The organism is Streptomyces smyrnaeus (assembly GCF_017676345.1).
GTDB classification, from domain to species: domain Bacteria; phylum Actinomycetota; class Actinomycetes; order Streptomycetales; family Streptomycetaceae; genus Streptomyces; species Streptomyces smyrnaeus.
Genome location: NZ_JAFFZM010000012.1, coordinates 114939 through 230281, shown reverse-complemented (window position 1 = coordinate 230281; position 115343 = coordinate 114939). Strand labels below are relative to the sequence as shown.

Annotated in this window: 104 protein-coding genes and 1 pseudogene (2 of these 105 cut by a window edge); 56 read left to right on the top strand and 49 right to left on the bottom strand. The window is 70.4% G+C overall.

Annotated elements, in window-relative coordinates:
- From JW613_RS20995 to JW613_RS20970, 6 genes are all read right to left on the bottom strand, one after another.
- Positions 1-32, bottom strand: partial view of a glycosyltransferase gene (locus JW613_RS20995; RefSeq protein ID WP_209212376.1) — the beginning only. It extends 1204 nt beyond the left edge of the window; the window shows 32 of its 1236 coding nt (coding positions 1-32); it begins with the start codon at positions 30-32; its stop codon lies beyond the left edge, outside the window.
- A 287-nt stretch (positions 33-319) separates the two neighbouring features.
- Positions 320-517 (bottom strand): hypothetical protein, encoded by a 198-nt coding sequence (locus tag JW613_RS20990; protein WP_245226017.1) that lies wholly within the window; start codon positions 515-517, stop codon positions 320-322.
- Positions 518-702: 185 nt separating this feature from the next.
- Positions 703-1164: a lasso peptide biosynthesis B2 protein gene (locus JW613_RS20985; protein WP_209212375.1), complete on the bottom strand. Its 462-nt coding sequence runs from the start codon at positions 1162-1164 to the stop codon at positions 703-705.
- A complete protein-coding gene (locus tag JW613_RS20980) occupies positions 1161-1457 on the bottom strand; it encodes a lasso peptide biosynthesis PqqD family chaperone (RefSeq protein WP_209212374.1) in 297 nt (98 codons plus the stop codon). Before JW613_RS20980 ends, JW613_RS20985 begins: the two co-directional genes overlap by 4 nt.
- Entirely contained in the window at positions 1435-3279 is a 1845-nt protein-coding gene (locus JW613_RS20975) for an asparagine synthase-related protein (protein ID WP_307865974.1), read from the bottom strand. Before JW613_RS20975 ends, JW613_RS20980 begins: the two co-directional genes overlap by 23 nt.
- On the bottom strand, positions 3276-3407 hold the full coding sequence (locus JW613_RS20970; RefSeq protein ID WP_209212373.1) for a lasso RiPP family leader peptide-containing protein: 132 nt from the start codon (positions 3405-3407) through the stop codon (positions 3276-3278). Before JW613_RS20970 ends, JW613_RS20975 begins: the two co-directional genes overlap by 4 nt.
- A 486-nt stretch (positions 3408-3893) precedes the next feature.
- Between JW613_RS20970 and JW613_RS20965 the strand changes: the two genes are divergently transcribed.
- Entirely contained in the window at positions 3894-4958 is a 1065-nt protein-coding gene (locus JW613_RS20965; RefSeq protein WP_245226016.1) for an ABC transporter ATP-binding protein, read from the top strand.
- Entirely contained in the window at positions 4955-5803 is an 849-nt protein-coding gene (locus tag JW613_RS20960) for an ABC transporter permease (RefSeq protein ID WP_209212372.1), read from the top strand. The genes JW613_RS20965 and JW613_RS20960 overlap by 4 nt, the downstream gene beginning before the upstream one ends.
- A gap of 22 nt (positions 5804-5825) precedes the next feature.
- Here JW613_RS20960 and JW613_RS20955 read toward each other — a convergent pair whose 3' ends face one another.
- Positions 5826-6623, bottom strand: coding sequence for an AraC family transcriptional regulator (locus tag JW613_RS20955; RefSeq protein WP_209212371.1), 798 nt, complete (start codon positions 6621-6623; stop codon positions 5826-5828).
- Between the two features lie 84 nt (positions 6624-6707).
- Between JW613_RS20955 and JW613_RS20950 the strand changes: the two genes are divergently transcribed.
- The 4 genes from JW613_RS20950 to JW613_RS20935 all read left to right on the top strand — a co-directional run bounded on the left by JW613_RS20950 (position 6708) and on the right by JW613_RS20935 (position 9368).
- Positions 6708-7505 (top strand): sulfite exporter TauE/SafE family protein, encoded by a 798-nt coding sequence (locus tag JW613_RS20950; protein WP_209212370.1) that lies wholly within the window; start codon positions 6708-6710, stop codon positions 7503-7505.
- Positions 7506-7699: 194 nt separating this feature from the next.
- Positions 7700-8230, top strand: coding sequence for a hypothetical protein (locus JW613_RS20945; RefSeq protein ID WP_209212369.1), 531 nt, complete (start codon positions 7700-7702; stop codon positions 8228-8230).
- Between the two features lie 4 nt (positions 8231-8234).
- Positions 8235-8522, top strand: coding sequence for a hypothetical protein (locus tag JW613_RS20940; protein ID WP_209212368.1), 288 nt, complete (start codon positions 8235-8237; stop codon positions 8520-8522).
- A 192-nt stretch (positions 8523-8714) separates the two neighbouring features.
- Complete coding sequence (locus JW613_RS20935; RefSeq protein ID WP_209212367.1) at positions 8715-9368, top strand: maleylpyruvate isomerase N-terminal domain-containing protein; 654 nt, start codon at positions 8715-8717, stop codon at positions 9366-9368.
- 164 nt (positions 9369-9532) lie between these two features.
- On the opposite strand, the gene JW613_RS20930 is transcribed toward JW613_RS20935, so the two are convergent.
- Positions 9533-10345, bottom strand: coding sequence for a pectate lyase (locus JW613_RS20930; protein ID WP_209212366.1), 813 nt, complete (start codon positions 10343-10345; stop codon positions 9533-9535).
- Between the two features lie 50 nt (positions 10346-10395).
- On the bottom strand, positions 10396-11139 hold the full coding sequence (locus JW613_RS20925; RefSeq protein ID WP_209212365.1) for a GH12 family glycosyl hydrolase domain-containing protein: 744 nt from the start codon (positions 11137-11139) through the stop codon (positions 10396-10398).
- A 449-nt stretch (positions 11140-11588) separates the two neighbouring features.
- Here JW613_RS20925 and JW613_RS20920 point away from each other — a divergent pair, with 449 nt between their 5' ends.
- From JW613_RS20920 to JW613_RS20905, 4 genes are all read left to right on the top strand, one after another.
- Positions 11589-12260, top strand: a complete 672-nt coding sequence (locus JW613_RS20920) for a chitinase (RefSeq protein ID WP_245226013.1) — start codon at positions 11589-11591, stop codon at positions 12258-12260.
- 239 nt (positions 12261-12499) lie between these two features.
- Positions 12500-12907: a peptidase inhibitor family I36 protein gene (locus JW613_RS20915; RefSeq protein WP_209212364.1), complete on the top strand. Its 408-nt coding sequence runs from the start codon at positions 12500-12502 to the stop codon at positions 12905-12907.
- Between the two features lie 288 nt (positions 12908-13195).
- The gene (locus JW613_RS20910) at positions 13196-14587 is read left to right on the top strand and encodes a sensor histidine kinase (protein ID WP_209212363.1); all 1392 of its coding nucleotides are present in this window, start codon (positions 13196-13198) and stop codon (positions 14585-14587) included.
- Positions 14588-14616: 29 nt separating this feature from the next.
- Positions 14617-15240 (top strand): response regulator, encoded by a 624-nt coding sequence (locus tag JW613_RS20905; protein WP_245226051.1) that lies wholly within the window; start codon positions 14617-14619, stop codon positions 15238-15240.
- Positions 15241-15289: 49 nt separating this feature from the next.
- On the opposite strand, the gene JW613_RS20900 is transcribed toward JW613_RS20905, so the two are convergent.
- From JW613_RS20900 to JW613_RS20845, 12 genes are all read right to left on the bottom strand, one after another.
- Positions 15290-15559, bottom strand: a complete 270-nt coding sequence (locus JW613_RS20900) for a hypothetical protein (RefSeq protein ID WP_209212361.1) — start codon at positions 15557-15559, stop codon at positions 15290-15292.
- A complete protein-coding gene (locus JW613_RS20895; RefSeq protein ID WP_245226012.1) occupies positions 15556-17466 on the bottom strand; it encodes a peroxidase family protein in 1911 nt (636 codons plus the stop codon). Before JW613_RS20895 ends, JW613_RS20900 begins: the two co-directional genes overlap by 4 nt.
- Before the next feature lie 116 nt (positions 17467-17582).
- Positions 17583-18962 (bottom strand): alpha/beta hydrolase family protein, encoded by a 1380-nt coding sequence (locus JW613_RS20890; RefSeq protein ID WP_209212360.1) that lies wholly within the window; start codon positions 18960-18962, stop codon positions 17583-17585.
- A 31-nt stretch (positions 18963-18993) separates the two neighbouring features.
- Positions 18994-20388, bottom strand: a complete 1395-nt coding sequence (locus JW613_RS20885; RefSeq protein WP_209212359.1) for a cytochrome P450 — start codon at positions 20386-20388, stop codon at positions 18994-18996.
- A complete protein-coding gene (locus JW613_RS20880; protein WP_209212358.1) occupies positions 20385-21788 on the bottom strand; it encodes an FAD-binding oxidoreductase in 1404 nt (467 codons plus the stop codon). Before JW613_RS20880 ends, JW613_RS20885 begins: the two co-directional genes overlap by 4 nt.
- Positions 21789-21874: 86 nt before the next feature.
- Positions 21875-23479: a benzoylformate decarboxylase gene (gene mdlC, locus JW613_RS20875; protein WP_209212357.1), complete on the bottom strand. Its 1605-nt coding sequence runs from the start codon at positions 23477-23479 to the stop codon at positions 21875-21877.
- 453 nt (positions 23480-23932) lie between these two features.
- Positions 23933-24121 carry a hypothetical protein gene (locus JW613_RS20870; RefSeq protein WP_209212356.1) on the bottom strand — a complete coding sequence of 63 codons (189 nt, stop codon included), beginning with the start codon at positions 24119-24121 and terminating at the stop codon, positions 23933-23935.
- An 85-nt stretch (positions 24122-24206) separates the two neighbouring features.
- Positions 24207-24689: a hypothetical protein gene (locus JW613_RS20865; RefSeq protein ID WP_209212355.1), complete on the bottom strand. Its 483-nt coding sequence runs from the start codon at positions 24687-24689 to the stop codon at positions 24207-24209.
- Between the two features lie 330 nt (positions 24690-25019).
- A complete protein-coding gene (locus JW613_RS20860) occupies positions 25020-25877 on the bottom strand; it encodes a class I SAM-dependent methyltransferase (protein WP_209212354.1) in 858 nt (285 codons plus the stop codon).
- Between the two features lie 27 nt (positions 25878-25904).
- Positions 25905-26249 carry a VOC family protein gene (locus JW613_RS20855; protein ID WP_209212353.1) on the bottom strand — a complete coding sequence of 115 codons (345 nt, stop codon included), beginning with the start codon at positions 26247-26249 and terminating at the stop codon, positions 25905-25907.
- A gap of 6 nt (positions 26250-26255) precedes the next feature.
- A complete protein-coding gene (locus JW613_RS20850; RefSeq protein WP_209212352.1) occupies positions 26256-26438 on the bottom strand; it encodes a ribbon-helix-helix domain-containing protein in 183 nt (60 codons plus the stop codon).
- Between the two features lie 157 nt (positions 26439-26595).
- The gene (locus tag JW613_RS20845; protein WP_209212351.1) at positions 26596-27219 is read right to left on the bottom strand and encodes a hemerythrin domain-containing protein; all 624 of its coding nucleotides are present in this window, start codon (positions 27217-27219) and stop codon (positions 26596-26598) included.
- Positions 27220-27530: 311 nt separating this feature from the next.
- Here JW613_RS20845 and JW613_RS20840 point away from each other — a divergent pair, with 311 nt between their 5' ends.
- The 4 genes from JW613_RS20840 (at position 27531) to JW613_RS20825 (ending at position 30631) form a co-directional block, all read left to right on the top strand.
- Entirely contained in the window at positions 27531-28235 is a 705-nt protein-coding gene (locus tag JW613_RS20840) for a YqjF family protein (RefSeq protein ID WP_307865973.1), read from the top strand.
- Between the two features lie 63 nt (positions 28236-28298).
- Positions 28299-28937 carry a hypothetical protein gene (locus JW613_RS20835; protein WP_209212349.1) on the top strand — a complete coding sequence of 213 codons (639 nt, stop codon included), beginning with the start codon at positions 28299-28301 and terminating at the stop codon, positions 28935-28937.
- Positions 28938-29138: 201 nt separating this feature from the next.
- Positions 29139-29570, top strand: a complete 432-nt coding sequence (locus JW613_RS20830) for a hypothetical protein (protein ID WP_209212348.1) — start codon at positions 29139-29141, stop codon at positions 29568-29570.
- Between the two features lie 134 nt (positions 29571-29704).
- On the top strand, positions 29705-30631 hold the full coding sequence (locus JW613_RS20825) for a glycoside hydrolase family 16 protein (protein ID WP_209212347.1): 927 nt from the start codon (positions 29705-29707) through the stop codon (positions 30629-30631).
- 99 nt (positions 30632-30730) lie between these two features.
- On the opposite strand, the gene JW613_RS20820 is transcribed toward JW613_RS20825, so the two are convergent.
- The 3 genes from JW613_RS20820 to JW613_RS20810 all read right to left on the bottom strand — a co-directional run bounded on the left by JW613_RS20820 (position 30731) and on the right by JW613_RS20810 (position 34276).
- On the bottom strand, positions 30731-33136 hold the full coding sequence (locus tag JW613_RS20820; RefSeq protein WP_209212346.1) for an ATP-binding cassette domain-containing protein: 2406 nt from the start codon (positions 33134-33136) through the stop codon (positions 30731-30733).
- A gap of 278 nt (positions 33137-33414) precedes the next feature.
- The gene (locus tag JW613_RS20815; RefSeq protein WP_209212345.1) at positions 33415-33825 is read right to left on the bottom strand and encodes a VOC family protein; all 411 of its coding nucleotides are present in this window, start codon (positions 33823-33825) and stop codon (positions 33415-33417) included.
- Positions 33826-33835: 10 nt separating this feature from the next.
- Positions 33836-34276 (bottom strand): helix-turn-helix transcriptional regulator, encoded by a 441-nt coding sequence (locus tag JW613_RS20810; RefSeq protein WP_209212344.1) that lies wholly within the window; start codon positions 34274-34276, stop codon positions 33836-33838.
- Positions 34277-34658: 382 nt separating this feature from the next.
- Here JW613_RS20810 and JW613_RS20805 point away from each other — a divergent pair, with 382 nt between their 5' ends.
- A complete protein-coding gene (locus tag JW613_RS20805) occupies positions 34659-35486 on the top strand; it encodes a glycerophosphodiester phosphodiesterase family protein (protein ID WP_245226010.1) in 828 nt (275 codons plus the stop codon).
- Between the two features lie 105 nt (positions 35487-35591).
- Here JW613_RS20805 and JW613_RS20800 read toward each other — a convergent pair whose 3' ends face one another.
- Positions 35592-36692: a winged helix DNA-binding domain-containing protein gene (locus tag JW613_RS20800; protein ID WP_209212343.1), complete on the bottom strand. Its 1101-nt coding sequence runs from the start codon at positions 36690-36692 to the stop codon at positions 35592-35594.
- A 271-nt stretch (positions 36693-36963) separates the two neighbouring features.
- Here JW613_RS20800 and JW613_RS20795 point away from each other — a divergent pair, with 271 nt between their 5' ends.
- The 7 genes from JW613_RS20795 to JW613_RS20765 all read left to right on the top strand — a co-directional run bounded on the left by JW613_RS20795 (position 36964) and on the right by JW613_RS20765 (position 45886).
- Positions 36964-37998, top strand: coding sequence for a WYL domain-containing protein (locus JW613_RS20795; protein WP_209212342.1), 1035 nt, complete (start codon positions 36964-36966; stop codon positions 37996-37998).
- 271 nt (positions 37999-38269) lie between these two features.
- Positions 38270-39751, top strand: a complete 1482-nt coding sequence (locus tag JW613_RS20790) for an NCS1 family nucleobase:cation symporter-1 (RefSeq protein ID WP_209212341.1) — start codon at positions 38270-38272, stop codon at positions 39749-39751.
- A 23-nt stretch (positions 39752-39774) separates the two neighbouring features.
- The gene (locus JW613_RS20785) at positions 39775-40500 is read left to right on the top strand and encodes an aspartate/glutamate racemase family protein (RefSeq protein WP_209212340.1); all 726 of its coding nucleotides are present in this window, start codon (positions 39775-39777) and stop codon (positions 40498-40500) included.
- A complete protein-coding gene (locus tag JW613_RS20780; RefSeq protein ID WP_209212339.1) occupies positions 40497-41036 on the top strand; it encodes a hypothetical protein in 540 nt (179 codons plus the stop codon). Before JW613_RS20785 ends, JW613_RS20780 begins: the two co-directional genes overlap by 4 nt.
- 206 nt (positions 41037-41242) lie before the next feature.
- Complete coding sequence (locus tag JW613_RS20775; RefSeq protein WP_209212338.1) at positions 41243-44425, top strand: glycoside hydrolase family 2 TIM barrel-domain containing protein; 3183 nt, start codon at positions 41243-41245, stop codon at positions 44423-44425.
- A 175-nt stretch (positions 44426-44600) separates the two neighbouring features.
- Complete coding sequence (locus JW613_RS20770) at positions 44601-45209, top strand: hypothetical protein (protein WP_209212337.1); 609 nt, start codon at positions 44601-44603, stop codon at positions 45207-45209.
- A gap of 128 nt (positions 45210-45337) precedes the next feature.
- Complete coding sequence (locus JW613_RS20765; protein WP_209212336.1) at positions 45338-45886, top strand: GNAT family N-acetyltransferase; 549 nt, start codon at positions 45338-45340, stop codon at positions 45884-45886.
- On the opposite strand, the gene JW613_RS20760 is transcribed toward JW613_RS20765, so the two are convergent.
- Positions 45850-47673, bottom strand: a complete 1824-nt coding sequence (locus JW613_RS20760; RefSeq protein ID WP_209212335.1) for a glycoside hydrolase family 15 protein — start codon at positions 47671-47673, stop codon at positions 45850-45852. The two genes, JW613_RS20765 and JW613_RS20760, sit on opposite strands and share 37 nt — an antisense overlap.
- Before the next feature lie 217 nt (positions 47674-47890).
- Positions 47891-48922 carry a questin oxidase family protein gene (locus JW613_RS20755; RefSeq protein WP_209212334.1) on the bottom strand — a complete coding sequence of 344 codons (1032 nt, stop codon included), beginning with the start codon at positions 48920-48922 and terminating at the stop codon, positions 47891-47893.
- 295 nt (positions 48923-49217) lie between these two features.
- On the opposite strand from JW613_RS20755, the gene JW613_RS20750 reads away from it, so the two are divergent.
- On the top strand, positions 49218-50150 hold the full coding sequence (locus JW613_RS20750) for an RNA polymerase sigma-70 factor (RefSeq protein WP_209212333.1): 933 nt from the start codon (positions 49218-49220) through the stop codon (positions 50148-50150).
- A 36-nt stretch (positions 50151-50186) separates the two neighbouring features.
- Here the strand turns inward: JW613_RS20750 and JW613_RS20745 are convergent, their stop codons facing one another.
- Positions 50187-50981: an ABC transporter permease gene (locus tag JW613_RS20745; RefSeq protein WP_209212332.1), complete on the bottom strand. Its 795-nt coding sequence runs from the start codon at positions 50979-50981 to the stop codon at positions 50187-50189.
- Positions 50982-51053: 72 nt separating this feature from the next.
- Between JW613_RS20745 and JW613_RS20740 the strand changes: the two genes are divergently transcribed.
- From JW613_RS20740 to JW613_RS20710, 7 genes are all read left to right on the top strand, one after another.
- Complete coding sequence (locus tag JW613_RS20740; RefSeq protein ID WP_307865970.1) at positions 51054-52694, top strand: MFS transporter; 1641 nt, start codon at positions 51054-51056, stop codon at positions 52692-52694.
- Positions 52695-52931: 237 nt separating this feature from the next.
- Complete coding sequence (locus JW613_RS20735; protein WP_209212330.1) at positions 52932-53633, top strand: cytochrome c oxidase subunit II; 702 nt, start codon at positions 52932-52934, stop codon at positions 53631-53633.
- Complete coding sequence (locus JW613_RS20730) at positions 53630-55273, top strand: cytochrome c oxidase subunit I (protein ID WP_209212329.1); 1644 nt, start codon at positions 53630-53632, stop codon at positions 55271-55273. The genes JW613_RS20735 and JW613_RS20730 overlap by 4 nt, the downstream gene beginning before the upstream one ends.
- Positions 55270-55659: a hypothetical protein gene (locus JW613_RS20725; protein ID WP_307865969.1), complete on the top strand. Its 390-nt coding sequence runs from the start codon at positions 55270-55272 to the stop codon at positions 55657-55659. The genes JW613_RS20730 and JW613_RS20725 overlap by 4 nt, the downstream gene beginning before the upstream one ends.
- Positions 55656-56219, top strand: a complete 564-nt coding sequence (locus JW613_RS20720) for a cytochrome c oxidase assembly protein (protein WP_209212328.1) — start codon at positions 55656-55658, stop codon at positions 56217-56219. The genes JW613_RS20725 and JW613_RS20720 overlap by 4 nt, the downstream gene beginning before the upstream one ends.
- 219 nt (positions 56220-56438) lie before the next feature.
- The gene (gene qcrB, locus JW613_RS20715; protein WP_209212327.1) at positions 56439-57989 is read left to right on the top strand and encodes a cytochrome bc1 complex cytochrome b subunit; all 1551 of its coding nucleotides are present in this window, start codon (positions 56439-56441) and stop codon (positions 57987-57989) included.
- 38 nt (positions 57990-58027) lie between these two features.
- Positions 58028-59845, top strand: a complete 1818-nt coding sequence (locus JW613_RS20710; RefSeq protein WP_209212326.1) for a glycoside hydrolase family 15 protein — start codon at positions 58028-58030, stop codon at positions 59843-59845.
- Here JW613_RS20710 and JW613_RS20705 read toward each other — a convergent pair.
- The 3 genes from JW613_RS20705 to JW613_RS36605 are packed head-to-tail and all read right to left on the bottom strand — an operon-like array spanning position 59764 to position 60838.
- Complete coding sequence (locus tag JW613_RS20705; RefSeq protein ID WP_209212325.1) at positions 59764-60381, bottom strand: YbaK/EbsC family protein; 618 nt, start codon at positions 60379-60381, stop codon at positions 59764-59766. The genes JW613_RS20710 and JW613_RS20705 overlap by 82 nt on opposite strands.
- Positions 60351-60506: a hypothetical protein gene (locus JW613_RS36610; RefSeq protein WP_307865968.1), complete on the bottom strand. Its 156-nt coding sequence runs from the start codon at positions 60504-60506 to the stop codon at positions 60351-60353. Before JW613_RS36610 ends, JW613_RS20705 begins: the two co-directional genes overlap by 31 nt.
- Positions 60507-60544: 38 nt before the next feature.
- On the bottom strand, positions 60545-60838 hold the full coding sequence (locus JW613_RS36605; protein ID WP_307865967.1) for a hypothetical protein: 294 nt from the start codon (positions 60836-60838) through the stop codon (positions 60545-60547).
- Between the two features lie 83 nt (positions 60839-60921).
- On the opposite strand from JW613_RS36605, the gene JW613_RS20695 reads away from it, so the two are divergent.
- From JW613_RS20695 to JW613_RS20685, 3 genes are all read left to right on the top strand, one after another.
- A complete protein-coding gene (locus tag JW613_RS20695; protein WP_209212324.1) occupies positions 60922-61863 on the top strand; it encodes a LysR family transcriptional regulator in 942 nt (313 codons plus the stop codon).
- Positions 61864-62345: 482 nt separating this feature from the next.
- Positions 62346-63110 carry an LmeA family phospholipid-binding protein gene (locus JW613_RS20690; protein ID WP_209212323.1) on the top strand — a complete coding sequence of 255 codons (765 nt, stop codon included), beginning with the start codon at positions 62346-62348 and terminating at the stop codon, positions 63108-63110.
- Between the two features lie 175 nt (positions 63111-63285).
- Positions 63286-63876: a TetR/AcrR family transcriptional regulator gene (locus JW613_RS20685; RefSeq protein WP_209212322.1), complete on the top strand. Its 591-nt coding sequence runs from the start codon at positions 63286-63288 to the stop codon at positions 63874-63876.
- A gap of 85 nt (positions 63877-63961) precedes the next feature.
- Here JW613_RS20685 and JW613_RS20680 read toward each other — a convergent pair whose 3' ends face one another.
- A complete protein-coding gene (locus JW613_RS20680; protein ID WP_209212321.1) occupies positions 63962-65008 on the bottom strand; it encodes an ABC transporter substrate-binding protein in 1047 nt (348 codons plus the stop codon).
- A gap of 439 nt (positions 65009-65447) precedes the next feature.
- Between JW613_RS20680 and JW613_RS20675 the strand changes: the two genes are divergently transcribed.
- The 3 genes from JW613_RS20675 to JW613_RS20665 all read left to right on the top strand — a co-directional run bounded on the left by JW613_RS20675 (position 65448) and on the right by JW613_RS20665 (position 68542).
- Entirely contained in the window at positions 65448-66257 is an 810-nt protein-coding gene (locus JW613_RS20675) for an alpha/beta fold hydrolase (protein ID WP_209212320.1), read from the top strand.
- Between the two features lie 337 nt (positions 66258-66594).
- Complete coding sequence (locus JW613_RS20670; RefSeq protein ID WP_209212319.1) at positions 66595-67584, top strand: AraC family transcriptional regulator; 990 nt, start codon at positions 66595-66597, stop codon at positions 67582-67584.
- Positions 67585-67879: 295 nt separating this feature from the next.
- Positions 67880-68542 carry a DUF4360 domain-containing protein gene (locus JW613_RS20665; RefSeq protein WP_209212318.1) on the top strand — a complete coding sequence of 221 codons (663 nt, stop codon included), beginning with the start codon at positions 67880-67882 and terminating at the stop codon, positions 68540-68542.
- Positions 68543-68702: 160 nt separating this feature from the next.
- Here the strand turns inward: JW613_RS20665 and JW613_RS20660 are convergent, their stop codons facing one another.
- On the bottom strand, positions 68703-69185 hold the full coding sequence (locus tag JW613_RS20660; protein WP_209212317.1) for a hypothetical protein: 483 nt from the start codon (positions 69183-69185) through the stop codon (positions 68703-68705).
- Positions 69182-69877: a hypothetical protein gene (locus JW613_RS20655; RefSeq protein ID WP_209212316.1), complete on the bottom strand. Its 696-nt coding sequence runs from the start codon at positions 69875-69877 to the stop codon at positions 69182-69184. The genes JW613_RS20660 and JW613_RS20655 overlap by 4 nt, the downstream gene beginning before the upstream one ends.
- Positions 69878-70195: 318 nt before the next feature.
- On the opposite strand from JW613_RS20655, the gene JW613_RS20650 reads away from it, so the two are divergent.
- Positions 70196-70627 carry a cupin domain-containing protein gene (locus JW613_RS20650; RefSeq protein WP_209212315.1) on the top strand — a complete coding sequence of 144 codons (432 nt, stop codon included), beginning with the start codon at positions 70196-70198 and terminating at the stop codon, positions 70625-70627.
- Between the two features lie 303 nt (positions 70628-70930).
- On the opposite strand, the gene JW613_RS20645 is transcribed toward JW613_RS20650, so the two are convergent.
- The 4 genes from JW613_RS20645 to JW613_RS20630 form a co-directional block, all read right to left on the bottom strand.
- The gene (locus JW613_RS20645) at positions 70931-72901 is read right to left on the bottom strand and encodes an aminotransferase class I/II-fold pyridoxal phosphate-dependent enzyme (protein ID WP_209212314.1); all 1971 of its coding nucleotides are present in this window, start codon (positions 72899-72901) and stop codon (positions 70931-70933) included.
- Positions 72902-73022: 121 nt separating this feature from the next.
- Positions 73023-73979, bottom strand: coding sequence for an NAD-dependent epimerase/dehydratase family protein (locus JW613_RS20640; RefSeq protein ID WP_209212313.1), 957 nt, complete (start codon positions 73977-73979; stop codon positions 73023-73025).
- Between the two features lie 51 nt (positions 73980-74030).
- Positions 74031-76772 (bottom strand): non-ribosomal peptide synthetase, encoded by a 2742-nt coding sequence (locus JW613_RS20635; RefSeq protein ID WP_209212312.1) that lies wholly within the window; start codon positions 76770-76772, stop codon positions 74031-74033.
- Positions 76773-77039: 267 nt separating this feature from the next.
- Positions 77040-78200 (bottom strand): ATP-grasp domain-containing protein, encoded by a 1161-nt coding sequence (locus tag JW613_RS20630; protein WP_209212311.1) that lies wholly within the window; start codon positions 78198-78200, stop codon positions 77040-77042.
- Positions 78201-78860: 660 nt separating this feature from the next.
- Between JW613_RS20630 and JW613_RS20625 the strand changes: the two genes are divergently transcribed.
- Entirely contained in the window at positions 78861-80642 is a 1782-nt protein-coding gene (locus tag JW613_RS20625) for a carbamoyltransferase family protein (protein WP_209212310.1), read from the top strand.
- A gap of 122 nt (positions 80643-80764) precedes the next feature.
- Here JW613_RS20625 and JW613_RS20620 read toward each other — a convergent pair whose 3' ends face one another.
- The 9 genes and pseudogenes from JW613_RS20620 to JW613_RS20580 form a co-directional block, all read right to left on the bottom strand.
- The gene (locus JW613_RS20620; protein ID WP_209212309.1) at positions 80765-81787 is read right to left on the bottom strand and encodes a DUF3048 domain-containing protein; all 1023 of its coding nucleotides are present in this window, start codon (positions 81785-81787) and stop codon (positions 80765-80767) included.
- A 219-nt stretch (positions 81788-82006) separates the two neighbouring features.
- Positions 82007-83680 (bottom strand): annotated as a pseudogene (locus JW613_RS20615) (glycosyl hydrolase family 28-related protein); the annotation flags it as partial.
- Positions 83681-84577: 897 nt separating this feature from the next.
- On the bottom strand, positions 84578-86146 hold the full coding sequence (locus JW613_RS20610) for a glycoside hydrolase family 13 protein (protein WP_209212307.1): 1569 nt from the start codon (positions 86144-86146) through the stop codon (positions 84578-84580).
- A gap of 88 nt (positions 86147-86234) precedes the next feature.
- Positions 86235-87116 carry a carbohydrate ABC transporter permease gene (locus JW613_RS20605; protein ID WP_209212306.1) on the bottom strand — a complete coding sequence of 294 codons (882 nt, stop codon included), beginning with the start codon at positions 87114-87116 and terminating at the stop codon, positions 86235-86237.
- Positions 87116-88084: a carbohydrate ABC transporter permease gene (locus JW613_RS20600; protein WP_372447969.1), complete on the bottom strand. Its 969-nt coding sequence runs from the start codon at positions 88082-88084 to the stop codon at positions 87116-87118. Before JW613_RS20600 ends, JW613_RS20605 begins: the two co-directional genes overlap by 1 nt.
- Positions 88084-89451 carry an ABC transporter substrate-binding protein gene (locus tag JW613_RS20595; RefSeq protein ID WP_209212305.1) on the bottom strand — a complete coding sequence of 456 codons (1368 nt, stop codon included), beginning with the start codon at positions 89449-89451 and terminating at the stop codon, positions 88084-88086. Before JW613_RS20595 ends, JW613_RS20600 begins: the two co-directional genes overlap by 1 nt.
- Positions 89452-89570: 119 nt before the next feature.
- Positions 89571-90584 (bottom strand): LacI family DNA-binding transcriptional regulator, encoded by a 1014-nt coding sequence (locus tag JW613_RS20590; protein ID WP_209212304.1) that lies wholly within the window; start codon positions 90582-90584, stop codon positions 89571-89573.
- Between the two features lie 45 nt (positions 90585-90629).
- A complete protein-coding gene (locus tag JW613_RS20585; RefSeq protein ID WP_209212303.1) occupies positions 90630-91649 on the bottom strand; it encodes a PHP domain-containing protein in 1020 nt (339 codons plus the stop codon).
- Between the two features lie 127 nt (positions 91650-91776).
- Positions 91777-92994 (bottom strand): PucR family transcriptional regulator, encoded by a 1218-nt coding sequence (locus tag JW613_RS20580; RefSeq protein WP_209212302.1) that lies wholly within the window; start codon positions 92992-92994, stop codon positions 91777-91779.
- A gap of 182 nt (positions 92995-93176) precedes the next feature.
- Between JW613_RS20580 and JW613_RS20575 the strand changes: the two genes are divergently transcribed.
- The 7 genes from JW613_RS20575 (at position 93177) to JW613_RS20545 (ending at position 100851) form a co-directional block, all read left to right on the top strand.
- Positions 93177-94013 (top strand): ABC transporter ATP-binding protein, encoded by an 837-nt coding sequence (locus JW613_RS20575; protein ID WP_209212301.1) that lies wholly within the window; start codon positions 93177-93179, stop codon positions 94011-94013.
- Positions 94010-94846, top strand: a complete 837-nt coding sequence (locus JW613_RS20570; protein WP_209212300.1) for an ABC transporter ATP-binding protein — start codon at positions 94010-94012, stop codon at positions 94844-94846. Before JW613_RS20575 ends, JW613_RS20570 begins: the two co-directional genes overlap by 4 nt.
- Positions 94843-95733 (top strand): branched-chain amino acid ABC transporter permease, encoded by an 891-nt coding sequence (locus JW613_RS20565; protein WP_099877577.1) that lies wholly within the window; start codon positions 94843-94845, stop codon positions 95731-95733. The genes JW613_RS20570 and JW613_RS20565 overlap by 4 nt, the downstream gene beginning before the upstream one ends.
- A gap of 112 nt (positions 95734-95845) precedes the next feature.
- Positions 95846-96865 (top strand): branched-chain amino acid ABC transporter permease, encoded by a 1020-nt coding sequence (locus tag JW613_RS20560; protein WP_185019285.1) that lies wholly within the window; start codon positions 95846-95848, stop codon positions 96863-96865.
- Positions 96862-98148 carry an ABC transporter substrate-binding protein gene (locus tag JW613_RS20555; RefSeq protein WP_209212298.1) on the top strand — a complete coding sequence of 429 codons (1287 nt, stop codon included), beginning with the start codon at positions 96862-96864 and terminating at the stop codon, positions 98146-98148. The genes JW613_RS20560 and JW613_RS20555 overlap by 4 nt, the downstream gene beginning before the upstream one ends.
- Positions 98149-98480: 332 nt before the next feature.
- Positions 98481-99449, top strand: coding sequence for a glycoside hydrolase family 16 protein (locus JW613_RS20550; protein ID WP_209212297.1), 969 nt, complete (start codon positions 98481-98483; stop codon positions 99447-99449).
- A 652-nt stretch (positions 99450-100101) separates the two neighbouring features.
- Positions 100102-100851 (top strand): sulfite exporter TauE/SafE family protein, encoded by a 750-nt coding sequence (locus tag JW613_RS20545; protein ID WP_209212296.1) that lies wholly within the window; start codon positions 100102-100104, stop codon positions 100849-100851.
- A 109-nt stretch (positions 100852-100960) separates the two neighbouring features.
- On the opposite strand, the gene JW613_RS20540 is transcribed toward JW613_RS20545, so the two are convergent.
- Positions 100961-101401, bottom strand: a complete 441-nt coding sequence (locus JW613_RS20540) for a hypothetical protein (protein ID WP_209212295.1) — start codon at positions 101399-101401, stop codon at positions 100961-100963.
- Between the two features lie 510 nt (positions 101402-101911).
- Here JW613_RS20540 and JW613_RS20535 point away from each other — a divergent pair.
- From JW613_RS20535 to JW613_RS20510, 6 genes are all read left to right on the top strand, one after another.
- Complete coding sequence (locus tag JW613_RS20535) at positions 101912-103315, top strand: glycoside hydrolase family 6 protein (protein ID WP_209212294.1); 1404 nt, start codon at positions 101912-101914, stop codon at positions 103313-103315.
- Between the two features lie 164 nt (positions 103316-103479).
- The gene (locus JW613_RS20530) at positions 103480-104010 is read left to right on the top strand and encodes a DUF2165 domain-containing protein (RefSeq protein ID WP_209212293.1); all 531 of its coding nucleotides are present in this window, start codon (positions 103480-103482) and stop codon (positions 104008-104010) included.
- Positions 104011-104186: 176 nt separating this feature from the next.
- On the top strand, positions 104187-105098 hold the full coding sequence (locus JW613_RS20525) for a glutaminase (RefSeq protein WP_209212292.1): 912 nt from the start codon (positions 104187-104189) through the stop codon (positions 105096-105098).
- A gap of 154 nt (positions 105099-105252) precedes the next feature.
- The gene (locus JW613_RS20520) at positions 105253-105825 is read left to right on the top strand and encodes a TetR/AcrR family transcriptional regulator (RefSeq protein WP_209212291.1); all 573 of its coding nucleotides are present in this window, start codon (positions 105253-105255) and stop codon (positions 105823-105825) included.
- A gap of 54 nt (positions 105826-105879) precedes the next feature.
- On the top strand, positions 105880-106587 hold the full coding sequence (locus JW613_RS20515; protein WP_209212290.1) for a nitroreductase: 708 nt from the start codon (positions 105880-105882) through the stop codon (positions 106585-106587).
- 465 nt (positions 106588-107052) lie between these two features.
- A complete protein-coding gene (locus tag JW613_RS20510; protein ID WP_245226007.1) occupies positions 107053-108174 on the top strand; it encodes an amidinotransferase in 1122 nt (373 codons plus the stop codon).
- Positions 108175-108199: 25 nt separating this feature from the next.
- Here the strand turns inward: JW613_RS20510 and JW613_RS20505 are convergent, their stop codons facing one another.
- On the bottom strand, positions 108200-109195 hold the full coding sequence (locus JW613_RS20505) for a LacI family DNA-binding transcriptional regulator (RefSeq protein ID WP_209212289.1): 996 nt from the start codon (positions 109193-109195) through the stop codon (positions 108200-108202).
- A 375-nt stretch (positions 109196-109570) separates the two neighbouring features.
- On the opposite strand from JW613_RS20505, the gene iolC reads away from it, so the two are divergent.
- From iolC to JW613_RS20480, 5 genes are all read left to right on the top strand, one after another.
- Positions 109571-110575: a 5-dehydro-2-deoxygluconokinase gene (gene iolC, locus JW613_RS20500; RefSeq protein WP_209212288.1), complete on the top strand. Its 1005-nt coding sequence runs from the start codon at positions 109571-109573 to the stop codon at positions 110573-110575.
- The gene (locus JW613_RS20495; protein ID WP_245226039.1) at positions 110568-111446 is read left to right on the top strand and encodes a Cgl0159 family (beta/alpha)8-fold protein; all 879 of its coding nucleotides are present in this window, start codon (positions 110568-110570) and stop codon (positions 111444-111446) included. Before iolC ends, JW613_RS20495 begins: the two co-directional genes overlap by 8 nt.
- 55 nt (positions 111447-111501) lie before the next feature.
- On the top strand, positions 111502-113388 hold the full coding sequence (gene iolD, locus JW613_RS20490; RefSeq protein WP_209212286.1) for a 3D-(3,5/4)-trihydroxycyclohexane-1,2-dione acylhydrolase (decyclizing): 1887 nt from the start codon (positions 111502-111504) through the stop codon (positions 113386-113388).
- Positions 113389-113516: 128 nt separating this feature from the next.
- Positions 113517-114467, top strand: a complete 951-nt coding sequence (locus JW613_RS20485; protein ID WP_209212285.1) for a TIM barrel protein — start codon at positions 113517-113519, stop codon at positions 114465-114467.
- Positions 114468-114476: 9 nt separating this feature from the next.
- Positions 114477-115343, top strand: partial view of a sugar porter family MFS transporter gene (locus JW613_RS20480; protein ID WP_209212284.1) — the 5' portion only. It continues 588 nt past the right edge of the window; the window shows 867 of its 1455 coding nt (coding positions 1-867); its start codon is at positions 114477-114479; its stop codon lies off the right edge, out of view.

Genomic DNA, 115343 nt, shown 5'->3' with positions numbered 1-115343 from the left:
CGCGAACCCCATGTCGTCAACACCACACGCATGCAGCAACCCCCCAATTACGGCCCGGTTCCAGCTCGGGCCGACAATGCTGCGGCAGGACCCGGGCCTTGCCGCAAGCCCCCCGCCGCGCTATATGTTGAGAGTGGCAAGGAGTGGGATCTCCTTGCTTTTTCCTTTGTCGTGGCTCCGGTTGAACGCCATGACGGCGTACCCGTCCACCTCGCTCCTGGCTCCTGGTCGGCGTCCGACTGCTCGCCCGCCGCCCGGCTACAGCCACCGGGTCCTGTTCGACGGAGACACCGAGGCGCGCTCGGTCGCGACCGGTGACTCAAAGGACGAGACGACCGATGTTCTGCCGCACGCCGCCCCATGTGCCCACCACGACGGCCGCCACGAAGAGGGAGGCGAGGAGACCTCCGTACGAGCTGCTGTTCTTGTCCTCGGTCGGGCCGGCCACGCCTTCAGGGTCGTACCGCACGCGCAGCTCGTCGCCCTTGGTCACCCAGTCGTCGCGGCCGTCGACCACCAGGCCCCTGTACCGACACGACCCGGCCGGACGGTGCCGCCAGGGGCGTGGTTCGTCACTGCTCCTCCTCATCCTTCGGACGCGTCCGGCGTCGAAGGCTGCCCGCGTTCTCGAACGCACACCCTAGCCAGGCCGCCACCCCGGTGGACGGTCGCGGTCTGCTCCCACGGATGGCGGCCCGCGTTTCAGCTGCCCTGCCTCTCCTCGGGAGGGGAGGCGTCCGGCCGGGCGGAGGGCAGGGGCGGGACGCTCAGCAGAAGACGGTAGTGGCCCTTGAGGTGGGGCTCACCGACCGGGTGGCCCGCGGCCTCGATCCAGGCGTGGGCGGCGAAAGGATGGGTGCGGACCCCCGTGCACCAGGTGGGCCAGGTGCCCCGGCAGCGGCAGAGCAGGGCCGCCGCAAGGGAGCGTTCCAGGCAGCCTTGCCCGGCGCACCGAAGGCTCACCGAGACGACGTCGCGGCGGGCGGCGAGTGCTTGCTCCACGGTGGCCGGCGCGGCGCCGCGCCGGGCATGTTCGAGGAACCACCGGATCCGTGCCGGGGGCAGCAGGGCCAGCAGCCGGGCCACGGCGACGGCTGCCAGCGGCAGTGGCCGACGGCGCAACGGCAGCCGGTCCCGGGGGGCGAGGGCGACCGGTTCGCTCAATGGTCCTGGACCAATTGAGCATCGCGCAGCCGTTCGACCACGGCCGCGACATCCCGTCCGACCTGCTCCGGGTCCGCCTGGTGGCGCTCGGCCAGTTGGGAGGCGATGTCGGAGGCCTCGTGACCGTCGAGCAGGCACCGCAGGACGAATGCGCCGGTCGCGTTGAGCTGCCAGTACCCACCGGTACGCTCGTTGAGCAGCACAATGCCGTCCCGGGCGTGGGTGCGGGTGTCGGCGTCGGTGTCGGTTTCGGCGTCGGTGATGGAGACGTCAGGGTGAAGCCGCAGCACCATCGGACCCCTTGGAGTCGGTACGTTCGGTGAATCGGCGGGTGGCCCGCAGCCAGGCCTCGCAGCCGATCAGGTTCTCCACGTGTGCTGTCGCGGTGATGTCGGCTCGCGGCGCGTGCAGTTGTCGGTGCAGAGCATCGACGTCGAGCAGGCCACGCTCGGCCAGTGCCGAGTCGGCGAACAGCGCCAGAACGGCGCCTCGATGCGTACGCAGTCCGTCGCGGGCCTCCGCGCTGAACTCGCCCTTGGTCGCACGGTTGCGCACCGTCTCCGGCAGGATGCCGCGCATCGCTTCGGACAGCAGCGCCTTGTACCGCCAGGGGGTTCCGCGCTCGTGCACGCGGACCGACAGAACGGCTTCGACCACCCGGTCGTCCAGGTAGGGCAGGTCCAGATGGACGCCCGAGTCGGCGAACATCCCGGCCAGTTGCCGATAGTCGGCCACCGACGAGCGCAGGACCAGCAGGGCCTGGTGCTGGCCCGGGTCGTCGGCCAGCGGTACAACTTCGTCAGCCGTGCGGAGCAGGGCCGTGCGCGCCGCTTCCACAGCGAGGGCCGTGGCGGATTCGGAGGCGCGGATCGGGTCCATCCCCCAGCCCAGTACCGGGCGGCGGTCGTCGGCGTCCGACGGCTCGGTCAGGCGCCGGGCCTGGGTCCGCCACCAACTGTGCACGGTGCCGGGGAAGGCGAGGCCGGCCAGTGTGGCGCCCAGCGGCCACCGGGCCAGCGAGCGGAACGCGCGGATGTACCGCAGCGCGGTGACAGGGTGCCGCAGCGCCAACCGGTGCAGGTACCCGTGGGAGGGCAGGAACAGTTCGTCACCGCCGTACCCGGACAGGTGCCAATGGTGGCCGCGCTGCGCCAGCATCCGGCTGATGTGCCGCATTCTGGCGTCGGTGCGGGAGAAGATCACGGGTTGCTCGGTGTCGCACGTCAGGCCCGGCTCGGCGAACAGCTCCGGCAGGTCCTCCTGAGCGACCACCAGGTGCTCGGCCCCGGGCAGACGACGTGCCGCGTGGGCTGCGAACACCGCGTCGTCGTTGCCGGCTTCCGCTTCGGCGACGCGAAAGGTCAGCAGCTCGGAGGCGTGCGGCGCGGCCAGGAAGCACAGCGACGTGGAATCCAGCCCTCCGGACAGGTCGGCGCTCATCCGCCGACCCTGTCGCCCCCGCAGGGCGTCGGTCAGCGCTTCGCGTACGACCGCGGCGCCCTCCGGCAGCGACAGCGCGGGTGCCGGCGGAGTCCACCAACGCACCACCCGCGCGCGGCCCCGGTCCAGCACGAGACAGTGGTCCGGCGGCACGGGACAGACATCGCGCCACATGCTCTGTTCACCCAATGGGGGCGGCAGCACACCGCCGCAGACCACCCGCACCGCGAGAGCCTGCTCGTCCACGCCGCGGCCGGTGATCTCCGCCAGCACATCTGCCCGGTCGGCGACCAGCACGTCTCCGGCCACCCGGGTGTGGAAGACCTTCCGCAGCCCGGACAGGCTGCCCTGCACGCGTACTTCGTTCCCGACCGAGGCCACCAGGTGGAAGCTGCCGGGCAGTCGCCGGGCCATCTCGTCGATGTCCTGCACCGAGCGGACCCGGCCGGCCAGTGCTTCCAGCCGGACGGTGGTGACCGGGCAGAACCCGATCACCACCACTGCCACCCGGCCCGCTGTCACCCGCAGCACCGGCTCCGGCGCCCCCAGCTGGATCACCCAGGGACGGCCCGAGCGGTACCGCACCACCTCGCCGGCACGCGGGACGACGGGCGCCGCCGCGCCCTCGGCGGTGTCGGTGTCGGGAAGGACAACGAACCCGGATGCCACTGTCACCAGCGCCAGGCCCGGGGACGGTAGTCGTGCCAGGGACCGGGGCGGCCAAGGGTGTCCTTGGTGAAGCGGCCGACCTTCTCCAGCATCGGCGGCTCGTACGGCTCCGGCGGCTTCTTCTCGTTCCTCATTTCTCCTCCTTGTGTCACTCGATGTGCCGTTCACGGCACTTATCAAAAACAGCGTGCACAAGAAAGAGGTGACCCAACAGCCCCTCGATAAAGTATTCACCCGACAGAATGACCTACGCCGGGAAATCCCGCTCACGCCGCGTTTACCCGCGGCACTGATGACACATTTTTCCCATCGAAGCAGACGGCCGAAGGACCAGGCCGCACCAGCACGCCACCTGCCACATCACGGGAGCGACCTCGTGTGCGCCCCGGCGTGCGCCCTGGCTTCCGCATCGCATTCTCCCTGCTCCCGGAATACCGGTCACGGTGGTTTCAGCCCGCTCGGCGGCGCCTCTCCCTTTGCTTTCCCGGAACCGAAAGGCATGGTGAGAGCGACAGGTACGAAAATGAGGTGAAGCCCGCGGGGAAGGAGGGTTTTCACCGAATGGCCGGCCGTCGGGCCGGCCCTGCTCCGGCTCACATACTCAGGCAGGCGCCACGGCGATGACCACCGACCACCCGAATCCCACGCCGGAAGCCCGCGGCCCCCGGCCCTCCATGACCGGGAACCGTGCGCACCCCTTCGAGCCCGAGGCGGAGCGCCCACCTCACCCCGCGCCCGCAGTCTTGGCGCGAGGGCTGACCAAGACCTACGGCGAGCGGCGGGCCGTCGACGGAATCGACCTCACCATCGGGCCGGGCGAGATCTTCGGCTTCCTCGGTCCGAACGGGGCCGGCAAGAGCACCACCATCGCCATGTTGTGCGCACTGACGCCGCCCACCGCGGGCCGCGCCCGGGTTGCCGGGGCCGACGTCGTCCGTCAACCGCAACAGGTACGCCGCCAGATCGGTCTGCTGCTCCAGGACACCGCCCTGGACGCGGACATGAGCCTGGCACGGAATCTGTATCTGCACGCCCGGCTGCATCAACTCCCCCGTCCGCTGGCCCGCGCCCGCACCACCGAAGTGCTCGAACTCGCCGACCTGGCCGACCGGCGCCACCACAAGGTCCGCACCCTCTCCGGCGGCATGCGGCGCCGCCTGGAGATCGCCCGTGCCCTCCTTCACCAGCCCCGCGTCCTCTTCCTGGACGAGCCCACCACCGGCCTGGACCCACATGCCCGTGCCCGCATCTGGCACCACCTGACCCAGCTGCGCGACCGTACCGGCACGACTCTCTACGTCACCACCCACTATCTGGAAGAAGCCGAACACTGCGACCGCGCCGCCGTCATCGACCACGGCCGCATCGTCGCCGTGGGCACACCGGCCGACCTCAAGGCCCAGATCGGCGAGGACCGCATCCGGCTGCACACCGACAACGACACGGCCGCCGTCGCGGCGCTGCGCGACCTCGGCCTGCGGCCCGCCCGGACCGGTGACGGCCTCACCCTCCGCGTGGCCGACAGCGCGCGCACGGTTCCCCTGGTCGTCGCCGCCCTGGCCGACCGTCAGCTCGCCCTGCGGGCGCTGGCGGTGACGCCCCCCACCCTGGACGAGGTCTTCTTCCATCACACCGGCCGCAGCACCGACACCGACCCCGGCACCGAGCCTCTGGAGTCGAAATGAGCACACCGCTCGCCGCCGTGGACGCTCGGCCCCGGCGCGCGGAGCTGTTGCGCCGTGAACTGCGCACGGTGCACGCGGTCGTCCTCCGCGACCTGCTGCGCACCGTCGGCCAACCGGTCTACAGCGGCATGATGCTCCTGGAGCCCCTGGTCTTCCTGCTCGCCCTGGGCGGCGGCCTGGCCGCCTTCATCCCGGACACCGCTGTCGGCGAGGACTACACCACCTACCTCTTCCCCGGCATTCTCGTCATGACCATCCAGATGCCCACCTTCGGTGTCGGCGCCCGTCTGATCGTCGACCGGGCCAGCGGGCATCTCCGCGAGACCCTCATGGCTCCCGCCCACCGCCCGACCCTGCTGATCGGCATGTGCCTGGGCGGCACCACCGTAGCCACCGCCCAGGGAACCCTGCTCCTGTCCTTGGCAGGCACCGCTCACCTCCCGTACCGGCCGGCCATGCTCGCGGGGCTGCTGGGCGTCCTGGTGCTGGCCGCCTTCACTCTCACCGCGGTGACCATCGCGCTGGCCGTGGCCATCCGGACGCCGGAGACCTTCGAAGTCGTCCTGAGCTTGGCCATGACTCCCCTGCTCTTCCTCTCAGGGGCGTTCTTTCCGCTCACCAAGCTCCCCGACTGGCTCGCCGCCCTCGCCGCGCTCAACCCCCTCAGCTACGCGGTCGACCTTCTCCACCGCACCATCGAGGCCACCACCTCGCACACCGCCACATACGCCGGTGTCCGCTGGGCGGACTGGACGCCCCCTGCCCTGCTGGAACTCGCGCTCGTCGCCCTGCTCGGCCTCGCCGCCCTCACCGCAGCCGCCCGTCGCTTCTCCCACACCCCATAGCGGAGCCTCCCGACGGGGGGAGTCAGAGGCGGTGGCCGGGTCCGGGTCCGCCGCCCGCGCTGCGCGCGGCGAAGCGGGACGGTGGCATGCCGAAGGCGCGTGTGAAGGCGGCGGTGAACGCGGCCGGGGACGCGTAGCCGAGGTGGCCGGCGACTTCGCTGACGGACGCGGTGCGCAGCAGCGGGACGGCCGCGAGCAGGCGGGCGCGAGCCCGCCAGACAGCAGGACTGTCGCCGATCTCCGAGCGGAAGCGCCGGGTGAAGGACCGTTCGCTCATGGCCGTCCGCGCGGCCCATGTGGCGTTGGTGACGCCGACGTCCGGGGCGGCGAGGTACTCGCGGCAGAGTGCCGCGAGCTCAGCGGTGGCGGGGATCGCCACATGGAACGGCAGGGGCGTGCGTGCGGCGATCTCGTGCAGGAGGAGCGCGGCGATGTGTCCCTCCCACCCGGAGAGGCTGTAGTGGGCCTCGAACCCGACGGCTGCCGACAGAAGTTCGCGCAGCAGTGGCGGTACGTCCACCACCGTGCAGGTGGCGGGCCACCAGGGGACGGCGTCCGGCTCGATGTACAGGCTCCGGGTGCTCACGCCCAGCATGCGCACCCGGTGCCGGGTGGCGGCCGGGATCAGGACGGCGCGCTCGGGCGGAACGGTCCAGGTGCCCTCGTCGGTGTCGACGACCATGACGCCGGTGGCGCCGTAGAGGAACTGCGCGCGCCGGTGCTCGTGCCAGTCCAGCAGGTGGCCGGGCGGGTAGTCGGTGCCGATCGGCAGTACGGCCCGGTCCACGTGGTCGACGCTGTCGAGAGGAACGTTCTTCACCCCGCCACCGTACTGGCCGAGTCACGAAGGAAATGTGCCGACCTTCGCATGCGAGAAGGCCCCTGCTGCTGGTGGGGTGGCTCCGTGGATGTTCTGGCTTTGACAGGGATCGGGCTCCTCACCGGGGTGACGACAGTGGTGTTCGGGTTCGGCGGCGGGTTCGTCGCCGTCCCGGTCGTGGTGTGGGCGGACGCCGCGCTGGGCGCGGACGCGGTACGGGTGGCCACGGCGACCTCGGCCCTGGTGATGGTGGTGAACGCGGGGTTCGCGACGGCCGTCACGCCCCGGCGGGTACTGGCCGCCCTGCGCGGCAGCGGCACACTGCTCCTCCTGCTGGCGGTGGGCGCCTCGGTCGGTGCGCTCGTCACCCGCGTCGCGCCGCCCGCGCTGGCCCGTTGGGCGTTCGTCGGCTATGTCGCCCTCACCGCCGCTGATCTGCTGCTTCGGCCCGGCTTCCTCCGCCCTCCCACCCGGCCCGGGGCCGTCACCGACGGGTCGCGGCCACTGCCGGTCGTCCTCGGCGCGCCGGTCGGCGCGATAGCGGCCTTCCTCGGCGTAGGGGGCAGCGTCATGACCGTCCCCGCGATGCGGCGGGCCGGGCACACGATGCACGTCGCGACAGCGCTGGCCAACCCCCTCACCCTCGCCATCGCCCTCCCGGCCACGGCGGTCTCCCTGAGCGCCGCCACCGTGCCGTCCGCAGTGCATACGCAGATGCACCTGGTGGGCCTCGTCGACGCCCGCGCCGCCGCGGCGCTGCTTGCCGGGGCTCTGCCGGTGATCGCCGTGCTGCGGCGGCGCCCGCTGCGGATACCGGACCGTCCGTACGCCTGGGCGTACATCGGGCTCCTGGTGACGGTGGCGGTCGCGATGCTGCCGTAGAGCCAGGGAGCTGAGCTCGCCGCCCACCAGGCTCGGGGCCCGACCGGTGCGGAATGGCCAACTCCATTGTCGCCAGGGTGTCTTGGTCGTGTCGCAGAGCTGTCAGAGCACCCCGTTCCCGGCACGCCGAGCGGACGAGTTGCAGTAATGTCACTCAGCGTCAGTCACAACAGATCGAACGGGGGAACGATTCGATGGTGACCAGCACATCGCGCCGTATGGCGGCCGTCGCGCTCGTCAGCGCGGCTCTCGTGACCGGAGGGGCCACCTCCAGCTACGCGGCGCAGAACACCGGCGCGGGAACATCCGGGGCGCAGGCGACGACCACCGAGCGGCAGGGCTCCGACAAGGGGATCGCCGCCCGCTGGGCCAGCTGCACCGCCCAGGTCAACAACCCGCACTGGTCGAAGAAGGGCAAGTCCGTCATCTTCAAGACCCGCGTCACCTGCGCGGGGAACATCGCCCGAGTGCATGTGAAGGTGACGGGCAAGCTGTACCGCAAGAGCGGCTCCAAGTGGAAGGCCGTCGCAGGATCCAGCGAGACCAAGGTCAAGGCCACGAACGGCTCGGTGTCGACCTACTACACCCCGAGGCCCAGCGGCAAGAAGGTAACGTTGGACGGCACCTACAAGGGGCAGATCACCGTACAGATCACCTCACCGTTCCCGGGCACCAAGGGGAAGGCGTCCTCCAAGGCCGTCAAGGTGAACACTCCGGGCAAGTGAGCGCATGAACTGGGAAGTCCGACTGGAGCTCGAAGCCTCGCGCGCGGGGCTCGACCCCGACGTCCTCGCCGCACACCTCGCACAGTGGTTCGCGGCCCAGGGCGTGGCGGCCCTCCCCCAGTTGACCGTCACCGATGAGGGCCACGCCGAGACGGTGGGGGCGAATTTCACCCTCTCCGCGGACACGCCCGGTCAGGCCGTGGACGAGGCGATGCGCCTGCTGAGGGAGGCCGCCGCGGACTCCGCAATCCCGGTGGGCCCACTGTACGAGGCCCAGCTCGAACGGGCCTAGGCAGTTCGCCCGGCTCGTCGGCTCGCCGGTCGGGCCGGCGGAGTCCGCCGGTCGCCGGCTCAACGGCCCGGGGCCCCTGTTGGGGGTCCCGGGCTTTGGGCTCCGGGCTCCGGGGTCCGGAGTTCAACGGCGCGGACGAGTCGGACCGTAATACGTTTGTCCGCCGATCCCGGTCGGCCTTACCGTGCCGCAGTGGACCTCTTCTCCCGCTCCTGGGCAGCGTTGCGCACAGCTGTCGCCGACCTCCCGGACGAGGACTTCGAGCGGCCGTCCGGCTGTACCGGCTGGCTCGTGCGGGACCTGGTGTGCCACCTGGTCATCGACGCCCAGGACGTACTGATCACCCTGGTCACACCCACCCGATCCGAACCGACCGCGGACGCGGTCACCTACTGGGACCTCGTCGAGCCGCCCACCGGCGAGGACCCGCTCGACGCTCTGATCCCCCGGCTGGCCGCCGCCTACGGGGAGCCCCGGTTGCTCAAGTTCCACTTCGAGGACGTCGGTTCCGCCGCGGGTCGCGCCGCCGAACTCGCCGATCCGACCGTCCGCGTCAGCACCCAGGACAAGGTCCTGACCATCGGCGACTTCCTCTCCGCTTACGTGCTCGAATGGGCTCTGCACCATCTCGATCTGATCGCGCAGCTCCCGTCGGCCGCCGAACCGCCCGCCGAAACCCTCGCAGCAGCACGGCTGTCACTGGAGGACATCGCCGGATTCGCGTTTCCCGTCTCGTTCACCGACAAGGACGCGCTGCTGGTCGGCACCGGACGTCGTACACCGACCGACGAGGAGACGGCCGCGCTGGGTGAGCGTGCCGTGAAGCTCCCGCTGGTCCTCGGCTGAACGCCCCGTCACCGTGCGTGCCGTGCGATGCCGCGCCGCGCCGTGCGGTGCCGCGCCGCGCCGCGCCGGAAACAGCCGGCTGGAGGTGACCGGAGGGCGGGGCTCCGCGTTGCCCATCCGCGCGAAGCCCCGCCGTTCAGCTGCCCGGTCGTGCCGGGCCCCGATCAGTCGTACGAGATGTCGGACTCGGAGTAGCGGCAGGTGGTGCCGTCCGGACCACTGCCGATCTCCTCCGGCTCGTCGCCGGTGTCGTTGCCCTTGTAGCGGACGCAGGGCTCGATCTTCTTGTCGGAGTCGCCGTGGATACGCACGTCACGGAGGGTCGCGGTGTCTCCGTAGTTGGCGTTGACGCCGACGATGGACTTGCCGGGCGCCGTGATGTCCACATTCTTGACGGTGATGGACCGCTTGTGCTGGGTGGAGCAGTTGCCGCAGGAGCGCACCAGCTTGCCGAAGTCGGAGACCTGGAAGCCGGATACCGTCAGCGAGCCCGCGCCGTTGAACTGGAAGACCTTGTCGTCGGCCTTGCGCGCGCCACCTCCGGTGACGGTGTAGCGGGCAGAGGAGGAGCCGCCCTTGAAGGAGGCCGCGTCCTCACCGACGTCCTCCCACCACACGTTCTCCAAGGTGCAGCTGCCCATGCAGTGCACACCGTCGGAGGCGGGCTTGCCCAGTACGACGTTCTTCAGGACCGCGCCGTCCTCCAGCTTGAAGATCGGGTCCTTGCCTTCGCCCTGGTCACCGCCGCCGAGGTCGCCCTCGCCGTAGAAGCGCTTCATCTCGCCGTCGTAGGTGCCGGAGACCGGGATCGTCTCGGACACCGGCTCACTGCCCTGCGGCTCGGGCCACTCGGTGGCGGCCCCCGCCGAGGTCACGGAGGTGCTGAGCAGAGCGGCGCCGGTCAGCGCGACGGTGGCGACCGTCCCGGCCAGGACGGCGCGGCGGCTGGTGCGGCGCTTGTGCAGTGCGGTTCTCATCGTCGGATGTCCTTCTGTGAGGGGGGTTGGTTGTGGGGGGCAAGTGCGGGTCAGCGGCTGGTGACGCCGAACTGACGGGTGAAGAAGTCGAGGCCGCCGGGCGAGGAGGTGATCTCGTACCCGAACTGGACGTCGCCGATGGTCTCGTCGCCCCACCAGCCCTTGACGTCCTTCAACCAGCGGAGGATCGGCAGGATGTCGACGGTGCCCTGCGCCGAGTCGGAGGTGCGCAGGAACGAGAAGACCTGGTTGGAGCCGTTGTCGCCCTTGTAGACCTGCCAGGTGTGCCCGCCGAGGGAGACCGTGCCCTGTGGCGCACCGATGGGTCCGACCGCGCCGTGCTGGTTGACCCACAGCATGACCTCGTAGTCGTGGTCGCTGTCCCAGATGTCGTACGAGGTGTTGTAGGCGCCGGCCTCCGGGACGTTCACCCGGTAGCTGCTGCTGAGCGAGGAGAGTTCACTGATGCGTTTGCCGACGACCTTCTTGGCGTTCGGGTAGGACTTGATGCCACCGGTGGCGGGGTGGTCCGCGTGCACCCGCCAGTCCGACGCCGAGTTGGCCTCGATGGTCTGCGAGCCGGCTCCCTGGCCCCAGATGTTGTTGTAGAGGGTGTAGCCGTCGGACGTCTGCCAGCTGCCCCAGCGGTCCGAGGAGGACCAGGCGGCGGCGTGCGCCGGTGCCGCGGCCGGACCGAGCACCGCGGCTAACGCCGCAGCGGGTGCCAGGAGGAGGGTCGAGCGTCTGCGGAGCCTGTGCCGTTTCTGCCGTTTCGGCTGAGTTCTCAGTGCCATGAGGAGTGCCTTTCGGTGTCGTTCGGTGCCGTTCGTGTCGTTCGGGGCCCGCTCGTCGTCGTTCGCCGGTCCGCCGTCCGGCGGCGGTCCGGTCCGGCACGCCCCGGAGCAGTCACCGGCCGGCAGCCGGTGCTGTCTGCTCTGTTGTTGCCGCCGATGCGCGAGAGGTTGCCGTCCTGGCGCACGTTTTCCAGGAGCGCCGTCACCAGTCGTGGAGCAGTCAGCGGACTGCCGGGAGGACCGGCGACGCACTGGCCGCCCTCTCTCCTCCTCTCGACAGCCGTACTCGGGCTGTTCGGAAGGTTTGCCGCACCTATGCCTTGACTTGGTACAGACCAATACGGTTGAGTTCCCCCGCCCCCTACGAATGAAGGAGTGCGCCAGTGTCGAAGAGACGCGTCATGGCGCTGCTGACCGCATTGGTGGTCGGATGCGCAGTATGGTTTGTCATGCCCACGACTTCCCAGGCGACGACAGCGAAGTCGTCGAAGGGCACGGCAGCGGAATTCGTCGTGAGCGAAGCGCAGTTCAATCAGATGTTCCCGAACCGGAACTCCTTCTACACCTACAGCGGCCTGACAGCGGCCCTGGACGCCTACCCGGCCTTCGCCAACACCGGCAGTGACACCGTCAAGAGGCAGGAGGCCGCCGCGTTCCTGGCCAACGTCAGCCACGAAACCGGCGGTCTGGTCCACATCGTGGAGCAGAACGAGAGCAACTACCCCCACTACTGCGACGCCAACCAGCCGTACGGCTGCCCCGCGGGCCAGGCCGCCTACTACGGCCGCGGCCCCATCCAGCTCAGCTGGAACTTCAACTACAAGGCAGCGGGCGACGCGTTGGGCATCGACCTGCTCAACGACCCGTACAAGGTGGAACGCGACGCCGCGGTCTCCTGGAAGACCGCCCTGTGGTACTGGAACACCCAGAGCGGCCCCGGCACGATGACCCCGCACAACGCCATGGTCAACGGTGCCGGATTCGGCGAGACCATCCGCGCGATCAACGGCGCGCTGGAGTGCAACGGCGGAAATCCGGGCCAGGTGCAGAGCCGGATCGACAAGTACCGGCAATTCACCGGGATACTGGGCGTACCCACGGGTGAGAACCTGAGCTGCTGAGCAGCTCACCCATCGGCGGCCCACCGGAAGCAGCCCAGGTCGCAATCGTCCGACCTGGGCTGTGCCGCTGCCGCTGCGGGCGCAGCGACCGTGCGGAGGCCGATGGTCGGCACTTTCGGGTCCTTCCGCCTGTTCAGCTCCTTCGAGGGAATATCCCGAGGCGACGTTTCCGGATCCCGCCTCAGGCGTAGATCAGTAACGCTCCGATCATCACTGATCACGCCTCGAAGGAGACACTTGTGCATGACGTGAAACGCCGGGTACCGCTGCTGGTCGGCGCCGCGCTGCTCGTGGGAGGAGCTTCGATCCCCGCCCAGGCGGTCGACACCGCCCCGCATACCGTGCGCGTGGTCAAGGGGCAGGGCAAGGAGGCGTGCTCCTGGGGTGTCGTATGCCTCTACGAGAACGCCGACCGGAACAAAGGCGCCAACGCCCCGATGCTGCTGACGAATCAGAACATCCCCCGACTGGGCAAATACGCGTTCGACAACAAGGCCGGCTCGGTCTGCAACCACACCACCCGACCGGTCCGCGTCTACGAGCGCGCCGGTTACAAAGGTCCGTCCGAGACCGTCAAACCCGCCGGTTGCAAGAATGTACGCGCCTCGTTCGACAACAAGGCGTCATCACTCAGGCTCACGTCCTGATCCGAAGCGCCCCACTGCCCGCGGACCGCGGACGGCAGGCCGCGGACCGCAGGCCGGGCGCCGGGGCACCCGCCTCCGCGCGGCAACGGGAGACGCAGGGCGGCTGCTCACCCCGGAACCGGAGGAGTCGCAGGTCCCGACCCGAAGGGGCACCGACGGCTCCGCAACCCGCCCGCGGCAATCGCCGTACCCGCGTGGACGCTGCCCCGAGTGGTACTTGAGGAGGACATTCCCGGATCAGCACCTGTGGGGACGGCAAACCACTGCCGGCTGCCTACTGTGGGCGGCATGAACGACCAGACCCGGACCGCGAAGGCGGCCGCACCCGCGGAGACCGAGACCGCCCTCGTCTTCAGCGTCCTGAAGACAGTGCACCAGGACCTGTTCCAGGACGCCTTCGCGTCACGCCCGCTGCCGCCGCGCCCCGAGCCGCGTCCGGGAGACCGGCTGCACCGGCTGCCGGCCGGGATCCGACGTCGGACCCGGTGGACGCCGCACGCGCTCGTCGGCGCTACGGCGATGTTCGCCTTCCTCATAGGGTTGGCCAAGGGCATGGAGTTCGGCTCCCTCGGAGGTGCCGTCACGTTCGCCACCTGCTGTCTGGCCGCCGTTCCCATCGCCTTGGTCCTCCTCAGGCCCGTCGGCGCCTACTGGATCTCCTACAGCGGTGTTCTGCTGTCCCTGTTGCACGGCCAGGAGTGGGCCATGCTGTCCCTGCTGTGCCATGTGGTGGTGATGGTGCTGGTGGTGCTGCGCACCCGGCCGCGACTGGCCGCGGAAATGTGGTCGGTGACCTTGGTGAGCGGTTCGCTGCTGTCGGCGCTCACGCCGGGCACGGCGAGCAGCGATCTCCCACAGTTCGCGGTGGCCTCGGCCGTGCTGCTGGTCGCCGCCGGAGCCGTGCGGGCCTGGCGGGAGGAACGGCGGCATGTCGTGGCCTCGGAGACGGTCAAGGAACAAGAACGCGCCCAGCGCACCGTGCTGGAGGAACGCGCCACCATCGCCCGCGAACTGCACGACGTGGTCGCGCACCACATGTCCGTCATCGCCATCCAGGCGGAGGCGGCACCGTACCGGGTCGATCAGACACCTCCCGAACTGGCCACCTCGTTCGCCACCATCCGCGAGAACGCCGTCGCCGCCCTCACCGAACTGCGTCGCATCCTCGGTGTCGTACGCTCCAGCGACCCCGATCCGTTCGCCGAGACGGATCCCGAAGCACCCCAGCCGACCCTGGCCGATCTCGACACGTTGCTCGGGAGCGTGCGCTCGACGGGGCTGGACGCCGAGGCAGTCGTCACCGGGGCGGTGCGGCCGCTGCCGCAGGGTGTCGAGCTGTCCGCGTACCGCCTCGTGCAGGAAGCCCTCAGCAATGTGCTGCGGCACTCGCCCGGCGCCTCCGCACGGGTGGAGGTCGCCCATGTCCTCGGCGGGCTCGGGCTGCGCGTCGTCAACGGCAGCCCCGACCGCCCCGCCACCCCCTCCCCGGGCGCCGGGCACGGGGTGCTCGGTATGCGCGAACGGGTCCAGGTGCTCGGCGGGGAGATGACGGCCGGACCGACCGACGACGGCGGCTACGAGGTCGCCGCCTTCCTGCCCGTCCACACGCCGGCTTCGGAGTCTTCGGCCGACGGTGGCGTCGCGGCGGAAGCGGGAGACGGCAAGGAGGTCGCCGCGTGATCCGGGTACTCATCGTCGACGACCAGGCCATGGTCCGGGAAGGCTTCTCGGTGCTACTCGGCGCCATGCCCGGGATAGAGGTGATCGGAGAGGCCGAGGACGGGCACCAGGCGGTGGAGAAGGTCGCAGCGCTGCGCCCCGATGTCGTCCTGATGGATGTGCGCATGCCCCGGATGAACGGGCTGGAGGCCACTCGGGAGATCGTGGCCGCCGACAGCGAGGCGAAGGTGCTGATCCTGACCACCTACGACCTGGACGAGTACGTCTACCGGGCGCTGCGGGCGGGTGCCAGCGGCTTTCTACTCAAGGACGCCCCGGCCGAGCGGCTGGCGGAGGGCGTGCGGGTCGTGGCCGGTGGCGAGGCCCTGCTCGCGCCGACCGTCACCAGACGGCTGCTGGCCGAGTTCTCCAAGCTCGGTGCCCCGCGTGCGCGGACACACGAACGCGTCGAGGACCTCACCGAACGGGAGACGGAGGTCCTCGTACTCGTCGCCCAGGGCCTGTCCAACAGTGAGATCGCCTCCCGTCTCGTCGTCGCCGAGTCGACCGTCAAGACACACGTCGGGCGGGTGCTGGTCAAGCTGGGGCTGCGGGACCGGACGCAGGCGGTGGTGTTCGCGTACGAGGAGCGGCTGGTGACGCCGGGCGGCTGAGCTCCTCCCCCTCGCCGTCGGCTTGTCACGGACCGAGGCCTGGTGCCGCTCAGAGGGGGTCGAGGAGGGCTGCGGAGCGGATGAGGGCATCGGCGGCGACGGTGCAGCGGTGGGCGAGGTGTTCGATCTGACGGTGGAAGGCGGTGGCCTCCGGACCGGTCCAGTCGACGGCCGCCGCGCCGGTGCGGAGGCGTTCGGCGTGCGCGTGCAGGGCGACGGCGTGGGCACGCAGCTGAGCCGCAGGGTCCGTCCGGCCGCCGGGGGCGGGCCGCGGGGCGGGGACGGTGGTGGTCACAGCGGTGGGAGGCGGCTGTGTCACAGGTTCCTCCAGGGGGCGAAGGCGTTGGTCACACCGTCCAGAGCGGGGGCGAGTTCGGGGTGGTGGCGCAGCAGAACGCGGATCATGCCGTTGCGGTCGATCCACTCCAGCCCTTCAGGTGTGTAGATCTCGGGCCGGTAGTCGGTGGTGAAGAAGCGGTCGCTCTTGAGGCGTCGGCTGGCCATCAGGATGAAGATGCGGAAGAGCGAGTCGCTGAAGCCGAAGCCGGCTGGGCGGGGCTCGACGAGATTGCCGACGAGCGTGTCGACGCGGTCGAGCCGGCCTTCGTAGAGCTCCTCCAGCAGCGGGGTGTCGGTGGGGTGGCCGCCGGTGAGTTCCTCGAAGGAGCTCACGGGGCGCTTGCGGAGCATCTCGCGGTAGCTGTTGTACCGGGGGATGCCGCGCTCGCGGTCGCGGAGGATGTCGACAGTGCCCAGGTCGACGTGTTCGCCGGTGAGCCGGGTCAGATTGCGCAGCGAGTCGGGGTGGTTGTGCAGGACCAGGGCGCCGGGATTGGCGGTGCCGAAGCTGTAGAACAGATCGCTCATACCGTATGCGTCGATGGCGGTGCGGGTGGTGGCGCCCTGCATGTCGTCGAAGCCGATCGTCTCCCCCCTGCGCCCCGAGCGGTGGTCGCGCAATGTCAGCTCATCCGGGATGAGGGGGTGCAGCCGGTAGGCGGAGACGAACTCCTCCGTCATGGAGAACGGAGCCGCGTGGTGGTCGGTCGGGGAGCCCAGGATGCCGCTGAGCATCTCGCCCTGGCCGATACGCCCGTACTTCTTGCGGACCCAGCGGGGCAGGACTCCGTACCAGTTGGCGTTCATGGCGCGGTGCAGGACGGGGGTGTCAAGGATGCCCGGTGTCCACTCCACAGTGTGGATCTTCGCCATCAGCGCGGTGTTGACGAGACGCGCGGTGTGGAAGAGCCGTTCGTCGTCCCAGGTGGGGTAGTGGGAGCGCAGATAGTCGCAGATCGCGTTGTGTTCCTTGGCGAACAGGGTGTGCAGCAGGGACAGGCCGGTCCAGTAGTCGCTGTTCATACCGGTGGCGTCCAGGCAGGACATGCCCGGCCTGGGGTCGGCCGGAAGTCGGCCGTCCCGGACGATGAGGTGTCCCCGCTCGCCGGTACGCAGTGACCGGCAGCGCTCCTCGGAGGAGCCGTAGATCTGAGATCCGTCCCACCAGTGCGTAAGGGTGTTCTCGTACGTGGGTGGGGCGTCGGGGGTGGTGTGTGCGACCGGGTCGGGGCGGGTGCGGTTGACGCGCATGGGGCACTCCCCCACCCAGTCGTCGTCCTCGGCCAGCGGCACGGTGAACGGTTCGGCCTCTTCGTTGTCGCCGTGGTTGGCCCAGCCGTGGTTCTCGAACTGGATCCAGGCGGCCGCCAGCAGGTTGAGGGTGGGGGCCGGCAGGAAGGTGCGCCGCGCCAGGAGGTGCCGGCTGACCTCGCGGGGGTTGGGCGACATCAGTTCGGCGTCGCTGTCCGGGAAGGCGAGGTGGAGCGGAGTGTTGCGGTCCAGACGGGTGCCGACTCGGCCCATGTCCTCGTCATGGGGGTCGTAGGCCGACCCGTCGTAGGAGCGGAAGGGCGGGAGGCTCGCCGGGGCGCGGCGGGGGCGCTCGCCGCCGGCACGGTAGGTGTCGTGGAGGTTCTCCCGGCGCAGGTCGTCGCGGAGGAAGCGCAGATTCAGCAGACCCAGTGCGGTGGGGAGTTCATGCCATTCGCGGCGCCGGTTGACGCGGGCGAACGCGGCCGACCCGAGACGTTCGAGGACGCCGGGCGGCCCGTAGGGCTCCGGTTGCGACGGATTGGGCTGCCGGCCGTCGGACTGCGCGGGGATGTCCGGGGCGGAGGCGGCGGGGCTGGTGGGGGTGCCGGCGTTGGTGGGCGTGGTGTCGGTCATCCGGGTCCTCCGGGCGGCATGCGGCGACGGGTTGGCGGGGCGGTGCGAGGTCGGCGGGCCTCACGGCACGAGCGGTGGCCCCTGGTGTCGTACGGGCGAGGGTGTGGCGGGTTCTCTCAGCGGTCGTAGAGCGCGAAGAGCCGGGTCGCGGTCACCCTGCCGCGGTACGGGGCGAGCGCGGCGTCGACGTCGGCGCTCGCCTCGGGCACGTCGAACTCCAGGTTGTGGGCGTAGCGTTCGGCCGCGTGGCACAGCGGGAAGGCATGGGTGTCGTCGGTCCAGGTGTACTCGGTGAACTGCGCCGGGGGCGCATACGGCGAGACCGCGGAGCGGCCCTCCAGGCTGGGCACGACATCGTGTTCGTTGATCAGCGAGAACGCACGGGTGTCCGGGTCGGCGGGGTGCTTGCCGTCGACGGGCGAACCGATCGCGACACTGTGCGTGACGCGGTAGAGCGCGCAGAAGTCGGGGTCGGCGGCGAGGTTCATCGCGGTGATACCGCCCAGGCTGTGCCCGACGAGAGCCACCTCGCTGCCGGAGGGCACCCAGGAGCGCAGGGCCCGGGTGACAGCGCGGGTGTACGGCGTGGCGGGCCGGGCGACCGCATGGATGGCGCCGAGCACATCCTGAGGGCTGGCCTTGGACACCGCGTCGGTGGCCATCCCGGCGAGCTGGACGATGTAGCGCGTCACCCCGTCGGGGCCGGTGACCTGCTGGACGAGCAGAGTGCCGCCGGTGCCCACCGTCCCGATGTTGCGGATGCAGCCGACGACGGTACCGGAGGAGTCGAGCCGCTCCAGCAGGGCCGGGTCGGGGGCGACGGGTTCGGCGCGGCCGGGGCCGCGGTCGAGGAGGGCCCAGATGCGGGCGCTGATCCCGAGGACCGGTTCGGCGCCCGCAAGGGTGCGGCCGGTGGCGATCTCCCATGCGGCGGCGTCGTTGAAAGGGTTCTCGTCGGTGAGCGCGTTCCAGGCGAGGATGTCGCCGAAGGAGGGGGCGAGCAGAGCGAAGGCGCGTTCGGCGCCTTGGCTGCCGACGATGGACCTGAAGGCGCGCAGGGCCTCGCGTTGCCTGTCGTCGTCGATGGCCCGCAGCACCCGGGCCGTGTCCGGGTCGGTGAGCAGTTCGGGATGTGTGACGGCCGCCGCCCGGATACGGGCCTTGAGCCCCGCGACGGCCAGGCTCACCGCGAGACTTTCCCGGCTGGTGAGCACCCCGAGGAGCCAGGCGGCGCGCACCGCGGGGCGCCGGCCGTCGGACGGCCAGCCGAGCCCGGCCGGGTCGGTGAGGGCACCCAGCAGGGCGCGCAGTGCCGCACGGGCCCGGCCACCGACCAGTGCCCGCGCCGGGAGGCGGGTGCCGAGAGCGAGCTCGCCGACGTACCTGCCGGCTTCGCGTACCGCGTCCGCGGCCTCGCCCAGCTCGCGGCAGAGTGCGTGCAGTCCGGCCACGTCCGGTTCGGTGCCGGTGCCGGTTTCGGTGCCGGTTTCGGCCATGGGTGGTGCCTCCAGGTCGGCGGTCCGGTGTTCAGGAGCGGGCCAGGGCGAGCTGGACGCCGGAGGCGTTCAGGGCGCCCGGCAGCGGCCGGTGCGGGTCGAGTCGGGGGCGGCCCCCGACGACGCGGTGCTCGCGGAGCACCTGGGCACAGACTTCGGTGGCGGCCATGAGGCCGAGCCGGTCGCCCGGACAGCGGCCCTCCCCGTGGCTGAACGGCGCCATCCGCCTGTCGCGCTCGGCGCCTTCGGCGCACCAGCGACCGGGGGCGAACAGCGAGCCGCCGGGGACCAGACCGCTGTCGCGCTGCAGGAACCCGATGGGGACCAGGACATGGGTCCCGGCCGGGTAGGGCCTCCCGCGCCAGGTGGTGTCGGCGCGCAGGATGCGCAGCAGATCGGGCACGATCGGATAGAGGCGGAGGCTCTCCATGACGCAGGCCTGCAGCCGGGTGCTGTCGAAGCCGCCGGACTGGTCGTGCAGTGCGGCCTGTTCGGCGGGGTGCGCGGCGAGCAGCAGCAGCGTGCGGGCGGCGATGGGGGCGATCGTGTCCAGAGCCAGCATCCAGTGGTGGGCCTGCCCCACTGCGTCGACGTCCGCACCGCAGGCGGTGTCCCTGGCACGGCCGAGGAGCGTGGTGTCGGGAGCGTGCGGAGCGTAGACGTGCAACCGGTCGGTGGCGGCTGTGTACAGCCGCTGATCGGCCGCAGTGGGGCCGCGCCGCAGCGCTCCCCAGTTGCCCTCCTTGCGCAGGGTGAGCAGCCAGCCGTGCAGTTCCTCGTCCCCGGCCGCCTGGTCCCCCAGCACGATGCGGCGTGCGATGCGCTGAACGGTGCGCCGCAGCCGGGCGAACGTCAGGGTGGGCCCGGCGGTGAGCCGGGTGCATTCCTCGGCGATGACGGTCCGGAACGTGCCGTGCGAGGGGTGGGTGTCCTCGTGGTGGGCCAGCACCTCGTCGTTGAGGGAGCGGCGTTCTTCGCGCAGGTCGCCGTGGGAGCAGATGACGCCGGTGGGTTCGAGGACCGCGAGCATCTTGGTCTTGTCCACGGCGTCCAGCGCCAGCTCACGCACCGGGCGGGCGAAGAACTCCTCGACGTCGGCGGGGTCGAGGAGGACGAGCGTGTCACCGGATGCCCCACCGAGCAGCACGGGCGCGCCGTGGTAGCGGTCGCGCAGGGCCCGCAGGGTCGCGGCGGACCAGCGGGGCTGGCCTACCGCGCCCAGCAGCGCTCCGATCGCCGGGCGGGGGGCCGGAACGCCGCGGACGAAGGCCGGCAGCGAGTGGGTGACGGCGAAGCGGACGGATTCGCCGCGGCGGGCGCGGGACGGTCGCGCGGCAGCACTTCCGGGCGGCGAATCGGTGGAGCCGGTTGAGTCGTAGGGGCCGGCGGGGTCCTCGGGGCCGGTCGGCGGCGCGGGACGGATCATGCTTCCACGACCTTTCCCGGGTTGAGCAGCTGCTTGGGGTCGAAGAGCCGCTTGATGCCCCGGTGCAGTTCGAGGCTGACGGCGTCGAGTTCGCGGCCGAGCCAGTCGCGCTTTAGCGTCCCGATGCCGTGTTCCCCGGTGGTTGTGCCGCCGAGCGCGAGTCCGGCCGCCATGATGTCGTCGTAGGCGGTGCGGGCCCGGTGGACCTCGTCGGGGTCGGACTCGTCGAAGAGGACCGTGGGGTGCAGATTGCCGTCCCCGGCGTGGCCGAGGGTGAAGATCCGCAGCCGGTGGTGCCGGGCGATGTCCTCGATCGTGCCGACGAACTTGGGCAGTTCGGACGGTGGTACGGCCACGTCCTCGATGAACGCCGTGGGCCGCCCGCCCAGCGCGGCGGCGTACTTGCCCAGCGCGGGAGACACCAGTCGCCGGGCCTCGATGATCTGCTGGGACTCTTCAGCGGTGGTGGCGGCGACCACCTGGTCGGCGCCGGCGTCCTCGCAGAGCGCCTTCATCGCGGCGAGGTCAGGTGCCGGGTCGGGTGCGTCGCTCTCGACGATGAGGGTGGCGGCGCTGTCGGGCCGCAGCAGCGCGTGCCCGTACTCGGCGACGGCCTGGGAGGTGGCCCTGTCCAGCAGTTCGACGGCCGAGGGCAGATGTCCCGCTCCGGTGAGGGCCGCGACGGCGTGCCCGGCCGCGGCCAGGCTCGGGAACTGCGCCAGCAGCGCGAGCGGGGCGGGCCGGGCGGGCCGCAGCGCGAGGGTGGCGCCGACGATGACACCGAGGGTGCCTTCCGAGCCGACGAAGAGCCGGGTCAGGTCGTATCCGGCGACGCCCTTGGCCGTGTCACGCCCGGTGCGCATCCGCCGCCCGTCGGGGAGCACCACGTCCAGGCCGAGCACGTAGTCGGCCGTCACGCCGTACTTCACACAGCAGATACCGCCTGCCCCGGTGGCGATGTTGCCGCCGATCGTGCAGGTCTCCCAGGACGCGGGGTCGGGCGGATAGCTCAGCCCGTGCTCGGCGACGGCGTCGTTGAGGCGTTTGGTGACGACACCGGGCTCGCACCGCACGAGCCGGTTGACCGGGTCGATGGCGGCGATCCGGTCCATGCGGACGGTCGATACCACGACGCAGCCGTCGACCGCGTTCGCGGCACCGGCGAGTCCCGTGCGGGCGCCCTGCGGGACGACGGGGACACCCAGGTGGTACGCGGTCCGCATCACCTCCTCGACCTGTGCGGCGGTGCGCGGCAGCGCGACGACCGCGGGATGGCCGGGAGCGGAGAACGGGGCCGCGTCCCGGGCATGCGCTGCCAGGGACTCGGGGTCGGTGAGCAGAGTGTCGGCGGGCAGCCGGTCGCGCAGTTCGTTCAGCAGACGCGAGGAATCAGCGGGCATGGGCCTTCCAGGGGTTGTGCGGCCGGTGCGGGCTCGGTGCCCCACGGCGGATCCGGGAGTGGTGGGCGGATGCCGCCGCAGGTGGTTCAAAGAGAGGGCAGCTCAGTGGTGACCGGTACGTCGATCAGTACGGGCCCTTCGCGCTGGGCCGTGGCGTCCCGCACCGACTTGGTGAGTTCCCCCGCGCTCTCGGCACGGCAGGAGCTCACCCCGTAGCCTGCGGCGACGGTGGGGATGTCCAGTCCGGGGATGTCCAGTCCCGGGGCGCCTTGCGCATGTTCGAGCTGCGCGAACCACTGCAGGATCGCATAGCGCGCATTGCTCAGCACCACGAAGGTGACGGGCAGGCGGTAGGCCGACGCGGTCCACAGCGCCTGGACGGCGTAGTGGACCGAGCCGTCGCCCAGCACGGCGACAACCGGCCGGTCGGGAGCGCCGAGTTGGGCGCCGACCGCCGCGGCGGCTCCGAAGCCGAGGCCGCCCCCGGCGGAGAAGAGGTAGGAGCCGGGGGTGCTGATCCGCGCCGCCTCGTGGAACTGCGGAACGTTGGACGGCGACTCGTTCACCCACAGCGTGTCCTCGGGCGCTCCTTCCACGACAGCCGCCAGCGCCGTGCCGGGCGGCAGCGCCCCGTCCGCCGCCTGCGGGACCCGCACCCGCCGGTCCGGCGCAGGGGCGGGTTCGCGGGCGGGAAAGTGCTCGGCGAGCGCCTGGGCCGTCGCCGCGGGGTCGGCGACGACCGCGTCACCGACGGGTGCTTTGGCGGCGTCTTCCAAGTCCCGTGTGACGAGGACCAGTTCGGTGCCTTCGGGCAGGTACGGGCCCGGTACGTAGGGGTAGTAGCGGAAGACCTGCGCGCCGATGACCACGACCAGGTCGTGGCCCTCCAGCGCCCGGGTGAGCGGGCCGATGGCGGGCGGCAGTTCGCCCCTGTACAGCGGGTGGGTGTGCGGGAAGGAGACGCGCGCCGAGGCGGGTGCGGACCACACCGGAAGTCCGCCACGCTCGGCGAGGCGGACCACGGCGTCCCAGGCACCGGAGGAGTCCACGTCGTCGCCGACGACCAGCACGGCGTTGCGGGCCTGCTTGAGGCGGTCGGCGAGGGAGCGTACGGTCTCCGGCCGCGGGGCTGTGGCGTGTTCGACCTCGCGGGCCGCTGTGGCCTGCGCGGCCTGGTCCTCGGCCCGTGTGACGGCGGCGTCGAAATCGTCCATGGGCAGGGAGAGGAACACGGGCCCGTGCGGCGGGGTTTCGGCCAGCTGGACGGCCCGTGCGAGCGCGGGCGGCACGTCGGTGGGACGCGGCGGCTCGTACGCCCACTTGACGGCCGGCTGCGGCAGCAGTGTGGGCTGGGGGTTGGAGAGCAGGGCCTCCATGGTCAGCATCGCCCGCACCTGCTGTCCCGCGGTGACCACCATCGGGGTGCGGTTGGCGCGGGCGTTGAGGATGGCGCCCATCGCGTTCCCGGTGCCGGGGCCGGTGTGCAGGTTGACGAGAGCGGTGGTGCCGGACGCGAGCGCGTAGCCGTCCGCCATGCCCACGACCACGGCTTCCTGCAGGCCGAGGATGTACCGGAAATCGTCGGGGAAGTGCTTGAGAAAGGGCAGCTCGGTCGAGCCGGGGTTGCCGAACACCGTGGTCATGCCGCGTGTTCTCAGAACATCCAGGGCGGATTCCCGGACTGTGCGCATGGAGGTCCTTCCCGCAGAGCTGGCGGTGACCGTGACGACGGTCCCCGGCGTGCGGAGGCCAATGCAGCACGACAGCGACGTCACAACAAAATGTCCCGCTCTTACGGGTTTTGCTCCCCCTCGGAGCCGTGATATCGGGCTTTACCCGCCGACCGCGCCTGTCTCGTGTCAACTGCCCGTTCGGCAAACCCCGCGCAGTGATGTTTTCTTCACAGCGCCCGGCCGCACACATAACCCGGTGTCGATCAGTTGAGCAGGAGCAGGGCGCCCCAGCAGTTCACGGGTGGCCGCGGTTCAGGAAGCCGGGCTCCCACGGGGCGAACGGCTGTCGTGGATCTCGGCGTGGGTGCCCCCGGCCACCCCCCTCAGTGATCTCGGCATGGGTCCGTCCGGGTACGGCCCGGTGCCGGCCGAGGCCGATCGGCGTGGCCGCAGCCGGCACCGGGTGAGCCCTCAGGCCGACCTTGGTCGGTGGATCCGGCGGGCGATCTCACGCCAGCCGGTGCGACGGCGCTCGGGCACGGCGGGTTCGGGTTCGGCAGGTTCGGCCGGTTCGCGGGGCTCGGGAGTGGTGGGTGTGGTCGTACGGGCGGCTTCGGCGCGTGCGAGCGCGGCGATGGCCCGGAAGGGGTCGGTAGGCATGGTTCTCCTGCGGCAGAGGTGAAGGACCGTGGCGGCAGCCATCCGGGACCCGGCATGGACACGGGTTCCGGACGGACGGGTCCGATCAGCAGCGCAGGATCTGCCGTTGGGTCGTCCGTTGGGGACAGTCGGCGGTGACACCGGGAGCCGGGTCCGTCGGCGCTGCCGCCGCGGGCAAGGGACCGCTGATGGCCGGGGAGTCGATCGCGGGGAGAGGCGTGTGGCACAGCTGCCGATGGGTGGAGGTCGCCACGAGGCTCACCGGGGCGGAGGACGGGTCGTGCCCAGGGTGCTGGTCGCTTCCCGGGGCGTCCACGGCCACCTGCGGACAGGGCGTGGTGCCTGCGGCCACGGCAGCGGCCCGGTCGTGCACGCAGCCCGCCTCCTCGGCCGCCAGATCGGAACTGCCGAGGGTGAAGAGAGTGAGCAGCAGAGTGAGTACGGCCGCCAAGGTCGCAGCTGTCGCATGTCCGCGGCCTGACGGCCGCAGGCGGGCCATGGGTGGTGCTCGAAGGGGCATCCGGCACGCCTCCTGCCATCCCATCCCGTCCGCGTCTTCCTCTGCCATGCTCAATGCGGTCGGTACGGAACATCAGGGGAGTCACCCGTACGAGAGCCGTGTTTCACTCATGTTGGCTAAACCATGCGCTACGCGGTCAGATCGGTGAGTGCGGAGTGAGGCGTCCGAGAACCCCGTACAGCCGGATCCGGCCCAAGCCGCCGGAGCCGGTGCTCCAACTGCGTGGAGGTACGGGCTCGTTCGGCGACTCTGCGCAGCACACTGAGGACGGAGAGGCCGTGCTCGCGGCCGACGGCGCCGGCGGGACCGTCGGCCGCGCGGGTGGCGGATCGCAGGGGTCCGGAGTCTTCTTGGGCGCGGGAGGCGTGGCGAGAGGGATCAGGTGGTGGCCAGTAGCAGGTCCTCTCCGCTCGACGGGCGGAGGCCGTCGGTGCGATCGGCGAAGTAGCGGTCGGCGAGCGCGGTGCCCGACACATGTCGGACCTGGCTGAAGCCGGCTTCGCGGGCCAGCGCCAGCATCTGCTGCGGCGGATAGAAGCTGATGAACGGCGTTCCGGACTGTTGTGCGCCTTCCGTGCTCCTGCGGAGGCCGGGGCGGTCCGCCACGTCGACAAGTTCGGTCGGCAGCAGAAAGGTCATGGCGAGCGTGGAGCCCGGCGCGAGCCCGGCGATCTGTCCCAGGGTGGCCGCGGTGGCGTCTTCGGTGAGGTACATGGTGACGCCGGTCGAGACGATGACCGCCGGCCGGCCGGGGTCGAAGCCCGCCTCCGTGAGCTGCTTCAGCCAGTCTTCGCTCGCCTCGAAGTCGACCGGCACCAGGTGCAGCCAGTCGGGGATGCCGTAGCCGAGCGCGTCCAGACAGTGGCGCTTCCAGGCCTGGGCCCGGGGCTGGTCGACCTCGAAGAGCTGCAGCCGGGAGGCGATCTCCGGTCTGCGCTGCGCGAAGGTGTCCAGACCGGCTCCCAGGACGACGTACTGGGTGACGCCACGGTCCGCCTGCTCGGTGACCAGGTCCTCGATGAAACGGGAGCGGGCCACGACGGCCGCTCGGAATCCGCTGGTGATGTGCGGGTCCATGTCGGGGCGGTCACGCCAGTCGTCGTCGGGGTCCGCCAGCCGCAGCCCGACCTCGTCCCGGAGCACATGGGGTGGCGGGTCGATCTGGACATGCATGGCCCGCCAGAGGGCCACGCGCACCGCGGTGTTGTCCGGCGCCCCGGCCTGCTCCTCCGTCATGGGTGTACTCCTCCCTTTCGGTTGCGGTCAGTCGTCGGCGGGAGCCTGGAGGCTCCACAGACGACCGTCGGGGTCGCGGACGGTCATCTCCTTGGTCCCGTAATGGGTGCTCTCGAACGGCGTGACCACCTCGACTGCCGGGTCGGGGCGGAACGTCTCCGCGTCCGGCACCTTCAGCGCGAGCCGCATACGGGGCTCCTGGTCCTCCGGGACCTCGGCGATGAAGACGTACGGCCCGTCGCCGTTGCGGAGTTGGCCGGAGTTGTGATCGGTCGCGAACTCCAGTTCGAAGCCCAATGACTGGAAGAACTTCGCCGCCCTGCCCCAGTTGTGCGTCTCCAGGAACACGGCCTCGATTCCTTCGGTCGCCATATCAGCTCAGCTCTCCTTCTCGGTGGACTGCTGTCCTTGCTGCTCATGGGCGTCGTCGAGATGGGCCCGCAGCGCCTCGGCGACCAGCGCCGACAACGACATGCCCGACTCGATGGCGCGGTACTTGACCTGCTTGATCAGCTCGATCGGCAGGTACACGTTGAACTGCTTGACTTCCTGATCACCCACGGGACGATGCTAGCATCCTAGCAAGCTAGGCGCTGGCGAATGCCGGACGGCGGTGCCGCCCGGCCAACGGCCCGGGTACGGCTCGGGAGATCGACACCTGTCCCGCCGACCCCGCCGGTCCCGTCGGTCCGGCCGGTCCCGTCGGCCCCGACCCGGGCTACGGGCCGTCGCTACCGGCCGTGGCGTCCGGCCGGTCGGGCGAGGAGGAAGTGACCGCGTCCCGGACACGGTCGAGCAGTGCGGCGAAAGGGCCGAAGGTCCATTGGGCAGCCGTCGAACCGGCGGTCGAGGGGTGCGGGTGAGTGGGCGCGGATCGCTCCACCGCCAGGAGTCGCCGGCCCATCCTGCACAGTTCCTCCTGGGTGCACAGGCGGCGCAGCGAAGGGAATTCCTCGCGTTCCTCCCGTGCAGCGTGCTCGTGCACCGCCTGCTCGAAGCCGGCGAACACGGTGACGAACTCTTCGCTGCCGGAATCGAGCTTCTCCAGCTCGGCCAGGGTCTTGCCGGCGTCCTTCTCCTCCCCGTTGCGAGCGGCGGCTTCTTCTCCGCCGCCGATCTTCTTGACCGTGGGGCGGACGATCATCTCCTCGGCGGTCTCATGGACCGCCAGCAGCGCCCGCAGCTCCCGAAAGTTCCGCTCACGCTCCTCGGCAGGCCCGCTGCGCACCGCTTCGAGCAGCTTCCGGATCCGGGCATGCTGCGTCAGCAGCACCCCTACGACATCGTCCGGCGGCAGTTGGGCAGCCGGAGGCTGATCATGGTTCTGCTGCGCCTGGCCCACAGGAGACTCCTCGTTCAGGAAACATGGGCGGTACGTCGGGCAGCGGCCTCGGAGGGCGGGCCCACGCCGGAACACGACTCCGGGTGAGCGGGCCGGCCCCTTCAGTCCGCCGACGACACAGCGCCCCGATTCGACCGCATATGGTGATCATGGCAGCAGGAGGTACGGTTCCGGGCCGACCCGCGCCGTTCAGTGCGACTACCGGCGGGCGGCGTCCGTGCCCTGCCCTGCAGGCGTACGGCACCCGATCGTTTGCGGCAGCCGTGCGTGGGGACTCGCGGCCTGTGGTGGCGTACGAGGCGGAGCAGCGAGTGCGTCTGCCCGCGCTGCGGGCCGGCTGGCTGACGCAGACGTTCGTCGACTGGCCCTACCGGCCGGAGACGGTGCAGGCCCTGCTTCCCGAGGGCCTGGTCGTGGACGAGTACGAGGGAGTCGCCTGGGTCGGGCTCACCCCGTTCCTCATGACCGACGTGCGTCCCGCCGGCGTCCCTGCCGCCCTCCCCGGGCTCCGGACCTTCGCGGAGACGAACCTGCGAACCTACGTCCGGCACCGGGACGGGCGGGACGGCCTGTGGTTCCTCTCGCTCGACGTCGCCTGCCCCGCGATGCTGGCGGCCCGCGCCATCGGCGCGCCGTATCACGTGGCCGCTCTCGACGTATCCACGGAAGGGGACACCGTCTCGTACGCGGGTTCGAGAAGGACCGACGGGGCTTCGTACCGTCTGACCGTACGCACCGGCAACTCCCTGGGGCCGGGGCCGACGGACCGGGCCGTGTGGCTGACCTCGCGCTGGCGGGCGTACACCCGACGGTTCGGGATGCTCTGGGAGACACCCGTGGAACACGAGCCCTGGCCGCTGGCCGAAGCGGCGGTCGATGTACTGGAGGAGACGCTGACCACCGCGGCGGGCCTCCCCACCCCTCTCGACAAGCCCGTGACGCACTTCTCGGAAGGAGTCGGGCATGTACGGCTTGGCCCCTCCCGGCCCTGCGTACCGGCGTCGGGCGCCTCTTGACCAGCCCGGTCCCGGGCCGGCACGAGCACCCTTCGGGCGAGCGGGTTCTCGCGGGGTGAGCGGATGAGCGGAAAACTCGGCGGAACCACTCGGCGCCCCCGGTGGCGTTTCGAGGGCTGGATCGCCGGCATGGGAACCGCCTCCGGGACGCGCATCGTGCTCGGACACTGGCAGCGGTCACTGTTCGGGCCGTTCAGCGACGTGATGCTCGAACGGTCCGACGGGGAACGACTGCTGCTGGCCCCCACCCGGGAGACGGCGGACTTCGTCCGCGACACCTACTCCTTCGACACGGTGCGCCTGGTCCCGGTCGAGGTGAGCGTCACCGGGCAGACCTGGACCGTGACCGCAGGGCCGCTCGCCCTGCGCTTCAGCACCGGCCCGCGACGGCTGCTGGGGCTCCTGCTGTCCGTCGTCCCCGGCCCGCTCGCCGGGCGTCCGGCATGGAGTGCGCTGACGGACCGGCCCGCTCGCCTGCTGCTCTCCGGAGTTCGGACCCGCGGCAGCGCGGGAGGGGGCCGCCGCGAGTGGTACGGCGCCCGGGATCTGCAGCCGATCAGCGCGGTGTCCGCGACCTTCGAGGGCGCCGACCTCGGTGGGATGACACCCGTCGAACCGCCCGTGCACTTCGGATTCGGTTCGGTGCCGAGGAAGCCCGCCGTGACGCGGGTGACGACGACGGTGGCGTCCGGCCCCGGATGACAGCTCCCGGCCGGGGACGTTCGGCCGCTCGGCCGGGGCAGCGCCCCCCGGCACCGCCACACCGCCCTGTCCCTCAGACACGGCGCGAACAGGGGCGTCGGGACGACGAGCACATGGAAAACTGGCGCAATGCCGGACAAAAAGGAACCGAGTGCGCACGATCGACCGCCGCCGAGTCAGCCGTACGTCTACGGGCAAGGTGTGCGAACGGCACTTCAGGACAACGCCACTGCCTACGGGTTCTCCGTCTCGATCACGGCTGCCTACGGACTGACCGGCGCGGCGAAAGGCCCCGGGGGCGCAACCGAGACGGTGTGCTTCGCCCTGGGTGCCGCCGGGGCCTTCATGCTGGTGAGCCTCGGCTTCCTCGGGCGGTTCCGGCACGGACGGCTGGGTGAGAGCCAGCAGGTCCTGGGACTCAGGGGAGGCATCGACTTCGTCTCCGTCGCACTGGCGGTGGCGGTGGCCTACGGACTCTCCCGCATCCCCGGCCTCATCGCCTGGCCCGTCACAGGACTGGGCACGGTTGTCGCCTACCTCCTGATGGGAGGGGTGGACGTGGTCCTCGCACAGCTCCTGTCGCGGCACACCTCCCTCGGCCGCTCCCAGGAAGAGGGCGACGAGGCGGACTGACCGCCGCTACTTCTTGAACACACATCGGTCTGGACCAAAGCCTTGACGGCTTGCTCGGACGCGTTTACAACAAGTCATCAAGAAAGCCCGGGACTTGCGGAAGGTGCCATGCACATCTCCGTTGATGTTTTGTCATGAGCAGACCCAGCAGGCCCTATGTCCACTCCCCCACGAAAGGACGGGCTGACGTGAGACTCACCTGGCGACGCCGCACGGCCGTGTGCGGAGCAACCCTGCTGTGCTGCCTGACCACCGCGCTGCTGCCCGCCACAGCCTCGGCCGACGCCACAGGCACCGGACGCCCCGGCAGCGGCACACAAGCGGTCGTCTTCTCCGACGACTTCGACGGCCCAGCCGGCGCCCTGGTCGACAGCAGCAAGTGGCAGACCGAGACGGGCGACAACGTCAACAACCACGAACGGCAGTACTACACCCCCGGTACCGACAACGCCGCGCTCGACGGCAACGGCAATCTCGTCATCACCGCACGCAAGGAGAACCCCGGCAACTACCAGTGCTGGTACGGCACATGCGAGTACACCTCGGCGCGGCTGAACACCGCGGGCAAGTTCACCCAGACCTACGGTCATGTGGAAGCGCGCATCAAAGTGCCGCGCGGCCAGGGCATGTGGCCGGCCTTCTGGATGCTCGGTGACGACATCGGCAGCGCCGGATGGCCGGCCTGCGGCGAGATCGATGTGATGGAGAACGTCGGTTTCGAGCCGAGCACCGTGCACGGCACCCTGCACGGCCCCGGCTACTCCGGCTCGGGCGGCGTCGGCGCCGCATACACCCTGCCAGGCGGCGCGGCCTTCGCCGACGACTTCCACACCTTCGCCATCGACTGGTCCCCCGGCGCCGTCACCTGGTCGGTGGACGGGAACGTCTACCAGACACGTACGCCCGCCGATGTCGGCGGCAACCCGTGGGTGTTCGACAAGCCGTTCTTCCTGATCCTCAACCTCGCCGTGGGCGGCTACTGGCCCGGCGACCCGGACGGCTCGACGAACTTCCCACAGCGGATGACCGTCGACTACGTACGGGTCACCACCGGCGACTGACCCTTTGTACACGCACGGGCGCCCGCACCCCGGCCGAGCTGCCGTCCGGCCGGGTGCGGGCGCCCCCGCGTACGCGGCGCGCGCCCGGTGGCTCCGGAGCTAACCGATCGGCTGTTTCGCACCGACGTACGCCGCGAGGTGCTCGCCCGTGAGGGTGGAGCGGGCGGCGACGAGGTCGGCGGGGGTGCCCTCGAAGACGATCCGGCCGCCGTCGTGGCCGGCGCCCGGCCCGAGATCGATGATCCAGTCCGCGTGCGCCATGACCGCCTGATGGTGCTCGATGACGATGACGGACTTGCCCGAGTCGACGAGCCGGTCGAGCAGGCCGAGCAGCTGCTCGACGTCGGCCAGATGCAGACCGGTGGTCGGCTCGTCGAGGACGTACACACCGCCCTTCTCACCCATATGGGTGGCCAGCTTGAGCCGCTGCCGCTCGCCGCCGGACAGGGTGGTGAGCGGCTGGCCGAGGGTGAGATAGCCGAGTCCGACGTCGGCGAGCCGGTCGAGAATCTTGTGCGCGGCCGGAGTGCGTGCCTCTCCGGCGCCGAAGAACTCCTCGGCCCGGGCCACCGACATCGACAGCACCTCGCTGATGTCCCGGCCGCCGAGGCGGTACTCCAGCACCGAGGGCTGGAACCGCTTGCCCTCGCAGTCCTCGCAGGGGGTGGCGACACCGGCCATCATGGCCAGGTCGGTGTAGATCACGCCGGCGCCGTTGCAGGTGGGGCAGGCCCCTTCGGAGTTGGCGCTGAACAGCGACGGCTTCACTCCGTTGGCCTTGGCGAAGGCCTTGCGGATCGGGTCGAGCAGTCCGGTGTAGGTCGCCGGATTGCTCCGCCGGGAGCCCTTGATGGCGCTCTGATCGACCGAGACGACGTCCGCCCCGGCGGGGACCGAGCCGTGGATCAGCGAGCTCTTGCCGGAGCCCGCCACGCCGGTGACCACGCAGAGGACGCCGAGTGGCACGTCCACGTCGACGCCCTGGAGGTTGTGCGTCGTCGCGCCCCGGATCTCCAGCGCTCCGGTGGACTCGCGCACGGTCTCCTTGAGCGAGGCCCGGTCGTCGAGATGGCGGCCGGTGACTGTGTCGCTGGAGCGCAGCCCCTCGACGCTGCCCTCGTAGCAGACGGTGCCGCCCGCGGTACCTGCGCCGGGCCCGAGGTCGACGACATGGTCGGCAATCGCGATCGTCTCCGGCTTGTGCTCGACGACGAGGACCGTGTTGCCCTTGTCCCGCAGCCGCAGCAGCAGGTCGTTCATCCGCTGGATGTCGTGCGGGTGCAGACCGATGGTGGGCTCGTCGAAGACGTACGTGGTGTCGGTGAGGGACGAGCCGAGGTGGCGGATCATCTTCACGCGCTGCGCCTCGCCGCCCGACAAGGTGCCCGCCGGACGGTCGAGCGAGAGATAGCCGAGACCGATCTCCACGAACGAGTCGAGGGTGTCCTGCAGCGCGGTGAGCAGCGGCGCCACCGACGGCTCGTCGAGGTCGCGGACCCATTCGGCCAGGTCGCGGATCTCCATGGCGCAGGCGTCGGCGATGCTGATCTTCCCGATCTTCGAGGAGCGGGCGCCCTCGCTCAGCCGGGTGCCGTCGCACTCGGGACAGGTGGTGAAGGTGACGGCCCGCTCCACGAACGCCCGGATGTGCGGCTGCATCGCCTCCTTGTCCTTGGACAGGAACGACTTCTGGATCTTCGGGATCAGCCCTTCGTAGGTGAGGTTGACGCCGTTGACCTTCACCTTGACCGGCTCGCCGTAGAGGAAGTCCCGCAGCTCCTTCTCGGTGTACTCGCGGATCGGCTTGTCCGGGTCGACGAAGCCCGACTGTGCGTAGACCTGCACGGTCCACTGGCTGTCCGACTTCCAGCCCGGGATGGTGAACGCGCCCTGGGCGAGCGACTTGGAGTCGTCGTACAGCTGGGAGAGGTCGATGTCGGAGACCGTGCCACGGCCCTCGCAGTGCGTGCACATACCGCCGGTGCGCTGGAAGGTCGCCTTCACCGCCTTCTTGTTGCCGCGCTCGACGGTGATCGCACCGGATGCCCGGACCGAGGCGGTGTTGAAGGAGTACGCGCTGGGCGGGCCGATGTGGGGCTCGCCCAGTCGGCTGAAGAGGATGCGCAGCATCGCGTTGGCGTCGGTGGCGGTGCCGACCGTGGAGCGGGGGTCGGCGCCCATCCGCTGCTGGTCCACGATGATCGCGGTCGTCAGGCCGTCGAGGACGTCGACCTCGGGCCGGGCCAGCGTCGGCATGAAACCCTGCACGAAGGCGCTGTAGGTCTCGTTGATCAACCGCTGCGACTCGGCGGCGATCGTGTTGAAGACCAGCGAGCTCTTACCCGAGCCGGAGACGCCGGTGAACACCGTCAGCCGGCGCTTCGGTATCTCGACGGCGACGTTCTTGAGGTTGTTCTCGCACGCCCCGTACACGCGGATCATGTCGTGGCTGTCGGCAGCATGCAGCGCAGACGACTGCGCCTGCGCCCCCGTGGTCCTGCTCATCGTGTCTCCATCTGTGAGGCGGGGACCGCCCACGCGGTCCCCGTCGGCGTCGCCCGGCTGTGCCCGACCAACTCCGCGTAGTACGTCCTGCTGCTTCTCTTCACGTCGTGTCCCCTCTTCGGCGCCGCACGGGCGCGACCCGACGAAGGAGACCCCTCCCCGGCCCCGCCCCGGCTCCCGCTGCGGTCCCGGGTCCCGGTGGGCTCCCCGGCCGTACGGCGCGGACGAGCAGCCGTCCGGCGCGCACGGCGGCGGGGCGGGGCCGGGGCGACCGGGCGCTACGCCTTGGATTCCTGCTGGATCCGCACCATGTTGCCCGAGGGATCGCGGAACGCGCAGTCGCGCGGGCCCCAGGGCTGGTCGATGGGCTCCTGCAGCACCTCGGCACCGGAGACCCGCGCCCGCTCGAAGGTGGCCTCGAGGTCATCGGTCCTGAAGACGATCATCGGCAGGACGCCCTTGGTGAGCAGTTCCTGCAGGGCGTCCCCGTCGGCCTGGGAACGCCCGGCGTGCGGCTCCGAGAGCACGATCTCGACGCCCGGCTGAGCCGCGCTACCCAGAGTGACCCAGCGGAACTCGCCGGAGGCGACGTCGTTGCGCACTTCGAGGCCGAGAGCCTCCCGGTAGAAGACGAGCGCCTCGTCCACGTCGTTGACGGTGATGTGGCTGTATTGCAGTGCGATAGTCATGTGAGTGACGTTAAGCGGCGGCGTCGGGGCGCGCTTCTCGAATCCTGCTCGACACGTCCCGCAGCGGGCGGGTGCGCACCTTCGCCAGGCACGCGGGCATCGCCACCACGGCGTCGTGGTCCCGAGCGCGGTACGCGCTCGGCGTCTCCCCCGCGAGCTCGGTGAACCGCGAGCTGAACGAGCCCAGTGAGGTACAGCCGACCGCCATGCACGCGTCCGTCACGCTCATCCCCCCGCGCAGCAGCGCCATCGCCCGCTCGATCCGGCGGGTCATGAGATAGCCGTAGGGGGTCTCGCCGTAGGCGGCCCGGAACCGTCGCGAGAAGTGCGCCGGCGACATGAGCGCGTGGCGGGCCATCGTCGGCACATCGAGGGGCTGCGCGTACTCCCGATCGATCAGATCCCGCGCTCGGCGCAGATGTGCGAGATCGGCAAGCTCTTCCGGCGTCATGTCGTGACGCTACCACCGCCCTCCGACAGCGCCGCTCACCTGCAAGAACGCGGTTCAAGGCGGGGGTGGACAGGGCCCGGGGCGAGGGGCGAGCCCCGCGGCGCGGGACCGCCCGCTCCCGAACCGTCCAGGCCGGGCCCGAACGGGACCGGCCTCCCTTCCAAGGCGCGGGCGGACGCGCGGGGTTACGGGTCTCCCCCACCGTTCCTATGCTGCGGCAGCGCCCCCTCAGCCACGCGGCGCTCCACCGGGGGCGGGGCGACGCTCCGCCGGGGGCGGAAGCAGCGTTCCGTCTTCATCCGGGACCCGGACGGGAGCCGGCGAGGGCGCGCGTGCGCTGTGCACCGGAAGACAGCCGAGAAGAGAAGGCCAAGGGGGCGCGATGAAGTGGAGAGCACGGAGTGCTGTCGCCATCGGCGCGACGCTGCTGCTCGGCACCGTCCAGGCAGCGAACACCGCCGAGGCGGCGGCCTTACCCGTCTGCCCGACGATCTTCGGACACGGCGGCTACCCGACCGGTGACAACCCCTGGAACCGTGACCAGATCCGCCAGCCCAACAATCCCCGGGCGCTCGCCCAGCAGAAGAGTTGGGGCGCCTCGGGCGTGGAGGCCGACCTCCAGCTCACCAGGAACGGCACCAAGGGCGTGATGTGGCACAACACCACGACCAACGGGCTGACCGGCACCCGAGCGCCCATCACCGAGCTGTGGTGGGCGACGGGGGCGGACCAGCTCAGAGGCCGGACGATCACCCGGGGCCCGTACACCGGGGAGACCGTCCACACCTTCCGCGAGTGGCTCGACAGTGCCGAGGCCAAGGGCATCATCCCCCTGGTGGAGCTCAAGCCGGAGGCCGAGCAGTCACTGCTCCACAGCGACTCGGCCATCCGCGAGAGGGCCTGGAGAGAGGTCATCGCACCCGTCTCGGAGCGGGCCGCCACCCAGGAAATCATGCTCTACACGCATGACGCCGCTCTGCGGCCGGAACTCGAGCGGCGTCTCAAGGCGGCAGGGCTCGGCTCCTCGCTCACCGGGCGTCCAGCCTGGGTCGACGGGATCGGCTGGGAGGAGCCGCCCCCGGCTGCTTCCGGCAACTACGCGTCGTGGCAGGACAGTCTGGCGCGGCTCGGATCCCCCACGCGTTCGGTGCGGATGGCCACCTCGTGGACCAAGGGCTTCAAGGACTGGTTGTCCGGCAAGTGCGTCTGACGCTCGGAGCGCACCGGTGGTGGGGGCGCGGCGCACCCGGCCCCCACAGCCACCGCACAGGCGGGGAGGCCGAGATCAGGACCGGGCCAGGCAGCGGGGCGGGGGTCAGTCGGTGGACGCGGCGATCCGTACCCGGTCGCTGTCCCCGTCGGAGAGGAACAGCGCCAGCGCCCGCGCCTGCTCCGCCAGGTCGGTGCGGTCGGCACGGGAGAAGCGACGCAGCGGAGTGACGAGGACGGTGCCCGCCTCAACGGTCCAGGTCGCGCCGACCCGGCCGTCGACCAGGACGACGCGCGCGCCGGCGACCGACAGCCCCCGGTGGTCGTCGTCGACGATCCGGCTGCGGTCGTGGTATCCGAGGATCGCGTTGTCGAAAGCCGGCAGGAACCGCACCGGGGCGGGCGTCCCGGGGTCGGGGCGCGGCGCGTCGGGGAGGTCCAGCAGTTCCCGGCCCCGTTCGTCGCGAAAGGTGACCAACTCCTCGCGTATCGCGGCAATCGCGGCAGGCAGCCCCGCCAGTCCGCACCAGGAGCGCAGGTCGGCCGAGGCGGCGGGTCCGAAAGCGGCCAGATAGCGGCGCACCAGAGCTTGGCCGACCGGGTCGGATCCGTCCATGGCCGGCGGGTCGATCTCGCGCCCCAGCCAGGCGGAGAGCAGGACGTTGCGCACACCCGCCCTGGCGCGCCACAGCCCGCGCGGCGGCAGCTGCGCCATCGGGAGGAGGGCGGCGACCAGCATCTCCCCCAGGGCGCGCGGCTGTCGCTGCGGCCAGCGGTCGGCGAGCGCACGCGTGAGCTCGGCCATCGAGCGGGGCCGGCCGTCGGCCATGACCGCCTTGCCCGCGGCGGCCAGTTCGTCGAGGTCCACCCCGTCGAGCTCCCGGCGATAGGTTCCGAGCACCCGCTGGCGCAGCATGGGGTCGTGGCGGGCCCGCCAGGCGAGAGCGTCTTCGGCGGTGACGAGGTGGACGGTGCGGCGCATGAGGTGGGTCCGTGCCACGCTGCGCCGGACGAGCAGGTCCGAGAGCGTGGACGGGGCGAAGGCACGCAGCCGCGACCAGAGACCGATGAACGGCTCCTGCGGTTCCTGTGCCTGCAGTCCACCGAGGTGGCCGACGGCGTCGAGCACCGGCATGTCGGCACGGTCGAGCAGCAACTGCCGGGCGAGCGTGGCGCGGTTGAGCGCCCGGGTGTCGAGCACGGTCATCGGCTCACCGCGACCCGTTCGTCGGTCGTCGGCCGACTGTCGGCACGGCAGCGGTCGGGCGACGGCCGGGCGGCGGGGTGCCGCCGCCCGGCTCGGGTCACAGTGTCGAGAGACATGATCGGCTCCTTGCCTGTCGAGGGATCTCGTGCGGGCGGTCCGTGTGGCGCCGGGCGTGCCGACACGACGAGGGCGGGCGGTCTGCTCGGGCCCGCCCGGTGGTGATCACAGTCGCAGGAGAAGCGGTCAGATCCTGGCCGCTTCCTGGAGCAGGATGGAGGTCGTGCAGAAGACCTCAGGACGACTGCTGTCGTTGCTCTCGCTGCTCCAGGCGCGCCGGGACTGGCCGGGAGCGCTGCTGGCCGAGCGGCTGGACGTCAGCCGGCGCACCGTGCGCCGGGACGTGGACCGTCTGCGCGAACTCGGCTACCCCATCGTGGCGAGCAAGGGCCCCGACGGCGGCTACCGACTCGACGCCGGAACACAGCTGCCCCCGTTGCTGTTCGACGACGAGCAGGCCGTCGCCCTCGCCGTGGCATTGCAGAGCGCCACCGCCACCGGTGCCGGCATCGAGGAGGCCGCGGCCCGCGCCCTCAACACCGTCCGGCAGGTCATGCCCGCACGGCTGCGCCACCGGATCGACGCCCTCCGGGTCACCGCTGTCGAGCGACCCGCGGCCCGGCCGCTTCCCCAGGTCGACAGCAGCGTGCTGATGGCACTCAGCGCGGCCGTCCAGGCCCGCGAAGTGCTGCGCTTCGACTACGCTCCCGTCTCCCCGCCGGGCGCCGGTCGGGACAGCGCCACGACGTCGCCGCGCCGGGTGCAGCCGCACCATCTGGTGACCTGGGGCGGACGTTGGTATCTCGTCGCCTGGGACCTCGACCGCGAGGACTGGCGCACCTTCCGCGCGGACCGGCTCTCTCCGCGTGTCCCCACGGGCCCTCGCTTCACCCCGCGTGAGGTACCCGGGGGTGATGTGGCCGCCTTCGTCGCCGGCAGGTTCCAGGGCTCCGACGGCTCGTACGACTGGCCCTGCCGCGGCGAGGTGGTCCTGGACCTGCCCGCCGCCGCCGTGTCCCACTACGTCCACGACGGGCTGGTGGAGGAACTCGCCGCGGACCGCTGCCGGCTTGTGCTGGGCTCGTGGTCGTGGCCCGGCCTGGCCGCGACCGTCGGCAGATTCGACGCCGGGATCGAGGTGGTCGGCCCGCCCGAACTCAAGCAGGCCTTCGCGCAGTTGGCCCGCCGCTTCGCCGACGCCGCGTCCGACGGACCCGCCGACTCCACCGTGCCGCCCGCGAGCCACTGAGCAACCGCGCGTCGCTGCCGCGTGCCCACGCGCGACTCCGCGCCATCCTGCCCGGTGGGTGAGGGTGTACACGGCCTGTTCCCAGGCTCCCCCTACCGCCGCGATGCAGCGCATTTATGCCGGTCGGTGCCTATTTGTGCACTTGATCAAGTCTTTTCTTCGCACCTCTTGACGCTGCTGTTTGGCGAAAACTACGTTCTGGCCAGCGGAATCCCACTTCCATTTTGTGGAAACCTCTGAACTTCCACTTCCCTCCCCCTCCGGAGCCCCTATGACTGCCGTGGATGAGCGGTCGTCCGTGGAGACCGGTGCCACCTCCAGCACCGGCTTGTACACGTACGACCTGGCCCCGACGAAGAAGGAAGGGCGCCGCTGGGGCGCCTACAACGTCTTCACGCTCTGGGCCAACGACGTACACAGCCTCGGGAACTACGCGTTCGCCATCGGCCTCTTCGCCCTCGGACTGAACATCTGGGGCATCATGGCGGCCTTCGCGCTCGCTTCCGTCCTGCTGTTTCTCCTGCTGACCCTGTCCGGCTTCATGGGGCACAAGACGGGCGTCCCTTTCCCGGTCATGAGCCGCATCGCGTTCGGCATCAAAGGAGCGAAGATCCCGGCCGGTATCCGGGGGGCCGTCGCCATCGCCTGGTTCGGCATCCAGACCTATCTGGCCTCTTCCGTCCTCAGCACCCTGCTCGTGGCGATGTTCCCCGGCCTGAGCCGGCTGGAGAGCAACTCCGTACTCGGCCAGTCGACTCTCGGCTGGATCACCTTCCTGGCCCTGTGGGCCGTGCAGGTGCTCATCGTGAGTTACGGGATGCAGATGATCCGGCGGTACATGGCCTTCGCGGCGCCCACCACCCTGATCACCATGTGCGCCCTGGCGGGGTGGATGTTCCTCCGCGCCGACGGCTCGATCTCCCTGTCCATCGACGAGCCGCTCATCGGCGGCGAGATGTGGCTGCAGATCCTGCAGGGCGCCGCGCTGTGGGTGGTGATCTACGGGACGTTCGTACTGAACTTCTGCGACTTCACCCGCTCCGCCAGGAGCCGTGGCTCCATCGTCCGGGGCAACGTGGTCGGTATCCCGGTGAACATGCTCTTCTTCGCCGTCATCGTGGCGGTGCTCAGCGGGGCCCAGTTCAAGCTCGACGGGCACGTCATCACCAGCCCCGCCGACATCGTCAGGACCGTACCGAACATGTTCCTGCTGGCGACGGCTTCGCTCGCCCTCATCGTGCTGACGGTGGCGGTGAATCTGCTGGCCAACTTCGTCGCGCCCATCTACGCGCTGGTCAACCTCTTCCCCCGCCGGTTGAACTTTCGCCGGGCCGGACTGGTCAGCGCCGTACTGGGCCTCGTCATCCTCCCCTGGAACCTCTACGACAGCCCAATCGTGGTCAACTACTTCCTCGGCGGGCTCGGCGCCCTGCTCGGGCCGCTGTTCGGTGTGATCATGGCGGACTACTGGCTGCTGCGCAGATCCCGCGTGAACGTGCCCGACCTCTACACCGAAGACGCACAGGGCGAGTACCACTACCGCGGGGGCTACAACCCGCGGGCCGTCGCCGCCTTCGCCCCCAGCGCCGCGGTCGCGGTCGTCCTCGCCCTGGTGCCCGCCTTCCACGCCGTGGCCGGATTCTCCTGGTTCATCGGCGCCGCCCTCGCCGCCGTGCTGTACGCGGTGATCGCCGACCGCAGCGCGGCGATCCGTGATGTGGACGGCGAGGCCATCGCCGTCGCCGCCGAATGACCCGACCACCAGAAGGCCGTCCCATGCGTATCCTCGTCGTCAACGTCAACACCACGCGCTCCATCACCGACTCGATCGGCCGACAGGCGACCGGCGCCGCCTCGCCCGGCACCGAGATCGTCCCCCTGACGCCCTCCTTCGGCGCGGAGTCGGTCGAGGGCAACTACGAGAGCTACCTCGCCGCCGTCGCCGTGATGGAAGCGGTACGCGCCCATCCGGAACCGTTCGACGCGGTGATCCAGGCCGGATACGGCGAACACGGCCGCGAGGGGCTGCAGGAACTGCTCGACGTCCCGGTCGTCGACATCACCGAGGCCGCCGCGAGCACGGCACAGTTCCTCGGCCGCTGCTACTCCGTCGTCACCAGCCTCGACCGTACGGTCCCCTTGATCGAGGAGCGTCTCCATGTGGCCGGTCTGAGCGCCCGGTGTGCCTCGGTGCGCGCCAGCGGGCTGGCCGTGCTCGACCTGGAACGCGACGAGAAAGCCGCGGTGGACGCCATCGCCGAGCAGGCGGCCCGGGCGGTGGAGGACGACCGCGCGGAAGTGATCTGCCTGGGCTGCGGAGGCATGTCCGGTCTGACCGAACGCGTCGTCGAACGGACCGGTGTCCCCGTCGTCGACGGGGTCACCGCCGCCGTGAAGGTCGCCGAGTCCCTGGTCGGCCTCGGCCTGTCCACGTCGAAGGTGCGCACCTACGCCCCACCACGCCCCAAGAAGATCCTCAACTGGCCGCCACCGACGCCGTGACATCCACCCGCGCACGACCGACCACGTTGGAACCGGAAGAGACCGAGGCCATGACCTATCTGCACACCCGTGCGGCCGTCGAGGAGTATCTGCGCGTCCGGGAGGATCTGTTCTCGGCCATGCGCGCAGACCGCAGGAGGGGCGTCGCCGCCAGTGAGATCGCACGGACCGCGGCAGGCACCTACAGCACGCCGGTCATCCTGGAGTACCTGTCGTGCGTCGAGTTGCGGGACGACACCCGGGCCGCTCTGCGCACAGCGGGACTGGACCGCTGGGTCGGGGTGCGGTCGACCGGTGCGGGCCGTGGACCACGCAAGGTCCTGCTGGCCCTCACCCGTGATCCGGCCGAACTGGCAGAGCCCGACCGGCGAGCCCTGCCCGAGCGTCTCATTCGCGCCCTGAAGGACGCGGGCATCGCGTTGCAGCTCACCGACCGGACCACGCTCGCGGACGCGCTCTACGGCGGAGAGGAAGTGCGCCTCTGCCGGGCGCGCGGCGGATGTGTGCGGCGGACGGCGCTCTCCTCCCGCCCTTGACCGGCCGGTCGTCTCCCGCTCTCGACCGGCCGGTCGTCGATCATGTGCGCGCCGGCGACCGTTGCCCCGGGAAGGATCGCGTTACTTCTTGAGCAGAACTGATGGCTCTATTGACGCAATCCAACAACTCCCCTCAAAATCCCGTCGTTCTGCGGGCCGCGTCGATCGCGCGGCGTTTCGACAACAGCGAGGGCGGGAGCCACAAAATGGCGATCTCACGACGAGCGGCCCTGGGCGGAGCGACCGTGTTCGGCGGAGTGCTGGCGGTCCCGATCGTGGGGCACACCCCGGCTGCTGCCGCCGGCGCACCGACCGCCCCGGCAACGGTGCCCACTTCGAAGCGAACGGTCGACTTCCGCCAAGGGTGGCAGTTCGCGCTGGTCAACACCACGGGAGCCGACGCCCGGCAGCCGGCCGCAGACGCCTCGCTGTGGCGCGCTGTGGACCTGCCGCACGACTGGAGCATCGAACTGTCACCCCGCGAGGGGGACCACACCACCGCCGGCAGCGGTTATCTGCCCGGAGGCCTCGGCTGGTACGCCAAGACCTTCACCCTGCCGCCGGAGGCCGCCGGGAAGCGGCTGTCCGTCGAATTCGACGGCGTCTACATGGACGCACACGTCTACTGCAACGGCCGACTCGCCGGCACCCACCCCTACGGCTACACCGGTTTCGCCCTCGATCTGACCGACCTGGTCCACACCGACGGGAAGACCCCGAACAGACTGTCGGTGAAGGTACGCAACCAGGTGCCCAGCAGCCGCTGGTACTCAGGCAGCGGCATCTACCGCGACGTACGCCTCGTCCTCACCGATCCTGTGCACCTCACCCGGCACGGTGTCACGGTCACCACGCCGAAGCTCGAAAAGGCCGTCGAGGACGGCCATGCCGATGTACGCCTGGAAGCCCGCGCGGTCAGCCACGGCCAGGGGTCGGTGCGGGCCAAGCTGTCCGCGACCGTCAAGGACGCGGACGGAAAGACCGTGGCGAAGGCCGACGCACCGGCGACGCTGGGCGAACGCCCCGCCGCCACACGGCTCGACCTGCGCATCGACGCCCCCCGTCTGTGGACGTTCGACAGACCGTATCTCTACACCGCCGTCACCCGGATCACCGTGGGCGGCAAGGTCGTCGACGAGACGACCACACGGTTCGGTCTGCGGTGGTTCGCCTTCGACCCCGAGCACGGCTTCTCGCTGAACGGCGAGTCGGCGAAGCTGCGCGGCGTCAATCTCCACCACGACCTGGGCTCGCTGGGTGCCGCCTTCCACCCCGACGCGGCCCGACGGCAGTTGACGAAGATGCGCACGATGGGCGTCAACGCACTGCGCACCTCGCACAACCCACCGGCGCCGCAGGTGGTCGAGATGTGTGACGAACTCGGCATCGTGCTGATGGTCGAGGCCTTCGACTGCTGGCGCACCCCCAAGAACCCGTACGACTACGGCCGGTTCTTCGACGAGCACAGCGACACCGACGTCAAGGAGATGGTCCACGCCGCCAAGAACTCCCCCGCCGTGGTGATGTGGTCGATCGGCAACGAGATCCCCGACAGCACCAGCAGCGCCGGGGTCGCCATGGCACAGCGGCTCATCGAGGCCGTCAGGTCAGTCGATACCACCCGGCCGATCGTGATGGGCTCGGACAAATACCGCACGGTGCCCGAGGACGGCTCGCCACAGGACCGGATCCTGCGCATGCTCGACGGCGTCGGCCTGAACTACAACACGGCCGCCTCGGTCGACGCTCTGCACAAGAAGTACCCCACCACCTTCCTGCTGGAGGCCGAATCGTCCTCCGCCACCTCCACCCGCGGGGTGTACGACAATCCCTCACAGCTCAACACGGGGGAGAACTACACACCCGGCGCGCGGGGCGCCTCCTCCTACGACAACAACCTCGAAACCTGGACGATGAGCGGGGAGTACGCCCTGAAGAAGGATCGCGACCGGGAGTTCTTCGCCGGCCAGTTCCTGTGGACGGGCATCGACTACCTGGGCGAGCCCACCCCGTACTACAACGTCTTCCCCGTCAAGTCGTCCTTCTTCGGCGCCGTCGACACCGCCGGCTTCGCCAAGGACCAGTTCTTCCTCTTCCGCAGCCAGTGGAGCCAGGAGCCGATGGTGCACCTGGTGCCGATGGACTGGACGACCCATCGGCGCAAGGATGAGGTCACGGTATGGGCCTACAGCAACGTCGAGACCGTGGAACTCTTCCTCAACGGGCGGTCGCTGGGAGCCAAGTCCTTCGATCGGAAGACCACGAAGGACGGCCGGACGTACTGGGAGACGACGGAAGCGACCGGTGACGACAAGACGGTCACCTCCGGCCCCTACCCGGGCAGTTACACCAGCCCGAACGGCAGCGCCGGCAAGCTGCACCTGACCTGGCAGGTCCCCTTCCGGCCGGGGAAGCTCGTCGCGGTGGCCCGGCGCGACGGCGTCGAGGTGGCCCGCGACACGCTGCGGACAGCCGGCGACCCGGCCGCCGTACGGCTCACCGCGGACCGGGAGCGCATCGCCGCCGACGGCCGCTCCTTGTGCTTCGTCACCGCCGAGGTCACCGACGCGCGGGGCGTAGTGGTGCCGGACGCGGACCACCGCATCACCTTTCGGGTCTCCGGAGGCGGCAGCCGCCTGCTGGGCGTGGACAACGGACAGCAGGAGAGCGCGGAGAACTACCGCTCCCCCGCACGCGCCGCCTTCCACGGCAAAGCACTCGCCATCGTGCAGGCAGGACAGGACTCCGGGTCTGTCGTCGTCACCGCGCACGCAGACGGGCTCCGCCCGGGGTCGACAAGGATCCGGGCCACCGGAAGGGGCCGGGGACACGAGCGTGCGCCTGCTGCCCTGCCCGTACCGGACGCTGCCGGCAAGAAGCCGGAACGCGGCGACGGGCCGAGCGCGGACGCCAGTTTCTCCGGCGCGCCCGAGACCGTTCCCGCGGCCATGCTCGACGGCGACCCTGCCACCGGCTGGTCGAACTTCTACCGGATGCCGGCGACAGGGCTGCTGCACGCCATCAGCAAGGCCCACGCCCACGACTGGGTCTCGCTCAGCTGGCCGGACCGCCGACGTCTCACCGGCCTTCAGGCCTCGTTCACGACGGACGACGCCCACGCCCTGCCGAAGAAGCTCACCGTCAGCTACTGGAACGGCAAGGACTACGTCCCGGTCGACCACCTCCGCGTCGACTGGGCGTCCACCTCCGGGGAGCCGACCCGCATCACGTTCGACGACGTTGTGACCACCCGGCTGAAGCTCGGGATGACAAGCGCTCACCCGCACGAGGACAACGGCTTCCTGCGCATCGTCTCGCTGCGGGCCCTCATGGGTGCGCACAGCGACCGGAAGGCCGAGGAGACGCAGCGCGCGGACGACCGGGACTGACCCTCCCCTCCCGGCACCCGGTCGGCTCCATACGTCGGCGGCTCCGTCATCCGGTGGGGCCGCCGGTGGCCGCTCGCCGTACCGGACCTACGCCTTCCCGGACAGGAGACTGCCCGGTGCCGCCGATGGTTGAGTGGAACCTGTCCTGGTCGACCGAGCGGGAGGGCGAAGGCCCATGGTTTTCGGCAGAACCAAGCGACGCGAAACCGATGCGCTTCGGGCGAAGTTCGTCGCCAACCGCGAGACGGTCCGCTCATGGACGGCGCGTTGGGAATGCCCCGAGGTGGAATGGCCGCCCTTCGACGAGGTCCCGGGCCCCTGGGTGGTGGCGCCACGGGAGAGGAAGAGATGGCTGGAGCAGCACGCGCCCTTCCTGGACACGTACCGGTGGCTGCTGGAAGCACGGCCCGTCGCGGCGGGCGTCAACCAGCTCGTGGCCGAGTGGGAGTTCGGCGCCGGACACGAGTTCCAGCAGCTGACCATCCGCTTCCGCAGTGTTCTCGACCCCGACTACCTGGCCGAGAAACTGGCTCTGGGCATCCACGCCGCCGCCCTCAAGGGATGGCAGGACGATGACGTGCACGACCTGTACGACTGGCTCCTAGAAGGTGTGAACCAGTGCGTGGGCGCCGGCGGCGTACGTGCCCAGTACCGCACGGGATTCCTCCTGACCGAGATGTCCTGCGGCGCGGTCGGCCCCAAGGAGGTCATCACCACGACCCGCACCAGCCTCACGGACACCGCCCTGGGCGGCGCTCCGCTCAACAGCCACGGCAGCGCCTAGGTCGCCGGTCCCGGCCCGGACCGCCCTCCGACGACCTGCCCGCCTCCAGGTGGAAACACGGTGGAAACACCGCTGCCCGGACGCGGTCGGCCGTGCGACGATCCGGGGACGCGGACGAGGGAGGCGGAGTGATCACATGGCGGCGGGTGACGGAGCAGGATTTCGGGCTGTTGCGGGCCTGGCTCGCCCAGCCGCACGTGGCCCGCTGGTGGCACCACGACACGTCCGCCGAAGCGGTCGCGCGGGACTTCGGGCCCGCGGCGCGCGGCGAGGAGCCATCCGAGGACCTTCTGGTCATGCTGGACGGCACGCCTGTCGCGTTGGTCCAGCGGTGCCGGTTCGCGGACTACCCGGACTACCGCCAGGAGTTGGCCGACCAGGTCGAACTTCCCGAAGGCGCCGTCACCATCGACTATCTGCTCGCCGACCCCACGCGGGTGGGGCAGGGACTGGGGCCACGCATCCTGCGGGCGATCGTGGCGGCCACCTGGACCGACGTCCCTGACGCCTCGGCCGTCGTCGTCCCGGTGAACGCGGCCAACCGCGCGTCGTGGCGGGCGCTGGAGAAGACCGGACTGCGCAGGGTCGGCACCGTCGACCTGGCCCCGGACAACCCGGCCGACGAGCGCGCCCACCACGTCTATCGCATCGACCGTCCCGCCGACGCGCCGTCTTGACGGCTGCCTTGGCCGCTGCGGTGCCCGTCGAGGCCGGTGGCGGTGTTGATCAGGGCGATGTGGGAGAGGGCCTGCGGAAAGTTGCCGACGAGTCGTTCGGCACGGATGTCGTACTCCTCGGAGAGCAGACCGACATCGTTGCGCAGCCCCAGCAGCCGCTCGAACAGGGCCCTGCCCCTTGCCGTGTCCCCCTGCTGGATGTAGCAGTCGGCGAGCCAGAACGTGCAGGGCAGGAAGGCGCCCTCGCCCTGGGGAAGACCGTCGACGTGCGGGGTCCGGTCGGTCATGGCGTAGCGCTGCACGAAGCCTCCGCTGAGAAGCTCCTCCTCCACCGCGCGGACGGTGCCGCGCATCCGCTCGTCCTGGGCGGGCAGGAAGCCGATGCCCGGCAGCGTCAGCAGCGCGGCGTCCACCGTGGTGGAGCCGTAATGCTGGGTGAAGGTGTTGCGCCCCGGGTCGTAGCCCTTGTCGCAGATGTCGTCGAAGATCTGCGCGCGCAGCCGCTTCCACCGGTCGACAGGTCCGTGGAGGCCGAAGTCCTCCACGGCTTTGACCGCGCGGTCGGCGGCTGCCCAGGCCATCGCCTTCGAGTGGGTGAAGTGCCGTCGCGGGCCGCGCATCTCCCAGATACCGCTGTCGGGCTCACGCCAGTGCCCCTCAAGGAAGTCCATCAGTTTCCGCTGCACCCGCCAGGCGTCCTCGGCGGGCGGAATGCCCGCGTGGCGCGCCTGGTGCAGGGCGTCCATCAGCTCTCCGTAGACGTCCCACTGGTGTTGGCGTGCGGCATCGTTGCCGATGCGTACCGGCCGGGAGTTCTCGTAGCCGGGCAGCCAGTCCAGTTCCAGTTCGGGGAGTCGGCGGGTGCCGTCGATGCCGTAGAGGATCTGCATCTGCTCGGGCTCACCGGCGACCGCGCGCAGCAGCCACTCCCGCCAGGCGCGGGCCTCGCTCTCGTAGCCGGAGTCGAGCAGCGCCAGCAGGGTGAAGGTGGCGTCCCTGATCCAGCAGTGGCGGTAGTCCCAGTTCCGTACGCCGCCCAGCTGCTCCGGCAGCGAGGTGGTGGGGGCGGCGATGATGCCGCCGGTGGGGGCGTAGGTGAGTGCCTTGAGGGTGATCAGCGACCGCACCACCGCTTCCCGGTACCGGCCCTGGTACCGGCAGTGCGAAGCCCACTCCTGCCACCACCGCCGGGTCGCGGAGACGATGTCGCCACCGGGGCGTGGCGGGCTGCCGTACTCGCGGGAGTTCCAGCCCAGGTGGAACTCCACGGCATCCCCCGGACCGACCTGGAAGTGGGTGACGGCCCGGCCGTCGTCCGTCGGTTCGAGGGGGAATTCGCTGTCCAGGGTGAGATGGTCGGGCCCCGCCACCGCGTGCAGCCGCCGGTTGTCCGGGCGGAACCAGGGGACGATGCTTCCGTAGTCGAACCGCGGCACGAAACAGCTGCGCATCGGCACCCGACCGCGCACGCCCTCGACACGACGCGTCACATCCGGCCTGTCGTTGCGGACGGGCATGCAGTCGAGCACCCGCACCTCGTCCCCTGCCTGGCGGAACGTCGTCTCCAGCACGAGGCTGTCAGTCAGGTAGCGCCGGGTGACCGACCATCCGTCTCCGTACGGTGCCAAGGACCAGTGGCCGTGCCGCTCACCGCCCAGCAGCCGCGCGAAGCAGGCCCCCGAATCGAACCGCGGCAGGCACAGCCAGTCCATGGAGCCGCTGCGGCTGACGAGCCCCGCCGTGTAGGTGTCGCCGATCAGCGCGTAGTCCTCCAGGGGAGCCGACAAGGCCGACCTCCTTACCGCGTGGCACCAGTCCGTACACGCCGAGTCGCCGGAAAGATCAGAACCCGGGTACCGCCGCGAGGTCCGCGGGAAACTCCCGGATCATCGGCTGCGCACGTCAGACGCCCACCGCCCCGCACCAGGGGCACCTCCGCGCCCGGCATCCCGCACCCGGCGAGGTGCACGGCTCCGTGCGACGCCAGGACGCCTGACCGACTCGCTAGGCCAGCGGTTCGCTCAGTTCGATGGAGCGCAGAGCCGCCGCGAGCGCCTGTTCGTCCCCGACGTCGAGGGCCGTGTCGGTGAGCTTGATGACGTGTTCATCACCGTGCGCAACGGCCCGCTCGAAGACCTCTTCGGCGGTGAGCGTGCCCGGCGGGGTGCGGACGATCGGGGCGACCGGGGCGTACATCGCGGTCACCGCCGCGGACGCCGTCCAGGCGGCCCGCAGACTCGGTACCCACAGGGCCTCCGGGAGCGCGGGCAGCACACGCAGCACGGCGTTGGGGGCCGTGGCCGCGTGCACCAGCATCGTCTCCTGCCCGTGGCCATGGGTGGCGTACCGATGGGTGGCCGCCCGCACCAGTTCGGTGAGGCGGTGTCGCGCCTCGTGCGGATCCGTGACCGTGGCCGCCCACACCGGCAGGCCTGTGACGCGGCCGAGCCGGTCGGGGAAGCCGCCGTCCTGCTCGGCGAGCGGCGTCACCGCGTCGAGGGCGGCGGCCGCGCTCTCGGCACCCGGCAGCGGGTCCAGATCCGCGACAGGGTGGTGGCGGGCGGCCCAGTAGCCGAGGCCGTGGGCGAGCTCGCTCAGATACGGCTCGGCGGCGGAGGCATCCGCGTCGTCGGCGGCGGCGGCCAGCAGCGTACGCACGGCGTGGCCCACCCGGATCACCGGATGCGTCGCGCCGCCGTACATGCCGGACAGCAGCCGGGGCCACCACTGGGCGACCACCTCCCGCCAGGGGCGCTCGGTGAGCTCGCGGCCGAAGTACCCGATCCAGTCGGCGGCGCGGCGGGGATCGCCGAGGGCGGAGCGCCAGTTGGCTGCCGTGACCGGTTCGACGCCCGGCGGGAACTCCTCCAGCCTGCTGGTGTACAGGTCGAGCCAGCGGTGCACCGAGCCTGCCGCCCCGTGTGCGGAGAGGGCCTCGACGACCATCGGCGCGTGATTGGAGAGCCGCCCGAGCCGCTCCGGACCTGAGCTGTGCAAGCGCTGCAGCGCCTCTGGGAGGGTGCCTGTCGAATCCATGGCGAGGACGCTAGGCCAGGCGCGACGGCGGCGTAACGGGCTGCCGACCTAGGACCGGGACCAGGTCGTCGGCGTCCGGACCTCCGCCGGTCGGCCCAGCGCGTCCACCACCGAGACGCGTGTCACATCCGCTCATGTCACAGCGTGCCGGGCCGATCCGTCTCAAGGGTGTGGCCACCGACGACCGCCGAGGTGCAGAAGCGCTGCCCCGACCCGCCAGTGGCACGACCGACCGTACGAAGGCGCCCGCGCCGGTGGATCCGGCCGGGCCCAGGGGATGTGAGGAGGAGTCGGTGTGGCCGAGGCAGCCGAGCCCGAGGAGTTCGAGGAGCTGCGACCGCTGCTGTTCTCCATCGCCTACCGGATTCTGGGCAGCGTGACCGAGGCCGAGGACGCGGTCCAGGAGACTTGGCTGCGCTTCGCGGGCTCTGCCACCCGGCCCGCGTCGCTCAAGGCCTTTCTCTCGGCCACGGTGACCCGGATCTCGATCGACGTGCTGCGCTCGGCGCGCGTCCGGCGGGAGGAGTACGTCGGCCAGTGGTTCCCCGAGCCGCTGCTCGCCGACCCCTACGAGGATCCGGCGCGGTCGGCCGAGTTGGCCGACTCGTTGTCGACGGCCGCCTTGTTGCTGCTCGAACGGCTCAGCCCACTGGAGCGGGCGGTCTTCGTGCTGCGCGAGGTGTTCGCCTTCGACTTCCCCGACATCGCCTCGGCGGTGGGACGCTCGGAGGCGGCCTGCCGCCAGCTCGCGGTGCGGGCGCGGCGCCACATGGACGCGGGGCGCCCTCGGTTCGAGGCCGACCACCGGGCGCAGCAGGAACTGGCGGCCCGGTTCTTCGACGCGCTCCGCGCAGGCGACGTGGACGACTTGCGGGAGCTGCTCGCTGCCGACGTCCAGCTGGTCGGGGACAGTGGCGGCAAGGCCCCGCAGTGGTCCAGGCCCGTCGTCGGAGCCGACAGCGTCGCCCGGGTGCTCGCCGGCGCCTTCTCCTGGCTGGCGCGGATCGATGTGACGTGCGAGCCGCACCAGGTGAACGGCCAGCCGGGCGCGATCGTCCGCGACCGGGACGGCAAGGTCCTCACCACCATGACGCTCGACGTGCTCGACGGGCGGGTGCGGACGGTCCGCTCGGTGTCCAACCCCGACAAGCTCCGGCACGTGGGCCCGGTGGGGGATGTCTGGGCGGTCGCCCGCGAGGTGAAGCTGGCTCGCCGCCGCACACGTTGACCGGCGGGCCGGCCGCCGGTGCGGCCGTGTCGCGCCTCACGGCCGGTCGGATGTGTGCGTCGACGCGTGCAGGCGTCCGCGGGCGACGAGTTCGATGGTGAGGGCGACCGCCACGGCCTGCACCGCCATCAGCGCCACCAGTACGAACAGTTGGACCGCGCCCGCCGCGAGCGGGTCGGCGCCGCCCAGGAGCATGCCGACAAAGGCTCCCGGGAGTGTCACCAGTCCTACCGTGCGGGTCTGGTCCAGGCCGGGGATCAACGCCTCGGAGGCGGCGGGGCGGGCTATCTCCAGGCGGGCGTCCCGCTCGGTGAGGCCCAGCGCGAGGCCGGATTCCACCTCCCCGTGCCGCAGCCTCAGTTCGTCCAGGGCGCGTCGACCGGCCAGTACGGTCGCGCTGAGCGCTCCTCCGGTGAGGATGCCGGTGATCGGGATCAGCACGATGCCGTCGAGCGGAATCAGGCCGGTGGCCAGCAGCGCGACCATGACCGGCAGCACGCCGGCGGCGAGCGGCAGGGCCGTCGTCCACCATGTTCCGTCCCGCGTGATGCGGCGCCCGGCGGTCCGTACGGCCACCAGCAGCATGAGCGTCAGAAAGGCCGCGGTCGCCGCCAGGGAGCGGACCACCCAGACGATGACCACGGAAACGACCGCGAGTTGGAGGGCGCCTCGCGCTCCGGCGAGCAGGATCTGCCGGGCGCGGTGGGTGCGCACGGCATCCGGGGAGAGATGGAAGAAGGCGGCTGCCGCGGCAGCCGCGAGGAGGAGCGCGACGAGCAGCCCGGCGAACGTCGCGTTGACCGGCAGGAGGGAGGCCGCACTCAACTGCATGCTGCAGGTTACCGTCCTGAGTGCCCCGGCCCACGGGCCCCGGAAGCACAGGACGGAACAGACGGAGACCAGGTGAGCGGAGTCAGACCCGCGCGGGAGGAACGGCCCGGGGACGACGGTACGGAGGATGCGGGGCATCCGCAGCGGTGGGCGATTCTGGTCGCCGTTTGTGCCGCGCTGCTGGTGATCGTGGTGGACAACACGGTCCTCAACGTGGCCCTGCCCTCGGTGGCCAGGTCGTTCGACGCCTCCACGGCGTGGCAGCAGGCGGTGCTGGACGCGTACACCGTTGTCTTCTCCGGGTTGCTGATCACCGCTGGTGCGGTGTCGGACCGGTGGGGGCGGCGACGGGCCATGGTCGCGGGGTTGGTGGTACTGGGTGTGTCCTCCGCCGCGGCGGCGCTGGCGTGGTCGGTGTGGTGGCTGGTGCTGATGCGTGCGCTGATGGGGGTGGGCGCCGCCTTGGTGATGCCGGCGACCCTGGCCCTGCTGGTACAGGTCTTCCCCGCGCACGAGCGCCCCCGCGCGTTCGCGGTGTGGGGTGTCGTCGCGTCGGTGGCGATGGCGCTCGGGCCGGTCGCGGGTGGGGCCGTGGTGGAGCTGTGGGGCTGGCCGGGCGCGTTCTTGATCAACGTCCCGGTGGTCTGCGGCGCCGTGGTCGCCATCGTGCGGCTGGTGCCCGAGTCGCGCGACAGCCGGGTGCGCGCGGTCGATCCGTACAGCGCTGTGCTGATAACCGTGGGCATGGTCGCACTGACCTCAGCGGTGATCCTGGCCGGAGAGGGCCCGACGACCCGCCCGCTGCTGTGGGCGTGCGGAGCGGTCGCACTGGTGGCGCTGGCCGCTTTCCTGCGGCGCCAGCGGCGAACCGCGTCGCCCATGGTCGACCTGGCCCTGTACCGGGACCGCCAGTTCGCGGGCGGCAGCATGGCGGTGACGATCATCTCGCTGGGCACCGGAAGCACCCTGTTCATCCTCGCCCAGTATCTGCAGTTGGTGGACGGGATGGGTCCGCTGGAGGCCGGACTGGCTTCCTCCCCGATGGCGGCGGGCATCGTGCTCGGCTCGTACGCCGGGGGCCGGGCGCCGGCCCGTATCGGTCATCGCCGCTCGATAGTTGTGGGCTTCACCGGGACTGCGGTGGGCTTTCTGGTTCTGGCCGCGCTGGCCGTGCACCCCAGTTACATACTGGTCGCTGTCGGCCTGTTCCTGGTGGGCGGTGGAAACGGGTTCGCCGGGCCGGCAGTCACCAGCACTGTCCTGGGGGCCGTCCCCAAGGACCGGGCAGGGATGGGCTCGGCGCTCAACGACACCCACCAGCAGTTCGGCGTCGCGTTCGGAGTGGCCGTCCTCGGAGGTCTCCTGGCCGCCGTCTACCGGGCCGAGCTGCCGACCACGGTCCCTCCGCACGCGAGCGGTGCGCTCGCCACGACCCTTGATCACAGCGATGCGCTCGGCGGTTCGGGTGGGCACGCGCTGGCCGTGGCCGCGCGCGCCGCATTCACCCAGGCCCAGACGGCCACCATGCTCGCCGCCGGGGGCTGCGTCGTGGCCGGGGTGGTGATCGCCGCTGTGGTGCTGCGCAACGACTCGCCCGTCGCGGCCGGAGCCAAGGTGCGCCCGGCCCGGCGGAATCGGCTCACGCGGACCCGGCTCGGGCGGGCGCACCTCACCCGACAGCGGCAGCAGGAACGGCTCGACAGCGAGCGATGATGGCCCTGGTCCCGGCGCTGGGGCCGGAGCCGGGGCCGGGAACGCGGTCCGCTGTCCACCGACGGCTGTCGCCCGACGGTGTGACGCGCTCAGCGGGCAAGCGCTCCGCGCCCGGTCGAACAGGCTGTGCCGGGCCTTCGGAGCGGCGAGCGGTGTGTCTGACACTGATGGCCCATACCGGGACATACGGTGCCACAGCGTGTTGGCCGGACGTGCCGAGCGGAGAGTGGAGCCGGGATGGAGCAACGGAGGATCTTCGAGCAGGTCTTCACCACGGAGTCGGCCATCGCCGCGTTCGTCTTCCTGGTGGTGCTGTGCGCGTTGGCGTACTCGCTGATCCGCCGGCGGGCCCGTGCGGGAGCCACCCCGTCGCCGCACGCGGAACGGCAGCGGCTGGAGACGGTCTACGTTGTCGTGCTCGTCGGGATCGCCGCCTTCCTCGTGGTCTACACGGCCTCGGCGAACGACCGGGAGCACCCCGGAGGGGAGTCGCACGCCGCCGGCCGGGGGGTCGAAGCCGCGCACCCCGTCACCGTGGATGTCACCGCCTTCCAGTGGTGCTGGAAGTTCAGCCACCCGGCGCCCGGCCCCTCGCGTGCCGGGGAGGCGACCACGACGGCGAACTGCCGCGACGGTCGGCTGCCCACCCTGGTCGTTCCGACCGGACGGACCGTCCGGCTGAAAATCACCTCGCAGGACGTCATCCACTCGCTGTGGGTGCCCGCGCTGCGCTACAAGATGGACGCCTTCCCCGACCACACCAACAGCTTCACCCTGAAGATCGACAAGGAGGGGAAGTGGATCGGCCGGTGTGCCGAATTCTGCGGCAACCGGCACCACAGCATGGACTTCTGGCTCAAGGCCGTCTCCCCTGACGAGTACGAGGAGTGGGTGCAGCAGCACCAAGGCGCGGCGCCGACGCCGGAGGCGTCCACATGACGCTGGCACCCGACGCCGCACGGTCGACGGGAGCCTCCCGGTCGGTGCGGCCCCGCTCCTGGCTGGGCTGGGCGATCAGCACCGACCACAAGCGCATCGGTCTGCTGACCATGGGCACCGCTGTGGTGCTGCTCTTCCTCATGGGGATTCTGGCGCTCCTGATGCGCAGCCAATTGGCGCAGCCGGAACAGCAGGTGTTCAGCCCCGATCTGTACAACCAACTGTTCAGCATCCACGGCTCCGGCATGATCTACATGGTCATGACGCCGTTCGCCATCGGTCTCGGCGTATATCTCGTCCCCCTCCAGGTGGGCGCCCCCGCCATCGCGATGCCCCGTACGACATTGTTCGGATACTGGCTCTACGCGCTCGGCGCCGTGCTCATGCTCACCGGCTTCGCCATGCCGACCGGTGCACACGCCGACGGCTGGTTCTCCTATCCGCCCATGGCCAGCAGCGTCTACACGCCCGGCAACGGCACGCCGCTGTGGATCGTGGGGGTCTTCGCGGCCACCGTCGGTTCGCTGGGCATGGGCTGGGCGGTGCTGTGGACCGCGCTGCGCAAGCGTGCCCGTGGTATGACGATGCTGCGGCTGCCCATCTTCACCTGGTCGATGATCGCCTCGACGCTCATGGTGATCGGCGCCTTCCCCTCGCTGCTCGCCGCGCTGACCCTGTTGGCCATCGGCCGCGTCGAACCGTCGGTCTTCGACTCGAACGTGTGGAACATCGGATACCAGCACCTGTTCTGGTTCTACGGACATCCCGTGGTGTACGTGATGTTCTTCCCCTATCTGGGAGCCGTCGGTGAGGTGCTCGCGGTCTTCTCACGGCGCCGTTTCTTCGGCTACAAGGGGACCGTCATCTCCCTGCTGGTCTTCGCGGCGCTGTCGATGAGCGTGTGGGGTCACCACATGTTCGCGACGGGGCAGGCGACCAACGACTACTACTCGTTGACCTCCATCGCGCTGCTCGTCCCGGCCGGTATCGAGTACTTCGCGCTGGTCGGGACCGTGCTCGGCGGCCAGTTGGTCTTCACCACCCCGATGCTGTTCGCGCTGGCCTTCATTCCGCAGTTCCTCATCGGAGGGCTCTCCGGCATCATGGTCGGCACCCCGGTGATCGACTACCACGTGACGGACAGCTATTTCGTCGTCGCCCATCTGCACTACGTCCTCTTCGCCGGCAGCGCGTTCGGGCTGTTCGCCGCCGTCTATTTCTGGTGGCCCAAGGTGACCGGATTCCTGCTCGACGAGCGGCTGGGCCGCGTGCATTTCGTGCTTCTGGTCATCGGCACCAATCTGACGTTCCTTCCCATGTTCTGGCTGGGCCAGTTCGGCATGCCCCGGCGGGTGGCCACCTACCCGGAGTGGGCGGGCTTCGGGGCGCTGAATCTGGTGTCCTCCATCGGTGCGGCCTTCCTGGCCGCAGGGATGATCGCCTTCGCGATGAACATCCAGGTCTCCTTCCGCCGGCGCCCGAAAGCGCCGGCGGACCCATGGCAGGGCCACAGCCTGGAGTGGGCCACCGCCTCGCCCCCGCCGCGGTACAACTTCACGCCGCACCTTCCGCTGCCCCCGATCACCAGCAACGCTCCCCTCCTCGACGCCCGGACGCGGCAGGGACAGGGGCGGGCGTGAGCGGGCCGGTGACACGCTGGTGCAAGCGGCACCCGGGTGCCGTGGTGGTGGGCGGCTGGGCGGTGCTCAACGCGGTGCTCCTGGGCGTGCTCACCGGCTACGGCGAGAGCGAGTTGGCGCTGCTGCTGTGGGCGGGAGCGTTCGTCCTCCTCACGCTGGCGGCGACCGCCGTGCTGGTCTCCTCCCGGCGGGGCCCGCGCGAGCTGACGGACTACGGCGTGCCGGGAGACAACGGTGCCGCGGTCGTCCTCACCGCGTTCGGCCTGGCGGCGGGCGGACTGATGTTCGTCTACAGCACCTGGCTCGTCATCATCGCCGCCCCGCTGCTGCTGGTCGCCGCGGTCTTCGCCGTCCGGCACCGCGGGCGCGGAGGAAGTTCCCGATGACGCCCGGCGGGTGGCCGGACGCGCTGGCCATGGGAGCGCTGGGGCTGGCCCTTTCCGTGCTGCTGCCCGCGTTGATCCTCGGCACCCGGGCCGGCCCGGCCTGGGCACGGCTGTGGCAGCGCCTGTGTCCGCCTGCCGGGGCGGCACTGGGGGGCTTCGTCGTGCTGCACGCGGCCGTCACCCTCGGCGACTGCGTGCTGATGCCGGGGACCGGCGTCCGGATCGTGCTGCACGCCGCCTTGCTCGTCGGCGGTCTGCTGTTCTGGCTGCCGGTCCTGGGCCCGGCAAGAAGGCTGAGCGAGCCGGGCCGCTGCCTGTATCTGTTCGTGGGCGCCCCGCTGCTCGACATCCCGATGGTCGCAGTGATCGCCCTCGGCCACCACTACGGCGGGCTGGGCATGATCGTCGGCATGCTGCCGATGGGAGTCGCCGCTGCCGCTCTCACCTGGCGGTGGATCTGGGCCGAGGAACGCGCACACCAGGGCCGGGAGGCGGCGCTCCACGGACCGGCCGACCGGTTCCCCCTCGCCCGGCAGCCCGGCACGGCCCGGCGGCCGTAGCGAGTCCACCGTTGGGTTAGTTGACGTTTGAGGTGGTCCGAGCCTCGGGATTGCTGGGAGGGCGACCGGCAGGAGACGCGATCCGTCGGCTCGGCAGATACGTGAGCAGCGCTGCCCAGGAGGCGAACGCAGGTGCCCTTGCCAGGAAGAGGTGCGGAGCGACGACGAGCGGCAAGGCGGGAGCGGGCCGTACGCGCCTCACGCGCACTGGACAAGCGCATGCCGCTGATGGCGGCGGGCAAGGAATTCCTGCGCAAGGCCTTTCCCGACCACTGGTCGTTCCTGCTCGGTGAGATCGCCCTGTACAGCTTTGTCGTCCTGGTGCTCACCGGCACGTACTTGACCTTCTTCTTCCATCCCGACATGGCGGAGCAGCCGTACGGCGGGGCCTACCGGCCGCTGCGGGGCATCCCCACCTCGGAGGCGTACGCATCGGTGCTGCGCATCTGCTTCGAGATCAGAGGCGGGCAGCTCATCCGGCAGATCCACCACTGGGGCGCGCTGCTGTTCATCAGCGCGATCGGGGTGCACATGCTGCGCATCTTCTTCACCGGGGCGTTCCGCCGCCCCCGGGAGACCAACTGGTTCATCGGCGTCAGCCTGTTCGGGCTGGCGCTGCTCGAGGGCTTCTGCGGCTACTCGCTCCCCGACGATCTGCTGTCCGGTACCGGGCTGCGCACCTTCCAGGGCATCATGCTCTCGATCCCCGTCGTGGGCACCTATCTCTCGCTCTTCCTGTTCGGCGGCGAATATCCGGGGCACGAGATCGTGCCCCGGCTGTTCTCGGCGCACATTCTCTTCATTCCCGGTCTTCTCATCGCGCTGATCACACTGCACCTGTTCTTCGTCGTCCACCTCAAACACACCCAGTGGCCGGGCAAGGGGAAGGACAACCGCAACGTGGTCGGCAAACCGATGGTGCCGCAGTACGCGGCAAAGTCCATCGGGCTCTTCCTCACCGTCTTCGGGGTGCTCGCCCTCCTCGGCGGTCTGCTCCAGATCAATCCGATCTGGGCGTACGGGCCCTACCGCACCGACCAGGCCAGTATCGACTCACAACCCGACTGGTACGTCGGGTTCATCGAGGGTGCGCTGCGGCTGATGCCGCAGGCGGAAACCAGATTCGCGGGGCACACGGTGGCCTGGGACGTCTTCATCCCGGGCGTGGTGATCCCCTCCGCGCTGTTCCTCGTCCTGTACGCGTATCCCTTCCTCGAACGGTGGGTGACGGGCAACTGGAAGGAACACCACCTGTGCGACCGCCCCCGCAACCACCCCACCCGGACGGGACTCGGCGTGGCCGGTATCTCCGCCTACGCGGTGCTGCTGGCCGCCGGGGGGCAGGACGTACTCGCCTTCCTGTTCGACTGGCCCCTGGAGTCGCTGACCTGGATCTTCCGCGGCGCGCTCTTCCTGCTGCCCGTGCTCGCGTTCTGGCTGACGAAGCGGCTGTGCCTCGGACTGCAGGCGCAGGACGCCGTACGCGTCGAGCAGGGCGACGGGGCCGGGTATGTGCGGCGCGTGGCCGACGGCTACCAGGAACTGCGCCGGCCCCTTCCCGACGAGAAGAAGCACCGGCTGCTGGTACGGGACACCCCTCCCCCGCTGTCGACCGAAGAGATCAAGGAGGCGGGGAATCTGCGCAGGACGCTGTACTTCTGGTACTTCGGCGAGCGGATCGAGCCGGACCGCACACCCAAGCAGAAACGCGTGGTACGCAAGGCCACCACGCCCCCTGCGGGGCCGGAGGAAGAAGAGAGCGGAAAGTAGCCTGCGATGGCCACCGTCTACTCACTGTGGAAGCACCCATGATCGAGGTCAGCCCCTCCAGCAGTCTCTCCGTAGGCCTGTCGAGGCCCTGGGTACTGCGCGATTACGCCTTTCTCGGCGACGGTGAACGCGGAGCCCTCGTCGGGCCGCGCGGCGAGGTGGTGTGGCTGTGTGCACCCCGGTGGGACAGCGATGCCGTCTTCTCCGGCCTGATCGGCGGAGCCGGCGAGTACGTCGTCCGCCCCGAGGACGACTGGCATGTGTGGGGCGGCTACTACGAGGACGGCACCCTCGTCCGCGTCAACCGCTGGGTCACGGCCGGCGGCATCATCGAGTGCCGCGAGGCGCTGGCCATGCCGAGCACCCCCGACCGGCTGGTGCTGCTGCGCCGGGTCCGTGCCGTACGAGGCGACGCGAGGGTGGAGTTCCTGCTCGACCCGCGTCCCGGTTTCGGCCGGGAGGCCATGACGGATGTGCGCCGGGAGGGGGACGTGTGGTGTGCCTCCGGGGGCGGACTCCGGCTTCGCTTCGTCGGCGCCGCCAACGCCGGGCCGGCTCCCGGCGGCGGTTTGCGCGGCCGGCTGTCCGTGCCCCGGGGGGAGGAGCACGACCTCGTGCTGGAGATCCGCGCCGGGAACGCCACCGACAGTACCGACCGTGCCGGTTTCGACCCGGCGCTGCTGTGGCGGCGGACCGAGCAGCACTGGCGCGAGGCCGTACCGGACTGCCACGAGCTGTCGGCGCCCTCCGACACCCGCCATGCGTACGCCGTACTGACCGGGCTGACCAGTTCCTACGGCGGCATGGTCGCCGCCGCCACCACCTCGCTGCCCGAACGCGCCAACGCCGGCCGCAACTACGACTACCGCTACGCTTGGCTGCGCGACCAGGCGTACGCGGGCATCGCGGTCGCCGCGCACGGCAGGCACCCGCTGCTGGAGGGCGCGGTCCGCTTCGTGACCGAGCGGGTGCTGGAGGACGGGGAGCGGCTGCGTCCCCTCTACACGGTCAGCGGCGGCCCGGTCCCCGAGCAGAGCTCGCTTCCCCTGCCGGGCTATCCGGGCGGCAGTGACCGGGTCGGCAACCAGGCAGCGGAGCAGTTCCAGCTCGACAGCTTCGGCGAGGTGCTGCAGCTGTACGCGGCCGCCGCCCGGCACGACTGTCTCGACCGCGACGCCCGCCGTGCCGTCGATGTCGCCGTCGAGGCCGTGGAGAACAACTGGCAGCGGCCGGATGCCGGCTTGTGGGAGCTGGGGACGCGCTGGTGGACGCACTCGCGGCTGAGCGCGGCGACCGGACTGCGGGCGCTGGCCGAGCAGTTGCCCGGCCACCCGTCCGCACGCCGCTGGACCCGGCTGTCCGAGGCCGTACTGCGCGAGACCCGCCGCCGGTGTCTGCGGCCCGACGGTGCATGGGCACGTGCCGAGGACGACGAGCGACCGGACGCGGCACTGTTGATCCCGTACGCCCGCGGGCTGTCGGCCGGTGCCCGAGCCGACGAGGGCACGTCCGCCGCCGGCACCGACCAGGCCTTTCGCCGCACCCGTCGCCTTGTCGAGGAGGAGTTGGCCGTCGACGGCTTCGTCTACCGCTTCCGGCACGACGGCTGCGCGCTCGGCGAGGCGGAGGGCGCGTTCTTGCTGTGCGGCTTCGTCATGGCGATGGCCACCCACCGTGAGGGCGACGCCGTGGCCGCGTACCGCTGGTTCGAGCGCGGCCGTACGGCATACGGTCCACCAGGGCTCTTCTCCGAGGAGTACGACATCGGCCAGCGTCAGCTGCGGGGCAACCTCCCCCAGGCGTTCGTCCACGCCGCGCTGCTCGAAGCGGCGGTGCGGCTCGACCGGCCGGGCTGAGGCACCGGCGAGCCGGCCTCGGCCGACGTCCGGCCCGCGGTGTCCGTCGGGAGGCCGGCGATGCGCGCCACCCGGGGCCGTGCGAGCTGCTGGTAGTCCGTTCCCGAGATGACCAGTGACCGGTCCAGGCGCGCGGCGTTGAAGTAGAGCTGCGGCTGGGCGACGACACCCGGGTCGGCCACGAGTGCCAGGTCGGGGTCGAAGCTGAAGGGCAGCACCGTCCCCGGTGCTGCCCGGGCCAGGCGTTCGGCGGTGACCGCATCGCTGACTCCGACGTAGCGGGCGGCGAGCAGGGCACGGACGGCGTCCAGGTCGACGCGCCGATCCCCGGGGACGACAGCCAGCACATGGCGGGTGGTGCGCCGGTCGAGCTTGGCCCGCAGGATCAGGCACTTCGCCGCTTGGCACAGGGGGTGCCCGCGGAGCGCGCTCACCACCTCGGTGGTGCCCTCGGGTACATGGTCGATCAGCCGGTAGGGGGTCGCGGTGCCGTCGAGCAGCGAGATCAGACGGTGGTAGGTGTCGTCGTGGGACACGGGGTGCTCTCCTTCGTCATACGGGTGCGGTGGGTGTGCTCGACGCTCCGGCCCCAGTAGGTCCCGGTGACCATCAACGCGGCGCCGATGCCCTCCAGCGCGGCCAGGTCTGCCATCGTGGGCACCAGGAAGACCAGGGGCCCCAACGAGGTCTGTACGACGGTCAGTTGCAGCGGGCGCGGGGCACGGCCGGCGGTGAGCCTCCCGACGAGACGGCTGTTTGGGAGAGGCCCAGGATCGCTCCGACCTTGCCCTCCTCCCGCGTCCAGCGGGGTCGCGGACCGAGCGTGGTGGCGAGGACGAGGGGGATACCGGCGAGGGTCGAGAGCAGCTGGCGCAGGAACAGCACCACCAGTACCGGGGCGGCTTCGGTGGCGGTCTTGGCCGTCAGATAGCTGGAGCCCCGCACAAGGGCGACCAGCAACAGCACCAGATCGGTGCGACGCGCTTCAGGCATGCCCGTAACGCTGCCCCGACCAGCACAATGAAGCCAAGTACCACTTACTCAAACAACGATGTAGTAGAGCTACAGTGTTCGCCATGGACGAGAGACAGCTGCGGGTCCTGCGGGAGTTGGGGGAGCTGGGCAGCGTCACAGCGGTGGCCGAAGCACTCATGGTCACGCCTTCGGCGGTCTCCCAGCAGCTGCGGCTGCTGCAGCGCTCGGTGCCCGTTCCCCTCACCGAGCGCGAGGGTCGAAGGCTTGTACTGACGCCTGCCGGACGCGCCTTGGCCGTCGCGGCGATCGATGTGGAGACGGCCCTGGCTCGCGCCCGGCACACCGTCGAGGAATTCCTGGGCCGACCAGACGGCATCGTGTCGATCGCGGCGTTCCACAGCGCCGCCGCGGGCCTGTGGCCCCACCTCGTGCGCGGCCTGGCCGCCCCCGGGTCGCCACACGTCGCGCTCGCCGACGAAGACGTCTCCCAGGACGGCTTCCCGCCGCTGACCCACGACTACGACATCGTCCTCGCCCATCGGCTCGACCACTCACCGGCCTGGCCGAGGACCGTGTCGGTCACGCCGCTGCTGCACGAACCCCTCGACATCGCACTGCCCGCCGACCACCCGCTGGCGGACGAACCGGAGCTGACCCCGCACGACGTGGCCGACCAGCCGTGGATCACCGTCCATGACGGCTTCCCGCTGATGGCCACCATCGAGGCCATCGCCGCCGCTGCCGACCGCCGCCTGCACCTGGCTCACCGCATCAACGAATTCGCCGTGGTCTCGGAGGTGGTGGCCGCCGGGGGCGGCATCGCGCTGATGCCTCGCTGGACGGCGCGTCCGCACCCCGCCGTGTGCCTGCGGCCCCTCACCGGCGTCCACGCCCGCCGTCACATCGACGCGCTGCACCGACCGGAGAACGCGGCCCGCAAGGCCGTCCGCACCGTCCTCACCGAGCTCCGGCGCGCCGCGGCGGTCGTCAGCAGCGACGACGACCGCCGGACGACCACCCCGGGCCGCGCCGGGAATCCCTGACCGCCTTCGGGAGGACCGGGCGCGCGGGAGCCCGGGGCCGTCGTGGTCGAACGGGCTCGGCCACGGGGCGGGCGCCTGCCGGGCACGTTCCGTGGCGGCCGGGTTCCGCACCGCAGTGGGCGGCGGTGGTGTGACGCAGCCCGCACGGTGCGAGCCGGGTGCCGTGGCATACTCGCCCAAAGGTGCCCGTTCCGCCCCGACAGCCACCGGCTGCGCCCCGGAAAGCGGCACGCAGACACGACGCCGGTCCAGCTGGGCCCGGCGTTCCGGCACTCCGCCGGGCAGGGTCACGGGCTCACCCGGCGACGGTCTCCGTCCAGTGACGCCGGATGCCGACACCGACGCCGCAGTCGGTCCCCACAGCGATTCCCCCGTCCCCGTCGACCGCCGCACCGCTGCGGTCCGCCGCGGACCCGGCCACGGTCGGGCCGACGCCCCGGCACCTGCCCCGGGCGCCCTCTCCCCGATGGAGTTCCACCCCCATGAGAATCCGCCGTACCGTCCTCATCCCCGCTGCCGCGCTCGCCACCGTCCTCACAGCGGGCGGCGGCGCCAACGCCTTCGTCGAGCACAAGGCCCAGGAGCGCGTGGCCGAAGAAGCCCGGTCCCGGCTGGGTGCGAACGCCGACGTCCACGCGGAGCTCACGGATCCGCTGGCCGGCTTGAAGACCCTGACCGGGCAGGTCGGCACGGTGCGCATCAACGCCGACGGGGTCCGGCACGAGGGGACGTCCTTCGCCGTCGACGCCGCGCTCCACGGCGTGTCGACCGACGGCAGCGCCACATCCGGTTCGGCCACCGTCACCGTGGGCTACGACGAGCTGGCCGAGCGACTGCCCAAGCCGTTGCGCGGGATGAAGCCCGGCACCGACGGCAGCCACCTCACCCTCTCCGGCACCGTGGGCGGTCTCGGAATCCCCGTGAGCGTTCTGAACAAGGTGTCGGCCGACCCGGACGGCCTGACCGTCACCCCGGACAGCGTCCGCGTCATGGGCCAGCGGATGAAGCTGGACACGCTCACGTCGCTGCCCGGCATGGAACAGTTCGCTGACGACCTCGGCCCGCGCACCGTCGGGCTCGGCCAACTTCCCGAGGGGGTCCGGCTCACCGACGCGAAGCCCTCGGACGACGGGCTCGCCCTCACTTTCCGCTTCTCCCCCGACGTCCTGCGCGCCGCCGACGCGCCCGGTGGCCCCTCAGGGAACACGTCCGGGGACTCCGGCGGCTCCGGGGACACGGGCACCTGAGCCGATCACGAGCGGCCGCTTACCGCGCGGTCCGGGGACGCAGATCCGCACCGGGAGGCCGCGCGGCTTGGTGGCCGGGCTGCTGCTCTGGCATCATGAGCAACCGGAACTTTGCTCCGGTAAACATCCGGAGCAGCACTCCCTATCGGCGAGCCCGGGTGGAAGGAGCGGCGTGATGAGCGACAGCAGGGGGGACGCGGAGCACCCGGCCCGGCCCAAGCGGGCGGACGCCCGGCGCAACGAGAAGACGCTGCTCGACGCCGCCGCCGCGCTCTTCGTCACCTCTGGTGTGGATGCGCCGGTACGCGACATCGCGGCCAAGGCCGGTGTCGGGGTGGGCACCATCTACCGGCACTTCCCGACACGGGCGGATCTCATCATCGCCGTCTACCGGCACCAGGTGGAGGCCTGCGCCGAGGCCGGGCCGACCCTGCTGGCGACCAGCGAGAGCCCGCACGCCGCACTGCGGCAGTGGATCAGACTCTTCGTCGATTTCCTGGTCACCAAGCACGGGCTCGCCGCTGTGCTGCACTCCGACGACGCCGGGTTCGACTCGCTGCACAGCTATTTCCTCGACCGCCTGGTACCCGTGTGCACCCAACTGCTCGACGCCGCTGCCGAGGCCGGTGAGATCCCCGGCGACGTGGAGGCCTACCAGCTCATGCGCGGCGTCGGGAACCTGTGCGTGGGCGCGGACAGCGATCCCCGGTACGACGCACGTCGACTGGCCGAGCTCCTGATCGCGGGCCTGCGTCAACCGCACTGACTTTCAGCCGGGCAGCTGACGGCCGAGCGCCCGACCGGCCGGGCAGTACGGACAGGCAGCTGCCCGGCAGGCACTCACAGGGCTCCTACTTGGCGAGGTAACCCCTCAGATCGTCGAGCACCTTGTCGGCCGCTGTCACACCGAGGCCCAGGTACCAGATCTCCTCGTCGACGTTCTTCGCCTGCCCCTTCTGCACGGCGCGCAGGTTCTTCCACAGCGGGCTGTCCTGCGCCTTGGCGCGGTCCGTCGCCTTCGGGTCGCCATAGGTACCGGTGAAGATCCAGTCCGCGTCGGCCTCGTCCATCCGCTCGGCACTGATCTCGGCCGCGAGATCGTCGACCTGCTGGTTCTTGGGCCGCGGCAGCCCGACGTCCTGAAGGATGGTGCCGATGAACGACGCCTTCGCGTACAGCCGGATCATGCCCGGCATGTAGCGCACCATCGAAACGGTGGGCTTGTCGTCCCCGAGGTCCTCGCCGAGCTTCTCGGCCTTCTTCTCGTACGCGTCGAGCTGGGCCTTCGCCTGCTTCGTACGGTCGAGGGCGGCGGCGTTCAGGAGGTAGTTCTCCTTCCAGGTGAAGCCGGGCCGGATGGAGAAGACCGTCGGTGCGATGGCCGAAAGCTGCTTGTACTTGTCGGCAGCGCGGAGCTGGCTGCCCAGGATCAGATCGGGCTTGAGCTCGGCGATGGCCTCAAGGTTGAGGTTGTTGATGGTGCCGACGCTCTTGGGGTGGCCTGCCTGCTTCTTGAGGTAACTGGGGATCTCGTTGTCACCCTCGGTGGGGGCGAGTCCGACGGGCTCGAAACCGAGGGAGACGGCGTTGTCGAACTCACCGACATCCAGCACGACCACCCGCTTGGGCTGCTTTTTGAGCTCCGTCTCTCCCATGGCGTGGGTGATGGTGCGTGGGAACTGCCCGGGCTCGGCGTCCGTGCCGAACGAGGCGGTCTTCTTCGCGGCCTCCGCGAAGCCCTCGCCGCCCTGTGCCACCTTCTCCTTCGTCCTGCCCTTGCCGTCGCCGGACCCACCGCTGCCGGACGAGCCACAGGCGGAGAGCGCCAGTGCGGCGGCCAGGGGAAGGGCAACGGCTGCGGCGACGCGCTTACGACTGCCGCTCGGGCGTATCGACATCAGGTGCTCCGAAACTCGGGGATCGCTACTTGGGCGAACCTTAACTTAGGCGAACCTTACTTTGTTTTCGGCCACGCCCCACACCTCCTCGCGGTGCCGCCTGCGGGCCCGTACCGTCCGCCCCGGGAGCAGACGTGCGGGAGCGGAGGGACGGGTCGCGCTATTCGGCCAACAGCCGCGCTCCCCGGCTAGCCTCGCCGTTTCCCCGTGCGTAGCGTCCTGGCACACAAGGCGCCAAGTGTCGTGGGACGCCGGGCGGTTCTCGCGGGTGGGATGCGCGCAGGGCGGCCGCGGCCACGCCTTGGGGCTGTCACGTGGCTGGGATTCGGGGGATCCCAGCGCCGTGCAGCGAGGCCCCGAGCCGGCAATCCGGCTCGGGGCCCTGCTTGTACCTGTCCCGCTTCGTGCCCTGTGCCGTGCTGCACCGCAAGGAGGATCAGTGCCTTACGCGACCGTCAACCGGATCGAGTTGTTCTATGAGGATCACGGTGCCGGACAGCCGCTGGTCCTGTTGCACGGCTGGGGCACATGCGGCCTGGTGTGGCGCGCCCAGCAGGAGGAGTTCGCCCGTGACCACCGGGTCGTCGTACCCGACTGGCGCGGGTGCGGCCGCTCCGAGCGACCGGCGAGCGACAACACCATCGCGGACAACGCGCAGGACGTCCTGGCGCTGACGGCCGCACTCGAACTGGAGGCTCCGGTTCTGGTCGGCTGCTCCGCCGGGGCCGCGATCGTGCTGGAAGCCGCCAGACGGGCCCCCTCGTCCGTACGTGCCGTGGTCGCTGTCGACGGGCCCGGCTACTGGCCCGCGGAGCGGAAGGCCGAGCGGCTCGTCGAGCTGCGGGAGGCGCTGCGCACGGACCGGGCTGCGACGGTCAGGCAGTGGGTCGTGGACTGGTACGGCCCCCTGGCCGACCCGTCGCTGCCGGAGTGGACGACCGAGCAGATCCTGACCGCCTCGGAAACCATCGACCAGATCCTCACCGACGCGGTGCGCCACAATCCACGGGAGACCATCGGGGAGCTCACCGTGCCCGCGGTCTTCATCCACGGAGAGCTGGACGCGGAGATCCCCGCGGAGGTGTCCACCACCCTCGCTCGGCTCGCTCCGCGCGGGGAGGCGCACCTCATGACGGAGTCGGGCCACATGCCGCACGTCGAGCAGCCCGCGGAGTTCAACGCGCTGCTGCGGTCGGTCCTGGGGCGTCTCACCGCGCCGGGAGCCGCCTCCGCCGCCGATCCGGGCTGACGGCCCGGCGCCGCGGCCGCGACGGGGCGTTCCGGGCCGCGGTAGGCGTCCACGGGAAACCGTGAATACAGCGACAAACCGTGAATACAGCGACACAGCACAGCAGGACCCCGAGCCGGAAACACCGGCCCGGGGTCCTGCCGTACAGCGCTGGGGTCCCCCGACCCCCAGGCGCGGTACGGCTCCAGGTATGGCCGATACTCGCCCGTGTGAATTCCCCGGACTTGCCCGGCATTTGACTCCTGGGATTGAGAACGTTACTCACTGCGGAAAGGGCAGGCTAGCCGCGGAACGCGGCCTCTGGCCGGATAACGCGACGGTGAGTGAGGAAGCTTGAATGAACGCGTCCGCTGCCGATGACAGCCGGATGCGGACGCTGGTCCGCAGCGACGACCTGGACGAGACGCGGGAGATGATCAGCACCGCCTACAGCCCGTACGAACTGCGCGCCCTGAACAGGCCGCAGGACTTCTCCGCGTGGTACGCGGAAGGAGGCTTTCCCGGTGTCACCCTGTCCGCCTTGAGCTACGGCACCGAGACACTGGTGGCTCCGGAGCCGCTGACGACGTATCTGCTCGTCTGCCAGGTGCACAAGGGCAGGGTCCGGGTCGAGTCGCCGGGCCGCGAGGAACAGTTCGTCGGGACGGGGGACACCTATGTGCTCGACCCGCAGCGCAGGTTCAAGGTCTTCTGGGGCGCCGGCGCCCGCATGACCACGATCAGACTGTCCAAGGAACTGGTGGACCGGGCGGCCGGGGAGGCGTTGGGCCGTGAGGAGCCGGTGCGGGCACGGTTCGCCCTGGGCGGACCGGTGTCCGCAGCCGCGGCGGAGAGCTGGTCGGGGATCTCCGCGGCAGTGCACCGGGAGATCATGGCCGGTGGTCTCGCGCACACCAATCCGCTGGTCGCGGCGCAACTCACCCAGGCGGCGGCCGCGACACTGATGGCGACGCACCGGCTGCTGCCGGGCTCGGAGCCGGTGCGGCACATCGGGAACGTGGCACATCCTGCCGTCCGCAGAGCCATCCAGCTCATCGAGGAACGCAGCGACCAGCCGCTGACCCTCTCCGACCTCGCCGCGGCCGCCAGGCTCAGCCCCAGGGCACTCCAGGAAGCGTTCCAACGGTATGTCGGCCGCACACCGTTGGCCTATCTTCGCGAGGTGCGTCTGGACCGCGCCCACCGGGACCTGGTCGCGGCCGACGCCGACGGGCCGGTCACCGTGGCCGAGATCGCCTTCCGCTGGGGCTTCTCCAACCTCGGCCGGTTCGCCAACTGGTACCGGCGGCGCTACGGGCACGCGCCCTCGGTCACCTTACGCGCATGACGGACCCGAAGGCTCGGCGTGCGAACGCCGACCACCGGCCTGTTCCATGCGCGGGAGCGCGTCCGAAAACCGACCTGGCCAACCACTGACGGGACAAGTACATACCAATTGCGGGGGAGAAGACGTCGCTGGGTGCGCGGTGGGGGGACTTCGCCACAGCGGCGGTAGCGGCACTGCGCCAACCTCGACCCGGTTCTGTTTCCCGGGCCCTGTTCCGGATTCCGTTCCGGGTCTGTCACGGACCTCAGCTCTCCTGCTGAGTGGTCGAGCCCGAAACGACTCGAAGGGTACGGTCATGTCTCGAAGATCACTCAAGATCCCAGCGGTGGCGGTGGCGTTGTTCGCTGCCGCGTTCTCCGCGCAGCCCGCTCAGGGTGCGTCCAGCGCCATCGCCGACCCGCCTGACGACAAGATCGTCATCGACGTCGCCACGGTGAACGGTTCCGGGTGCCCCGAAGGAACCGCCCAGGTGGCTGTCGCGGAGGACAACACGGCCTTCACCGTCACCTACAGCGACTACCTCGCCGAAGTGGGACCCAACTCCAAGCCCACCGACCGCCGCAAGAACTGCCAGCTCAACCTCATCGTGCACGTCCCGCAGGGCTTCACCTACGCGATCGTCAGCGCGGACTACCGCGGATACGCGTATCTGCAGCCCGGTGCCAGTGGACTGCAGAAGGCGTCGTACTACTTCCAGGGCTCCTCGGACACGGCAGCCACCAGCCACCCCTTCGACGGCCCGCAGGACGGCAACTGGCAGGCCACCGACTCCACCGACTGGGGCCAGTTGGTGTGGAAGCCCTGCGGCGAGCAGCGCAACTTCAACGTCAACACCGAGATACGCGTCGATGCCGGCACCTCGGACCCGACCAAGACCAGCTTCATGACGATGGACTCCACCGACGGGAACATCAACACGACCTACCACTTCGCCTGGAAGAAGTGCCCGACCTCCTGACACACCCCACCAGCCGCCCTCCGGCCGATCACACACGATGACGTGTGGGTGGGCCTGCACATCCCGCCCCCGTGCGCGGAACAGCTGTCGCCGGTCCACCGCACGGGGGCGTTCTCGCACATGCCGCGGCTCGCACACCGCAGCGGTCTCCTGCGACCGGCTACAGCCGCAACAGCCGCTCGGCGGTGTCGCGATACTGCTGGAGCGCCCGACGCAGCTCCTCCGTGCCGGTGCCGCCCAGCTGGTCGGGGCAGCTCGAACGGAGGGAGCGCCGCAGCTCCACAAGCGCCTCGGTCAGCTGGTTCGTCGCCTCCTCGAACACCGCGTCGGCCTCCCGCACCGCGCCGCGCGGGTCCTCGACGAAGGTGGTGAGGGATTCCTGGAGGCGCAGCTCCAGTTCCGCACGCCGCCCCTCCGGCAGCAGCGCCTCCGTCGTACGGAGCGCCCCCGCGTGTGCGGGCGCCGTGTGGCCCCCGCCGGGTGCGCCGCCGGTGGTCCGCGGTGCTCCGGCCGGTTCGGTCGGTTCCGCCGGTCCCGACGGTCCCGTCGGCGCGGTGTGGCCGGTTCGCCCGGCCGCTCCTGGGACGCCCGGTGGGGGCGGAGGCGGGGGCGCGGTCCGGGAGCGTTCGGCGTCGGTCGTCATCGGGCCTCGCCTCCCCTCATGGAGTGGCCCGGCGTCCAGCGCGCTCCGCCGGCGCGGCCGGGCTCACTTCCCCGTCCCACGGCGTGCGTCGGCTCGTGCCGGTGGTGCCTGCGCCCGATGCCGCCGCTGCGCCCGAGCCCCGGCTCGGGCGTCGCGCTGTCGTGGTGCGGGGTGGCCAGCGCCTCGAACAGGCCACGCGCCTCCAGGAAGGCCGCCCGCATCTCCTCGGTGCTGTCACCGCGCAGCGCCTCGCGCACGCGCAGGTATCCGTGCACCTGGTGGGCGTGGTGCACCGACAGCGCGGCGATGCGCTCCTCGAACGGGACGTTCGGAGGGTAACCGCGTTCGGTGGCCAACTGGTCCAGCAGAACGTCCGCTTCGTTCAGTGCCGCGTGCGGCGACTGAACGAAGTGCTCCTGGACCGCGGCCCAGCGTTCGGCGTACCGCTCCGGCTCACCGGGTGTCAGCGGCTTCTCCCGCAGCGAGCCGTAGCGCCGCAGCCGCTCGTTCAACTCGCGCCTGGCGGCCTTGGCGTCCCCGTTGTGACGGGCCACGGCACGGTCGTACTCGGGTCCGAAACGCCGCTTCAGGCTCTGCCCGCCGGCTCCCGCCCGCTGCCTGAGGCGGAAGGCCAGAACGAGGGCGACGGCCAGGATCACGACGAGACCGACGATGAGCAAAGTGGTGTACATGTCCGCCCTCTCCGGCTCCCGGACCGTCGCGCATGGGGCGGGAGCCGAGCTGATGGGTCGTTGCGCCCCGGATCCGGGGCCGGCGCAGGCCGGGTAGCCCGCCCCACCGCCGGTAAACGCCCGGCCCCGTGGCCGGGTGGCACGTCCCCGTCCGGCGGCGCCGCGGCGTGCCGGTCGGCCGTGGGCAGGAGGGCACCGACGGCTCCTTGCCGCGCCATTTCGGCCGCCTATAGCCTGAGGCAGGCGACCCACCCCTCCGTTCCGGAGGACCGGATGTCGGTTGCCGCCGAGCTCACCGAAGCCGAAAGGAACCGGTTCGTGGGTACTGACGCGCACTCTGCTCTCCCTCTGGTCGGCACTGTCGTCGCCGAGGGGTTCGCTCGCTGGAGCCCCGAGCTGAAGAAGGAGTTCGACAACAACGCCCACAACGGCCGGGTCGGCCAGACGCTGCTGAAAGAGACCGATGCCCTCCGCATCTGGGAGACTCGTCTCCAGCCGGGAGAGCGCATCCCCGTGCACCGGCATGTGCTGGACTATTTCTGGATAGCTCTCACCAGCGGCCGGGCCCGCCAGCACAACAGCGACGGCACCACGCGCGAGATCTCCTACTCCCGCGGCCGTACCCAGAACTTCTGTCTCGCCGAGGGGCGACACCACCTGCACGACCTGAAGAACATCGGCGACGACGTCCTGTCGTTCCTGACCATCGAGACAAAAGGCGGCGGGAACGAGCCCGTGCCGCTTCTCTAGCGCCTTGCACCGGCCCGGAGTGCGGACCCGCGTCCTCCTCCTGGCACGCGGCCTGGCACGCGGCACGACCCCCTGGCCGGCACTGGGCGCCGCGCTCGGCAGCCGGCCCCCTGCCCGGCCGACCTCACCGTCGGGCGCGCGCCCCTCCTGGCCCGGCTCTCCGAGCACCGGCTCGCCGCCACCGACGATCCGGCCCGCCATGCGTCGCTCTTCGCCGGCCACGGCAACGACCTGATGGACCTCGGCCGCCCAAAGGAGGCGCTGCGGACGGTTGAGGCCCGTGCCCCCGCCGCTTCGGACGGCTCACAGGGCCGAGGAGAGCGCTTCGAGCAGCATGTTGTTGGCTCGCCGATCACCGACCGAGATACGGCAGGTTCCCGGGACGAGGCGCCCGGTGTCGGCGACGAGGATGCCCGCATCGCGCAACCGGCCCATCACATGCTCGTGCTTGTGCAGACGGACCAGCAGGAAGTTGGCGTCGGAGGGGAACACCCGGTCCACCGCCGGGTGGTCGGCCAGTGCCGCGGCCATCCGCTCACGCTCGGCGCGGATGCGCCGGATCCCGGCGAGCACCCGTCGGGAGTCGGTCAGCCGGGCCCGAACGGCGTGCTGCGAGGCGTTGGTGAATCCGAAGGGCACCTGCACCCGCCGCAGCGCCTCGACGATGCCGGGGTGCGCCAGGACGATGCCACAGCGCGCACTGGCCAGCCCCCACGCTTTCGAGAGCGTCCTGAGGACAATGAGGTTGTCGTGCTGTTCGATCAACTCGGCATACGAAGGCTGCTCACTGAACTCGACATAGGCTTCGTCGATCACCACCAGCCCGCGACTGCGCGCCACCAGGGCGTGCACCTGCGCCCGTTCGAGCCGCGTCCCGACGGGGTTGTTCGGATCGCACAGGATGGTCGCCCGGGGCTCGGCCTCCAGGATGCGCTCGACGTCGAGGTTTGACAGCGAGTCGCCGCGCAGCGGCACCTCGACGACGGGCAGGCGCAGCAGACGGGCGAAGTGGGAGTACAGCTCGAAGGTGGGCGGGGTGACGCAGATGCGCTCGTCGGGCGAGGTCAGCGCCGCCAGGAGCAGCATGACACCGTCGACCGCCCCGCTGGTGAACAGCAGGTGGTCCGGGGTCAGCGTGCCCGGGCCACCGTGCCCGGGCAGTTTCGCGACCGTGTCCAGATACGTTCCGGCGAGCTCCGCCGTGTCGAGTTCGGGGTAGTGGCCGGCGGTGCCGAGGAAGGGGTTGGTGTTGCTCGACAGGTCGACCAGGTCGAACCGTGGCCGATGGCGGAAGCGTGCCGGGCCGGGCACCGGCACCGCCGTGACGGGAGGGGCCGCGAACTTCGAGAGCTCCTGCTCCGCTTCGGCTGTCTGCGAGGACGTGAGGCCGGGGGCGCGCAGCCAGTGGTCGAGGGGGACGAACAGATCGGCTCCCAGGCGGCGCTTGCGGTGGGCGTCCCCTCGTCCGAGGTGGACCCAGTCCAGGCCGGAGCGCCGCGCATCCTGGTACAGCCTGTAGAGGGAGGCCAGGTAGAGGTTGTGCCGCGCGGCAGGATCGTCCTGGTCCACGGCCTGCGTGAGGAAGTGGATGCCCCGGCCGTTGTGCGATGCCATGACGAGCCCGGCCTGCACGACGGTGTTCTTTCTGCGGCGTACGAACATCTCGGTGCGCTCCGCCAGCGCGCCGTGCGCCAGTGCGTCGAGGGCGTCGGCGCTGTACGGGTTGAAGCCATGGCCGCCCGAGCGCTCGGCGTGGTGCCGGTGGAGTTCCACGAAGGCGTCCCGCGCCCACTGCCTGTGGTCCAGCTCGCTCAACCGGAACCGCTCCCAGCCGACTTCTCGGGACGCCGCGTTGTGGCGGCGGCGCAGGTCGCGGAGTTGTTTGGCACCGACGCGGTCGCGCAGGAGCTCGTCCACGTCTCCGGTCAGCCGAAGGACGCACTCGGTTCCGGCGGTGAGGGGAACGAAGCCGGCTGCCCGCAGCGCGCCGGTGTCGTCGCCGCGGCGTACGTGGGGCACCAGGATCTGCGGCGCGTCCAAGGTCTTCGCACGGCGGGCCAGCTCGTCGAGCACGGCGGGGCCCGGGGCGGGGCTGGTCGGGTTGTACAGGGCTCCGCCGCCGACAAGAGTGCGGCGCTCGCGCACCGCCGGGTCCGCAGCGGCGAACGCGCCGGGGTCGGGTTCCAGCCGGGCCAAGGAGCAGACGGGCTCGGGGGAGCCCAGAGCGGCGCACAGTACGCGCCGCAGTTCGTCGATATCCGCGGACCTGCGCATCTCAACCCCGTTCCGGTTCGGGCCACGTCCTGCCGCCGCCTTCGCGTACCGGCCTGGGCCCGCTGTCGTCGTCGACGCGAGTGCCGTGGGCGCGCACAAGCACCTTCTCCACTCCCCTTCGTCAGTTCGAGCTCGCGGCCTTGTGCGCATCGACGTGGGCGTCGATGCGGTCCCGGTATTCCGGGAACAGTGCGGCCAGGGTGCGGGCGATTCCGGTACGCCAGCCGACCGAGCAGTCGCCGATGAGGCTGCGGCGGACGTCGTGGTCGAAGATCGCTGTCTCCCGGCTGTAGTCGTTGCGGTCCAGTCGGACGGGCACTCCGGTGAGCGCGGACATGTGTTCCAGCAGGTCGGTGATGCCGACCTCCTCGTCACCGCCCCAGTTGACGACCCGCGCCGGCGTCCGCGCCACGGCCCACAGCAGCGGCACCTGTCGGACGACGTCGTCGGTGTGCAGCAGGTTGCAGTAGTTCTGCCCCTCGCGCGGCACCGCGCACGGCTGCCCCCCGCGCATCTCCTTGAACAGGATCATCGGCACACCGCCATGGCCGTACGGGCCGTAGGCGATGTTGAGCCGGGCTATCACCGCCGGCAGCGAAAGGGCCTCGGCCAGACCGCGCACCACGCCTTCGGCCGTGATCTTGGCGACGGGGTACGTCGGTAGCCATGGCGCCGCTCCGCCCAGCGGATCGCTCTCGCGGTACCGGTGCGTACGGTCGGCCCGGTTGTAGACCACGCCGGAGGAGACGTACAGGAACGACTCGGCCGAGCGACAGTGCGTCATCAACCGTGCCGTTGCGACAGCGTTGATCCGCGCGGCCTCCTCGAAGTCCTTGCCGTCGCCCCTGTGCACGGCCGAGTGCAGCACATGGGTGAAGTCGCGGGGCACTTCACCGAGTTCGTCGGTGGCCATGTCCCAGGTGGCGGTACGCACACCCCGTGCTTCGAGTGCCTTGCGGGCGGCCAGGTCGCCGAACCGGCCCAGGCACCACACCTCGTTGTCCTCGGCGAGCGACTCGGCGACGGGTCTTGCGACCTGTCCGGTTCCACCTGTGACGAGTATCTTCCTGCCTTGCATGATCGGCGGCTCCTGGTCCGTCGTATCGGCGGCTGCTGCCTCTTGTCGTCCTCAGCCGAGCGCGCGGGCCAGCTCGTGCCGCAACGTCGTCTGGAAGGTCTGCACATGCTGCGGGCTCATCAGGGTGTAGTGCTCCCCGTCGACTTCGACATAGGTGTTGGGGGCGCGGGTGAACTCGTCCCAGTGGCGCAGCTGGTTGTCCAGCCACTCCTGTTTGCTGCCGCGCAACGGAGTGCAGTAGAAGACCCGCACCTGCTCGACCGTCCCCGAGGGTTCGTAAGTGCGGCCCAGCTGCACCATGTTCTGAGCCAGGTGCACCCAGTTGGCGAACCGCTCGACGTTCAGGTCCAGCTCGGTCAGCCGCCGCTTGGGGGCCTGGTCGACCAGATAGGCCAGTTGCTCGGCCTCGGGCAGGGCGCGGAGCGTGGTCGTCAGCCGTTCGACGTCGGCCGCGCTGATCAGCTCCAGGAACAGCGCGAGATTGATCGCGCCGTCGGTGAAGGAGATCTCGTTCATACGGCCGGAGATATGCGGCGGCAGGTTGAAGACGCCCACGAAACCGACCCGGTCGCCGTCGGCCTCCAGCCGCTTGGCGATCTCGAACGCGACTGCGCCGCCGTAGGAGTAGCCCGCGACCGCGTAGGGGCCGGTCGGCTGAGTGCGCCGGATCGCTTCCACATAGGTGGAGACCATTTCGTCGAACGACCCGAAGTGGGTCTCGCCCTCCCCGAACCCCCGGGCCCGCAGGGCGTAGAACGGGCGCTCGCCGGTGAAGTACTTGGCGAGGTTGACGAACACCAGCACCTCCCCCAGACCCGGATGCACACAGAACAGGGGTGTCCCGTCCCCGGTGATCTGCAGCGGCACCAGCGGGTCGTAGGCCGCGTCCCCGCCCGCCCCCCGCCCAGCGGTCAGCCGGCGGGCCAGTGCTCGGACGGTCGGGGTCTGCAGGAGCGTCGACATCGGCACGTCATCGAGGCCGAACCCGGCCTGGATCTCGGACTTGAGCCGCAGCACATCGAGCGAGGTCCCGCCCAGGTCGAAGAAGCTGGCGGTCGCTGACACCCTTCCGGTGTTCAGTACGCGGGTGTAGATGGCGGCCAGCGCGGTCTCGGCCTCCCCCTCCGGTGCCACGTAGGCACCGAGGAACCGGGTGCTCACCTCCTCCGCCCGGCGTGCCGCCTCCGCCAGGTCCCCGCTCTCCACGGCTGAGCGCAGCCGGGACCGTTGGACCTTGCCGAGGTTGCCGCGCGGGATCTGGGCCGCGGCGACCGGGAGGATCAGCTGGGGCCGGAACCCCCAGTGCATCACCGTGGAGCTGCGTATCGCCACGATGGCGCGGTAGACGGCCGAGTCGTCGGTGGGGTCTCCTGCCGGGACGAACGCGACGGCGAGCTGTTCGGAGTCGGCACCGGCGGGTCGGATCGGGAATGCCGCGACCTGCCCGTGCCGCACCTCCTCCAGCCCGTTCAGGACGGCTTCCAGATCGTGGCTGTAGTAGTTGACCCCGTTGACGATGATGGAGTCCTTGGTCCGGCCGACCAGCATCAGCCGCCCTTCGGCGTCGAGGCGGCCCAGGTCGCCGGTGCGGAACCAGCCGTCGGCGGTGAACGCCTGCGCGGTGGCCCGGTCGTTGCCGAAATAGCCGTCGGTGACCATCGTGCCGCGTAGCTGCACCTCACCCGGGTCGGCCGTGCCGGGCGCGTCGGTGGACGACAGGACGTTGCCGTCCGCGTCGGCGATCCGAATGTGCAGCCCGCGCACCGGGCGGCCCAGCGGAGGGAACTCGGTTTCCAGGTCCCGGGCGGCGAAGTCGCGGTTGAACACGCTGCCCGCACATGTCTCGGTCATCCCGAAAGCGGGCACGATCACATCCTGGCGCAGCCCGTGGCCCGACAGCGCGTTCAGGAACGCCCGTGCGGTGGCGGTGACGGTGGCCTCGCCGCCGGAGATGATGTACCGCACCCGGGACAGTTCCACCCCCTGCGGGGCCGGCCCCTGTGCGAGGGCCTGGTTGATCTGGCCGAACAAGAAGTTGGGGGTGAAGGTCACCCTCACCCGGTGCGCGGTCAGCAGGCGCAGGAATTCGAGCGGGTCCGCCAGCACGGTGGCGGGGGTCGCCACCACCTGCTCGGCGCCGTTGACCATCGGCAGCAGGTGTGCCTCGATCGCGGCTATGTGATCGGCCGAGATCCAGTTCATCGTCGTGTCCTGCGGCCCCAGTTCCAGCGCCCCCGCCTTTCCCGCCTGCGCCGCCAGCAGGTTGGCGTGGGTGAGCCTGACCGCCTTGCTCGAACCGGTGGAGCCGGAAGTGAGCATCAGCAAGGCGAGATCGTCGGCGACCGGAGCATGGCGCTGCTCGTGCTCGGCCTCGGCCGGAGCCTGACTCAGCTCCTCCACCGTCACGGTGCGCAACCCGACATCGGGGAGATCTCCGTGCACCGCCTTGGGAACGACCGCCAGCGGGTCACCCAACAGCTCGCGAAGATCCTCCAGTTGAGCCCGTGCGCGGCCGGGTTCGGCCGGTGGTGTGAACGGGCACGGCACGACACCGCTCAGCACGCACCCCCAGAAGGCACGGACGAAACTCTCCGGATCGTTGGCGGCGATCAGCGCGCGGCCGCCCGGAGTGGTGCCGTGGCTGCGCAGCCCCTGCGACATCCGGCAGGCCGACTCCCACAGATCGGCGTAGGACAGGAAGGAGCCACCGATGAAAGTGATGCCTCGGGATCTGTCATGCGACACACTTTCGAGCAACTGCGGGAGTGTCGAAGCGGGGTTCTGGTCCGGCATGGGGGAATACCTCCGATTCGGAAGCGACGGGACAGTCGCGAACAGACGCCTGAGCGGAGGCGTACGGGACGTACGGGACGGAAACTTGGCCGCGCCCCCTGGGGCTCCCACGGCGGGCGGACGCGCGGGCAGGCGACCTCAAGGCCGCCTGAGGGCACCCAGGAGCTGGATCCGGGCACGACCCCGCGCCAGAAGCGTTGTCGAGCCCGGCGGCCGTGGGCCGGGCGGGACCGGGGCGTCCCTGCCCGGCAGCGGCCTCGGCCGATCTCAGCCGACCTCGTTGAAGCGCACGATCTCCTCGATCGTCTTCTGCAACTGCAGCTCGTCCGGGTCGGACACCACGGCATGACCGACACTGCCGTACGGCCCGAGCGGCGTGTCGGGCGACGAAGAGTAGGTGATGGCCTCCAAGCGGAAGCTGCGCTCGAAGTCCTGCTGCGTCAGATGTCCGCTGCTGGAGGGGCGCAGAAGCACATATCCGTAGAAGCGTTCCGGTGCCTGACTGCCCAGGGCCCGGGTGGGCACCTCCCCGAGTGCGAGACCGATCTCGACGTCGAAGAGGTCGACGCCGTACGTCAGTCCGTTGGCCTGCGGTGAAAGCCCTCCGGGGAGGCGGACGGCGCACTCGCCGAACGTCAATCCCGCCTCGCTCAGGAAGGCTTCGAGATGAAAGACGCAGTCGGGGGCGTCCAGACTGGTGAACACCTGCCCAGCCAGCGTCTCCAGTTGCTGGAACAGTTCGGGGTGTCGTCTTCGGTCCAGGAGATGAGCGGCCAGGATGCCGCCTTGTGCGGCACTGACCGGCGAGGCGTGGTAGCGGGAGACGGAAGACCACCGCAGGCCCCCGTTGCTCCAGATGCCGTCGATATAGACTTCCGGAGCGTCTATGAAGGACTCGGCGACGATTTCCACGTCGGACTTCCCGGGGAAGAGCTCCAAGCACTTCGCGTATTCTTCGGGGCTACGAACGATATTCGTACGCAAAGAGCCCGCCCCGGTGGCCGGCTTGATGACGACAGCGTCCCCCAGATCCTCGACAAGATCCTCGAAAGACGTCTTCTTTGTCGCATACCGGCAGCGCGCCCGCCGGATCTGCGGAGGCAGACCGCTCTTTTGCAGATACTTGTCCCGGAAGTAGAGAACCTTCTTCGCGTCCGCGTTCCCGGGCAGGCCCAACTGCTGACGCAGACAGGCGGCCGGGAAGACTCCCATTTCATGGACGGACAGCACTCCGGCCAGGTCGTCGAGGCGCGCGGAGAGTATTACCCGCAGTACTTCCTGAACATTCTCCATATCGCTGACACACGCGGACCTCCGCCCCTCCGGCGGACTCGCCGGCGCCTGCACGATATAGAAGGGATCCAGGCCACGGCGCTGCAGCGCTCGGTCGAGGTCGCCCCGGTACCCGATGACGATCAGTGTCGGCACTCTCATCTCCCCGCGTCACGTCCAGCCAAAACCTGAGAAGTCATGTGCCGTACGGCCCGGGTAAGAAGAAGCAGCCGGCCAGTGGATCGGATAAACGTTTTGCGGAGACAGCGAATCTCGGCATGACTGAACCCCCGTTGGATGTTTCCCGATCAGTTACTCCGACCGGGGCCAACACAATGGCATCGTGGCACAGGGGGTACAGCGATGTGGATATACAGGAGCATGATCTTTTACCGGGTGATGCGTGACATAGGTCACAGGAAGAACTCTGCGGTTGGCGGGTACGGAATGACACCGCGCCTTGCCGCTGTTCGGAGCACATTCGCTGCGCCCGTGAAACCTCACACCTCTTCGTGTACGTGTCGGCACGAATAGTGACCGCCCTGTGCAAGCACCACACATCCACCCGGCAGAGATGAACAAGGCACGCCCGGGCTCCACTTGCAGAATTGCAACCGGACGGACGGTTCCGGTCCCCGGTCCCCGGTACGGGCCCCCCGTTCCGGCTCGGGCCGGAGGCCCGCCGTCTGCTTGGTCACCGCGAGAACCGCAGAGGGCGGGCCTCATCCCGCTCGCACATCACGCCTGTCCCCCAAGTAACCCTGCGCAGTAACCTGTTCCTCCGCGTCGCCGTCGCGCTCGGGAGGCTGAGGGACAGTGATCGTGCTCGGTTACAACGGCTTCACCCGAGGTGCGGAGCTGTTCGGACGCCTCTTCGGCGCGACCGGTGTCGGCCGCAATCTCCTGGTCGGGCACGACGCCGCGGCAGCGCTGATGATCGATGGCGAGGTGGTCGCCGCGGTCGAGGAGGAGCGGTTGAGCCGGGTCAAGAAGACCTCGGACTTCCCGGCGCACGCGATCGAGTGGTGTCTGGACTCGGTGGGTGTCGGTCTCGACCAGGTGGATGTGGTCGCCTTCCCCTGGCGCTTCTCCCCGACCGTGGCCGAGGAGATGATCGCGCAGATATGCGGCAGCGATCTGCCGGTCACGGCGAAGTTCGACTCCCTGCGGCGTACTGGTGAGCTGTACACCGACATGCTCAGCCGCGAGGCGGTGTACAGCGACTTCGTCCAACGTACCGGCTACGAGCTCGATCCCGACAAGCTCTCCTTGGTGCCCCACCATCTGGCTCATCTCATGTGCGGCGCCTATCTGGCCGGCGGAGGCGATGCCGCTTTCCTGGTGAGTGACGGTCGGGCCGAGACCCTGTCCTCCGTCATGGGCGAGCTGCGCAACGGCGTGGTCCGTCTGCTGGAGGACACCGCCGTCGACATGAGCAGTTCGCTGGCCGTGACCTACGGGAGGATCACGCGCTATCTGGGGTTCGTGCCCAACAACGACGAGTACAAGGTGATGGGCCTGGCCGCCTACGGTCCGCCGCCGCGGCACAATCCCCTGCTCGAACGGGTCGTGCGGCTGCACGAGAACGGCTCGTACACCCTCTCCGTCCCCCAGGACGTCCAGGCTTACTACGCGCTGTTCGACAGCCTCTTCGACGGCGACAGCGAGAAGCGGGAGCAGTTCGACTTCCGCGTCAAGGTCGCCGGGCTGGCCCAGCATATGGTCGAGGCCGTCACCGCGCACCAGCTGCGGACGCTGACGGCAGCCTCCAACCTGGACACCCTGCTCTTCGAGGGCGGTCTGGCCCTCAACTGCGTCGCCAACACCAAGATGCTGGAGAGATCGTCGTTCACCGGTATGGAGGTCAGCTTCGGGGCCAGTGATCCGGGTGTCGCCATCGGCGCGGCCGTGTACGCCGCCGGTCTGCGGAATCGGCCCGCCGCCGCGGTCACCACCCCTTATCTGGGGCCGTCCTACGACGCGGGGCACATCCGGGAGGCGCTGGAGCAGTACGCGGACCTCGTGGTGTGGCAGGAGGAGCCTGACGCCGCTTCGGTCGCGGACAGGACCGCGGAGCTGCTGGCCGGGACGCGCGTCGTGGGCTGGTTCCAGGGGCGTGCCGAGTTCGGGCCGCGCGCCCTGGGGAACCGGAGCATCCTCGCCAACCCGGCGATCCCCGATATCAAGGACATCATCAACCTCCGTGTGAAGCACCGGGAGCCGTTCCGCCCGTTCGCACCTGTCGTCCTCGAAGCCGAGGCTCCCCGCGTCTTCGAGATGGGCAAGAAGACGTCCTCCCCCTATATGACGTTCGTCTTCCCGGTACGGCAGGAGTACCGGGAGCGGATCCCCGGCGCCTGCCATGTGGACGGCACCGCGCGCATCCAGACGGTCGACGAGCGGCAGAATCCGCACCTCGCGCAGCTGCTGCGGGCCTTCACGGCCCGGACCGACGTCCCTTGCCTGCTCAACACCTCCTTCAACGTGGCCGGAGAGCCCATCGTCTGCTCGCCGAGGGACGCGTTGGAGTGCTTCCTCGCCACCGAGATCGACCACCTGGTCATCGACCGGTTCGTGGTCACCAAACGGGATCGCTGAGCTGTCGGGCCGTGCCGGGCCGGGTGGCCTTACCACCACCCGGCACTCTCCTGGCGACCGGCCTCGAACGGTCCTCTTCCGCTGTCGGACCGGCCTCGTCCTCCGGCGGTTGCGGCAGCGCGTCAGCGCTGTTGGTAGACGAGCCAGACCTGGCCCTTGTCGAAGGGCATCCGCCGACCGTCCGGCAAGGTGTAGGTGGTGTCGGCCGTCGCACTCGTGCGCTGCCACTCGGTCGTGAACGCCTTGCCGTCGCGCAGCACGGTCGCCTCTCCGCTGCCGACCGTCTCGATGTACGGCGTCTTGCCGCTGGAGTCCGGCGGCATGTCCGTCTTCTGGACGATCACGGTCTTGCCGCCGAGCCGCTTGCCGGATGTGCTCTTCGCCGGCTCCCCGTCGAAGGAGGCCAGCCAGCGGTCCTCCTTCGCGGACCAGGTGAACGTGGTCCGGGACGAGCCGTGATCGACGGTCTGCTCCTCGGTCGGCGTACCACCGCTCGGCTCCGCGCCGAAACGGAAGCCGATGTCGTCGGCCTTGCTCGCCTTCGGCGCCTTTGCGAGGAGCTTGTCGGGGTGGCCGTAGAGGTTGTGCGGGGGCTCGTGGTCGCCACCGCGCTCGTAGGCGTCCGGGTGGTCGTCGTGCGAGACGCCGTACAGCGGTGACTTCTCGATCTTGTCGACGACTGCCTGGCGTGCGCCCGAGTAGGCGAGGGCCGGGCGCTGGAACATGCGCAGCTGCTCGACGTTGTACTCGCGGGCGCTGCGCACCGGGCCCAGAGTCTCGGGATAGTGGCTGGAGTAGATGGCGAACACCCGGCTCAGGCCGCCCTCGACCTTCTCCACGCCGACGATGTCGGCGTCTTCGAGCGCGGTCTGCGGCCGCGCGTCCTTGTGGTTGTCGATCTTCACCGCGAGCACCGGGTTCCGTTTCGCCGGAAGCCCGGTGAACGGCGAGGTGTACTCGGCCTTCGGCTGCTTCGGGGCCGTCCCGGCATCCTCGTGGGCGGCGAACGACGAGGTGCCCGGCGCCGCGCCCGTCAATCCGCCGACGACGGCCAGGGCGATCAGCAAGCGGAAGCGGTGTGGGGGTATCCGCCTCCCTCGTTCCGCGCCACCGGCAGGGGTGGGTGAGGTGGAGCTGTCTTCCATCGAACAGGCCTCCTGTGGGGGGAACATCTGCCTGAGGGGCCAACCCCACCTCCCACGGAACCGCGCCGTCAATACCCGGTGCGCCGACGCCGCGTCACCTCCTGCGGCCGGGCAACTCCCCGAAGTACGCGGGCAATTACGTTCGGCCGCGCCTTCACCGCACGTCGGGCCACGCCCGGTCCCGGGGCCGGACAGGCCGCCGGAACCGGGCGGAGCCGGTCACTCGATGTTGATCTTGAAGGTGGATGTCGTGTTGCGGATGTCCTCGGCGTTGTCCCGCAGGGTCAGCCCGCGGAACGTCGCCTCGCCCACGGCCGGTCCCTGGCCGGCCTCGGGCATCTCGTTGGCCCAGATGCCGAAGCCGGACTTCTCGTCGTACTCGTCACCGCTCTTCCTGGCCCCGGAGACGGTGACGTCGGTCAGCTCCGTGTCCTCGACGGGATGCTGTGGCTGCTGTCCGACGTAGTTGGTCTGGAACATGATCCCGTGGTACGTCGGATCGGTGATCTCGGCACCGTTCACCCGGATTCCCCGGAACGGCTTCGAGGCCGAGAACAGCCAGATGCCGGGGAAGGTCTGGCCGTTCCAGAAGTGACCCCCGGCCCGCTCGATGCCAAGGCCCTCGAACGTCGTCTCCTCGGGCCCGAAGCCGTTCATCGGATAGCCGAAGTCCAGCGAGGAGATGGTCACCCCGGAGTAGACCAGGGTGTCCGCGACACGGATGTTGCGGAAGGTGTTGAGCCGTCCGCCGTAGACGGCCAGACCCGCGGCCCGCCAGGTGAGCTTCGAGGTGAGGTTCTGGTAGACGTTGTGCTGCTGGTCGCCACCGCCCGAGTCGAGCGCGGAGAACAGCGCGAAGGAGTCGTCGCCGGTCGCCCTCGTCTCGTTGTCGGTCACCAGGTTGTCGCTGGAGCCGTTGGTCATGTTCAGACCGTCGGCGAAGGTGTTGCGGATGCGGTTGTCCTTGAGCGTCATCCTGTCGGTGTTGGCGCCCCAGTAGAGACAGACCATGTGTTCGGCCCAGATGTTCTCGATCGTGATGTCCGAGACGTTCTGGAAGTCGAAGACCTTGCCGGGCCCGTCGATGCGGGAGGTGTAGTTCCCGAAGTACGCGAAGCCGGAGAACGTCGAGCCGTTGGCCCCGTTGTCGGCCCGGAAGCCCACGTCGGTGTTCTCCTGCCCCGAGGGGGCGTGGAAGCGGGTGAACCACGGCCCGGCGCCGATCACCTTCACGGGTTTGAGGTAGACCTGGAACTTGCTGGAGGTCCGGTAGTCGCCCGGCGGCAGATAGACACCCTGGATCCTACCCGTGGTGTCCATCCGGGCCTTGTCCAACGCGTTCTGCACGTCCTGGTGGGTGAAGCCGGCCGGCTCGACGAACGCCTCCGGGTCCGGGTTCGGCGTCGCGGAGACCTTCTCGAAATCGACGAAGTCGATCGCGTAGGACGAGGAGTTGTCGGCGTCCTTCTGCAGCCGGATCCGGCTTCCGGCCGGTACGGTGCGGCCGAGGTCCAGCTGCGCCTCGTCGTAGATGTGCCGCGCGGGGCCCGCGCCCGGGTTGTTGACCGGCGCCGCCTCGGGGCCGTACAGCCAGGCGTACCTGGAGGTCAGGTCGAGCGCCTTGCTCTTCTCGCCGTCCACATACACGTTCAGGGTCGCGTCGGTCCCGCCGCCGCCCGGTGCGTCCGGTATGGAGAAGCGGGTGACCAGGGTGTTGGTGTCGACCGTGGTGGTGAACTCCACGTACTGACCCGTCTCCTTGAGCGTCACGGCCTTGCGGCCCGACGCCTCCCCCGCCAGATCACCGATCTTCCGGTTGGGGCCGACCACCTGGGCGCCGCCCCCGGTGGTGCCGGACTCGGCCTCGACGGTGGTGTAGGGCATGTCGGCGCCGGTCGCGGTCACGTTCCCGGCGCGCTCGGGCGCGGCCTTGGAGGTGGGCTTGGCCCGGGGCGGGGTGAAGGCGGCACGCGAGGAGCCCTTACCGGCCGCGACGACGCGGGTGGCCGCGCGGCTGTCCGGGGACTGGTTGCCCGCCGCGTCCCTGGCCCGCACCGTGTACGCCACCTTCTGACGGGTGCCGCCGGCTGCCGTGGTGTCCTGCCACCGCGTCGCCGTCGCTGGCAGCCCGGCGCGCAGTCGGCCGTCGGCGTAGATGTCGTAGCCGGCCGCGCCCGGGACGCGCTCCCAGCGCAGTGTCGCGCCGTCCAGCCGGATGCGCTGCGGTGCCTTCGGCGGTGCCGTGTCTCCCGAGGCCGCGCCGTACACCGCGAGCTCACCGACCCGGGTCGCACCGACGGCACGCAGGTAGCGCACCGGGGCGCCGCCCAGGCGGAGCGTGACCTCGCCCTTGCGGGCCCGGGCGTCGGACAGCTCGACGAAATCGCGGCCGTTGACGGACCCTTGGAGTTGCACCTGCTGGGCCTTGCCGGGCAGCGAGAGCCGCACCCGGTCCAGGCGGCGGGTGGCCCCGAGGTCGGCCCCTACCCAGTGGGATCTGCTGCCCTTCGCGTAGGTGTCCGGATCGCCGTCCTGCGCGCGGTCGGCGCTCTTGCCGCCGATGCGGACGGGGAGGGGACCGGTGTCCCGGCCGTCGGGGAGGCCGCCGGGGACCGCCCCGGCCGAGGCCGCCTGCCAGCCGGACAGCAGCAGTCCGGCGCTGAGCACGGCGGCCAGCGTGGGCCGCCAGGCCCTGGTGCGTGCCGCGCCTCGACGGGCGCGGGCCGTGCGTTGTGTAGTGCCCATGACATTCCCTTCTGTGGGGGAGGGAGGGCGGCGGCCGTGCCCGGGTCAGGCCCGCAGCCAGACCGCCGTGTCCTGCGGCAGCCCGCCCGACGGTGTCAGGGGGCCGCTCGCCAGCAGGAGTTCTCGGTGCGCGGGGAGCGCCACCTCCGGCGGGCCGAAGTTGACCACGCACAGCACGGTGCCGCCGCCGTCCGGCACGGTTCGCGCGAAGGACAGCACATGGGGTGCCTCCATGGGCAGCCAGCGCAGCCCGCCCGCGTCCCGGAAAGCGCGGCGCAGCCGCAGCGCGGTGCGGTACAGCGAGAGCATCGAGTCCGCGTCACCGGACTGCCGCTCGGCCGCGTAGCGCTCCCAGCCGGCGGGGCGCGGCAGCCAGGACGGCCCGTCACCGTCCGCGCGCCAGGGCAGCGGTACCCGGCAGCCGTCCCGGCCCGGGTCGACACCGCCGGAGCGGGCGTGCATCGGATCCTGGACCCGCTCCGGGGGAATCTCCGCCTCCGGCAGACCCAGCTCCTCGCCCTGGTAGAGGTAGACGGAGCCGGGCAGCGCCAGGCTGAGCAGCGCGGCGGCGCGTGCCCTGCGGGTCCCCAGGTCCAGATCGGTGGGCACCCCGGAGCGCTTCCGCTCGAAGGCGAAGCCGGTGTCCTCCGCCCGCCCGTAGCGGGTGACCGTGCGGGTCACATCGTGGTTGGCCAGCACCCAGGTGGCCGGCGCTCCGACCGGGGCGTGCGCGGCGAGCGTCATATCGATCGACTCGCGCAGCTCGGCCGCGTCCCAGGGGCGGGCGAGGAAGTCGAAGTTGAAGGCGGTGTGCAGCTCGTCGGGGCGCAGATAGCGGGCGAACCGCTCGGGGTCCGGCAGCCAGATCTCACCGATCAGCACGGCGTCGTACTCCTCGGCCAGCCGCCGCCAAGTGCGGTAGATGCCGTGCAGCTCGGGCCGGTCGTGGAACGGGTGCGGGCCGCCGTCAGCGGGCATGTCGGGCAGCCCGTCCGCCTTGGCGAGCAGGGCGGCGCTGTCGATCCGTACGCCCGCCGCGCCGCGCTCGAACCAGAACCGCAGCACCTCCTCGTGCTCCTGGCGCACCTTCGGATGGTTCCAGTTGAGGTCCGGCTGTTCGGGGGTGAACAGGTGCAGGTACCACTGACCGCTCTCGGTGCGCGACCAGGGCACCCCGCCGAACTCGCTCACCCAGTCGTTCGGCGGCTCGGCGGAGGGCGGGCGGAAGTGGAACAGCTCCTGCTCGGGTGAGCCCGGCCCGGCGGCGAGCGCGGCCTTGAACCACGGGTGCTGGTCCGAGACATGGTTGGGCACGATGTCCACGATGGTGCGCAGCCCGAGCGCGCGGGCCTCGGCCAGCAGCGCCTCCGCCTCGGCGAGGGTGCCGAAGGCCGGGTCGATGGTGCGGTAGTCGGCGACGTCGTAGCCGCCGTCGGCGAGCGGTGAGAGGTACCAGGGGGTGAACCACAGGGCGTCCACGCCGAGTTCGGCAAGGTAGGGCAGCCGGGCGCGGACGCCGGCCAGATCGCCGGTGCCGTCGCCGTTCCCGTCGGCGAAGGAGCGGACGTACACCTGGTAGATGGCCGCGCTGCGCCACCATTCCGTGCGGGACAAAGGAGGAGTCCTTTCGTACGGCGAAGTCGTTCGTACGGCGAAGTCCGTGCGTGCGATGCTGGGATGCGGCTGTGTCCAGCGCGTCCCGTCAGCCCTTGAGGCTGCCCGCGCCGAGGCCGGCGACGATCTGCCGCTGGAAGACCAGGAAGAGCGCGATCAGCGGCAGCGAGGCCATCACCAGGCCCGCCACCAGGCTGTTCAGCGGGGTGTCCTGGGCGACGCGCTGGAGGAAGACGCTCAGCGGCTGCTTGGCCGGGTCCGGCAGCACCAGCAGCGGCCAGAGGAAGTCCTTCCACGCGGTGACGACCGACAGGATCGACACCACGGCCAGGATGGGCCGGGACAGCGGCAGCACGATCCGCCACATGGTGCCGAGCGGCCCGGCGCCGTCGATCCGCGCGGCGTCCAGCAACTCGTCGGGGACGCGGTCGAAGAAGTTCTTCAGGATGTAGATGTTGAAGGCGTTGGCGGCGGCGGGCAGCCATACCGCGCTCGGACTGTTGATCAGATTCCGGTCGAACAGCGGGACGTCGACCACGGTGAGGTAGACGGGCACCAGCAGGGCGGTGGCGGGCATCATCAGGGTGACCAGCATCAGACCCAGCACCGCGTTCCCGAACCGGGGCCGCAGCTTGGACAGCGCGTACGCGGCCGGTACCTGCACCGCGAGCTGGACCAGCCAGGCGCCGCCCGCCAGCAGCACCGTGTTGAGGAAGTAGCGGGTCAGGTCCATCTCGCGCCAGGCCCGGGCATAGTTCTCCGGGTGCCAGTGCGCGGGGACGTACGAGGGCGGGTTCTGCGCCAGTTCGGTGGAGGACTTCATCGCGCCGGTCGCGGCCCAGTACAGCGGGACCAGGAAGGCGACGGTGAACAGTGCCAGCGTCACGGCCAGCACCGACCAGTAGACCAGCCGGCCCTTGCGGGTGCGCAGTACGGCGGGACGGACGAGCGTTCGGGGCGAGGCGGCCATCAGTCCTCCCCGGCGCCGCGGGTGAGGCGCAGATACAGGCCGGAGAATCCGGCGAGGACGATCAGCAGCAGCAGGCTGAGCGCACTGGCGGTACCGAAGTCGTTGTAGACGAACGCGTAGCGGTAGACGAGGAACATCACGGTCACCGTCGAGTCCTCCGGGCCGCCGCCCGTCATCACGTACGGCTCGGTGAACACCTGCATCGTCGCGACGACCTGGAGCAGCAGCAGGACCAGCAGGACGAACCGGGTCTGCGGGACGGTGACGTGGCGCAGCCGCTGCCAGATGTTCGCGCCGTCCAGCTCCGCGGCCTCGTACAGCTCGCCGGGGATGGTCTGGAGGGCCGCCAGATAGATCAGCGTGGCGGTGCCCATGTTGGCCCAGGTGGAGACGATCACCAGGGAGACCAGCGAGGTGGAGGAGGAGTCCAGCCAGGCGGAGGTCGGCAGGTGAAGGGTGCGCAGGATCTCGTTGATCAGTCCCGGGCCGGGGTCGTAGAACCATTTCCACATCAGGGCGACCACCACCGGCGGCAGCATCACCGGCAGATAGACCAGGACGCGGAAGTACGCACGGGCGTGCCGGAACTCGTTCAGCAGCACCGCGGTCAGGAACGGCACCAGGAAGCCGAGCACGAGCGCGTACGCGGTGAACAACCCGGTGTTCTTCCAGGCCGTGGCCAGCAGCGGGTCGCGGAACAACTTCTCGAAGTTGTCCCAGCCCGCCCAGGTGTTGCCGGTGGCGAAGTTGACGTGCTGGAAGGCCAGCAGCACATTGCGGACGATCGGCCACCACGAGAAGAGCGCGAAGACCGCCACGGCGGCGCACAGGAAGCCGTACGCGGTCAGATGCTCGCGCACCGAGCGGCGGCGCCGTGCCGCACGTCGCTCACGGGCCGCGGTGACGGACGGCGGGACAACCGGCTTCTCCGGCCGTTCCGGTTTCTCCAGCAGGGGTGCGGCGGCCATCAGGACGCGCTGTAGATCTGGTTGACCTTCTTCTCGGCGGTGTCGAGAAGCTTGTCGATGTCGGCGTCCTTCTTGGTGAGGACCGCCTGCATCGCGCTGTCCAGCACGGCGTAGACCTGCTGCGCCTTGGGGGGTTCGAGTACGCCGGTGGTGCGGGGAGCGGCGTCCATGAACCGCTGGTAGTTGTGGACCGGAACGTTGGCGTGCTTCCGCTTGGCCTTCTCCACCCGGTCGCGCACGGTGCCCTTCCAGATGTCCGGGGTGGGGGGCATGGGCAGCCCGATGGGCAGCTTCGCGTCGAGGTTGTCCTGGATGTTGCGCTCGACGAGGTCGGGGTTGAGGTATTTCCACTGCAGCCACTCGACGCCGGCCTCGATCTTCTCCGGGGAGGCCTTCGGGTTGATCATGTAGCCCTCGCCGCCGATCAGCGTAGCCTTGGCGTCGGGGACGGGCGCGAGACCGAAGTCCTTGTAGTCGCCGCCGAACTGCTTGGCGATGACGGTGATGTTGTCGGCGGCGGAGATGTACATGCCGAGCTTGCCGCTGCCCATCATCCGCTGGACGTCCTCGGCCTGGAGCAGCTGCTTGCTGCCCATCGAGTTGTCCTTCCACCGCATGTCGTGCAAGTCCTGCAGGGTGGCCCTGCCCTCGGCGGAGTTGAACGCGGCCTTCCACTTCCCGTCGTGCTGGGTGGCCATCCGGCCGCCGCGCGAGTACAGCTCCGCGGTGAAGTGCCAGCCGCCCTGGTTGTTCTTGGAGAAGTCGGCGTAGCCGACGGTGTTGTCGCCCAGCTTGGCGATCCTCTTCGCCGCGGCGCGTACGTCCGCCCAGGTCCGCGGCGGCTGGTCCGGGTCGAGTCCGGCCTTCTTGAACAGCGCGCGGTTGTAGAGCAGGCCCATGGAGTAGTTGGCGGTCGGCAGACCGTACTGGCGGCCCTGTTCGTCCTGGAAGACCTTCATCAGCTCGTCCTGGACGTCACCTCGGTGCGGCATGTCCTTGATCTGGTCGGTGATGTCGGCTGCCTGCTTCTTGGCGATCAGATTCCGGGTGTCGGTGAAGTAGACGTAGAAGACGTCCTCCAACTTGCCGCCCGCCAGCTTGGCGTTGAAGGTCTTCGGGTCCATGAAGCCCTCGTGCGGAACGATGTCGATGTCCGGATGGGCCTTCTCGAACTGCTTGACGTGCTTGTCGAAGAGCTTGCGTTCGAATGCCTGGGTCTTCGGCGGCTGCCCGTTGACATCGAGCCGCACCGTGCCGCCCGGCCCGTCGTCCGTGCTGTTGCTGCTGGTGCCACAGCCGGCGAGCGCGGTCAGGGACGCGGCGGTGACGGTGGCGAGCGCGAGGGCGCGGGTTCTCGTGGATGACATCGGTTGACCCCTCTGGGCGACGCTTGAGTGAGCGATGGCGCACACTCAAGCACCGGGACCATGGGAGAGCAAGATGTCGCGCAGAAATTGAAAATTATCGACAGCTCATTGCGCGAGGTTCACCGGCCGGATGCGAGGGGCCCGGTCGAGCCGCGTACCACGAGCTCGGGTTCGAACACGATCTCGTCGCGCACCACTTCCTTGCCGTCGATCTGCGCCGTCAGCAGCTGGATCGCCGTACGGCCCATCGCGTCGATCGGCTGCCGGACGGTCGACAGCGGCGGGTCGGTGACGGTCATCAGCGGCGAGTCGTCGTACCCCACCACCGACACGTCCTCCGGGACCCGCATCCCGCGCCGGCGCGCGGCCCGTACAGCACCCAGGGCGATGATGTCGCTGGCGCAGACGATGCCGGTCACTCCGGCGTCCAGCAGCCGGGACGCCGCCGCGTGGCCGCCCTCCATCGAGTACATCCCGCGCACCACACGCTCCTCGGGCAGCTCGGAGCCCGCGGCGCGCGCCACGGCCTGCGCCGCTGCCAGTTTGCGCCGCGAGGGCATGTGGTCGGACGGGCCGAGGGCCAGGCCGATCCGCTCGTGCCCGAGCGAGGTGAGATGGCGCCACGCCTGCTCCACCGCGACCGCGTCGTCGGTGGAGACGCAGGGGAAGTCGAGCCCGGGCACCAGCGCGTTGACCAGCACGACCGGGAGGTTCCTGTCGTGCAGCAGCCGGTAGTGGTCGTGCGGAGCGTCCGCCTGGGCGTAGAGCCCGCCCGCGAACACCACCCCGGAGACCTGCTGCTGGAGCAGCAGGTCCACATAGTCCGTCTCCTGGATGCCCCCCGGCGTCTGGGTGCACAGCACCGGAGTCAACCCACGCTGGGCGAGCGCACCACCGACGACCTCGGCGAACGCGGGGAAGATCGGGTTCGACAGCTCGGGCAGCACCAGGCCGATCAGCTTGCCGCGCTCACCGCGCAGTTGGGTCGGCCGTTCGTAGCCGAGCACGTCCAGCGCGGTGAGCACCGCCTGCCGGGTGCCCTCCGACACCCCGGGCTTGCCGTTCAGCACCCGGCTGACGGTCGCCTCGGAGACGCCCACCTTCTTCGCCACCTGCGCAAGTCGTCGCGTCATACACGCAAGTCTAGCGCAAATATTGCAAGCGAATTGCGAGAGAGCTCACCGAGTCCGGGCCGTCCAGTCCAGCAGTCGGGCGACCGGCAGGGTGTTGACGACCCGCTCGGCCGGTACGCCGCACTCGGCAGCGCGCACGCAGCCGCCCGCCTGCCAGTCGAGCTGACCGGGCGCGTGCGCGTCGGTGTCGATGGCGAAGCACACTCCCGCGTCCAGGGCCTGCCGCAGCAGCCGGCGGGGTGGATCGCTGCGCTCAGGGCGGCAGTTGATCTCCACCGCGGTCCCGGACTCCGCGCAGGCCGCGAATACCTCCTCCGCGTCGAACTCCGACTCCGGCCGCCGCCTTCCCGACAGCAGCCGACCGGTGCAGTGCCCCAGAACGTCCACCAGCGGGTTCCGGACGGCCCTGACCATGCGCCGCGTCATCCGCTCGCCGGGCATCCGCAGTTCGGAGTGGACCGACGCCACCACCACATCGAGGCGGGCCAGCAACTCCTCCTCCTGGTCGAGGGCGCCGTCCTCCAGGATGTCGCACTCGATGCCCGTCAGCAGCCGGAAGGGCGCCAGTCGCTCGCTCACCCGTGCGACCACGTCCAGCTGGGCGCGCAGCCGGTCGGCCGACAGGCCGCCTGCGACGGTCAGCCGCGGCGAGTGGTCGGTGAGCACGGCCCACTCGTGCCCGAGCGCCTTCGCCGTGGCGGCCATCTCCTCGATGGGACTGCCGCCGTCGGACCAGTCCGAGTGCAGATGACAGTCGCCACGCAGCGCCGCCCGCAGCTCCCGTGCCGCCTCGGGCAGCGCGGCCTCCCGTGCCGGCTCGGCCTCCAGCTTCCCCAGGTACCGCGGTACCTCCCCCGCCAGCGCCTCCCGCACCACCTGCGCGGTCTTGGGCCCCACGCCCTTCAACGACTCCAGGGAGCCGGCCGCCGCCAGCTTCTCGGTCTCCCCCGGCGGCAGCCCGGCCAGCACCCGCGCAGCCGTACGGAAGGCCCGGACCCGGTACGTCGGCGCCTGAGCACGCTCCAGCAGAAACGCGATCCGCTCCAACGCAGCCTGCGGCTCCACACCCGCTCCTCTCCCTGCCCCCAGCCGGCTTCTCCTTCCACGGTGACGCGTCCTTCGCCTCCACGCGCGCCGACCCCGGCACAAGCCCGAGGCACCCCGGTCTCCGCGAAAGCACGGGGCCGCCCCCTCAGGAGCCCGGGGTACCACCCGTCGAGGTGAGCATGTGCGCGTCCAGGGCCAGGGTCATCTCCGTGAGGTCGCGGGGGCGGGAGAGTGCCCTGCCGGTGAGCTGCTCCAGGCGCCGCAGCCGGTTGAAGACCGTGTTGCGGTGGCAGTAGAGCCGCCCGGCGGCCCGGCCGGCCGAGCCCTCGCAGTCGAGCCAGGCCTCGAGGGTCTCCAGCAGCACCGCCCGGTCGGCGGGGTCCTGGGCCAGCAACTCCCCGAATACCTCGGCCACCAGCCGGGCGGCCAGATCCGGCCGGCCGACCACGAGCGCCGCGGGCATCCTGCGGTCGAAGCGCATCACGCCGGTCTCGCCGCGAGGGCAGGTGCGCAGCGCCAGCTCCGCCAGCTGCCGGGCCCACCCCAGCTCGGCCAGCCCCTCCACGACCGGGCTGATCCCGCCGGGGCCGAGGCAGTGCCCGTCGAGCAGTCCTGCCAGCGCATCGAGCCCGGCGCCCTCGGACAGTGCCACGATCCCGACCTCGCAGTCGGCCCGCATCCGCCACACGATGCGCATCCCCGGGTCGCGGATCAGCCGGTGGAACGGCTCGCGCCCCTCGCGCCTGGCCAGCCGCAGAACCACCACGGCGTACCGGCCGTGCTCGGGCATGTCCAGGCCCGCGGCGGCGCGCGAGGTGAGTTCGGGCGCGCACTGGCCGTCGAGCAACGCGTCGAGCAGCGCCCGCAACCGCTCGTCCGTACGGCGGCGCAGTTCCAGTTCGGTCGCGCGGTACGCCTCGGACAGCAGGTCGGTCTGCTCGTCCACCGCGGACCACACCATCGTTCCCGACCGCATCACCACCTCCATGCGCTCGGAGGTCTGCGCGGCTGCGGTCTCCAGCAAGGTCTCCCACACCAGTCGGCCCGCTTCGCGGTAGGCGTGCACCAGCAGTTCGAGCGGCAGGCCCTGCTGTGCGCGGCGTCTGCCGAGGCGTTCCGCGTGCTCCAGGTCGCGGCGCGGCGAGTCGCGCGGGGCCCGGATGGACTCGATCCCGATCCGCAGCGCCTCTTCGGCCTCCTGCCAGTGCTGGTCGTACGGGATGACGCGCCCGTACGCGGTCGAGTGTGCGCCGAGCCGCCGCAGGTACTCCTCCACGAGTTCCGGCAGCCGCTCCAGAAGCGCGCCGCACGTCTCGGCGAGCAGCTTCCAGTCGCGCCCCGTGCGGGGTCTGGTCCCTCCCATGTGCCGGAGGATGGCACCTGCCGGGCGATTCCGGCAGGCCCCTGACGCGGGGCGTTGTGCGCGTGCACAACGGTCCGCGGTCCCGGCTGTACCCCCGCAGCGATTCCGGCCCCGGCAATGGACATACCGACTGGTCGGTGTTGCTGTGAACGCCCACCGGACGAGCGGGCGAAAGGGGAACCATGGGGGGTGCCGCACTCGACGTCACGCGCTTGTCGGCCGGATACGGGCCGGTCCGAGCGCTGCGCGAAGTGACACTCGACGTACCGCAGGGCAGCGTCGTCGCAGTCCTCGGCGGCAACGGGGCAGGCAAGTCCACGCTGCTGCGCGCCATCTCACGCACACTGCCCTACTACGGCGGCGCGTCCAAGGGCGGCTCCGTTCGCTTCGGCGGCGCACCGCTGCACACCCTGACCGCCGACCGGGTGGTCGCGGCCGGCGTGTCACAAGTGCCGGAAGGGCGCCAGGTGTTCGCGCGGATGACCGTTCAGGACAATCTGCGCGCGGGAGCACTCGGCTCCACCGGGGGAAGGGCGGCACGCGCCGCGGCCCTGCGCCGGGTGCACGGGCTGTTCCCCGTACTGGCGCAGCGCGCACACCAGCGTGCGGGGCTGCTCTCCGGCGGCGAACAGCAGCAACTCGCCGTCGCCCGCGCGCTGATGGCCGGGCCCCGGCTGCTGCTGCTGGACGAGCCGTCCCTGGGGCTCGCGCCGATGATGGCCGCCCGTATCGCGGACACCATTCGGCAGATCAACGCGGAGGGCACCTCCGTGCTGCTGGTGGAGCAGAACGCGGCCCTCGCACTGCGGCTGGCCTCCCGCGCCTACGTACTCGAAGTGGGCGAGGTGACCCTCTCGGGGCCCGCCGACGAGCTCGCCGCATCCGACGAGGTGCGCCGCCGCTACCTCGGTGTCGTCGACGAGGACGCGGCCGACGACGCCTTTCGGGTGACGGAGCAGGCGGGTGCGGCCGGACCCGGCGGGAGGCCCCCCGCCCTGACCCGCTGGGTGGGCCCATGACGGCGCCGGCCGCCGAGCCGCTGGAAGTCGGCGGGGTGACCGTCCGGTTCGCGGGACTCACCGCCCTCGACGGGCTCGGCTTCACCGTCGCCCCGGGAACCGTGCATGCCCTCATCGGACCCAACGGAGCGGGCAAGTCGACCTGTTTCAACGTGCTGTCCGGAGTCTGCCGCCCCGCGTCCGGCAGCGTGCGCCTAGGCGAGCGCGAACTGACCGGGCTGCCACCGCACCGCATCGCGGCGCTCGGCGTGGCACGCACCTTCCAGAACCTCGCCCTGCCACCGCGCGCCACCGTCGCCGACACCCTGCTGCTGGGACGGCACGCGCTCACCCGTACGGGCTTCGTCGCCGCGGGGCTGCGTCGGCCCTCCGCCGCCCGCGAGGCGGCCAGGCACCGCGAACGGGTGCGCGAGATCGCCGCGTTCGTCGGACTGGACAAGCAGCTCGGCGCCGTCGCCGGGTCCCTGCCCTACGGACAGCGCAAGCTCACCGAACTGGCCCGCGCCCTGTGCATGGAGCCCAAGCTGCTGCTGCTCGACGAGCCGGTCGCCGGGATGACCGCCGACGAGCGCCGACGCACCGCCGCCGTCATCGCGGGTGTACGGGAGAGCCTCGGCATCTCCATCGTCCTCGTCGAACACGACATGGGAGTCGTGATGCGCCTCGCCGACGCCGTGACCGTCCTGGACTTCGGCCGCCGCATCGCCGAAGGCACTCCGGACCAGGTGCAGAACGATCCCGCCGTGGTGCGCGCCTACCTCGGTGAGACGGACGGGATCGGCGACGCCGGCAGCGGCGCCCCCACGGACAGCGCGGAAGGAACAGCGCCGTGACCACCTTCATCGAACTCCTGCTCGGCGGCGTCTCGCTGGGCTCCGTCTATGCCCTCATCGCGCTGGGCTTCGTGGTGATCTTCCGGGCCACGGAGGTCGTCAACTTCGCCCACGCCTCGCTGCTGCTCGCCGGGGGCTATGTCACCGCCGTGCTCAGCGACGACATCGGCTTCTGGCCCGCGCTGCTCACCGGGATCGCCTCGGGGGCGCTCGTCGGCGCCGCGATCGAGTTCCTGGTGCTGCGCCGCTACCGCGGCTCGGACCACAGCGTCCTGGCCATCGTCACCATCGGCGTGGACATTCTCCTGGTCACCGACCTCACCCGGCGTATCGGCACCGATGTGCTCGCGGTGCGGGACCCGTGGGGGGACCAGTTGCTGACCATCGGCTCCGTCTCCCTCGCCCAGACCCGGGTGGCCGCGCTGCTCGTCGCCGGGCTGCTCATCACGGCGTTCCTACTCGCCTTCCGCTACACCTCCTGGGGCGTGGCGATGCGCGCCGCCGCCGAGAACGCCGGGACGGCCGCCCTCATGGGCATCCGGCTGGGCCGGGTCTCGCTCGGCGCCTGGGCGGTCGCCGGTGGACTGGCCGCCGTCGCCGCGCTCTTCCTCACCGTCTTCCCCACACCCGGACTGGAGCGGGCCACTTCGCTGGCCGCGCTGAAGGCGTTCCCGGCGGCCATTCTCGGCGGGCTCGACTCGACCACCGGAGCCCTGGCCGGCGGGCTGATCGTCGGTGTCACCGAGTCCCTGGCCACCGGCTACCAGAGCGATCTGACCTTCCTCGGGCGGGGACTCGGCGACCTCGCGCCCTACCTGGTGATGATCGCGATTCTGCTCGTGAGGCCCGCCGGGCTGCTCGGCACGAAGGAGACGGCCCGTGTCTGAACCCGCCGAACACACAGCCGTACGCCGCCGCCCGTACGACGGCTCCCGCACCCAGCAGCGCAGGTTCCGCTCCCCCGCTGTTCCGCGCGATCCGCGCGTCTGCCTCTGGGCCGTGGGCACCGTGCTGCTGCTGGCCCTGCCGTTCTATCTGGACAGGTTCTGGCTCCAGGCGGGGCTGTTCGCGATGGCCGCGGCCATCGGCGCCATCGGCATCAACCTGCTGACCGGCGCCACCGGCCAGCTCTCCATGGGCCACGCCTTCTTCCTCGCCGTCGGCGCCTACGGCTACTGCGCCTTCGCGGGAGACGGCGGCGACGGCCTGCTCGGACTCGGCCTGCCCACCTGGCTCGCCGTACCGGCCGCCGTGGCCACCGCGGGCGCCGCCGGCGGGCTCTTCAGCCCCATCGCGGGGCGGCTGCGCGGCGCGTATCTGGGCATCGCCACACTCGCCCTGATCTTCATAGGGCAGCACGTCCTGTTCAACGCCGAGGACCTGACCGGCGGCTTCAACGGGCGCGACGTGCCCCCGCTCAGCGTCTTCGGGCTCACCTTCGACGACGCCGAAGTCACCGTCGCCGCGGTGCCCTTCGGCGCGGCCGAGAAGCTCTGGTACGCGGGCCTCGTCCTGCTGCTGTGCTGCGGTCTGTTCGCCCGCGGTGTGCTGCGCGACCGCCCGGGGCGCGCGCTGAACGCCATTCGCGACCACCGCATCGCCGCCGGGGTGATGGGCGTACCCGTGGCGCGCTACCGCGCCGCCGTCTTCGTACTGTCCTCGATGTACGCGGGCCTGGCGGGAGTGCTGCTCGCCCTCGTCTTCCAGCGCACCGTACCGGACTACTTCGGTATGGCCCTCTCGCTGGAATACCTCGCGATGATCGTCATCGGCGGGCTCGGCTCGGTGTCGGGCGCGGTGCTGGGCGCCGCCCTGGTCGCGCTGCTCCCCCAGTTGCTGACCCGCTACAGCGAGGCGCTGCCACTGGTCTCCGACCCCGGCACCGGCGGCATCGCACCCGGTGAGGCGTCCCGCTATCTGTACGGCGCCGCCGTTGTGGCGGTTGTGCTCTTCCTGCCCGGCGGCTTGGCCTCGCTCACCGCCCGGCGCAGCTCGTCAACCCCAGGGGAGGACCGATGAACCACTCCACACGCCCCGGCCGCGGCCGGACCAGAGCCACCGCGACCGCGCTCGCCGTCCTGCTCGCGCTCACCGCCGCCGCCGGCTGCAGCTCCAAGGCGGCGGACGGCAAGGACGGCAAGCAGGGCGCCGGAGGTGTGAAGACCGGCGACGGCGTGACGGACAAGACGATCGCACTGGGTGCCCTGACCGATCTCACCGGTGTGTACGCCACGCTCGGCAAGAGCGTCACCCAGGCCCAGCGGCTCTATGTGAAGCAGGTCAACGCCGAGGGCGGTATCTGCGGCCGCACACTGAAGTTGACGGTACGGGACCACGGCTACGACCCGCAGAAGGCCGTCGCCGCCTACACCGAACTGGAACCGGACGTGCTGGGCTACGTCCAGTTCATCGGCTCGCCCTTCGTCGCCTCGCTCCGGCAGCGCATCGACCGGCGTGACAAGGCGCTGGTGGTGCCGCAGGCGTGGTCCGCCGAGCTGCTGGGCAGCCCCTACATCCGGGTGGTGGGCTCGACGTACGACATCGAGACCATCAACGCCATCGACTTCCTGATGAAGGAACACGGCCTGAAGAAGGGCGACAAGCTCGGCCACGTCTACTTCGAGGGCGACTACGGCGAAAACGCGCTGGCCGGCTCGCGCCACATGGCGAACAAGTCCGGGCTCGAACTGGTCGAGCAGAAGATCAAGCCGACGGACAACGACATGACGGCCCAGGTGGCGGCGCTGAAGAAGGCCGGGGTCGAGGCCGTCGTCCTCAGCGCCGGACCCCGGCAGGCCGCCTCGCTGGTCGGAGTCGCCGCGGCCCGCAGGCTCTCCGTCCCCGTGATCGGGAACAACTCCGCCTTCTCACCGCAGCTCCTCGGTACCCAGGCGGGCCCGGCCCTGGAGAAGGCGTACTACGTGGCCTCCCCCGCGCTGCCGATCGGTGACGACTCCGAGGGACCCTCGGCGCTCGCCTCCGCCTATGCGAAGGCGTACCCGAAGGACACCCTGGACAACGGCGTCGTCGCCGGCTGGACCGCCGCCTCCACCTACGGGGAGGCCCTCAAGCGGGCGTGCAAGGCCAAGGACCTCACCCGCGAGGGGGTCAGCAAGGCCCTGCGCACGATGGACGACTTCGACGCGGGCTTCGGCAAGCAGGACTTCACCGACCCCGAGGCGCCGTCGTCCGGGCAGAGCGTGATCCTGCGGCCCGACAAGAAGGCCAAGGGCGGCTCGAAGGCCGTCCGCGGCCCCGAGGAGTCCGCGGCGGCGCGCGCGTACGAGCGCGAGCCTCGCTGAGCCGGATCGGGGACCGGGCTCACCGGCTGACGGTCGGTTCCCGGTCCCGCCGCTTCACTGCCCGGAGGTCGTCCTCCGGCGACGCGAGGGCTCGCCCGGCAGGCTCCGCTCCGCGATGGGGGTGCCACGTGGGGGCGGGATGGGCCCGGCGCAGCGGAGGGTGCCCGAGCGGGACGGGGGTGCCCGAACTGGGCCGGAGGGTGCCCGAGCGGGACGGGGCGTGCCCGTATCTGCCCGTTCTTGCACGGGCCTTGACGATGGTCCAGACCTTCGGCACGGTGCTGTGCCGTGAGAGCGCTCACCCACCCCCCACTGCTAAGGAGCGCATCGCCATGTTCCCTGCCGGCAGCAGACGCCGTCGCCCGTTTCTGATGGCGGTGGCCGCCACCATGACGGCACTGGGCGCACTGACGCTGCCCTCGGCCCAGGCCGACGAGGCATCGTCACAGCCGCGCACCCAGGCCACAAAGGACGCACAGATCACACAGGAGGTGTGGCGGACCGACTTCGACGGCGCCGCCGGCTCCCTGCCCTCCTCGGACGACTGGATCATCGACACCGGCCACGGCTATCCCGGCGGCCCGCCCAACTGGGGCACCGGCGAGGTCCAGAACTACACCGACAGGCCCGAGAATCTCCAGCTCGACGGGGCGGGCCACTTGAAGATCACCGCCCTCAAGGAGGGCGACACCTGGACCTCGGCCCGCATCGAGACCAGGCGCACCGACTTCGCGGCGCCCGAGGGCGGCAAGATGCGCATCTCCGCGCGCCTCAAGCTGCCCGAGGTCTCCGGGGACGGTGCGCTGGGCTACTGGCCGGCCTTCTGGACGTTGGGCGCCGACTACCGGGGCAACTACCAGAACTGGCCCGGCATCGGCGAGTTCGACATCATGGAGAACGTCAACGGACAGAGCGCCGCGCACGGCGTCCTGCACTGCGGCGTCAACCCGGGCGGCCCCTGCAACGAGACCCAGGGCCTCGGCAACAGTGCCACCTGCGGCGGCACCTGTCAGGGCGGCTTCCACGAGTTCGCCCTCGAACTCGACCGCACCGGCCCCACCGAAGAGCTGCGCTGGTACCAGGACGGCCGACACTTCCACACCGTACGGGAGTCCGACATGGACGCCGCGACCTGGCAGAAGGCCACCGACCACGGCCACTTCATCCTGCTCAACCTGGCGATGGGCGGCGCCTTCCCCGACGGCGTGGCCGGGCACGCGACACCGACCGCCGCCACCACGCCCGGCGGCTTTCTTCTCGTCGACCACGTCGCCGTGGACATCACCCGACCCGCGGCGTGACAAGCCGCGCAGCGTGACAGACCGCTCGGGTCGTTGAGGGGAGACCCAGCACGGCGGCCCCGCTCCGGTCGAACCGGTGCGGGGCCGCCCGCCGGCAGAACCGCACCGGCCCTGTCGCAGTCGTGGGCTCCGCAGGGTTGGTGGGCCCGCGCGAGGGGTATGGTCCCAGCGGTCTGTGGATGTCGGCTCGGGCCGGAGATCCCATGCGAGCACATCGCCTGGGATGCCCAGTTTGCGTCGCCGTCCAGCACGGTTCCCTTTCGGGGAAGAGCCCCCTGGAGGTCGACGCATGCCCGTTTGGATGCCACGCCCGTCTCTTGCCGCGCTGTTCCTACTGCCTCTCCTGGTGGTCGTACTGCTGTCCGCGCCCGCCTGGCTGACATGGCCTTTTCTGCCGCGGGACCGCCAGCAGTTCGTGTTGGAGGTGCTGGATCGCCTCGTCCGATGGACACGCGCGGCGATCCCCCCGCACCGACGGGCACCGAGCAGCACGAGTACCGGCGTCCGCTCCCTCGCTGGTCGGCGCTCCTGACGGAACGCGTCCGCGCCTCCCCGCGCTCGCCCACACGGCCTCGGGGAGCGAGAGGGCCGGGTCCTCCTGCGCCGCGGGCCCGGCGCTGCCGCCCACAGGCGGAGCCGTAACGTTTCCGCCATGTTGTGGTGGGAGGGTGCACTGATCGCCGTCGCCGGTCTGTGGGCAGGCGCGATCAACACGGTGGTGGGCTCCGGCACGCTTGTGACGTTCCCGGTCCTGGTGGCCCTCGGCCATCCCCCGGTGACGGCCACAACGTCGAACGCGGTGGGACTGATCACCGGAACGATCACCGGCGCGTACGGATACCGGCACGAGCTGGCCGGACAGGCCCGCCGGGTGGCCCGCTACGCGGTGCCCTCGTTCTTCGGAGCCATCGGCGGCACCGCACTGCTGCTGTCGCTGCCCCGTACCGCCTTCGAGGTCATCGTGCCGGGGCTGGTCGCCCTCTCGGTCGTCCTCGTCGCGCTCCAGCCGCTCGCCGCGAAGCGACTGCGGACCCGCGACCCCGCGAAGAGGCGCTCCGGGCCGCTGCTGTACTTCCTCATCTTCCTCATCGGCGTCTACGGCGGCTACTTCACCGCGGCGCAGGGCATCATGCTCGTCGGCGTCATGGGGCTGCTGCTCACCGACTCCTTGCAGAGGCTCAACGCGTTCAAGAACACGCTGACCGCCGTGGTCAACATCGTGGCGGGCGCCATCTACGCCTTCATCGCCCCGATCAGTTGGCCCGTGGTCGGCATACTCGCCGCCAGTTCCACGCTGGGCGGGCTGCTGGGCGCGAAGGTCGGACGCAAGCTCCCGCCTACGGTGCTGCGCGGAACTGTCGTGGTCATCGGTGTCGCGGCAGTCGTCCGGCTGCTCGTCTAGTGATCGGACGGCGGTCCGCACGGAGCGGGGGCGGACCTCCGCACGGGAGGCGGTCCGGACGGCGGCGGGCGCCGGGCCGACCCTGCCCACCGCCGGGGCATCTCCGCGCTCAGGAGCCCTTGAGCGTGTACTTGCACCCCTGGGAACTCTGTCCCCCGGCGTTCTCGTCCACCTTCTTGCCGTCGACCTTGAGGACGCACGGGGGGAAGACGAACTTGCCGTCGGCCCCCTTCACGGCCTGTGGTGTCACATACAGCTGCACGCCCTCCTTCAGCTGAGCCCCTTCGAGCGTGACCTGAGCCGTCTTCTTCCATGGCAGGGTCGCCGTCTCGAAGTGGCTGGTGCCGTCCGCCCACCCGATCTGCGAGGAACCGGTGCCCGACACCTGGAGGGTCACCTCATGGGTCTCGGGCGGCCCCCACTTGTCCTTCGGCGTCGCCGCCGCAGCCGGCTTGTCATCGCTCTCCTCATTGCCGTCCGAGCCACCGCCGCAGCCGGTCACCAGAACGCCAACCATGACCCAGGCCGCCCCCGCGACTGTCCTGCGCACGTTCTTCTCCTCTGTGTCAACGGCCAAGCACTTCCCAGGACTCGACGGGTGAGCCTAGTGGGGTCGGAGCCCATGGATGGGCATATTGAGCAGGGAGAGAGAGATCTGACTCCCATACGAGCGAATCGGCATATGCCCGGGGTCTCCGCCCCGGTGAGCAGCGCGGATCCGTGACGGACCGGCCAGGGCCGCTGAGCGACAGGCGCACTCCGAATCAGCGCAGGGGAGGCCGAGTTCGCTGCTCTGTACATGCACCGGGGATCGACCCGCCGAAGGCTCGCGCCACGGCCGGATCCGGTGTGCGCACCCCCTTGCGGAACGCGGGCTCCGCACTAACCTCCGTGGGAGCGCTTCCACTTGGCCGACACAAGCACCGTGTCGCACCTATGGGAGCGGTTCCATGCCACGGGGGGCCCACGGGAACCCGAGCGGGAGCCCGGCCGCAGGAGGGCCGGAGGATCCGCGAGGGAACGTCCCGCACCGCAACAACCGTTGGAGGGAACACTTCATATGAAACAGCTCGCCGATCGACACCGCGGCAGTCGTCGCAACAGCAGAGCCGGCCGGCTCATCGGCACCGTCACCACCGCTCTCGCCCTCACCCTCGGCCCGCTCGGTGCGGCCGGCTTCGCGCAGGAGTCCGGCTCCGACGTACAGGCCAAGCTGGACAACCCCTATGAGGGTGCGCAGTTATACGTGAACCCGGACTGGTCCGCGAAGGCCGCCGCCGAACCCGGCGGCGACGCCGTCGCCGACGAGGGCACCGGCGTATGGCTCGACCGCATCGCGGCGATCGAGGGCAACGCGGAGGCCATGGGCCTGCGGGAGCATCTCGACACCGCGCTGCAGCAGGCCGACGGCAAACCGATCGCCGTCCAACTGGTCATCTACGACCTGCCCGGTCGCGACTGTGCGGCCCTCGCCTCCAACGGCGAACTCGAACCGGAGGAGATCGGGCGGTACAAGAACGACTACATCAACCCGATCCGCGACATCCTGCGGGAGTACTCCTCGCGCAGCAACCTGCGGGTCGTGACGACGATCGAGCCGGACTCGCTGCCGAACCTCGTCACCAACACCAGCGGGCGGCCCACCGCCACCCCGGAGTGCGACGAGATGAAGCGGAACGGCAACTACGTCGAGGGCGTCGGCTACGCCCTCGCACAGCTCGGCGCGATCGACAACGTCTACAACTACGTCGACGCCGGTCACCACGGCTGGCTCGGCTGGGACAGCAATCTGCAGCCGGCGGCGGACGTCATGTTCGATGCCGCCAACGCGGCCGGCGCCACGCCCGCCGACGTCCACGGCTTCATCGTCAACACCGCCAACTACAGCGCGCTGAAGGAGGAGAACTTCTCCCTCACCGACTCGGTCAACGGCCAGCCGGTACGGCAGTCGAAGTGGGTGGACTGGAACCAGTACCTGGACGAGCTCAGCTTCGCGCAGGGCTTCCGCCAGGCCGCCGTCTCCGCCGGCTTCCCGTCCGACATCGGCATGCTCATCGACACCTCCCGCAACGGTTGGGGCGGTTCCGAGCGACCCACCGGTCCCGGCCCCAGGACGTCGGTCGACGCATACGTCGACGGCGGGCGCTACGACCGCCGCATCCACCTGGGCAACTGGTGCAACCAGGCCGGTGCCGGTCTCGGTGAGCGCCCGCAAGCCTCCCCGGCCGCCGGGATCGACGCGTATGTGTGGATGAAGCCGCCAGGTGAGTCCGACGGCTCCAGCACCGAGATCCCGAACGACGAGGACAAGGGTTTCGACCGCATGTGCGACCCCACCTACCAGGGCAACGCACGCAACGGCTACAACCCCTCCGGAGCGCTGCCGGACGCTCCGATCTCCGGCAAGTGGTTCCCGGCCCAGTTCCAGCAGCTGCTGAAGAACGCTCACCCCCCGGTGTCCTGAGAGCGGCCCGGCCGGTGTTCTGACCGGCTCCCTCCCCAGAACACCGCACGGACGGGCCGACTCCCCACCCACCGACGACGGCCGGGCCCCGCACCACGGGCCCGGCCGTCCCGTACCGCAGAGGCGGACTTCACCGACGGGGCTCGCTGATCCATAGTCGAGTCATGAGCGTCTCACCAGATCATCCTCGCCGCGTCTTCGGAGTCCGCGAGGCAGCAGCCGCGGTACTGACCGCGACGGTCGCCCTGTACATCGCGCTGGTCGCTTTCGGGAACATCACGGACTTCGACACCAACAGGCAGTTCGTACGCCATGTGCTGGCGATGGACACCACCTTCCGGGACGAGGACCTGATGTGGCGCGCGATCACCTCTCGTGCGTGGCAGGACGCGGCCTACGTCGCGATCATCGTCTGGGAGACGGTGGCCGCGCTGGTGCTGATCGCCGCGACCTGGCTGTGGCTTCGGCGGCGCGACCTGCGACGGGCCCGCCTGCTGTCCAGCGCCGGCCTGCTGATGCTCCTGCTGCTGTTCGGAGCGGGCTTCATCGCAGTGGGCGGCGAGTGGTTCGCCATGTGGCAGTCCGACAAGTGGAACGGGCTGGATGCCGCCATCCGCGTCGTCCTGCTGAGTGGGCTGGCCCTGCTGACGGTGCACTCCACGGGCGACCGCTCCGGCCCGGCACGGTCCGGCTAAGCCGGGGAAGCCGTTTCCGATGCGGCGCGCCGGCTCCCGGTGCTGCCCGGCCCGAGCGGCGCGCTCCTCGCAGGCTAAAGTCTCCGACCAGGCCTGACCTGGGAATCGGCGCCGCCCGCGGCGGCTCGTGCTGGGTGGGCACGGACGGCACCGGAAGCTCAGGAGAAGCGCGGACGATGGACTACCAGGCAGTGCTCGACGAGGTGGCGGCCACCGTGGCGCCTCAGGTCGGCCGCGGGCAGGCAGCCGGGTACATTCCAGCGCTGGCCGCGGTGGACCTGGGCGGCTTCGGTATGGCGGTCGCGGATGTGGACGGCTCGGTCACCGGGGTCGGCGACTGGGAGGTGCCCTTCTCCGTGCAGAGCATCTCCAAGACCTTCAGCCTGGCGCTCGTGCTGGCCCAGGACGGCGAGAGCCTGTGGCGACGCGTGGGACGGGAGCCGTCCGGCACCCCCTTCAACTCCCTGGTGCAGCTGGAGTACGAGAACGGCATCCCGCGCAACCCCTTCATCAACGCGGGGGCGCTGGTGGTCACCGATCGGCTGCAGTCGCTCACCGGTGACGCCGGCACCGCCATGCTGGAATTTCTGCGCACCCAGAGCGACAACACCGCGGTCGCCTTCGACCCGGCCGTGGCCTCCTCCGAGTCCGAACACGGCGACCGCAACGCGGCCCTGGCGCACTTCATGGCCAGCTACGGCAATCTGGACAACCCCGTCCCGACGGTGCTGGAGCACTACTTCTGGCAGTGCTCGATCTCCATGAGCTGCCGCGATCTGGCGCTCGCCGGCTCCTTCCTGGCCCGGCACGGAGTGGGTTCGGACGGCTCCCGACTGCTGCCCGCCCGCGAGGCCAAGCGGATCAACGCCGTCATGCTCACCTGTGGCACCTACGACGCGGCGGGCGACTTCGCGTACCGGGTGGGGCTTCCCGGCAAGAGCGGCGTCGGCGGCGGCATCCTCGCGGTGGTCCCGGGCCGGTGCACCCTGTGCGTGTGGAGCCCCGGCCTCGACCTGCGCGGCAACTCGGTGGCCGGGGTGGCGGCGCTGGACGCGTTCACCTCGCTGACCGGCTGGTCGGTGTTCTGAGCCGCAGCCAGTCGGCCGGTGTTTCGCACCGCTTCGGGGAGTGGCCGTTGACTCCCGTAGTACCGATCGGTACGCTCCCTTGAGTACCGAACGGTACGTCGCCAGTTCGCGGGCCCTGAGCAGGCCCTCCGGCCGTCATGAGAAGGAGCGCGACATGGAAGCGCGGTCACCGGCAGGACAGCGCGTCTGGAATGTCGCCTGCGACCTGTTCTACCGAGAAGGCATCCGCTCAGTCGGCGTCGCGGAGATCGCGGAGCGCTCCGGAGTGGGGAAACCGAGCATCTACCGGAACTTCGAGTCGAAGGACCGCCTCGCGGTCGCCTATGTGGAGGCACAGGCAGCACCTCCGCGTACCTGGCTGGAGGAGGCGCGCGCCGCCTGCCCGGACGATCCGTCGGCCCAACTGGAGTATGTGATCGGAGCCATCGCCGACCGGATCAGCGAACCGGACTTCCGCGGCTGTCCGCTGGCCAACGCCTGCGTCGAGTTCCCCGACCGCGAGCACCCGGTGCACCGGAAAGCCGGCGCGTTGAAGGCCGAGTACCTGGAGATGCTGGTCGAACTCATCGCCCCGCTGCCGGTCCGCGACCCGCAAGGGCTGGCCTACATGCTCCAGATGCTGGTGGAAGGCGCCAACGTCACCACCCAGATCTTCTCCGCGGACCGCTCCGCCGCCGCGCTCAAGGAAGCGGCGGCCCGCATCGTCCGCTCCTACCTGGACCAGTGAGCGGACCAGCAACCGAATCCGACACCCACTCCCTACCGAGGACCCGAACAGCCCATGAGCACCACCACCCTGCCCTCCCCCGCCGACGCCTCCCTCCGCACCCACGCGGAACAGCTCATACGCGGCCGTCGCGCCATCCGCGCCTTCCGTCCCGATCCCGTACCGGACGAAACGCTCCGCTCCGTGTTCTCCCTGGCAGGCGCCGCCCCGTCCAACTCCAACACCCAGCCGTGGTGCGTCGAAGTGGTCAGCGGCAGTGCACGCGACCGGCTCGGTGCGGACCTGCGGGTCGCACACGAAGCCGGCCGGATGACGCCGGACTACCCCTACGACGAGGCCATGTACAGCGACATCCACAACGAGCGACGAGCTGCGGCAGGCGCTGCGATGTACGGGGCCCTCGGTATCGGCCGTGAGGACCACGCCGCACGCGCCGCGTACGACGTCGAGAGCCTGGACTTCTACGGGGCACCACACGTCGCCCTGCTGTTCCTGCCCTCCAGCGCGGAGGTGCGGATGGCCGCCGACGTCGGCATGTACGGCCAGACGCTGCTCCTCGCGCTGACCGCACACGGCATCGCGAGCTGTCCGCAGGGCCTCCTCAGCTTCTACGCCGACACGGTGCGCCGCTCCCTGGACGTGCCGGAGGACCGGAAGCTGCTGCTCGGCATCTCCTTCGGCTACGCGGACCCGTCCGCCCCGGTCAACAGCATCACCGTCCCGCGCGCGGATCTGAGCGAGACCACCCGATTCACCGAGTAGCGCCGCGGCCCGGTGGGGCGGGGCTCAGCCGCAGTTGAGCCCCGCCTCGGGGCCCGGCTCGCCCGGCGCACGGCTCATTGGGGTACGAGCTGATCCGCGAGGTGCGCAGGGGTGGTGCGCACAGAAGCGCACGCCGGGCAAAAGTGAGCGGCGCGTGGCCGTTCGCTGCCCGTATTCGGTGCAGCGGACGTGCGCGCCCCCTGCCTCACGCTGTGCGCCCCGATGCCCCCGCTCCGCACTCTCGGGGGATCATCTGCTTGCATTCTTGCTTTCTCTCACCGGTGTTCCTCGAATGGGTACGCCGCATCAGCGCGATGTGACGACCCTCGATACCGACGGCGTTGCGGGAATCGGAGTCGAGAGGTACTCGGACACGATCGAATCACTTGGACAGGCCCTGGTGACTCCTCGACCGAAATCCTCGCCGACCGCGGCCCGGAGCAGGCTGAAAGAGAGTGAGCCGGTATGACGAGTCGAACGATCCCCCCGAAAATCGAGGAAAAGGAGGAGACAACTCCCCGGGCAACTCCGCAGCGCTCCCTGAACTCCTGCACCGAGTGGGACCCGCTCAAGGAAGTGGTCGTGGGAACGCTCGCGGGCGGGGTGTTCCCCACGTGGCAGGACTCGATGGCCCATGTCGTGCCCGAGACGGCCCGCGCCGTCTTCCAGGAACGCGGCGGCCTTCCCTTCCCGGCCGCTCACCTTGAGGCCGCCGAAGCCGAGTTGGACACGCTGGCCGAGGTCCTGACCGCTGAGGGCGTCAACGTCCTGCGGCCTGCTGCCATGGATCATCAGCAGTCGTTCCGGACACCGGCGTGGGAGAGCACCGGCGGACTGTACGCGGGGATGCCCAGGGATCTGCTGATGGTCGTCGGGGACGCCCTGATCGAGGCACCGATGTCCTGGCGGTGCCGCCACCACGAGGTCGACGCCTTCCGTTCCCTGATCAAGTCCTACTTCCGGCGCGGAGCCCGATGGCTGCCCGCTCCGCGCCCGCAGCTGGTCGACGAGCTGTACCGCACCCCGTCGGGCGACCGCGCGAACGGTGGCAGGTGGGCCGTCACCGAGTTCGAGCCGGTCTTCGACGCGGCCGATTTCCTCCGCTTCGGTACGGACGTGGTGGCCCAGCGCAGCCATGTGACCAACCAGTTCGGCATCGACTGGGTGCGGCGGAGCCTCGGCGAGGACTTCACCGTCTCCGTCATCGAGACGGACGACCCGCACGCCATGCACATCGATGCCACGCTGGCGCCGTTGGCTCCCGGAAAGCTGCTGGTGCATCCCGAACGCTATGTGCACTGCGACCTGTTCGACGGGTGGGAGATCCGGCCGGCGCCACAGCCCACGCTGCCGGACAGCTGGCCCATGTACTTCTGCAGTCCGTGGGTCAGCATGAACGTCCTGTCACTCGACCCGGAGACCGTGGTGGTGGAGCGCCAGGAACTGCCGCTGATCGAAGCCCTCACGGACTGGGGGTTCCGCTGCGTTCCCGTCGACTTCCGCCATGTCTACAGCTTCGGCGGCTCCTTCCACTGCGTCACCTTGGACACCGTGCGCGAGGGCGGAGCTCACAAGTATCTGGCCTGATCCGCGGGCCCGCCGTCCCTGCCCGTCATTCCTCGCGGGGCGGCCCACTGGTGTCCCGGATCACCAGCTTCGGGTCGATGACTGCCTCTTGTGGTTCGAGCGTCTTGTTGTCGAGCCGGCGCACCGCGAAGCGGACCGCGTGCTCGGCCATCTGCACAGCGTCCTGACGCACTGTCGTCAGGCCGACGGGCATGAGGTGGGAGAGGTGGCTGTCGTCGTAGCCGACGACGGACACCTCTCCCGGGACCTCGACACCGGCCCGACCGAAGGCCATCAACAGCCCCATGGCGCACCGGTCGTTGGCCGCCAGTACCGCGGTGGGCAGCGGTTGTCCGGCGTCGCGTTCCGCGACCAGGAGCCGTCCGGCGTCGATGCCCGACTCCTCGGTGTGGCTGCCCGGGATCACCCGGATGTCGGACGCCAGCCCGTGCCGACGCATGGCGGCGCGGTAGGCACGTCGGCGTTCGACCGAGCCGGGGCCGCGGCCGCCGTCGATGTGCACGATGCGGCGGTGCCCCTTCTCGACGAGGTGGTCCATGGCCTGTCGTACGCCTTTGCCCTCGGCGCTGTGGACGACGTCGATCAGCGATCCGGGCGTCCGGCGGCTGACCGAGACGGCCACCGTGCGCCTTCCGAGCGCGTCGAGGTCCGCGGCCGACGAGTCCGGCCCGAGCAGGATCACCGCTTCGCAGCGGTGGCTGAGCAGCGCCTCGACGGCCTTCGGCTCCCCCCGGCCCTGACCTGTCGCGGAGAGCAGTACGTCGTAGCCGTGGCACTCGGCCTCGGCATAGATCCCGTCGATGAGATCGGCGTGGAAGGTCTGGTGCACGGTGAACATCACGCCCAGGGCCCGGCTGCGACCACGGGCCAGGAGGCGGGCGGCGCTGTCGGGCCGGTAGCCGAGCTCGTCGGCCACCCGCAGCACCCGTTCGCGGGTCTCCTGGCCGGCTCCCGGCTGGTTGCGGAAGACGATCGAGACCAGTGCCCGGGAGACGCCTGCCTTCGAGGCGACGTCCGCCATCGTGGGACGCTGTTTGCCCGTCGCTGCCACCTGTCGTCTCACTCTCCCGCTCTCCCGCGGTCCTGCGGTGTCTCCGCGGCCCCCCGGTTCCTCCGAGCCGCCGTGTTCCGTCGCCGGGCTGCTTCCGGTCGGGCTCCGCTCCTCGGCGTTTCGCGGCGACGTTTCTCGGCGTTCGCCCGCACGGTATCGCGCGAGGCTGGATGTTCCGCACGGTGCGTCCCGTCGAGCTCCCGGCACATCTCGGCGCGACAACCTATTGACATGACATTTGCACGGGGTTCATCGTACTCGAACTAGAGCGCGCTAGTAGAGCGCGGCAGTCCAGCCACCACCCCACCATCCCGGGGTCTTCCGGTGCGAAGGGAAACCAGCGTGATGTCGTTCGAAGTGCTGACCATGGGCCGTGTCGGAGTGGATGTGTACCCGCTCCAGAGCGGTGTCGGGCTGCCGCAGGTCACTTCGTTCGGCAAGTACCTCGGCGGCAGCCCCACCAACGTCGCGGTGGCCGCCGCCCGCCACGGACACCGCGCCGCGGTGATCACGAAGACGGGCCGCGACCCGTTCGGCGACTTCGTCCGCACGGCCCTCGGCGGCTACGGCGTCAGCACCCGGTTCGTCGGCACCTCGGACATCGCGCCCACTCCGGTCACCTTCTGCGAGATCTTCCCGCCCGACGATTTCCCGCTCTGGTTCTACCGGCTGCCGAAAGCCCCTGACCTGGACATCCGCCCGGACGAGCTGGACCTGGGCGCCGTCCGCCACGCGCGGATCCTCTGGATCACCGGCACCGGGCTGGCCGAGGAACCGAGCCGCTCGGCCACCTTGGCCGCGCTGGAGCACCGGGCGAAGTCGGGCACCACCGTCTTCGATCTCGACTGGCGCCCGATGTTCTGGCCCGACACCGACGCCACGGCAGCCCGCGCGTACTACGCGGAGGCGCTGCGGCACACCACCGTCGCCGTCGGAAACCTGGCCGAGTGCACCGTGGCCACCGGTGAGCACGAGCCGTACGCCGCCGCGCGGGCGCTGCTCGCGACCGGGGTGGAGCTGGCCGTCGTGAAGCGGGGCCCAGCGGGCGTGCTGGCCATGGACGCCGAGGGCCGCACGGTAGAGGTACCGCCCGCTCCGGTGGAGGTCGTCAACGGGCTCGGTGCCGGTGACGCCTTCGGCGGCGCCCTCTGCCACGGCCTGCTGGCCGGGTGGGACACCCGGCGCACGACGGCCTTCGCCAACGCGGCAGGCGCACTCGTCGCGGGCCGGCTCGCCTGCTCCGACGCCATGCCCACCGAGGCCGAGGTCGACGACAAACTGCGCGCGGTGAACGGGACGAGCGCGAGCACGAGCAGGGCGACGAGCGACGAGGTGAACAGTGCTGCCTGAGAAGGTGAGCCGCCTCGTGGAGACCCGGGTCAAGGATCCGGGCGCCATCGCCGCCGCGGCTGCCCGACGGATGAAGGCCACCTCCCTGTTCGGCGAGCACGGCAAGGCGATGATCATTGCCGCCGACCATCCCGCGCGGGGTGCCAACGCGGTGGGTTCGGACCCGTTCGCCATGGCAGACCGGTTCGAGCTGCTGGAGCGGATGTGCCTGGCGCTGGAGCGGCCCGGGGTGACCGGGGTCCTGGCCACCGCCGACATCCTGGAGGACCTGCTGCTGCTCGGCGTGCTGGACGGCAAGAGCGTCTTCGGGTCGATGAACCGCGCGGGGCTGGCGGGTTCGGTCTTCGAGATCGACGACCGCTTCACCGGGTACGACGCCGAGACGATCGCCGCGATGGGATTCGACGGCGGCAAGATGCTCACCCGTATCGCCCTCGACGACCCGGCGACCCCGGCGGCCTTGGAGAACACCGCCCGTGCCGTCGACGCGTTGAACGACCGCCGGCTCATCGCCATGGTGGAGCCGTTCTGGTCCTGCTGGCAGGACGGGCGGATACGCAACGACCTCTCCCCGGACGCGGTCGTCAAGTCGGTCACCGTCGCCTCCGGTCTGGGACGGCGCAGCGCCCACACCTGGCTGAAGCTGCCGGTCGTGGCCGATCCGGAGGCGATGGAACGCGTGCTGGCCTCCTCGACGCTGCCCGCGCTGCTGCTGGGCGGCGAGGTCAAGGACCCCGACACCGCCTTCGCCTCCTGGGGCCGGGCCCTCAAGCTGCCCACCGCACAGGGCCTGGTCGTGGGGCGCTCCCTCCTCCACCCCGCGGACGGTGATGTCGCCGGTGCCGTGGACCGGGCGGTGGAGCTGCTGTGAGCGACACGAGTACGGGCCAGGTGTCCAACCCTCCGATGCCCAAGGAGAAGAACCGATGACCGCAACCGTCCGCCTCACCACCGCACAGGCCCTGGTGCGCTTCCTGGCCAACCAGTACAGCGAGCGGGACGGGCACGAGCAGCGGCTGATCCCCGGCGCGTGGGGGATCTTCGGACACGGCAACGTGGCAGGCCTCGGGCAGGCACTGTTGCAGGCTGCGGTCGCCGAAGAAGCCGATCTGCCCTACTACCTGGCACGCAACGAGCAGGGCATGGTGCACGCGGCGGTGGCGTACGCGAAGATGCGCGACCGGCTCTCGGCATTCGCGTGCACGGCGTCAACCGGGCCCGGCTCTACGAACATGCTCACCGGTGCGGCACTGGCGACGACCAACCGGCTGCCGGTGCTGCTGCTCCCCAGCGACATGTTCGCCACCCGCGCGCCCGATCCCGCACTCCAGCAGCTGGAGGACACCAGAAGCGGGGATGTGACGGTCAATGACGCCTTCCGGGCCGTCTCGAAGTACTTCGACCGCATCTCGCGGCCCGAACAGCTGCTCTCGGCGGCACCTGCTGCCATGCGGGTGCTGACCGATCCGGTGGAGACGGGCGCCGTCACGCTGGCGCTGCCGCAGGATGTGCAGGCCGAAGCGTTCGACTGGTCGGCCGACTTCTTCCGGCGCCGGGTGTGGCACGTGGGTCGCCCGGTGCCGGAACCGGCCGCTGTGGAGCGGGCCGCGCAGGTGCTGCGTCGGGCGAGAAGGCCGCTGATCGTCGCGGGTGGCGGCACGGTCTACTCCGGCGCCTGCACCCAGCTGCGGGCCTTCGCCGAGGCCACCGGCATCCCCGTGGCCGACACCCACGCGGGCAAGGGCGCGGTGGCCTGGGACCACCCCTGCGCGGTGGGCGGGATCGGCTCGACCGGCGCGTACGCGGCCAACGAACTGGCACGCGAGGCGGATGTCGTGTTGGGCATCGGTACCCGCTACTCGGACTTCACCACCGCGAGCCACACGGTGTTCGGCAATCCGGACGTCACGTTCGTCAACCTCAACGTGGCCCGCCTGGACGCGGTGAAACACGCGGCCGAGCCGCTGGTCGCCGACGCCCGGCTGGGTATCGAGGCGTTGGCGGGGGCGCTGGCCGGCCGGCACGTCACCGACGGCTACCGCCGCCGCAGCCGCGCACTGATCGCCCGCAACCGGGAGATCGAGGAGGAGTGCTTCGCACCCGGTCGCGGCGGAGGTCGGCTGCCTGCCCAGACGCAGATCCTGGGTGCGCTCAACGATGCCTTGGACGAGCGCGACGTGGTCATCAACGCGGCCGGTTCCATGCCCGGCGATCTGCAGCAGCTGTGGCGGGCCCGGGACCCGAAGGCGTACCACGTGGAGTACGCGTACTCGTGCATGGGCTACGAGGTGGCCGCCGGGGTCGGCGCCAAGATGGCCGACCCGACGCGTGAGGTGGTCGTCCTGGTCGGGGACGGCTCCTATCTGATGATGGCCCAGGAGATCGTGACCATGGTGTCCGAGGGGCTGAAGGTCATCATCGTCCTGGTCCAGAACCACGGCTTCGCCTCCATCGGTTCGCTCTCCGAGGCCCTCGGCTCGCAGCGCTTCGGCACCAGCTACCGCTTCCGGAACGACGACTCCGGGCTGCTGGACGGCGACGTGCTGCCCGTCGATCTGGCCGCCAACGCCGCATCCCTCGGTGCCGAGGTGCTGCACGCCGAGGGCGTCGAGGACTTCCGCACGGCGATGGAGAAGGCCAAGGCCGCCGATCGCACCACCGTCGTCCATGTGGAGACCGACCTGTACGGGCCCAACCCGCCCGCACACGGATGGTGGGACGTACCCGTGAGCCAGACCTCGGCGCTCGACTCCACCCGCGCCGCCTACCAGGCATACGCCGCGCACAAGGCCACCCAGCGCCACTACCTGTAGATCGCCGGCCCGTCCGGCACGCCCCAGCGAAGGAAGCCCCACCGCGCAACCCGCCCCGCCGCGTACACCACCGTCGTACCGGACCCAGGCCTCCCCTCCTCCCCCTCTCCCCTAAGGACTGATCCACCATGGCAACGGCGCCGTCCGAGCTTCGTACCGTCGCAGGCAATCTGTGCCTCGGCTCAGCTCCCGACTCCTGGGGTGTCTGGTTCCCCGAGGACGAGCACCAGGTCCCCTACACCCGCTTCCTCGACGAGCTCGCACAGGCCGGCTACACCTGGCTGGAGCTCGGGCCCTACGGCTATCTGCCCACCGATCCGGCCGTCCTCGCCGAAGAGCTCGCGGTGCGCGGGCTGCAGGTCTCCGGGGGTACCGCCTTCGGCGGGCTGCACCGCCCCGAGGCATGGGACGAGATGCTCGCCCACGTCCGGAAGGTGGCGGAGCTCACAGCTGCCGCGGGCGCCCATCATCTCGTCCTCATTCCGCCCATGTACCGGGACGAGAAGACCGGCGACTTCACCGAGTCCCCCGAGCTGAGCCCACAGCAGTGGGCCGGCTTCGGCCGGAACGCCGACCGCCTCGGTAGGCTGTTGCTCGACGAGTACGACATCCGGCTGGTCCTCCACCCGCACGCGGACAGCCACATCCAGACCCAGCCCGAGATCGAGCGGCTGCTCAACGAGTCCGACAGCCGGTACACGAATCTGTGTCTGGACACCGGTCACGTCGCGTACGGCGGTGGTGACAACCTCGATCTCGTGCGCCGCTTCGGCGCGCGCGTCGGATATGTGCACATCAAGCAGCTGGACCCGGCGGTGCTGGCGCAGGTCGCCGACGAGAACCTCTCCTTCGGGGAGGCCGTCAAGCGGGGCGTATGCGTCTCGCCACCCGACGGGGTACCGGATCCGGCCGAGGTGGTGGACGCCCTCTCCAGGCTCGACGCGGAGCTGTTCGTCATCGTCGAGCAGGACCTGTACCCGTGCGCTCCGCAGGTGCCGCTCCCCATCGCGGTGCGCACCCGTGAGCACCTGGCCGGCTGCGGCCTGACCGGGACCCGACGCCCGAACAACGACCGGTAGGAGGCGGCCATGGATGTCAGAGACGAACCGACCAGCGGTGAAACGACCGCGCATCCGGCGCCTTCCGTGCCGTCCACGGCGCTCGACGACGCGCCACCGGCCGTGCGGCGCCGGTTGCGGCTCATCACCCTGATCGCCACCTTCGGCGGGCTGCTCTTCGGCTACGACACGGGCGTGATCAACGGCGCGCTGCCGTACATGACCGACGACCTGGGCCTGACCCCGGTCACCGAGGGTATGGTCACCAGTTCGCTGCTGCTCGGCGCGGCCCTCGGAGCGGTCACCGGCGGCCGGCTCTCGGACGCGCGGGGACGGCGGCGCAACATCCTGCTGCTGGCCGCGGTCTTCTTCGTCGGCGCACTGGGCTGCTCCCTCGCCCCCAACACCGAGGTCATGATCGTGGCGCGGTTCGTGCTCGGTCTCGCGGTCGGCGGCGCGTCGGTGACGGTGCCCGTCTACCTCGCGGAGATCTCGCCCGCCGAGCGGCGGGGCGCGCTGGTCACCCGCAACGAACTGATGATCGTCAGCGGTCAGCTGCTGGCGTTCAGCTGCAATGCGGCCCTCGCCCGGGTGGGTGGCGAGTCCGGCGGTGTCTGGCGCTGGATGCTGGTGCTGGCGACCCTGCCGGCCGTGGTGCTGTGGTTCGGCATGCTGGTGATGCCGGAGAGCCCCCGCTGGCTGGCCACCAAGGGCCGATTCCCCGACGCGCTCGCGGTCCTCCAGCAGGTCAGGTCGCAGGCGCGGGCGGAGGCCGAACTGAGCGAGGTCTCCGCGCTGGCGGTCAAGGACGAGCAGGCCAAGCTGGGCGGCTGGAAGGACATGCGGGCCACCCCCTGGGTGCGCAAGCTGATGTTCGTCGGCTTCGGCATCGCGATC

Bases quoted from the DNA above. Each gene is read 5' to 3' on its own strand.
- JW613_RS20980 (WP_209212374.1), bottom strand. From the start codon at position 1,457: ATGGTGCTGCGGCTTCACCCTGACGTCTCCATCACCGACGCCGAAACC.
- JW613_RS20970 (WP_209212373.1), bottom strand. From the start codon at position 3,407: ATGAGGAACGAGAAGAAGCCGCCGGAGCCGTACGAGCCGCCGATGCTG.
- JW613_RS20965 (WP_245226016.1), top strand. From the start codon at position 3,894: ATGACCACCGACCACCCGAATCCCACGCCGGAAGCCCGCGGCCCCCGG.
- JW613_RS20960 (WP_209212372.1), top strand. From the start codon at position 4,955: ATGAGCACACCGCTCGCCGCCGTGGACGCTCGGCCCCGGCGCGCGGAG.
- JW613_RS20945 (WP_209212369.1), top strand. From the start codon at position 7,700: ATGGTGACCAGCACATCGCGCCGTATGGCGGCCGTCGCGCTCGTCAGC.
- JW613_RS20940 (WP_209212368.1), top strand. From the start codon at position 8,235: ATGAACTGGGAAGTCCGACTGGAGCTCGAAGCCTCGCGCGCGGGGCTC.
- JW613_RS20930 (WP_209212366.1), bottom strand. From the start codon at position 10,345: ATGAGAACCGCACTGCACAAGCGCCGCACCAGCCGCCGCGCCGTCCTG.
- JW613_RS20925 (WP_209212365.1), bottom strand. From the start codon at position 11,139: ATGGCACTGAGAACTCAGCCGAAACGGCAGAAACGGCACAGGCTCCGC.
- JW613_RS20920 (WP_245226013.1), top strand. From the start codon at position 11,589: ATGCCCACGACTTCCCAGGCGACGACAGCGAAGTCGTCGAAGGGCACG.
- JW613_RS20910 (WP_209212363.1), top strand. From the start codon at position 13,196: ATGAACGACCAGACCCGGACCGCGAAGGCGGCCGCACCCGCGGAGACC.
- JW613_RS20905 (WP_245226051.1), top strand. From the start codon at position 14,617: ATGGTCCGGGAAGGCTTCTCGGTGCTACTCGGCGCCATGCCCGGGATA.
- JW613_RS20895 (WP_245226012.1), bottom strand. From the start codon at position 17,466: ATGACCGACACCACGCCCACCAACGCCGGCACCCCCACCAGCCCCGCC.
- JW613_RS20890 (WP_209212360.1), bottom strand. From the start codon at position 18,962: ATGGCCGAAACCGGCACCGAAACCGGCACCGGCACCGAACCGGACGTG.
- JW613_RS20885 (WP_209212359.1), bottom strand. From the start codon at position 20,388: ATGATCCGTCCCGCGCCGCCGACCGGCCCCGAGGACCCCGCCGGCCCC.
- JW613_RS20880 (WP_209212358.1), bottom strand. From the start codon at position 21,788: ATGCCCGCTGATTCCTCGCGTCTGCTGAACGAACTGCGCGACCGGCTG.
- mdlC (WP_209212357.1), bottom strand. From the start codon at position 23,479: ATGCGCACAGTCCGGGAATCCGCCCTGGATGTTCTGAGAACACGCGGC.
- JW613_RS20870 (WP_209212356.1), bottom strand. From the start codon at position 24,121: ATGCCTACCGACCCCTTCCGGGCCATCGCCGCGCTCGCACGCGCCGAA.
- JW613_RS20865 (WP_209212355.1), bottom strand. From the start codon at position 24,689: ATGGCAGAGGAAGACGCGGACGGGATGGGATGGCAGGAGGCGTGCCGG.
- JW613_RS20860 (WP_209212354.1), bottom strand. From the start codon at position 25,877: ATGACGGAGGAGCAGGCCGGGGCGCCGGACAACACCGCGGTGCGCGTG.
- JW613_RS20855 (WP_209212353.1), bottom strand. From the start codon at position 26,249: ATGGCGACCGAAGGAATCGAGGCCGTGTTCCTGGAGACGCACAACTGG.
- JW613_RS20835 (WP_209212349.1), top strand. From the start codon at position 28,299: ATGAGCGGAAAACTCGGCGGAACCACTCGGCGCCCCCGGTGGCGTTTC.
- JW613_RS20825 (WP_209212347.1), top strand. From the start codon at position 29,705: ATGAGCAGACCCAGCAGGCCCTATGTCCACTCCCCCACGAAAGGACGG.
- JW613_RS20820 (WP_209212346.1), bottom strand. From the start codon at position 33,136: ATGAGCAGGACCACGGGGGCGCAGGCGCAGTCGTCTGCGCTGCATGCT.
- JW613_RS20815 (WP_209212345.1), bottom strand. From the start codon at position 33,825: ATGACTATCGCACTGCAATACAGCCACATCACCGTCAACGACGTGGAC.
- JW613_RS20810 (WP_209212344.1), bottom strand. From the start codon at position 34,276: ATGACGCCGGAAGAGCTTGCCGATCTCGCACATCTGCGCCGAGCGCGG.
- JW613_RS20805 (WP_245226010.1), top strand. From the start codon at position 34,659: ATGAAGTGGAGAGCACGGAGTGCTGTCGCCATCGGCGCGACGCTGCTG.
- JW613_RS20800 (WP_209212343.1), bottom strand. From the start codon at position 36,692: ATGACCGTGCTCGACACCCGGGCGCTCAACCGCGCCACGCTCGCCCGG.
- JW613_RS20795 (WP_209212342.1), top strand. From the start codon at position 36,964: ATGGAGGTCGTGCAGAAGACCTCAGGACGACTGCTGTCGTTGCTCTCG.
- JW613_RS20790 (WP_209212341.1), top strand. From the start codon at position 38,270: ATGACTGCCGTGGATGAGCGGTCGTCCGTGGAGACCGGTGCCACCTCC.
- JW613_RS20785 (WP_209212340.1), top strand. From the start codon at position 39,775: ATGCGTATCCTCGTCGTCAACGTCAACACCACGCGCTCCATCACCGAC.
- JW613_RS20775 (WP_209212338.1), top strand. From the start codon at position 41,243: ATGGCGATCTCACGACGAGCGGCCCTGGGCGGAGCGACCGTGTTCGGC.
- JW613_RS20770 (WP_209212337.1), top strand. From the start codon at position 44,601: ATGGTTTTCGGCAGAACCAAGCGACGCGAAACCGATGCGCTTCGGGCG.
- JW613_RS20755 (WP_209212334.1), bottom strand. From the start codon at position 48,922: ATGGATTCGACAGGCACCCTCCCAGAGGCGCTGCAGCGCTTGCACAGC.
- JW613_RS20745 (WP_209212332.1), bottom strand. From the start codon at position 50,981: ATGCAGTTGAGTGCGGCCTCCCTCCTGCCGGTCAACGCGACGTTCGCC.
- JW613_RS20735 (WP_209212330.1), top strand. From the start codon at position 52,932: ATGGAGCAACGGAGGATCTTCGAGCAGGTCTTCACCACGGAGTCGGCC.
- JW613_RS20730 (WP_209212329.1), top strand. From the start codon at position 53,630: ATGACGCTGGCACCCGACGCCGCACGGTCGACGGGAGCCTCCCGGTCG.
- JW613_RS20720 (WP_209212328.1), top strand. From the start codon at position 55,656: ATGACGCCCGGCGGGTGGCCGGACGCGCTGGCCATGGGAGCGCTGGGG.
- qcrB (WP_209212327.1), top strand. From the start codon at position 56,439: ATGCCGCTGATGGCGGCGGGCAAGGAATTCCTGCGCAAGGCCTTTCCC.
- JW613_RS20710 (WP_209212326.1), top strand. From the start codon at position 58,028: ATGATCGAGGTCAGCCCCTCCAGCAGTCTCTCCGTAGGCCTGTCGAGG.
- JW613_RS36605 (WP_307865967.1), bottom strand. From the start codon at position 60,838: ATGCCTGAAGCGCGTCGCACCGATCTGGTGCTGTTGCTGGTCGCCCTT.
- JW613_RS20695 (WP_209212324.1), top strand. From the start codon at position 60,922: ATGGACGAGAGACAGCTGCGGGTCCTGCGGGAGTTGGGGGAGCTGGGC.
- JW613_RS20690 (WP_209212323.1), top strand. From the start codon at position 62,346: ATGAGAATCCGCCGTACCGTCCTCATCCCCGCTGCCGCGCTCGCCACC.
- JW613_RS20685 (WP_209212322.1), top strand. From the start codon at position 63,286: ATGAGCGACAGCAGGGGGGACGCGGAGCACCCGGCCCGGCCCAAGCGG.
- JW613_RS20680 (WP_209212321.1), bottom strand. From the start codon at position 65,008: ATGTCGATACGCCCGAGCGGCAGTCGTAAGCGCGTCGCCGCAGCCGTT.
- JW613_RS20670 (WP_209212319.1), top strand. From the start codon at position 66,595: ATGAACGCGTCCGCTGCCGATGACAGCCGGATGCGGACGCTGGTCCGC.
- JW613_RS20665 (WP_209212318.1), top strand. From the start codon at position 67,880: ATGTCTCGAAGATCACTCAAGATCCCAGCGGTGGCGGTGGCGTTGTTC.
- JW613_RS20660 (WP_209212317.1), bottom strand. From the start codon at position 69,185: ATGACGACCGACGCCGAACGCTCCCGGACCGCGCCCCCGCCTCCGCCC.
- JW613_RS20655 (WP_209212316.1), bottom strand. From the start codon at position 69,877: ATGTACACCACTTTGCTCATCGTCGGTCTCGTCGTGATCCTGGCCGTC.
- JW613_RS20645 (WP_209212314.1), bottom strand. From the start codon at position 72,901: ATGCGCAGGTCCGCGGATATCGACGAACTGCGGCGCGTACTGTGCGCC.
- JW613_RS20640 (WP_209212313.1), bottom strand. From the start codon at position 73,979: ATGCAAGGCAGGAAGATACTCGTCACAGGTGGAACCGGACAGGTCGCA.
- JW613_RS20635 (WP_209212312.1), bottom strand. From the start codon at position 76,772: ATGCCGGACCAGAACCCCGCTTCGACACTCCCGCAGTTGCTCGAAAGT.
- JW613_RS20620 (WP_209212309.1), bottom strand. From the start codon at position 81,787: ATGGAAGACAGCTCCACCTCACCCACCCCTGCCGGTGGCGCGGAACGA.
- JW613_RS20605 (WP_209212306.1), bottom strand. From the start codon at position 87,116: ATGGCCGCCTCGCCCCGAACGCTCGTCCGTCCCGCCGTACTGCGCACC.
- JW613_RS20600 (WP_372447969.1), bottom strand. From the start codon at position 88,084: ATGGCCGCCGCACCCCTGCTGGAGAAACCGGAACGGCCGGAGAAGCCG.
- JW613_RS20595 (WP_209212305.1), bottom strand. From the start codon at position 89,451: ATGTCATCCACGAGAACCCGCGCCCTCGCGCTCGCCACCGTCACCGCC.
- JW613_RS20590 (WP_209212304.1), bottom strand. From the start codon at position 90,584: ATGACGCGACGACTTGCGCAGGTGGCGAAGAAGGTGGGCGTCTCCGAG.
- JW613_RS20580 (WP_209212302.1), bottom strand. From the start codon at position 92,994: ATGGGAGGGACCAGACCCCGCACGGGGCGCGACTGGAAGCTGCTCGCC.
- JW613_RS20575 (WP_209212301.1), top strand. From the start codon at position 93,177: ATGGGGGGTGCCGCACTCGACGTCACGCGCTTGTCGGCCGGATACGGG.
- JW613_RS20570 (WP_209212300.1), top strand. From the start codon at position 94,010: ATGACGGCGCCGGCCGCCGAGCCGCTGGAAGTCGGCGGGGTGACCGTC.
- JW613_RS20555 (WP_209212298.1), top strand. From the start codon at position 96,862: ATGAACCACTCCACACGCCCCGGCCGCGGCCGGACCAGAGCCACCGCG.
- JW613_RS20550 (WP_209212297.1), top strand. From the start codon at position 98,481: ATGTTCCCTGCCGGCAGCAGACGCCGTCGCCCGTTTCTGATGGCGGTG.
- JW613_RS20545 (WP_209212296.1), top strand. From the start codon at position 100,102: ATGTTGTGGTGGGAGGGTGCACTGATCGCCGTCGCCGGTCTGTGGGCA.
- JW613_RS20535 (WP_209212294.1), top strand. From the start codon at position 101,912: ATGAAACAGCTCGCCGATCGACACCGCGGCAGTCGTCGCAACAGCAGA.
- JW613_RS20530 (WP_209212293.1), top strand. From the start codon at position 103,480: ATGAGCGTCTCACCAGATCATCCTCGCCGCGTCTTCGGAGTCCGCGAG.
- JW613_RS20525 (WP_209212292.1), top strand. From the start codon at position 104,187: ATGGACTACCAGGCAGTGCTCGACGAGGTGGCGGCCACCGTGGCGCCT.
- JW613_RS20520 (WP_209212291.1), top strand. From the start codon at position 105,253: ATGGAAGCGCGGTCACCGGCAGGACAGCGCGTCTGGAATGTCGCCTGC.
- JW613_RS20515 (WP_209212290.1), top strand. From the start codon at position 105,880: ATGAGCACCACCACCCTGCCCTCCCCCGCCGACGCCTCCCTCCGCACC.
- JW613_RS20510 (WP_245226007.1), top strand. From the start codon at position 107,053: ATGACGAGTCGAACGATCCCCCCGAAAATCGAGGAAAAGGAGGAGACA.
- JW613_RS20505 (WP_209212289.1), bottom strand. From the start codon at position 109,195: ATGGCGGACGTCGCCTCGAAGGCAGGCGTCTCCCGGGCACTGGTCTCG.
- iolC (WP_209212288.1), top strand. From the start codon at position 109,571: ATGTCGTTCGAAGTGCTGACCATGGGCCGTGTCGGAGTGGATGTGTAC.
- iolD (WP_209212286.1), top strand. From the start codon at position 111,502: ATGACCGCAACCGTCCGCCTCACCACCGCACAGGCCCTGGTGCGCTTC.
- JW613_RS20485 (WP_209212285.1), top strand. From the start codon at position 113,517: ATGGCAACGGCGCCGTCCGAGCTTCGTACCGTCGCAGGCAATCTGTGC.